General features: G+C 42.9%; 100 protein-coding genes, 1 tRNA gene and 1 other annotated feature (2 of these 102 only partly in view). Of the genes, 31 read left to right on the forward strand and 70 right to left on the reverse strand.

The annotated features are described in order from the left end of the window. The 28 genes from proB to OCV54_RS03360 all read left to right on the forward strand — a co-directional run. On the forward strand, window positions 1–448 hold the 3' portion of the coding sequence (gene proB, locus OCV54_RS03225) for a glutamate 5-kinase (protein WP_055222626.1). The gene continues 413 nt to the left of window position 1, outside the view; 448 of the gene's 861 nt are visible here — the last part of the coding sequence; its start codon lies beyond the left edge, outside the window; its stop codon occupies window positions 446–448. 2 nt (window positions 449–450) lie between these two features. Further along, window positions 451–684 carry a DUF896 domain-containing protein gene (locus OCV54_RS03230; protein ID WP_015534916.1) on the forward strand — a complete coding sequence of 78 codons (234 nt, stop codon included), beginning with the start codon at window positions 451–453 and terminating at the stop codon, window positions 682–684. A gap of 8 nt (window positions 685–692) precedes the next feature. Beyond that, window positions 693–1,265 (forward strand): 5-formyltetrahydrofolate cyclo-ligase, encoded by a 573-nt coding sequence (locus OCV54_RS03235; protein WP_055222628.1) that lies wholly within the window; start codon window positions 693–695, stop codon window positions 1,263–1,265. Between the two features lie 10 nt (window positions 1,266–1,275). Next, the gene (locus OCV54_RS03240) at window positions 1,276–2,307 is read left to right on the forward strand and encodes a patatin-like phospholipase family protein (protein WP_055222630.1); all 1,032 of its coding nucleotides are present in this window, start codon (window positions 1,276–1,278) and stop codon (window positions 2,305–2,307) included. Window positions 2,308–2,360: 53 nt separating this feature from the next. Further along, window positions 2,361–3,812 (forward strand): tRNA (N6-isopentenyl adenosine(37)-C2)-methylthiotransferase MiaB, encoded by a 1,452-nt coding sequence (miaB, locus tag OCV54_RS03245; RefSeq protein ID WP_055222632.1) that lies wholly within the window; start codon window positions 2,361–2,363, stop codon window positions 3,810–3,812. A 29-nt stretch (window positions 3,813–3,841) separates the two neighbouring features. Continuing rightward, a complete protein-coding gene (mutS, locus tag OCV54_RS03250; protein ID WP_082419759.1) occupies window positions 3,842–6,439 on the forward strand; it encodes a DNA mismatch repair protein MutS in 2,598 nt (865 codons plus the stop codon). Window positions 6,440–6,455: 16 nt separating this feature from the next. Next, a complete protein-coding gene (gene mutL, locus OCV54_RS03255; protein WP_055222636.1) occupies window positions 6,456–8,609 on the forward strand; it encodes a DNA mismatch repair endonuclease MutL in 2,154 nt (717 codons plus the stop codon). 11 nt (window positions 8,610–8,620) lie between these two features. Beyond that, entirely contained in the window at window positions 8,621–9,577 is a 957-nt protein-coding gene (gene miaA / locus OCV54_RS03260; RefSeq protein WP_172678731.1) for a tRNA (adenosine(37)-N6)-dimethylallyltransferase MiaA, read from the forward strand. After that, window positions 9,574–10,860, forward strand: a complete 1,287-nt coding sequence (locus OCV54_RS03265) for a methionine gamma-lyase family protein (protein WP_055144461.1) — start codon at window positions 9,574–9,576, stop codon at window positions 10,858–10,860. Before miaA ends, OCV54_RS03265 begins: the two co-directional genes overlap by 4 nt. Window positions 10,861–10,919: 59 nt before the next feature. Continuing rightward, a complete protein-coding gene (gene radC, locus OCV54_RS03270) occupies window positions 10,920–11,648 on the forward strand; it encodes a RadC family protein (RefSeq protein ID WP_055222638.1) in 729 nt (242 codons plus the stop codon). Then, window positions 11,648–12,514 (forward strand): rod shape-determining protein MreC, encoded by an 867-nt coding sequence (gene mreC, locus OCV54_RS03275; RefSeq protein WP_070099076.1) that lies wholly within the window; start codon window positions 11,648–11,650, stop codon window positions 12,512–12,514. Before radC ends, mreC begins: the two co-directional genes overlap by 1 nt. Before the next feature lie 22 nt (window positions 12,515–12,536). After that, window positions 12,537–13,046, forward strand: a complete 510-nt coding sequence (mreD, locus tag OCV54_RS03280) for a rod shape-determining protein MreD (protein ID WP_022216476.1) — start codon at window positions 12,537–12,539, stop codon at window positions 13,044–13,046. Next, entirely contained in the window at window positions 13,046–15,883 is a 2,838-nt protein-coding gene (locus OCV54_RS03285; protein ID WP_055222640.1) for a penicillin-binding transpeptidase domain-containing protein, read from the forward strand. Before mreD ends, OCV54_RS03285 begins: the two co-directional genes overlap by 1 nt. 46 nt (window positions 15,884–15,929) lie before the next feature. Further along, window positions 15,930–16,634 (forward strand): septum site-determining protein MinC, encoded by a 705-nt coding sequence (locus OCV54_RS03290; protein ID WP_055144455.1) that lies wholly within the window; start codon window positions 15,930–15,932, stop codon window positions 16,632–16,634. A 25-nt stretch (window positions 16,635–16,659) separates the two neighbouring features. Then, window positions 16,660–17,451, forward strand: a complete 792-nt coding sequence (gene minD / locus OCV54_RS03295; RefSeq protein ID WP_022216474.1) for a septum site-determining protein MinD — start codon at window positions 16,660–16,662, stop codon at window positions 17,449–17,451. 16 nt (window positions 17,452–17,467) lie between these two features. Beyond that, window positions 17,468–17,797, forward strand: a complete 330-nt coding sequence (locus OCV54_RS03300; protein WP_015534928.1) for a cell division topological specificity factor MinE — start codon at window positions 17,468–17,470, stop codon at window positions 17,795–17,797. Next, complete coding sequence (locus OCV54_RS03305) at window positions 17,748–18,911, forward strand: FtsW/RodA/SpoVE family cell cycle protein (RefSeq protein ID WP_015534929.1); 1,164 nt, start codon at window positions 17,748–17,750, stop codon at window positions 18,909–18,911. Before OCV54_RS03300 ends, OCV54_RS03305 begins: the two co-directional genes overlap by 50 nt. Before the next feature lie 10 nt (window positions 18,912–18,921). Further along, entirely contained in the window at window positions 18,922–19,317 is a 396-nt protein-coding gene (locus OCV54_RS03310) for a methylglyoxal synthase (RefSeq protein WP_022216472.1), read from the forward strand. Between the two features lie 52 nt (window positions 19,318–19,369). Beyond that, the gene (locus OCV54_RS03315) at window positions 19,370–20,365 is read left to right on the forward strand and encodes a D-alanyl-D-alanine carboxypeptidase family protein (protein WP_242859623.1); all 996 of its coding nucleotides are present in this window, start codon (window positions 19,370–19,372) and stop codon (window positions 20,363–20,365) included. 73 nt (window positions 20,366–20,438) lie between these two features. After that, window positions 20,439–20,858 carry a hypothetical protein gene (locus OCV54_RS03320; protein WP_015534931.1) on the forward strand — a complete coding sequence of 140 codons (420 nt, stop codon included), beginning with the start codon at window positions 20,439–20,441 and terminating at the stop codon, window positions 20,856–20,858. A 94-nt stretch (window positions 20,859–20,952) separates the two neighbouring features. Then, window positions 20,953–22,359: a biotin/lipoyl attachment domain-containing protein gene (locus OCV54_RS03325; RefSeq protein ID WP_156327897.1), complete on the forward strand. Its 1,407-nt coding sequence runs from the start codon at window positions 20,953–20,955 to the stop codon at window positions 22,357–22,359. Between the two features lie 22 nt (window positions 22,360–22,381). After that, window positions 22,382–23,077 (forward strand): YggS family pyridoxal phosphate-dependent enzyme, encoded by a 696-nt coding sequence (locus tag OCV54_RS03330; protein WP_015534934.1) that lies wholly within the window; start codon window positions 22,382–22,384, stop codon window positions 23,075–23,077. A gap of 12 nt (window positions 23,078–23,089) precedes the next feature. Then, complete coding sequence (locus tag OCV54_RS03335; RefSeq protein ID WP_015534935.1) at window positions 23,090–23,743, forward strand: cell division protein SepF; 654 nt, start codon at window positions 23,090–23,092, stop codon at window positions 23,741–23,743. Window positions 23,744–23,768: 25 nt separating this feature from the next. Beyond that, window positions 23,769–24,485, forward strand: coding sequence for a DivIVA domain-containing protein (locus tag OCV54_RS03340; protein WP_015534936.1), 717 nt, complete (start codon window positions 23,769–23,771; stop codon window positions 24,483–24,485). Window positions 24,486–24,517: 32 nt separating this feature from the next. After that, entirely contained in the window at window positions 24,518–25,603 is a 1,086-nt protein-coding gene (gene aroB / locus OCV54_RS03345) for a 3-dehydroquinate synthase (RefSeq protein WP_015534937.1), read from the forward strand. Window positions 25,604–25,626: 23 nt separating this feature from the next. Next, window positions 25,627–26,145 (forward strand): signal peptidase II, encoded by a 519-nt coding sequence (lspA, locus tag OCV54_RS03350; protein ID WP_015534938.1) that lies wholly within the window; start codon window positions 25,627–25,629, stop codon window positions 26,143–26,145. Between the two features lie 3 nt (window positions 26,146–26,148). Beyond that, window positions 26,149–27,072, forward strand: a complete 924-nt coding sequence (locus tag OCV54_RS03355; RefSeq protein WP_022216467.1) for an RluA family pseudouridine synthase — start codon at window positions 26,149–26,151, stop codon at window positions 27,070–27,072. Window positions 27,073–27,255: 183 nt separating this feature from the next. Beyond that, window positions 27,256–27,870 carry a cytidylate kinase-like family protein gene (locus OCV54_RS03360; protein ID WP_022216466.1) on the forward strand — a complete coding sequence of 205 codons (615 nt, stop codon included), beginning with the start codon at window positions 27,256–27,258 and terminating at the stop codon, window positions 27,868–27,870. A gap of 157 nt (window positions 27,871–28,027) precedes the next feature. Here OCV54_RS03360 and OCV54_RS03365 read toward each other — a convergent pair whose 3' ends face one another. The 3 genes from OCV54_RS03365 to yneA form a co-directional block, all read right to left on the reverse strand. Then, complete coding sequence (locus OCV54_RS03365) at window positions 28,028–28,747, reverse strand: tRNA 2-thiocytidine biosynthesis TtcA family protein (protein ID WP_055222644.1); 720 nt, start codon at window positions 28,745–28,747, stop codon at window positions 28,028–28,030. 30 nt (window positions 28,748–28,777) lie between these two features. Next, entirely contained in the window at window positions 28,778–29,842 is a 1,065-nt protein-coding gene (locus OCV54_RS03370; protein ID WP_055222646.1) for a tyrosine-type recombinase/integrase, read from the reverse strand. A 273-nt stretch (window positions 29,843–30,115) separates the two neighbouring features. Continuing rightward, a complete protein-coding gene (gene yneA, locus OCV54_RS03375; RefSeq protein WP_055222647.1) occupies window positions 30,116–30,445 on the reverse strand; it encodes a cell division suppressor protein YneA in 330 nt (109 codons plus the stop codon). Window positions 30,446–30,757: 312 nt separating this feature from the next. On the opposite strand from yneA, the gene lexA reads away from it, so the two are divergent. Then, complete coding sequence (lexA, locus tag OCV54_RS03380) at window positions 30,758–31,378, forward strand: transcriptional repressor LexA (RefSeq protein ID WP_055222649.1); 621 nt, start codon at window positions 30,758–30,760, stop codon at window positions 31,376–31,378. Between the two features lie 295 nt (window positions 31,379–31,673). On the opposite strand, the gene OCV54_RS03385 is transcribed toward lexA, so the two are convergent. The 38 genes from OCV54_RS03385 to OCV54_RS03570 all read right to left on the reverse strand — a co-directional run bounded on the left by OCV54_RS03385 (window position 31,674) and on the right by OCV54_RS03570 (window position 70,536). Beyond that, window positions 31,674–32,861, reverse strand: coding sequence for an HD-GYP domain-containing protein (locus OCV54_RS03385; RefSeq protein ID WP_055222651.1), 1,188 nt, complete (start codon window positions 32,859–32,861; stop codon window positions 31,674–31,676). A gap of 54 nt (window positions 32,862–32,915) precedes the next feature. Next, complete coding sequence (gene rsfS / locus OCV54_RS03390) at window positions 32,916–33,266, reverse strand: ribosome silencing factor (RefSeq protein ID WP_022216461.1); 351 nt, start codon at window positions 33,264–33,266, stop codon at window positions 32,916–32,918. A 1-nt stretch (window position 33,267) separates the two neighbouring features. After that, entirely contained in the window at window positions 33,268–33,846 is a 579-nt protein-coding gene (yqeK, locus tag OCV54_RS03395) for a bis(5'-nucleosyl)-tetraphosphatase (symmetrical) YqeK (protein WP_082419750.1), read from the reverse strand. A gap of 69 nt (window positions 33,847–33,915) precedes the next feature. Then, window positions 33,916–34,539, reverse strand: a complete 624-nt coding sequence (gene nadD / locus OCV54_RS03400) for a nicotinate (nicotinamide) nucleotide adenylyltransferase (RefSeq protein ID WP_055222654.1) — start codon at window positions 34,537–34,539, stop codon at window positions 33,916–33,918. A gap of 12 nt (window positions 34,540–34,551) precedes the next feature. After that, window positions 34,552–34,839: a ribosome assembly RNA-binding protein YhbY gene (gene yhbY / locus OCV54_RS03405; RefSeq protein WP_022216458.1), complete on the reverse strand. Its 288-nt coding sequence runs from the start codon at window positions 34,837–34,839 to the stop codon at window positions 34,552–34,554. 14 nt (window positions 34,840–34,853) lie between these two features. Continuing rightward, window positions 34,854–36,149, reverse strand: a complete 1,296-nt coding sequence (obgE, locus tag OCV54_RS03410; protein WP_055144437.1) for a GTPase ObgE — start codon at window positions 36,147–36,149, stop codon at window positions 34,854–34,856. Between the two features lie 193 nt (window positions 36,150–36,342). Continuing rightward, window positions 36,343–36,630, reverse strand: a complete 288-nt coding sequence (rpmA, locus tag OCV54_RS03415; RefSeq protein WP_004850948.1) for a 50S ribosomal protein L27 — start codon at window positions 36,628–36,630, stop codon at window positions 36,343–36,345. Between the two features lie 5 nt (window positions 36,631–36,635). Beyond that, window positions 36,636–36,962 (reverse strand): ribosomal-processing cysteine protease Prp, encoded by a 327-nt coding sequence (locus OCV54_RS03420; protein ID WP_015534943.1) that lies wholly within the window; start codon window positions 36,960–36,962, stop codon window positions 36,636–36,638. Window positions 36,963–36,990: 28 nt separating this feature from the next. Further along, a complete protein-coding gene (rplU, locus tag OCV54_RS03425; protein ID WP_004850943.1) occupies window positions 36,991–37,299 on the reverse strand; it encodes a 50S ribosomal protein L21 in 309 nt (102 codons plus the stop codon). Between the two features lie 156 nt (window positions 37,300–37,455). After that, window positions 37,456–38,622, reverse strand: coding sequence for a ribonuclease E/G (locus OCV54_RS03430; RefSeq protein WP_055222656.1), 1,167 nt, complete (start codon window positions 38,620–38,622; stop codon window positions 37,456–37,458). 46 nt (window positions 38,623–38,668) lie between these two features. Then, window positions 38,669–39,367: a TIGR03936 family radical SAM-associated protein gene (locus OCV54_RS03435; protein ID WP_055222657.1), complete on the reverse strand. Its 699-nt coding sequence runs from the start codon at window positions 39,365–39,367 to the stop codon at window positions 38,669–38,671. Next, window positions 39,351–41,219 carry a TIGR03960 family B12-binding radical SAM protein gene (locus OCV54_RS03440; protein WP_055222659.1) on the reverse strand — a complete coding sequence of 623 codons (1,869 nt, stop codon included), beginning with the start codon at window positions 41,217–41,219 and terminating at the stop codon, window positions 39,351–39,353. The genes OCV54_RS03435 and OCV54_RS03440 overlap by 17 nt, the downstream gene beginning before the upstream one ends. 167 nt (window positions 41,220–41,386) lie before the next feature. Continuing rightward, a complete protein-coding gene (locus OCV54_RS03445; RefSeq protein WP_022216453.1) occupies window positions 41,387–42,751 on the reverse strand; it encodes a PFL family protein in 1,365 nt (454 codons plus the stop codon). A gap of 36 nt (window positions 42,752–42,787) precedes the next feature. Next, window positions 42,788–43,060 (reverse strand): ACT domain-containing protein, encoded by a 273-nt coding sequence (locus tag OCV54_RS03450; protein ID WP_015534945.1) that lies wholly within the window; start codon window positions 43,058–43,060, stop codon window positions 42,788–42,790. A gap of 73 nt (window positions 43,061–43,133) precedes the next feature. Beyond that, window positions 43,134–43,931: an MBL fold metallo-hydrolase gene (locus OCV54_RS03455; protein ID WP_055222661.1), complete on the reverse strand. Its 798-nt coding sequence runs from the start codon at window positions 43,929–43,931 to the stop codon at window positions 43,134–43,136. After that, complete coding sequence (locus tag OCV54_RS03460) at window positions 43,928–45,367, reverse strand: ASKHA domain-containing protein (protein WP_055222860.1); 1,440 nt, start codon at window positions 45,365–45,367, stop codon at window positions 43,928–43,930. Before OCV54_RS03460 ends, OCV54_RS03455 begins: the two co-directional genes overlap by 4 nt. Before the next feature lie 15 nt (window positions 45,368–45,382). Further along, complete coding sequence (ilvA, locus tag OCV54_RS03465) at window positions 45,383–46,627, reverse strand: threonine ammonia-lyase (protein ID WP_015534949.1); 1,245 nt, start codon at window positions 46,625–46,627, stop codon at window positions 45,383–45,385. 107 nt (window positions 46,628–46,734) lie between these two features. Next, window positions 46,735–47,712, reverse strand: a complete 978-nt coding sequence (gene ftsY / locus OCV54_RS03470) for a signal recognition particle-docking protein FtsY (RefSeq protein WP_022216450.1) — start codon at window positions 47,710–47,712, stop codon at window positions 46,735–46,737. Window positions 47,713–47,742: 30 nt separating this feature from the next. After that, window positions 47,743–51,300 (reverse strand): chromosome segregation protein SMC, encoded by a 3,558-nt coding sequence (gene smc / locus OCV54_RS03475; RefSeq protein WP_055222663.1) that lies wholly within the window; start codon window positions 51,298–51,300, stop codon window positions 47,743–47,745. Between the two features lie 3 nt (window positions 51,301–51,303). Further along, entirely contained in the window at window positions 51,304–51,993 is a 690-nt protein-coding gene (gene rnc, locus OCV54_RS03480) for a ribonuclease III (protein ID WP_022216448.1), read from the reverse strand. Then, window positions 51,993–53,003 carry a phosphate acyltransferase PlsX gene (gene plsX, locus OCV54_RS03485; protein ID WP_022216447.1) on the reverse strand — a complete coding sequence of 337 codons (1,011 nt, stop codon included), beginning with the start codon at window positions 53,001–53,003 and terminating at the stop codon, window positions 51,993–51,995. The genes rnc and plsX overlap by 1 nt, the downstream gene beginning before the upstream one ends. Window positions 53,004–53,232: 229 nt before the next feature. Next, complete coding sequence (rpmF, locus tag OCV54_RS03490; protein WP_004850916.1) at window positions 53,233–53,415, reverse strand: 50S ribosomal protein L32; 183 nt, start codon at window positions 53,413–53,415, stop codon at window positions 53,233–53,235. A gap of 13 nt (window positions 53,416–53,428) precedes the next feature. Continuing rightward, window positions 53,429–53,944, reverse strand: a complete 516-nt coding sequence (locus OCV54_RS03495; RefSeq protein WP_015534953.1) for a YceD family protein — start codon at window positions 53,942–53,944, stop codon at window positions 53,429–53,431. Window positions 53,945–54,062: 118 nt separating this feature from the next. Continuing rightward, complete coding sequence (locus tag OCV54_RS03500; protein WP_055222664.1) at window positions 54,063–55,256, reverse strand: acetate/propionate family kinase; 1,194 nt, start codon at window positions 55,254–55,256, stop codon at window positions 54,063–54,065. 57 nt (window positions 55,257–55,313) lie between these two features. Continuing rightward, window positions 55,314–56,345 (reverse strand): phosphate acetyltransferase, encoded by a 1,032-nt coding sequence (pta, locus tag OCV54_RS03505; protein ID WP_055222666.1) that lies wholly within the window; start codon window positions 56,343–56,345, stop codon window positions 55,314–55,316. A 132-nt stretch (window positions 56,346–56,477) separates the two neighbouring features. Further along, window positions 56,478–57,086 (reverse strand): dephospho-CoA kinase, encoded by a 609-nt coding sequence (gene coaE / locus OCV54_RS03510; protein ID WP_238050279.1) that lies wholly within the window; start codon window positions 57,084–57,086, stop codon window positions 56,478–56,480. After that, window positions 57,073–59,718 carry a DNA polymerase I gene (gene polA, locus OCV54_RS03515; protein ID WP_055222670.1) on the reverse strand — a complete coding sequence of 882 codons (2,646 nt, stop codon included), beginning with the start codon at window positions 59,716–59,718 and terminating at the stop codon, window positions 57,073–57,075. Before polA ends, coaE begins: the two co-directional genes overlap by 14 nt. A gap of 42 nt (window positions 59,719–59,760) precedes the next feature. After that, window positions 59,761–60,300: an anti-sigma factor family protein gene (locus OCV54_RS03520; protein ID WP_022216444.1), complete on the reverse strand. Its 540-nt coding sequence runs from the start codon at window positions 60,298–60,300 to the stop codon at window positions 59,761–59,763. Between the two features lie 9 nt (window positions 60,301–60,309). Next, window positions 60,310–60,807 (reverse strand): transcription elongation factor GreA, encoded by a 498-nt coding sequence (greA, locus tag OCV54_RS03525; RefSeq protein WP_015534956.1) that lies wholly within the window; start codon window positions 60,805–60,807, stop codon window positions 60,310–60,312. 203 nt (window positions 60,808–61,010) lie between these two features. Further along, window positions 61,011–62,036, reverse strand: a complete 1,026-nt coding sequence (gene ilvC / locus OCV54_RS03530; protein ID WP_015534957.1) for a ketol-acid reductoisomerase — start codon at window positions 62,034–62,036, stop codon at window positions 61,011–61,013. Between the two features lie 70 nt (window positions 62,037–62,106). Then, window positions 62,107–62,583, reverse strand: coding sequence for an acetolactate synthase small subunit (gene ilvN / locus OCV54_RS03535; RefSeq protein WP_015534958.1), 477 nt, complete (start codon window positions 62,581–62,583; stop codon window positions 62,107–62,109). 186 nt (window positions 62,584–62,769) lie between these two features. Next, window positions 62,770–65,196, reverse strand: a complete 2,427-nt coding sequence (locus OCV54_RS03540; protein WP_022216443.1) for a homocysteine S-methyltransferase family protein — start codon at window positions 65,194–65,196, stop codon at window positions 62,770–62,772. A gap of 17 nt (window positions 65,197–65,213) precedes the next feature. Next, on the reverse strand, window positions 65,214–65,696 hold the full coding sequence (gene rnhA / locus OCV54_RS03545; RefSeq protein ID WP_055222672.1) for a ribonuclease HI: 483 nt from the start codon (window positions 65,694–65,696) through the stop codon (window positions 65,214–65,216). Window positions 65,697–65,711: 15 nt separating this feature from the next. Continuing rightward, window positions 65,712–66,527, reverse strand: a complete 816-nt coding sequence (locus tag OCV54_RS03550) for a purine-nucleoside phosphorylase (RefSeq protein ID WP_242849647.1) — start codon at window positions 66,525–66,527, stop codon at window positions 65,712–65,714. Between the two features lie 68 nt (window positions 66,528–66,595). Next, a tRNA-Ser gene (locus OCV54_RS03555) sits at window positions 66,596–66,683 on the reverse strand. A gap of 9 nt (window positions 66,684–66,692) precedes the next feature. Further along, complete coding sequence (locus OCV54_RS03560; protein WP_055222676.1) at window positions 66,693–68,297, reverse strand: L,D-transpeptidase family protein; 1,605 nt, start codon at window positions 68,295–68,297, stop codon at window positions 66,693–66,695. A gap of 126 nt (window positions 68,298–68,423) precedes the next feature. Next, complete coding sequence (locus tag OCV54_RS03565; protein ID WP_055222678.1) at window positions 68,424–69,278, reverse strand: metallophosphoesterase; 855 nt, start codon at window positions 69,276–69,278, stop codon at window positions 68,424–68,426. 10 nt (window positions 69,279–69,288) lie between these two features. Next, a complete protein-coding gene (locus OCV54_RS03570) occupies window positions 69,289–70,536 on the reverse strand; it encodes a D-alanyl-D-alanine carboxypeptidase family protein (RefSeq protein ID WP_055222681.1) in 1,248 nt (415 codons plus the stop codon). Window positions 70,537–70,685: 149 nt separating this feature from the next. On the opposite strand from OCV54_RS03570, the gene OCV54_RS03575 reads away from it, so the two are divergent. Then, the gene (locus OCV54_RS03575) at window positions 70,686–71,714 is read left to right on the forward strand and encodes a 3-deoxy-7-phosphoheptulonate synthase (RefSeq protein ID WP_022216437.1); all 1,029 of its coding nucleotides are present in this window, start codon (window positions 70,686–70,688) and stop codon (window positions 71,712–71,714) included. 109 nt (window positions 71,715–71,823) lie between these two features. On the opposite strand, the gene OCV54_RS03580 is transcribed toward OCV54_RS03575, so the two are convergent. From OCV54_RS03580 to OCV54_RS03610, 7 genes are all read right to left on the reverse strand, one after another. Then, window positions 71,824–72,153: a hypothetical protein gene (locus OCV54_RS03580; protein ID WP_055144410.1), complete on the reverse strand. Its 330-nt coding sequence runs from the start codon at window positions 72,151–72,153 to the stop codon at window positions 71,824–71,826. Between the two features lie 15 nt (window positions 72,154–72,168). Then, entirely contained in the window at window positions 72,169–72,831 is a 663-nt protein-coding gene (locus tag OCV54_RS03585; RefSeq protein ID WP_055144408.1) for a DivIVA domain-containing protein, read from the reverse strand. 166 nt (window positions 72,832–72,997) lie between these two features. Continuing rightward, window positions 72,998–73,444, reverse strand: a complete 447-nt coding sequence (gene dtd, locus OCV54_RS03590) for a D-aminoacyl-tRNA deacylase (RefSeq protein WP_055144406.1) — start codon at window positions 73,442–73,444, stop codon at window positions 72,998–73,000. An 81-nt stretch (window positions 73,445–73,525) separates the two neighbouring features. Next, window positions 73,526–74,032: an acetolactate synthase small subunit gene (ilvN, locus tag OCV54_RS03595; RefSeq protein WP_022216434.1), complete on the reverse strand. Its 507-nt coding sequence runs from the start codon at window positions 74,030–74,032 to the stop codon at window positions 73,526–73,528. Window positions 74,033–74,113: 81 nt separating this feature from the next. Beyond that, the gene (gene ilvB, locus OCV54_RS03600) at window positions 74,114–75,838 is read right to left on the reverse strand and encodes a biosynthetic-type acetolactate synthase large subunit (RefSeq protein WP_055222683.1); all 1,725 of its coding nucleotides are present in this window, start codon (window positions 75,836–75,838) and stop codon (window positions 74,114–74,116) included. Window positions 75,839–75,939: 101 nt separating this feature from the next. Then, window positions 75,940–76,227, reverse strand: a binding site (T-box leader). A 74-nt stretch (window positions 76,228–76,301) separates the two neighbouring features. Next, entirely contained in the window at window positions 76,302–77,612 is a 1,311-nt protein-coding gene (locus tag OCV54_RS03605; RefSeq protein WP_082431245.1) for a GNAT family N-acetyltransferase, read from the reverse strand. 109 nt (window positions 77,613–77,721) lie between these two features. Next, a complete protein-coding gene (locus tag OCV54_RS03610; protein WP_015534967.1) occupies window positions 77,722–79,077 on the reverse strand; it encodes an MATE family efflux transporter in 1,356 nt (451 codons plus the stop codon). 210 nt (window positions 79,078–79,287) lie between these two features. On the opposite strand from OCV54_RS03610, the gene asnB reads away from it, so the two are divergent. After that, window positions 79,288–81,144, forward strand: a complete 1,857-nt coding sequence (gene asnB / locus OCV54_RS03615) for an asparagine synthase (glutamine-hydrolyzing) (RefSeq protein WP_055144402.1) — start codon at window positions 79,288–79,290, stop codon at window positions 81,142–81,144. A 106-nt stretch (window positions 81,145–81,250) separates the two neighbouring features. Here the strand turns inward: asnB and OCV54_RS03620 are convergent, their stop codons facing one another. The 22 genes from OCV54_RS03620 to lepB (OCV54_RS03740) form a co-directional block, all read right to left on the reverse strand. Then, a complete protein-coding gene (locus OCV54_RS03620; RefSeq protein WP_055222685.1) occupies window positions 81,251–86,563 on the reverse strand; it encodes a leucine-rich repeat protein in 5,313 nt (1,770 codons plus the stop codon). Window positions 86,564–86,605: 42 nt separating this feature from the next. Continuing rightward, window positions 86,606–87,259, reverse strand: a complete 654-nt coding sequence (locus OCV54_RS03625; RefSeq protein ID WP_022216428.1) for a TetR/AcrR family transcriptional regulator — start codon at window positions 87,257–87,259, stop codon at window positions 86,606–86,608. 163 nt (window positions 87,260–87,422) lie between these two features. Further along, window positions 87,423–88,373 carry a HipA domain-containing protein gene (locus OCV54_RS03630; RefSeq protein ID WP_055222687.1) on the reverse strand — a complete coding sequence of 317 codons (951 nt, stop codon included), beginning with the start codon at window positions 88,371–88,373 and terminating at the stop codon, window positions 87,423–87,425. Further along, a complete protein-coding gene (locus tag OCV54_RS03635; protein ID WP_022216427.1) occupies window positions 88,370–88,705 on the reverse strand; it encodes a HipA N-terminal domain-containing protein in 336 nt (111 codons plus the stop codon). Before OCV54_RS03635 ends, OCV54_RS03630 begins: the two co-directional genes overlap by 4 nt. Continuing rightward, window positions 88,705–88,905, reverse strand: a complete 201-nt coding sequence (locus tag OCV54_RS03640) for a type II toxin-antitoxin system Y4mF family antitoxin (protein ID WP_015534972.1) — start codon at window positions 88,903–88,905, stop codon at window positions 88,705–88,707. Before OCV54_RS03640 ends, OCV54_RS03635 begins: the two co-directional genes overlap by 1 nt. Before the next feature lie 232 nt (window positions 88,906–89,137). Continuing rightward, window positions 89,138–89,719, reverse strand: coding sequence for a dipicolinate synthase subunit B (locus tag OCV54_RS03645; RefSeq protein ID WP_015534973.1), 582 nt, complete (start codon window positions 89,717–89,719; stop codon window positions 89,138–89,140). A gap of 47 nt (window positions 89,720–89,766) precedes the next feature. Beyond that, the gene (locus OCV54_RS03650) at window positions 89,767–90,678 is read right to left on the reverse strand and encodes an NAD(P)-dependent oxidoreductase (RefSeq protein ID WP_022216426.1); all 912 of its coding nucleotides are present in this window, start codon (window positions 90,676–90,678) and stop codon (window positions 89,767–89,769) included. 66 nt (window positions 90,679–90,744) lie between these two features. Next, the gene (locus OCV54_RS03655) at window positions 90,745–91,932 is read right to left on the reverse strand and encodes a D-alanyl-D-alanine carboxypeptidase family protein (protein ID WP_055144391.1); all 1,188 of its coding nucleotides are present in this window, start codon (window positions 91,930–91,932) and stop codon (window positions 90,745–90,747) included. A gap of 101 nt (window positions 91,933–92,033) precedes the next feature. Beyond that, window positions 92,034–92,708, reverse strand: a complete 675-nt coding sequence (gene scpB, locus OCV54_RS03660; protein WP_015534975.1) for an SMC-Scp complex subunit ScpB — start codon at window positions 92,706–92,708, stop codon at window positions 92,034–92,036. 13 nt (window positions 92,709–92,721) lie between these two features. Next, window positions 92,722–93,480 carry a segregation and condensation protein A gene (locus OCV54_RS03665; protein ID WP_055222691.1) on the reverse strand — a complete coding sequence of 253 codons (759 nt, stop codon included), beginning with the start codon at window positions 93,478–93,480 and terminating at the stop codon, window positions 92,722–92,724. A 122-nt stretch (window positions 93,481–93,602) separates the two neighbouring features. Beyond that, on the reverse strand, window positions 93,603–95,069 hold the full coding sequence (gene spoIVA, locus OCV54_RS03670) for a stage IV sporulation protein A (RefSeq protein WP_015534976.1): 1,467 nt from the start codon (window positions 95,067–95,069) through the stop codon (window positions 93,603–93,605). 174 nt (window positions 95,070–95,243) lie between these two features. After that, complete coding sequence (locus tag OCV54_RS14630) at window positions 95,244–105,899, reverse strand: Cna B-type domain-containing protein (RefSeq protein ID WP_055222693.1); 10,656 nt, start codon at window positions 105,897–105,899, stop codon at window positions 95,244–95,246. 217 nt (window positions 105,900–106,116) lie between these two features. Then, window positions 106,117–107,106, reverse strand: coding sequence for an NAD(P)H-dependent glycerol-3-phosphate dehydrogenase (locus tag OCV54_RS03695; RefSeq protein WP_022216421.1), 990 nt, complete (start codon window positions 107,104–107,106; stop codon window positions 106,117–106,119). Between the two features lie 375 nt (window positions 107,107–107,481). Next, window positions 107,482–108,141: a glycerol-3-phosphate 1-O-acyltransferase PlsY gene (plsY, locus tag OCV54_RS03700; RefSeq protein ID WP_015534979.1), complete on the reverse strand. Its 660-nt coding sequence runs from the start codon at window positions 108,139–108,141 to the stop codon at window positions 107,482–107,484. Between the two features lie 2 nt (window positions 108,142–108,143). Next, window positions 108,144–109,466: a ribosome biogenesis GTPase Der gene (gene der, locus OCV54_RS03705; protein WP_022216420.1), complete on the reverse strand. Its 1,323-nt coding sequence runs from the start codon at window positions 109,464–109,466 to the stop codon at window positions 108,144–108,146. 25 nt (window positions 109,467–109,491) lie between these two features. Continuing rightward, window positions 109,492–110,802 carry a DUF512 domain-containing protein gene (locus OCV54_RS03710; RefSeq protein WP_015534981.1) on the reverse strand — a complete coding sequence of 437 codons (1,311 nt, stop codon included), beginning with the start codon at window positions 110,800–110,802 and terminating at the stop codon, window positions 109,492–109,494. A 62-nt stretch (window positions 110,803–110,864) separates the two neighbouring features. Then, window positions 110,865–111,710, reverse strand: coding sequence for a peptidoglycan editing factor PgeF (pgeF, locus tag OCV54_RS03715; RefSeq protein ID WP_055222865.1), 846 nt, complete (start codon window positions 111,708–111,710; stop codon window positions 110,865–110,867). 13 nt (window positions 111,711–111,723) lie between these two features. Then, window positions 111,724–112,083, reverse strand: coding sequence for a YraN family protein (locus OCV54_RS03720; protein WP_015534983.1), 360 nt, complete (start codon window positions 112,081–112,083; stop codon window positions 111,724–111,726). 40 nt (window positions 112,084–112,123) lie between these two features. Next, a complete protein-coding gene (locus OCV54_RS03725) occupies window positions 112,124–112,879 on the reverse strand; it encodes a ribonuclease HII (RefSeq protein ID WP_055222695.1) in 756 nt (251 codons plus the stop codon). 64 nt (window positions 112,880–112,943) lie between these two features. Then, entirely contained in the window at window positions 112,944–113,969 is a 1,026-nt protein-coding gene (gene lepB, locus OCV54_RS14635; RefSeq protein ID WP_022216417.1) for a signal peptidase I, read from the reverse strand. Further along, window positions 113,970–114,818, reverse strand: a complete 849-nt coding sequence (gene ylqF, locus OCV54_RS03735; protein WP_015534986.1) for a ribosome biogenesis GTPase YlqF — start codon at window positions 114,816–114,818, stop codon at window positions 113,970–113,972. A 10-nt stretch (window positions 114,819–114,828) separates the two neighbouring features. Continuing rightward, window positions 114,829–115,343 carry the 3' portion of a signal peptidase I gene (gene lepB / locus OCV54_RS03740; RefSeq protein WP_015534987.1) on the reverse strand. It continues 58 nt past the right edge of the window, so the window shows 515 of its 573 coding nt (coding positions 59–573); its start codon lies beyond the right edge, outside the window; its stop codon occupies window positions 114,829–114,831.

Below are 115,343 nucleotides of genomic sequence, written 5' to 3' on the forward strand. Positions count from 1 at the left end.
CGTCAATGAGAACGATACGGTTGCCATCGATGAGCTGGATGACAGCGTGGCATTTGGCGACAATGATACATTGTCTGCCATAGTTGCATCCATGATCCATGCAGATCTCCTGATACTTCTCACGGATATAGACGGTCTGTACACTGATGATCCACACAATAACCCTGATGCAAAGCTTATACCAGAGGTGAACTGTATAGACGACCATATAATGGATATGGGTAAAGGTGCAGGCTCCAAGTACGGAACCGGCGGAATGACGACCAAGATCGCAGCCGCCAGGATAGCAACCAACTCCAACTCGGATATGGTCATAGTATCCGGAGCGGATATGGACAATATTGTTAAGGTAATGAACGGAGAAAGTATAGGAACTCTGTTCACAGAATATAAGGATCATGACTTTGACGTTGTCAGATTTATTTTGAATAAGGAGTATCTTATATAGTTATGAAAGAGACGATAATCGATGCGGCAAAGATCGCACGTATAAATGAGTTATATCACAAGTCCAAGGCTGAGGGGCTCACCGACGCTGAGAAGAAGGAACAGCAGCAGTTAAGGCAGGAATATATATTTGCTGTGAAGAATAATCTCAGGAGCACGCTCAACAATATAGATATCAAAGAGAAGGACGGCTCCATAACCAGACTTCAGGACCTTGATCCTACCAGAAAGGCATAGGCTGGCTTATGAATAGCGAGGATAGTGTAAATTCCGGCAGCAAGGAAGTTATAAGAAAAAGAATAAAAGCAGTCAGAAATGACATGGACAGGGATGATCGTGCGCAGAGATCAAAACTTATATGCAGACGGCTGTCAGCGCTTCCTGAATATGTGAATGCCATCAATATATGTGCATACATCTCCAAAGGGAACGAAGTGGATACAAGGCTCATAGTTGAGAGGGCGTGGGCGGATGGAAAGCATGTATATGTTCCAAAGGTTTATGGACAAGACATGGAATTTATTGAGATCACAGACTACGGGGAACTTGCATCCGGAAACTTTGGGATACTCGAACCGGTTTCTGATGATTTTGAGGAGATCGAAGATGGGCTTATGTTCATGCCTGGGATTGCATTTGATCACAGCCGCAACCGCATAGGCTTTGGCGGAGGGTATTACGACAGATATCTGGCGAGGCATGCAGGGCTTGTCACGGTGGCACTGGCGTATGAATTCCAGATAGTTGATAAGATAGACAGTGAACCTACAGATATCAGACCACATATCATAGTAACAGAATCGGAAGTTATATCATAATGGAGGGTCAATGAACAGAGACGAGATAACAGCAAAGATCGCTGAACTTGAAAAGAAGATACAGATGGATAAGCTGCAAAATGCCGGGGCGGATGATGCCGGAAAAGTTGCAGGACGCACTCAGTCCGGTGATATGGCTGACAGCTATGCGCTGTGCCTTGGCGGTGGCGGCGGTAAAGGAGCGTACCAGCTCGGGGTGTACAGAGCACTTGCAGAGTATGGACTTATGGACAAGGTTACAGCCATATCAGGAACTTCCATAGGTGCGATAAATGCCGTGCTTTTCGCGTGCAATGATCCTGACAGAAGCGAGGAGGCATGGAAGAAGATACATTTTGATACGGTGTTTGACGTTGATCCTGATCTGATGTTCAACGACAAATCGGGATTCATGTCGCGCAGGGAGATGATAAAGCTCATGGACAGCTATGTGGATTATAAAGAGCTGTCGGAAGCTGAGATTACAGTGTATGCAACCATAGCTGTGTGTGTGCAGGATGGTGAAAGACAGGCTGAGTATATCAGTCTTGCAGGAATGGATGCGGATGATATCAGGACAGTTGTCTTGGCATCATCCACCCTTCCTATGCTCTATGAGTCTGTGACTTATAATGGTAAGGAGTATTGTGATGGCGGTCTTGCCGACAATGTTCCGGTGAAGCCTCTGTATGATATGGGATACAGGAATATCGTTGTGTGCGGCCTTAATCCCGACTCAAAGAAAGACATATCTGCATATACAGATGCGGATATCATAGAGATATATCCAAGTGTAAGCCTGGGAGATCTGATAGATGGAACCTTGAATTTCTCTGCAAATTCAGTAAAATTCAGAAGCCTGCTCGGTTATAAGGATGCCATGAGGGCACTTAAGGTTCATTTTGAGAATGATCCTGATTACATCGCGGCGCTGGATTATTACAGGGATATTGATCTTGCGGATATACAGACTCAGATGAGGATGGATGCCGCGGATTCCAGCGTGAAAAATACTATGGATAACATAGGCAGGATACTTGGTAAGCTGGGCATAGAGGAATAACTCCAGTCGGATTTACGCAGCTTTAAAGAAATAGATAAGGATACATAGAGATTATGAATGATTTGGAAAAAGTTATTGACGGCATAGATCTGGGGCTTCCAGCTCCGTTTGCGGAACCGGAGAGGCAGTATTATTTTATAAAAAAGGGTAGGGAGTATGTCACAGCAAGAAGCAAAGAGCTGGGACGTGACCTTACCTGTTCTATACAGACATTTGGCTGTCAGATGAATGTCCGGGATTCTGAGAAGCTTGCCGGAATACTTGAGCAGATGGGATATGTTAGGACCGAGTCTGAACATGCGGACTTTATAATATATAACACATGTACGGTCAGGGAGAATGCCAACAGAAAGGTTTATGGTCACCTTGGTCTCATGAAGCACCTCAAGGAGAAAAATCCTGAGATGAAGATAGCTCTGTGCGGATGCATGATGCAGGAGCAGCATGTGGTGACAACCATAAGCAAGAGCTATAGGTTTGTCGATATGGTATTTGGAACACACAATGTATATAAGCTTGCTGAGATATTTGTGAGCAGGATAGAATCTGGAAGCATGGTCATAGATATCTGGAAGGATGCCAAGGAGGTCGTGGAGGATCTTCCTGCGGTGAGGGAATTCCCATTCAAATCAGGTGTAAATATCATGTTTGGATGCAACAATTTCTGTACCTACTGTATAGTTCCATATGTAAGAGGAAGGGAGCGAAGCAGAAATCCGGAGGATATCATAGCTGAGTGCGAGAGGCTTGCTGACGACGGAGTGGTGGAGATCATGCTCCTCGGGCAGAATGTCAATTCATATGGCAAGAACCTTGAGCATCCGATCACATTTGCGGAACTGCTGAGGCGTGTGTGTGCCATAGAGAAGATACAGAGAGTAAGATTCATGACCTCACATCCAAAGGATCTGTCGGATGAACTGATAGATGTCATCGCGGAGAATCAAAAGATCTGCAGACATCTCCATCTGCCGGTACAGTCGGGCTCGACAAAGATACTGAATGCGATGAACAGACGGTACACAAAGGAGTCATATCTTGCACTGGTTGACCGCATAAGGGCAAAGGTTCCGGAGATATCACTCACCACTGATATAATTGTGGGATTCCCTGGTGAGACCGAGGAGGATTTCCTTGAGACCATGGACGTGGTTGAGAAAGTGCAGTATGACACCGCATTTACATTTATATATTCAAAGAGAACAGGAACTCCTGCCGCCGGAATGGAGAATGGTTCCACAAAGGAAGAGATACAGGATAGATACAACAGGCTTTTAAGGCGTGTGCAGGAGATAAGTGATGTGAAGACCATTGCGATAAAGGGACAGACACAGCCGGTTCTGGTTGAGGGCTTTGACGAGAAGGGCGACGGCCTTCTGACCGGAAGACTCTCCAACAACATACTTGTCCATTTCCCTGGGTGTGCGGAGATGGTTGGAAAGATCCTGAATGTAAAGCTTGTTGAATGTAAGGGATTTTATTACATGGGTGAATTAGCAGAATAGGAGTAGTTGAAGTGGCAGCATTAACACCAATGATGGCTCAGTATATGGAAGTTAAGAATCAGTATAAGGACTGTATTCTCTTCTACAGACTGGGAGATTTCTACGAGATGTTCTTCGACGATGCCCTGACGGCATCCAGGGAACTTGAGATAACACTGACCGGCAGGGACTGTGGTCAGGAGGAGCGCGCACCGATGTGCGGTGTTCCGTATCATGCTTGTGACATATACCTGAACAAGCTGATAGAGAAGGGCTACAAGGTAGCCATATGTGAGCAGATGGAAGATCCGAAGCTCGCAAAGGGTATAGTAAAAAGAGAAGTTATACGTATAGTTACGCCTGGTACAAATATGTCCCAGGCTATTCTTGATGAGACGAGGAATAACTATCTCATGTGTATATTTGGCTGTAATGATGAGTATGGCGTGGCAGTGTGTGATATCACTACCGGAGAGTTCAGATCATGTCATATCTCATCCACATCCAAGCTGTACGACGAGATCAACAAATATTCACCGACGGAGATCATAGGGAATGAGGTTTTTCTGTCATGTGGCCTGAACTTTGATTACATGAAGGAGAAGATGAAGATAACGATATCGGAGGCTCCGTCTCATTATTTTAACGATGACACCTGTGAGGATTTCATTAAAAGACAGTTTAAGGTCGGATCAATAGATGGTCTCGGCATAGATGAGCAGGAGGATATGCTGCTGTCAGCGGGCGCACTTCTCCAGTATCTACATGAGACACAGAAGAACTCACTGGATCATATCAACAGAATAGATATATATTCCATAGAGGACTTCATGATCATAGACAGCTCATCCAGAAGAAATCTGGAGCTGACAGAGACACTCAGGGATAAGCAGAAGAGAGGCTCACTACTCTGGGTGCTTGACAAGACCAAAACGGCCATGGGAGCGAGAATGCTCAGAAATATGATAGAGCAGCCCCTTATCCACAAAGATGATATAGAAGCCAGACTTGACGCGATAACAGAGCTCAACGACTCTGTCATAACCAGAGACGAACTCCGTGAGTACATGAATACCATATACGATCTCGAGAGACTTATGACGAGGATATCGTTAAGAACAGCGAATCCGAGAGATCTTCTGGCATTTAAGACGTCCATACAGCTTCTTCCATTTATAATACAGCTTCTCGGTGAATTCCATTCGGATGAGCTCACCGAGATCAGGGATGGAATAGATGATCTACAGGATCTCTATGACCTTCTTGACCGTGCCATAGTTGATGAGCCGCCTATACTTATCAGAGAGGGCGGAATATTCAAAGATGGCTATCTTGAGGACATAGACACTCTGAAGAATGCCACAACTGATGGCAAGAACTGGATCGCAGAGCTTGAGGCCAGAGAGAAGGAAAAGACCGGAATCAAGAATCTCAAGATAAAGTTTAATAAGGTGTTCGGATATTATTTTGATGTAACCAATTCATATAAGAGTCTTGTGCCGGATTATTTCATCAGAAAGCAGACACTTGCCAATTCTGAGAGATACACAACCGAGGAGCTTGACAGACTGGCTGGAGTTATACTCGGATCATCCGACAAGCTTGTTGCGCTGGAGTACAACACATATGTTGAGCTCAGGGACACCCTTGCTGCAGAGCTCACAAGGGTACAGAGAACAGCACACAGCATAGCCATGCTCGATGCTCTGTGTTCACTCTCATATGTGGCTGTTGCAAATGGGTATGTTAGACCTGAGATCAATACAGATGGAGTCATCGACATAAAGGACGGACGTCATCCGGTCGTTGAGAAGATGCTGAACAACGATATGTTCATCACAAACGACACATATCTGAACAACCATGAGAGCAGGATATCTATCATCACCGGTCCTAACATGGCTGGTAAATCCACATATATGAGACAGACTGCGCTCATAGTTCTCATGGCTCAGGTTGGAAGCTTTGTCCCTGCGGCATCTGCCAATATAGGCATATGCGATAGGATATTTACAAGAGTGGGAGCTTCCGACGACCTTGCATCAGGACAGTCCACATTTATGGTGGAGATGAGCGAGGTCGCCAATATACTCAGAAATGCCACGAAGAACAGCCTTCTCATCCTTGATGAGATAGGTCGAGGAACAAGCACATATGACGGTCTGGCGATCGCCTGGGCTGTCGTTGAATATATAAGCAACAGTGAACTGCTCGGAGCAAAAACTCTGTTTGCGACACATTACCATGAGCTCACGGAGCTTGAGGGTAAGCTGTCGGCAGTCAACAACTACTGTATAGCGGTCAAGGAAGACGGAGACGACATAGTGTTCCTCAGAAAGATCGTCAAGGGCGGTGCCGACAGAAGCTACGGTATACAGGTTGCAAAGCTTGCCGGTGTGCCGGATGTCGTTATAGCAAGAGCAAATGAGATATGTAATCAGCTTATAGACAAGGACATAACCACCAAGCTGAAGGAGATAAAGGTTACAAATGATTTCAAGCCGAAGAAAGAAGACACCCAGATGTCAATGTTCGGCTCACTTGCCGAATCACAGGTGATCGAGGACATAAAGTGTGTTGATCTGTCCAACATGACACCTATGAAGGCGTTGCTTTATTTAAATGAATTGCAGGAGCGACTTAAATAATAAGGAGCGATAAGTAATGATAAAAGTATTAGACCAAAATACGATTAACAAGATAGCAGCCGGTGAGGTTATAGAGAAGCCGAGCTCGGTCATCAAGGAGCTTGTGGAAAATTCCATAGACTCAGGTGCCACAGCGGTAACCGTCGAGGTAAAGGGAGGCGGACTGTCATTTCTCAGAGTCACCGACAACGGAGCAGGTATAAAGAAGGATGAGGTCAAGCTTGCATTTCTCAGACATGCCACAAGTAAGCTTGTGACAGTCGAGGATCTCCTGAGTATCTCTTCTCTTGGTTTCCGTGGTGAGGCACTTGCAAGTATAGCGGCGGTTGCCCAGGTGGAGATGATAACCAAGACCGCTGATGATGTGACCGGTCTCAGATACCAGATACATGGCGGTAAGGAGATATCCAGCGAGGAGATAGGTGCTCCGGGTGGAACAACCATAATTGTCAGAAATCTTTTCTACAATACACCGGCGAGAAAGAAGTTCATGAAGACTGATGCCACGGAGACAAGCTATATCTACGACTTGATGTGCCGTATATGCATGTCACACCCGGAGATCTCATTTAAGTTCATTGCAAATGGAACAGACAAGCTGTTCACATCAGGCAATGGCAAACTCAGAGACATAATCTACCATATCTATGGAAGAGACATCACCTCAAATCTTCTTGAGATAAATGCGGAAAATGACTATATGAAGATCTCCGGATATATAGCAAGACCTTGTATATCAAGGGGCAACAGATCATTTGAGGGCTACTATGTAAATCACAGATATATAAAGAGTGCGGTGCTCACCAAGGCGATCGAGGATGCTTTCAGGACATTTGTCATGATACACAAGTTTCCATTCACCGAGATCAATTTCCAGGTGAGACCTGATCTCCTTGATGTAAATGTACATCCGACCAAGATGGAGTTGAAATTCGCCAACAGTCAGGATATATACAGCTTCACCTACAATGCCATAAGGGAGACACTGTTATTCAAGGAGCTCATTCCTGATGTGGCGCCGGGGAAGGATCCAAAGCCGGAGACCTTCAAGCAGAGGGATGTTGGCAAGGCACCGGAGGCGTTCGAGAATAAGAGGCGTGAGGCGATAGTCAGGGCAGAGGAGCGGACTGTACCGCAGAGTCAGCCTGAGCAGCATCGTCCGGCAGAACCGCAGAATCAGCCTGAGCAGCTTCGCTCGGCGGAGACGCAGACATCACCACAGCAGCTTTGCCCGATCGAACCACAGACATCATCACAGCCGGTCCCCCCGGTTATAGAAATCATAGATGAGACTAGCAGCTCAAACAATAAAGGATCAGACGTCATAGATAATAACAAGACGGAGAAGCCGGCAGGAAACTACATATATGCGGATAGGAATAATGATCTTGAGAGAGCTATAGTACAAAACAGGAATGTGGTAAACGAGAGTCCGGCATATACAGCTCCGGCACCAGCTAGACCTTCGGTCACAGCGGCGACACAAGACTCAACAGTATCTGCAGCTTCAGATGCAGCTTATATTGAGGAAGCCGGGAAAAAATACGTACAGCAGGATATGTTCCAGGAGAAGTTCCTGACAAAGGAGGCCCGTGCGAAGCACAGACTCATAGGACAGCTTTTCAAGACATACTGGCTCATAGAGTACGATGGTAAGTTCTTCATAATGGATCAGCATGCCGCCCATGAGAAGGTTAAGTACGAAGAGCTTATGGAGAATTACAAGAATAAGAAGATATACTCACAGTATCTTATGCCTCCAGCGGTTGTTACACTCAGTGCCGCAGAGATAGAGTTTCTTCATGAAAATATGGAGATGTTCGAGGCACTTGGATATCAGATCGAGAACTTTGGAGGCAGGGAGTTCAAGCTGAACGCTGTTCCTGACAACCTGTTTGGCCTTGATGGCAGAGAGCTTTTCATAGACTTCATAGCTGATGCGAGCAGCAGTGCTAAAAAGGTGACCATAGATACATTTATACACAAGCTTTCCACCATGGCGTGCAAAGCTGCGATAAAGGGTAACACGGAGATAAGTTTCAAGGAGGCTGACGCACTTATAGATCAGCTATTAAAGCTTGAAAATCCATACACATGTCCTCATGGACGTCCGACTGTCATATCCATGACGGAGGCGGAGATTGAGAAGAAGTTTAAGCGAATAGTATAGGAGATAACAGGATGGATAAGAATATGAAACCACTGATAATCCTCACCGGCCCCACGGCTGTCGGCAAGACGTCGCTGTCCATAGGACTGGCAAAGGCGGTGGACGGCGAGATCATATCCGCAGATTCCATGCAGGTATATAGAAAGATGAATATTGGAACGGCGAAGATAGAGCCGGAGGAGATGCAGGGGGTAAGGCATCATCTGATAGATATTCTGGATCCGGCAGAAGAGTTCAACGTTGTGCTTTTCAAGAAATATGCTCTTCGTGCTATGGAGGATATATATTCCCGGGGAAAAATTCCAATCATAGTAGGTGGTACTGGCTTCTATATCCAGGCGCTTTTGTATGATATAGATTTTGAGGAAAATGACAATGATATGTCATACAGGGAAAAGCTGCAGAACCTTGCAGATACCCACGGCAACACATTTCTTCATGATATGCTTGCGGAGGTCGATCCTGAATCCGCCGAGAAAATACATGAGAATAATGTTAAGAGGGTGATCCGGGCTCTGGAATTTTACAAAAAGACGGGCATGAAGATATCTGAGCACAATGAGACGGAGTCCCAGAAGGAGTCACCATATAATTTTGAATATTTTGTGTTAAATGATGACAGACAGAAATTATATGATAGAATAGACAGACGGATAGATATCATGCTTGAGGCAGGGCTTCTGGACGAGGTAAAACTGCTTGTGAGCGAGGGTTACAGCAGGGAGCTGGTGTCCATGCAGGGGCTTGGCTACAAGGAGATAATCGATTATATTCAGGGCAGATGCACTCTGGATGAGGCAGTATATACGCTAAAGAGAGATACAAGGCATTTTGCCAAGAGACAGATCACATGGTTCAAGAGGGAAAAACATGTGACCTGGGTTGATAAAAGTGAGTATGACAGCGAGTCTGAAATATTGTCATTTATGCTGGACAGGCTTCGCGAAAAGGAGATTATACAGAGATGAAAGATATGTTAAAGGATTACTACAGATCACTGAATGTGGATGAAAAGGTGTTTGAATACTGCAACAGTGTGGAGGAGAAACTTAAGGATAGATTTGCAGCCATTGATGCTGTGAGTGAGCTCAACCAGCTAAAGGTCCTTAAGGCCATGCAGGACAACAGATTGTCTGAGGCACATTTTGCAGGCTCTTCGGGTTATGGTTATACGGATGACGGAAGAGATGCCCTTGAGAGGATATATGCAGACGTATTTCACACGGAGGATGCCCTTGTCAGGACACAGATAGTGTGCGGAACCCATGCACTCTGCACGGCCATGTTCGGTAATCTGCGCCCGGGAGATGAGATCCTTGCCATAGCGGGAAAGCCGTACGACACATTGGATGAGATCATTGGTATCAGGGAGTCAAGGGGGTCACTTGCAGAGTATGGTGTCACATATGCCCAGGTAGATCTGTTGCCGAACGGAGACTTTGACATTGATGGAATAAAGAATGCGATCAATAGCCGCACAAGGCTTGTGGAGATACAGAGATCCAAGGGATATGCGGTCAGAAAGACGCTGTCTGTACAGCAGATCGGTGAGGCCATAAAAGCGGTCAAGAGTGTAAATCCTGACATCATATGCATGGTAGACAACTGTTACGGAGAATTCGTACAGGATATAGAGCCGTCGGATGTGGGTGCCGATCTTGTGGTCGGTTCTCTCATCAAGAATCCGGGTGGCGGTCTTGCACCGATAGGAGGTTATATATGCGGAAAGAAGGAGTACGTGGAGAATGCTTCATACAGACTCACAACTCCGGGACTCGGCAAGGAGGTTGGAGCCTCACTTGGCAATACAAAGGCTCTCACTCAGGGACTTTTCATGGCACCTACAGTTACTGCAAGTGCGCTTAAGGGTGCGATATTTGCAGCAAATGTATACGAGGGACTGGGCTTTAAGGCTGTTCCTGACAGCACAGAGGACAGATACGATATTATTCAGGCTGTTGAGCTTCAGACTCCTGAGAGGGTCGTGGCATTCTGTGAAGGAATCCAGGCTGCAGCGCCGGTTGACAGTTATGTAAGACCTGAGCCTTGGGACATGCCGGGCTATGATTCACCGGTCATCATGGCCGCTGGAGCATTTGTGTCTGGTTCATCCATTGAGCTCTCAGCGGATGCACCTATGCGCCCACCTTATGCGGTATATTTTCAGGGGGGACTTACATATCCCCATGCCAAGTACGGCATAATAATGTCATTACAGAAAATGGTAGAAAAAAACCTTATAGTATGGTAGATTAATTAGTCGGCCATATAAAATTTTCTCTGGAGCTTGGAGAGGCGGAAGGAGGAAATATGGATAAAAATTATTGCAAAGAGAATTTTGCAGGAGGACATTCGGTCTCCATGAAAGAAATGTCGGAGACTGAGAGACCGTATGAGAAGAGCTTTAAGTATGGAGTTGAGGTTCTCACAGATGCTGAACTTCTGGCAGTCATCCTCAGAACCGGAAGCAGGAAGGCAAATGCGCTGTCCACAGCCTACAGGATACTGGATGCCCATCCGGTCCACAAGGGTATAGTGGGGCTTAATTACCTGACTGTGAGTGAACTTGAAGAGATAAGCGGAGTTGGAAAGGTAAAAGCGATACAGATGAAATGTCTGGCTGAGATATCCAGGAGGATGGCCAGGGCTTCATTTAAGCCGTTTTTGTCGTTCCAGTCCCCACAGAGCATTGCGGATTATTTCATGGAGAACACAAGATATCTCGAAAAGGAATACGTGTATCTCCTCATGTTTGATGCGAAGCATAAGCTCATAAAGGATGTCCGCATTTCAGAGGGAACAGTGAACAGTTCGATGTTATCTCCGAGAGAGGTGTTTGTGGAGGCGCTCAGATACGATGCTGTCTATATCATACTTGTGCATAACCACCCATCCGGAGATCCGACTCCGAGCGGTCAGGATATAGATATCACCAGAGAGATGGACAGAGCTGGGGAACTGATAGGGATAGAGCTTTCAGATCATATTATTTTAGGAAATAACTGCTATGTCAGCTTAGCTGAGCGAGGTATTTTATAATGAAACGAAGACGAAATAGGAATAGAAAAAGAATAGAGATCACACCGAGATATTTTTTGCTTGGACTCACAGGCTTTTGCGTTGTGCTCATGCTTGTATCTCTCTTTGCGGGGGGAATATTTGCACCGGTGAGGAATTTTACCAACATATTTGTCCAGCCCATGCAGAAAGGGGTAAATACCATAGGCAGATGGGTTCAGAGCAAAACTGAGGCATTCCAGAATTACGACGCACTGTTAAAGGAGAATGAAACACTCAAGGATCAGCTTGAACAGAGTCAGAAGCAGGTGGCACAGTACCAGCAGAATTCGTATGAGCTCGAACGTCTTCAGGCACTTTATGAGCTTGATCTCCAGTATTACGATTATAAGAAGACTGCTGCCAGAGTCATATCAAAGGATACCGGCGGATGGTTTCAGGTGTTCTATGTCGACAAGGGAACAGATGATGGTGTTGTCGAGGGCTGCAATGTCATGTATGGCAACGGCCTGTGTGGAATAGTCACAGAGGCCGGAAAGGATTATGCCAAGGTAAGAGCCATCATAGACGATACATCAAATGTAAACGGAATGATATTACCGTCAGAGGCTATTTGTAATGTTGAGGGAAGTGTCAGCAATTATGAGAATGGCTATCTTATCGCTGAAAACATTGACAAGGACGCAGAGGTCGGAGTCGGCGATCAGGTCGTCACATCCTATGTGTCAAGCAAATATCTGTCGGGAATTAACATAGGGTATGTAACAAAAATAGAGGAAGATTCCAACAATCTTACAAAGACTGCATATATCACTCCGGCATGTGATTTTTCAAAGATACAGGAGGTACTCATAGTCCTCCAGACCAAGAAAACTGTTTCGGAGTAGAAGTAAAGAGGTTAAACAGACATTGAGAAGAGTTATCACACTTGGATTATTAATCATAATATGTTTTGTGCTTCAGTCAGCACTTTTTCCATATATTTCAGTTGCGGGTGCGACTCCCAATCTGATGCTCATCCTCACGGTGTCCTTTGGACTTATGAGAGGTCGAAAAGAGGGAATGCTGGTGGGATTTTTCTGTGGCTTTTTATATGATCTGTACTTTGGCTTTGCCATAGGCCCTTTTATGATCATATATATGCTCATTGGATACTGTAACGGATTTTTCCACAGACTGTACCTCGTGGAGGATGTACTGCTGCCTATCATCATCATAACACTTGATGATTTCATATTTAATTTCATAACATTTATAATATTCTTTGTAATGCGTAACAGACTCAGTTTTGGGCTGTACATGAAGGATATTATTTTGCCGGATATGATATACACAGCCATACTTACGATGATAGTATTCAAGCTGTTTGTCTTTATAAACAAGCGGCTGAAACGCGCTGAAAAAGGAAGTGAGACATAGTGATCAGAGATATATTAGAGATAATCAAAGATTTTATAGTAGAAAAGTTAAAGAGCCGTATTTTTTATGTCACTCTGTTTTTTTTGTGCCTGTCAGGCGTGCTTGTGTACAGATTGTTTAATCTTCAGATCATAAATGGAGAAAAATATCAGTCCAGCTTCCAGTACAAATCACTTAAGACGGTGTCGGTCAAGGCCACCAGAGGAAAGATTTTCGACTGCAACGGAAAACTGCTTGCATATAACGAATCTTCATACAATCTGAGTTTCACCAGCAATGCAGACCTCACTGAGGCGGCAGACAAGAAGAATATGTCGGTCAATGAGCTAAGAAATGAGATAGTTTATAAGACGATACTTATACTTGAGCAGAATGGAGACAGTCTGTCCGTGGAGCTTCCGATCAAGCTGGATGCAAATGGCAACATGAAATTCACGATAAGCGGCTCACAGCTCAATACATTTTATATGAATGTTTATGGTGCAAGCTCAGTTGATGCCCTCACCGATGCACAGAAGAATGCTACAGCAAGGGAAGTATTTGACTATATGAGAAGTGATGAACTTTTCAATATCTCAGGTGATTATTCGGATGCCTATGTGCTCAAGATCCTTGCCGTGAGATATGAGGTATGGCTCAACAGATACCAGCAGTACATGACAGTGGATATCGCCAACAATATAAGTCAGCAGAGCTATGCTGCGATAACTGAGAATATGGATACACTGCTCGGAATGGATGTGAGTATTGAATCAAACAGAGTATACAATGATGCCATATATTTTTCGCATATAATCGGATATATCGGCAACATTTCAAATGAGGAGCTCGAGGAGTACAATGCGAAGCTTGACGAGAATCAGCAGTATGATTCCAATGATATGGTTGGAAAGCTTGGTTTGGAACAGTCGTACGAGGATCAGCTTCGTGGTGTTGACGGTTCCCAGAAGATGTACGTTGACAACATGGGAAAAGTCCTTGAAATTATAGAAAAGACTGATTCTGTTGCAGGAAACGATATTTACCTCACACTTGACTCTGATCTTCAGAAATACTGCTACAACGCACTTGAAAAGGAATTGTCGTATATTCTCCTTGCAAATCTCAAGAACGTGACGACATCCAAGGAGAAAGAGGATATACCTATAACGGATGTGTACTCGGCATTCTTTGACAACAACATTATAGACATAAAGGCCCTTAATGCTGCGAATGCAACTGACAATGAAAAGAATGTGTACAACACATTTGTATCAAGCAAGCAGTACACACTCAATGCGCTTTCGGACATTCTGAAGAGCAGTCACACGGAACTGTATAATCTTTCGGATCAGTACAAGGATTATATGGAGTTTATATGCGAGACGCTGAGCTCAAACGGCATATATGACAGCAGTGCAGTGGATAAGGACAGTGACACATATAACAACTATGTAAATGACAAGATATCATTATATGAGTATCTGAAATACTGCATAAGCCAGGGAGTAATAGACATAACCGGCATTCAGACAAGCAGTGATTATTATGATACGGATGAGATATACAATGTTATTGTCGATTATGTACTCAAAGAATTTGAGGATGACTCCGATTTCGACAAACGAGTCTTCAAATATATGATATTATCAGGTGAAATAACAGGTTCCCAGGTAATATACCTGTTATACGACCAGGGAATCCTTAATAGTACAACAGACGAAGATTACGAGGAATTTACGTCAGGTGTCCTCAGCAATTTTGAATTTATTTACAGAAAGATCAAAAAGCTTGAGATAACACCTGCCATGCTTGCTCTTGACCCATGCTCGGGATCCATCGTGGTGGTCGATCCGGCGACAGGAACTGTAAGGGCTATGGTAAGCTACCCAAGCTACGACAACAACAAGCTCACAAATGTGATCGATCCTGACTATTATGCCAAGATAACAGAAGATAAGACGACCCCTATGTACAATCGTGCAACCATGCAGAGAACTGCACCGGGTTCCACATACAAGATGCTCATTGCTGCAGCTGGTCTGCAGGAGGGCGTTATAGACGTTGGATCAGTTATAACTGATTACGGTACATTCTCAAAGGTTGTTCCTTCACCGGCCTGCTGGCTCAGAAGCGGACACGGAACACTTGGTCTCGCTGACGCCATAGAGGTATCGTGTAACGGTTTCTTCTATGAGGTTGGATACCGCCTTGCCACAGACAGCAAGGGAGTATATCAGGATGCACAAGGTATAGATAAGATACAGAAGTACGCTTCGTTATTTGGACTTGACCAGAAGTCAGGTGTGGAGATAGAAGAGATGGATCCGCATGTGTCAGATACTGATGCGGTACGTTCTTCTATCGGACAGGGTACAAATAACTATGCGCCTGTCCAGCTTGCCAGATATGTGACAACCATCGCCAATGAGGGCAACTGTTATGACCTGACACTGGTGAACGAGATAAAAAATATAGATGGAAGAACAGTGTATAAGAGTGACAACGTTCCTAAGAATACAGTTGATCTGACGGACGGCCAGTGGGCGGTCATAAAACAGGGAATGCGTCAGATGGTAAGTGAACACACAAGTCCATCGGCTCTTATAAATCAGATAAATGTCAATGTTGCCGGCAAGACGGGAACAGCAGAGGAGGATACCACAAGGCCGGATCACGCATTGTTTGTGTCATTTGCGCCTTATGAGAACCCTGAGGTCAGTGTAACATGTGTTATTCCACATGGATATACATCGGGTAACGCAGAGGAGCTTGCCGGAATGGTGTACGCATATATGTATGACCCTGACAAGCTTGATACGCTTGACATAACAGGAAACAACCAGATGTCAGATTAATTGAGATACCAAAGATATATCACAGAACCTGTGTGTAGGAAATAATATGACAGGAGCAGATGATATGGATGGTATGGACAGATTATCAATCAAGGCAGACAGATCAGGCATAGTTGTCTATGTACCGGCGGCTATGTCTGTAAATGATATCTGCTGCGATCTGTATTGCAGGATCCTCGATAATATAAGTGCCTTCCAGAAAAAAGGAACTGTATGTATATCTTTCAGGGGATGTACCCTGGAGCGTGGAGACACGGAGGAGATAATCAGTTTTTTAAACAGCATTGATAAGATTCATGTCAGATTTGCAGCTAAACCTGACATAGATCAATATACAGGTTCCGGTGTCCGGGATGATGGGGATCGTGAACCACAACAGGCAAAAGTCAGTATGGCTTTGCCGGATATGACTAAAACGCACAGTGACAATGAAAGACCATATATCTTCCGCGGCGACATAGGGAGAAAGCAGACCCTTGAGATCAGGGGAAATGTCATTATCCTCGGAGATGTTGCCAGGGATGCCAGGGTTGTATCCGGTAAGAATATCGTGGTCGTTGGGGAACTGGCGGGAGCTGCCATAGCGGGTAAGCTGGCGGCTGGAAACAATTTCATAATAGCGATGAGAATGTGCCCACAGCTTTTGCAGATAGGAAAAGCGAAAAGTACAGGAATCAGACTTCCGGGTGCAAAAAGAATGCCAATGATAGCTACGAATGATGAAGGGATTATAAATATAACCTACATATGATAGTAAATTTAGGAGGATTTTTATTATGTGTGAAGTTATTGTTGTTACATCAGGAAAAGGCGGAGTTGGCAAGACGACCACATCGGCGAACATAGGAACCGGTCTTGCGTCCCTCGGGAACAGAGTGGTGATGATAGATACAGATATAGGTCTCAGAAACCTGGATGTTGTGCTTGGCCTGGAAAACCGCATAGTCTATAATCTGATAGATGTAATAGAGGGAAACTGCAGATATAAGCAGGCTCTTATAAAGGCGAGGAACTACAACAATCTGTACCTGCTGCCTTGCGCGCAGACCAGGGATAAGACAGCGGTCAGCCCGGAACAGATCATCAAGCTCATAGACGAGATAAGAGACGAGTATGACTACATAATCATTGACTGCCCGGCCGGTATAGAACAGGGCTTTAAGAACGCCATAGCTGCTGCTGACAGGGCTGTCATAGTGACAACTCCCGAGGTCTCGGCCATAAGGGATGCAGACAGGATAATCGGTCTGCTCGAGGCGTATGGAATTGAAAAACAGCACCTCATAATCAACAGGATAAGATATGATATGGTCAAAAAGGGCAATATGATGTCCGTCGATGATGTGGTTGATATACTTGCAGTGGATCTGCTTGGAGTGATCGCCGACGATGAGGACATAGTCATATCGACAAACAAAGGAGAACCGGTCGTGTGCAGCAACACGAAATCGGGACATGCATATATGAATATATGCAGAAAGATAGTGGATGATTCCCTTGAAGTTGAAGATTATTATTCAGGGAAGAACCGCTCACTGCGTTCGCTTTTCAGACGTAAAAGAGCCTGAAGGGAGGAATATGGGGATGAATAAGATATATTTATATAACACAGGAAGTTATGCCAAAGAAAGGCTTATAAGCATGTTGGCTTCAGACAGGATAGGGTGTAATCCGGATTTCCTGGACGATATGAAGCATACCATAAAGCAGGAGATAGACAGATACATCAATGTAAAGGAATCAGATATCGATATCCAGGTCAAGGAGCGTATGCTAGTGGCATATATTCCATTGTTAAGCGTGGATACAGAGAAGAAGGATAACGAATATACATACAGAACAACAGGACGAGGATCAGTGAATTATGAACTTATTCAAGAAGGATCAACTGAACTTAAAACAATTCAGTCTTGATCAGGATCAAAAAAAATACAGTATACTGGATTACAATTTCAAATTGTTTTTCCTGATAATAGCAGCCATGGCCATGGGTACTGTGATCATAGTGAGCGTAGATGAGACAAAACTCACAAAGCAGTTGATCGGTGCCGGGGTGTGTATACTGGGAATGATAATAGTATCACTCATAGACTATAATTTCATATGCAAATACTATATGGTACTATACGCTGCAAATATAGTGCTGCTGGGACTTGTACTGGTGGTAGGATCAGGTGCGGATTCCCATGGAGCCAGCAGATGGTTCCAGATATCCGATTCATTTACCATACAGCCATCGGAGTTTGCCAAGATAATACTGATAATCTGCACGGCTGTTTTTCTTGAAAAACATGCGGATGATCTGAACACGGCAAAGACGCTGCTGAAGCTTGCAGCTTTCCTTGCAATACCGATCGGACTTATATTTGCCGAGCCGGATCTTTCAACCACGATATGTATATGTGCAACATTGTTTATAGTCATATTTATAGCGGGGCTCTCACTCAAGATAATAGGTATTGCGGTACTGATACTCATACCATTCTTTGGAGGCTTCTTCTGGTATATCCAGCAGGACAACCTGCCTCAGTTTCTGAACGGATATCAGAGACAGCGTATACTTGGACATATGTATGGAGGCGGATCCACCCAGGATCAGCAGAACAACTCGATCATGGCCATAGGATCGGGACAGTTGACCGGTAAGGGGATCAACAGCTCTGATGTGGCAACCGTAAAAGATACAAATCTCATATCTGAGCAGCAGACAGACTTTATATTCTCGGCAGTGGGAGAAGAATTAGGTTTCATCGGAAGTGTTATTATTATTGCAATTTTACTGCTCATAGTGTTACAATGTATTAGGGTTGCTAGGCGTTCCGGTGATAAAAAGGGAATGTATATAGCAACAGGTATGGCAGCACTGGTCAGCATCCAGTCATTTATCAATATTGGTGTTGCCACATCCATACTTCCGAACACGGGATTACCTTTGCCATTCATAAGTTACGGACTGAGTTCACTCGTCAGTTTGTGTGCCGGAATGGGCATGGTTCTCAATATAAATTTGCAAAAGAAAAAGTATTAGGAGGATTTTCATGAATATTGGTTTGATAGCACATGATGCTAAGAAAAAACTGATGCAGAACTTCTGTATAGCATATAGAGGAATTCTTAATAAGCATGAGCTTTACGCAACAGGAACTACCGGAAGACTTATTGAGGAGGTTACCAATCTTACAGTTCACAAATATATTGCAGGACATCTTGGCGGTGAGCAGCAGCTCGGATCACAGATAGAGAACAATGACATCGATATGGTCATCTTTCTGAGAGATCCGCTTCATCCAAAGAATCATGAACCTGATATAAACAACATATTTACATTGTGTGATACACATAATATTCCGCTTGCGACTAATCTGGCAACTGCCGAGCTTCTTATACTGGCACTTGACAGAGGAGATCTTGACTGGCGTGAATTCTACAAGTAAATATATTTCAGCACCGTTATCAGGCTGTTGAATATATTTCGGAGGTTATATTATGTTTAATCAAAGCAGAATAGGAAAATACATGCGAAGAAGTATCTCTTTGATACTTGTGTTGTCGATGGTCCTTCTGACCGGCTGCGGAAGCAAGACCTACAAAGCTGGAAAACAGCTCGACATAGGTGTGTTGCCTGATCTTCCGGTGTATGGGGAGCTCGGAATGGCATACGATAACGCTGTGATAGCACAGGGCGAGGAGATAGATGCCGCAAACTACAACGGATGTTATGCCGCTATGCTTGTCGATGAGACGACCAAGGATACCATAGTGGCCCATAATGTACATGGAAGGATATATCCGGCAAGTATGACCAAGATCATGACAGGTATACTCGTTATGGAGAGCATAGAAAAGGGAGATATATCCCTTGACGATGTGGTAACTCTCAACAGAAAGGTAACATTTGACGATTGGGATGCCATGGCCAGTGACCTGGTCGGAGGCTGCAGCCTGACGGTCAAGAACCTGCTGTACGGTCTCATGATAACATCATACAATGACTGTGGTGTTATACTTGCAGAGCTGATAGCCGGCAGCGAATCAGCATTTTGTGACATGATGAATAAAAAGGCGAAGGAGATCGGTGCTACAAATACCCACTTTGTCAACTGTCATGGACTTCACGACGATGACCATTACACTACAGCGTATGATCTGTATCTTATAATAAAGGAATTTTCAAAGCATGACCTTGCGTATGTGATAGATTCACTTGATACATATGATTTCACATACACGGATGCAGATGGCAATGAACAGGTGGTAACCATAGAGCCGACAAATGAATTCTTAACTGGTGAGGTAAATTTTCCAGATGGATACTCGATAGGTTCGTGGAAGACCGGAACCACAGAGGAGGCACTCAACTGTCTTATCATGGAGCTTAAGAACGATTCCACCGGTGAAGAGTATATTGCTCTTGTAGCCGGAGCAGATGGAAAAGAGGCACTGTACAGCGCCATGACTGAACTTATAAATAAGGCAAAGTGATGTGTGTATCTGACATATATGATACGGACATTATTTGTATAAATTTTACATCAAGATTCAGGAGGCATGAAAAATGATTCACATTATTGCAGGAGATAAGGGTAAGGGAAAGACAAAGGCACTGATAGATAAGGTCAACAATGAAGTAAAGGTTGTTTCCGGTACGGTAGTATTTCTTGATAATAACAACAAGCATCTCTATGAGCTCAGCAACAGAGTCAAGATGATCAACTGTACAAGCTATGGAATTAGCAAGCTGGATTCGTTCACCGGATTCGTGCGAGGAATAATCTCCCAGAACAGTGATATTGAGAAGATTTATATAGATAATTTTAAGACGGTTGCATACGTTGGAGAGTCACATATCGTTGAGGCATTGGACGAGATAAAGAACATATCCGATATGTTCAATGTTGATATAGTGATCTGTCTGGCAACAGATGTCAATGACGTACCAGAGGATTTCAAGGACTGCGTTATTGCGGCATTATAAGCTGGATGCCGCCTTATATTTCAGATAGAATGTGGTTGGCATATGTATGTTGCCAGCCATTTTCTGTGCCAGAGTAAATTACGGGAGACATATTATGGCGACAATAAAACGAAAAAAACAAAAGACAAAGATCGAACTTCCAAAGCTTAAAATGCCGGGCTTTGGAACATTCCTTTTTGCACTCGTATTCATATATATACTCATCAGGGTCGTTGCGTATGTTAATGATTCTGATCCGATAATATTCACGGTTGAGCAGAGTACGTACGATACTGATTTCACGGCTACAGGGCTTGCGGTAAGAAGTGAGACTGTCATAACCGCCTCGGCGACGGGAACACCATGCTACTATATAAGAGATGGCGAGAAGGTATCCAAGGGTGCAAATATATATGCCATTGACAGCTCGGGCTCCATGCAGGCAGCAATGAGCGACATGCAGGAGAATGGTTCAGCACTTCTCACGAGCGCAGATTACACAAGTCTGAACAATCAGATAAAGATGTTCAAAAATGGATTTTCGGCATCCAATTTTGGTAATGTATATAATTTCAAGACAAGCATCGACAACAAGCTTTTAGAGCTCTATGAGGAGCTTGCTCTTGAGCAGGTCAGCAATGGTTCTTCATCATTTTCACTTGATGCCCAGAAGGCGCCATTCAGCGGACTTGTCACATACTATCAGGATGGATATGAGAGCGTCGATGTGAAGAATCTGACACCTGAGCTTTTTGATAAAACTGTGTATACAAAACAGTCACTCAAGTCAGATGGCCAGGTTTCTGCGGGCAGCGCTGTATGTAAGCTTATCAGCGATGAGGAATGGAATATTGCCATATCGCTCAGCAAGGATGAATTTGAGAAGGTTACACAGAATGAATACGCTTCATTTACCATCAATAATTCGAGCAGAAAGATCAGATCGACATACGATAAGATCGAAAAAGATGGTCATTATTATATAGTGGTATCATTCAACAAATATATCGCGCAGTATGTAAATGAAAGATTTCTGGACATCAACTTCATGTTCGAGGAATCCAGTGGTCTGAAGATACCGGCTTCATCCGTAATAACAAAGGATGTATATATGATACCTGTGGATTACCTGACAGGAGGCAGTGGTGATTCAGATCTGACTCATTTTAATCAGGTAACATATGGCAATTCGGGAAGCACTTCAATAAAACAGATATCACCGATAATATATTTTACCGACAAGAGATTCTGTTATGTTGATCCGTCAAGTATAGATTCCGATGCGGTACTGCAGAAGAATAATTCCAAGGAGACATTTTCCGTTGCCACAGCCGCCAAGTATACGATGGATGGTGTTCTGTGTGTATCAAGAGGAACTGCGGAATTCAGAAGAATAGAGGTTATCGTATCGGGCGATGATTACTCGATCATCAAGCCGGATCTTTCATATGGAATATCCAGATATGACAGAATATTACTGGACGGACATTCCATGAAAGAGGGAGAGCTTATATATCAATAGTACAGACACAGGAGATGATAATATGCTTAAAGAAAATTACGAAAAAGTAAAAGAAAACATAGTCAGGGCATGTGAAAAGGCCGGCAGATCACCGGAGGATGTCACTCTGATCGCCGTTAGCAAGACAAAGCCTTTGTCAGATATAGAGGAATTGCTCAGTGATACGGATGCCGTTGATTTTGGTGAGAATAAGGTTCAGGAGCTTGTGGACAAATACGAGAATGTCTCAAGACCTGTAAACTGGCATATGATAGGTCACCTGCAGACGAACAAGGTAAAATACATTGTAGATAAGGTGTGTATGATACACTCCGTTGATTCGTTAAATCTTGCCAAAACCATTGAGAAGGAGGCTGCAAAGCATGATGTCACAGTCAATATTCTCATTGAGGTAAATGTTGCACAGGAAGAAACAAAATTTGGACTGTCATGCGACGAGGTACTTCCGCTTATCCAGGAGATAAAAGATTTCCCTCATATCAGGGTTAAGGGTCTTATGACTATCGCTCCATTTGTGGATGATCCCGAGGACAACAGGGTCTATTTCCGCAAATTGAAAGATTTATCACTTGACATACAATCTAAAAGCATTGATAATATCGATATGAGCGTCTTGTCGATGGGTATGACAAACGACTATGAAGTTGCAGTTGAAGAAGGTGCAACGTTGGTTAGAGTTGGCACGGGAATATTCGGTGCCAGAAATTATAATATTTAAAGGAGAACAATCATGGCAAAGGGAAATACAAAGAAAAGTTTTCTTGATTATTTCAAATTAAGTGATTCAAGCGACGATGACTTTGATGATGATTTGTTTGATGAAGATGAAGATGACTATGAAGATGAAGACGATATGGACGATCGCTTAGACGATGAGTACGATGATGAGGATGATTACGATGCGCCTCAGACAGAGTCCAGAGTGAAGGCTTCACCGCTCAAGTCCTTTAATAAGTACAAAGGTTCTGCATCATCTGACAATGGATCGGCCAGATCAAAAGCTGCAAGATCTTCTCATGGTCAGCAGTCAGGAGCAGGTAATGGAAAGCTCGTATCGATCAACAGCAGATCCAGAGCAATGGATGACAGTGAAGTATTTGTTATCAAGCCGGACGAGTTTGACGATGCGCAGATGATAATCGATCATCTCAATCGAGGACAGATAATCGTAATAAACATGGAGGATCTTGATCTTCCAACTGCACAGAGAATAGCGGATTTCATTGGAGGAGCAAGTTATGCTGTGGATGGTCTGTTTCAGGCTATTTCGGGCAACATATTCCTTGCCACACCTAATGGAACCTACGTATCTGGTGATTTAAGGGAGGAATTGGCTGGAGGATCTCTTCAGGGGGAAACTCTTTCAAGTAAGGCAACTTACTAATATATGTTTTTACGGGGGATTACATATGCTTACACCAGTTGATTTACAACAGAAGAAGTTCACGCATGGAATGGGATATGCGCGAAAAGATGTAGATGCATTTTTTGACATAGTTGTGCTCAGCTACACAGAACTGTATAAGTCCAATGCAGATCTTACCAATCAGGTGAAAACTCTGACTGACAGTTTAGTACATTACAGAACAACCGAGTCAAAGCTTCAGAAATCTCTCATGCTAGCAGAGAAGAATGCTGAGGAGTCTACAAAGAACGCCACTGATAAGGCGAGACTGATAGAGAATGATGCCAAGATCAAGGCTAATAATATAGTGCAGGAGGCCAGGGAGGAGCTTGAGCGCATAGAGGGAAGTATTGATGGAATAAAACAGCAGTACAAGGACTATGTATGTGCATTCAAGGCTCTGATGGAAGCCCATATGAATTACCTTGCCCAGAATCCTATCAATGAGGAGATGGGGCTTAATTTCGACGATGTATTAAGCGAGGGCAGTTCAAATGCTTCTTATTCACAGTCGACACAGAGCGCAGCCATGAATTCGTTTATGAACTCCTATGACGGCGATCCACAGGGCCGCGAGGAATCAACTCTCGGATCAGGAGGCGGCTCAGCCATGGGTGATTCAACACTTGGCGGTGCCGGTGGCGGAAGTGTTACAAGTGATTCGTCTGTATACACAAAGAATCTTGGCGGTAAGTCATTTGTTAATCCATTTGGAAACTAACAATATATTTTATACTAATGGAGAATGTTTATATGTGTAATGCACTCACAGTTCATCTGAATGATGAACCAATCTATGACATTTTCTTTGCAAACGATTTTAATTCCCTGCCTGAGCTTTTAGCCGGACAGGGAATTGCTGATAGAAGGGTATGTATCGTTACAGAGAGTAATGTTGCGCCTCTTTATCTCGATGAGATCAGGAATCAGCTTGATGGAAAATGCAAAGAATTGATATCTATTATATTTGAGGCCGGTGAGTCTCAGAAGAATCTTGATACAGTAAAGATGATCTACGAGAAGCTTATTCTTGCAAAGTTTGACAGAAAAGATCTTCTGGTGGCTCTTGGAGGCGGCGTGACGGGCGATATAACCGGATTTACTGCTGCAACGTATCTCAGAGGCATAGACTTTGTACAGATACCTACAAGTCTTCTGGCACAGGTGGACAGCAGTATTGGTGGAAAGACAGGCGTTGACTTTGATTCATATAAGAACATGGTCGGAGCCTTTCACATGCCAAAGCTTGTGTATATCAATGTGTCAACACTCACCACGTTATCCGATGAGCAGTTTATTTCGGGAATGGGTGAGATCATAAAACATGGACTCATAAAGGATTCTGCATATTTTGACTGGCTTATAGAAAACCACGACAGAATACTTGCAAGGGATAAGGATGTCCTGATGGAGATGATCAGGGTGAGCTGCAACATCAAGAGAGTTGTTGTGGAGAACGATCCTACGGAGAAGGGCGACAGAGCTCTGCTCAATTTTGGACATACTCTTGGACATGCCATAGAGAGATACCTCGACCTTAAGCTGAGTCATGGGGCATGTGTCGGCATCGGATGCTGCCTTGCGTCTGTTATCTCATACAATAGGGGTGACATCACAGAGGACGAGCTTCATAAGATTATACATGCATTTGATATGTTTGGTTTCCCTACTCTCAAGGACTACCCTGTCGATGCAGATGCTGTCATAGAGTACACTAAGAACGATAAGAAGATGGTTGGGGACAAGATAAAATTTATCCTTCTTCACACTATTGGCGATGCATATATCAATACCAATGTCGTTCCTGATGATATGAAAAAGGCATTTGAGTGGCATTGATGTTCAAAGGAGGAACGGATATTATGAAAAAGAGAATACCGATGGCTATACTTGCCATTATTATTCTTACAGCTTTAGATCAACTGGTGAAACATCTCATATCAACCAACTTTCAGGTTGGACAGACAAGGAAAATAATCGATGGAGTTTTCCAGCTCAACTATGTTCAGAACAGAGGTGCGGCCTGGGGAAGTTTCTCAGGTAAGATCGTTTTCCTGCTTGCGATAACATTTGTGATCCTGCTTGCGGCTATATATGTATACATCAGGCTTGCAGGCAATCAGGAAAAGAAATATACACCGCTCAGGATATCACTGGTATTTCTCATATCGGGAGCTGTCGGCAATATGATCGACAGAGTTGCCCGTGGATATGTGGTTGACATGTTTGACTTCTGCCTTATTAACTTCCCGGTATTCAATGTCGCAGATATATTTGTCACATGCAGTTTTATTGTTATAGTTATTCTGGTGCTGTTCAAGTATAAGGATGATGAGCTCTCAGAGATCATACACCAAAAACAGACAGATGGACAGGAATAGTATATGGAAGAATATAACATCGAAGCAAGCGGCGACTGGGCAGGGAAAAGAATAGACAAGGTTCTCAGCGGGTATTTCAGCGATTATTCGAGATCTTTCATAAAGAAGTTATTTGATGACGGATATATTCAGGTCAACGGTAAGGCTTCAAAGCCGAGCTACAGTGTACGTACCGGAGATATTTTTGATATATCTGTGCCGGATCCGGTCAGCATTGACATTGAGCCTGAGAATATACCGCTCGACATCATATATGAGGATGATGACGTGATACTTGTGAATAAACCAAAGGGAATGGTGGTCCATCCGGCACCGGGACACTACAGTGGGACTCTGGTTAACGGACTGATGTACCATTTTAAGGATTCCCTTTCCGGTATAAATGGAGAATTCAGGCCGGGAATCGTTCACAGGATAGATATGGATACAACAGGTGTACTTGTGGTGTGTAAGAACGATAATGCCCATAGATCATTGTCTGAGCAGCTTCACGAGCATAGTATAACCAGAAAGTATTATGCCATAGTCCATGGAAATATCGCACAGGATGATGGTACTGTGGATGCGCCGATCGGAAGAAGTCCTAAGGATCGGAAGAAGATGGCGATCAATACCAGAAATGGCAGACATGCCGTCACACATTACAGGGTTCTGGAGCGTTTTGGAGGAAAGTATACCTTTATTGAGTGTCAGCTTGAGACCGGCAGGACACATCAGATCCGAGTTCATATGGCATCCATTGGACATCCCATACTTGGGGATGAAGTTTATGGACCGAAGAAATGTCCGTTTAAGCTGCAGGGACAGACGCTGCATGCTGGTATTCTCGGTTTTGAACATCCCTCAACCGGGGAATACGTTGAGTTCAAGGCTGATCTGCCGGAATATTTTGAAGATCTTATAAAGAAGTTAAAACTGTTAAATTAATATAATGTAACAAACGAGTATAGACAATTGTCACAAATTACGTGCAATTGTCTATACTTTTTTATTTACAGTTTATTGTATAAATGTTATAATAACCCATATAGGAATTTAAGTATTTTGTACATAAGTAATATATTTTGATATTTTTTACATGGAGAATACGAGAAGATGGGAGTGGTTACTATGGCAGAGAAGAAGATTATTACTATAGGTAGACAGTTCGGAAGTGGAGGCAAGCAGATCGGAGAAGCTCTTGCAGAAAAGATGAACATACCATTTTACGACAAGGAGTTACTTAAAGAGGCAGCAAAGAACAGTGGAATATGTGAAGAGATTTTTGACAGCTTTGACGAAAAGCCTACGAATAGCTTTCTTTACTCACTGGTGATGGATCCATATTCACTGGGATTTGGCAATTCAACAGAGCTTCCTCTCAACCACAAAGTTTTCCTTGCGGCATTTGACACCATCAAGAATCTTGCAGAGAAAGATGGTTCATGTGTATTTGTCGGCAGATGTGCTGATTACGCACTCAGGGATCTGGACAACGTGGTGAATATATTCCTGTATGCAGACATGGATGACAGAACAGCCAGAATCGCCAAGAAGTACAACATAAGTGAATCGAAGGCCAAGGATATGATCAAGAAGGAAGACAAGGCCAGAGCTTCATATTACAACTATTATACATCCAAGAGATGGGGCGAGATGAAGGGATACGACATATGTATCAATACTTCGAAGTACGGCATAGATAAGACGATAGATCTGTTATATGACATTGTAAATAATTATTGATCTCAGTCATGATTATTATTGAAAATTGTAATATATCATCATAATAATGTTATTATAAAATCTTGTATATAAAAAATGACAGTAGGTTGTTTGTTAAACGCTTACTGTCATTTTTGTTTTGTGATTGGATTTATTTTTTATATCCATAAGCTATTAATCAGTGCCTTGACCATCCGTCTATTCCGGCACCCTCGATGGAGGAAAATATACGATCTTTTACATCAGGCACGCGTACTTTGAGTTCGTCTATAATGTCTTTGCTTTCCTGACGCTTTGTGACGCCGTCAGCGGGACAAGGGCTCTTGCAGACTGGAAGATCGTTGGCGCGTGCAAATGCTCTTATTTCGCCTTCCAGGGCGTATATAAGAGGTCTTATGAGTGTGACACCTGATTTCTCCAGATGAGTGACAGGAGAGAAGGTGTGAATGCGCCCCTCATACAGCATGGACATCAGGAAGCTGTCTACAACGTCATCCTTGTGATGGGCATATGCGATCTTGTTGCAGCCAAGTTCTGCAGCACAATCATTTAAGGCTCCTTTACGCATACGGCTGCAGAGTGAACATGGATTAGGTTCCTTCCTGTAATCGAAAACGATCTCGCCTATATGAGTTTTGCAAACCGTATAATTGACTCCAAGTGACTCGCAATATTCCTTAAGTCTGGACGTGTCAAAATCCTTAAATCCAAGATCTACGGTTATAGCTTCAATTTCAAATGGTATGGGATAAAACTTTTTCAGTTTGGACATTGCATATAAAAGTGTCAGACTGTCTTTGCCTCCGGATATTCCTATGGCTATCTTGTCACCGGGACTGATCATATCGTAATCAGTTATAGCTCGTCTTGTATATGATAAAAGCTTTTGTGATTTCATAAAAATACTCCTTAAGTTAACATAATATTATTATGGTTTAATTGTGCGTTTTTCACGAAGCTGTACTTCGTTCCTGAAACGACGTTTTCTGTCCTCATCCATATCAGTGTAGTGTTTTCTTGTTGTATTTACATCCGAGTGGCCTAATACGTCCGCCACCAGGTATATGTCGTCTGTAGCCCTATAAAGCTCAGTGCCAAACGTACTCCTGAGTTTGTGAGGTGTTATATGCTTTAAAGGAACGGAGGTAAGAGAGTATTTTTTTACAATATTCTCAACTGATCTGACAGATATTCTTTTTAATTGACCGGACAGAAATAACGCATCCTCATGGCCTTTTTCCGGTATCAGTTTTTTCCTTTCATCAAGATATTCAAGCAAAGCTTCACTTGCCTCATCACTGAAGTATACGTATGCCTCCTTGCCACCTTTTCGAACGATCTTAATCCGCATATTATCGAAATCAACGTCACGTATATCAATTCCAACGCATTCGGATACACGCATGCCGGTGCTGAGCATAAGTGATAAAAGCGCCAGGTCACGGACTTTATTTTTCTCATGATATTTTTTCTGGCGTTCAGTCAGGCCGCTGCCATACTCAACATTATCAAGAAAATCTGCAACCTCGTTTGGCTCCATTCGTATAATTTTCTTATCGTGTATCTTTGGCATGTCGACCTTTTCTGCAGCGTTTGAGCTTATACGGTCGTTTTTATACAGGTATGCAAAAAATACCCGGAGTGCAGATAATTTGCGTTTTAACGCCTGTTCACCGTTGGTGTATGTACGTCCGTTTTTAGTGTAAAGCTTCATGGCATGCAGGAACTCCTCGATGTCCTCGGCCTCAAGTCTGCTGAGATCCTCAGTAGTAATATCAAGTGGAGTTTTATCACGAAAGAATGGGTTATTTTCACATAAATACTCGTAGAATGTTTTTATATCCCTGGCGTAACCAAGGCGTGTTCTTGTGGATGTAGTATTCTCAATTCCACGAAAAGCGATCGTTGCGTATTGTGGTAACTCGGAAAGAATATCTCTGAGCAATAATATATTATTCTCATCGACCTGTTTGTTGTATGGCTTGGCTGGCATCGTTATATTTGAAACCTCCTGATATATGTTAATTTGTGGGCATATTCATGTATATGACTAAATGGATTATAACATAATCTAATAAAATATGCTATATTTTTTCGTAAAACCTGAGTTTAGCGAATAGAAATATATAGACTAAAATACATTCCAACTGCACTGCTTTCACTGATTCTTACGACTCTCTAAGCAAAAATCTAAACAGAAAACGCATATAGAATCTATCATTTAATAGAATCTATATGCGTTTATCAAGAACATCTAATTCCTTGTTTAATTGAGATCAGTCACTTCATAATATGGTATTACCAGGTTGGTTCCGGCTACTATCGATGAATCGTTGTTCAGATTGTTGATCGAGACAACTTCATCGATATAATCCTGGGTTGATGTATATTCATCAGTCATATACTTCTGGGCTATATCCCAAAGTGAATCGCCAGACTCAACGGATATACATGTGTAATACTTGGTGCTGGCATTAGTGGCATCAGCTTCGGATGCATCCATGTGTGTGATCGAAACATATAATACTGCTACTATGATTATGGCTACAATTATTGTCACCTTTTTATTGCTAATGAAATTAAATAATCTATTCATCTCTATCCCTCCTGAACGTATGTTTGTTACTATGTTCGTATTATATCGAACAGATGTTTTGTTGTCAAGTGATTTTCGAACACTAGTACGACTGCAGTTCGTATTGTAACTCTGAATCCTTAATACTCCTATATTATGCACTATCAGGTGTCCATTTTTATTCCCACGAAAGAATAGATCCGGTCAAGAATATTCAAAACAAAGCAAAATTAAAACAGAACATTCGTTTGCAATATCAGAACATATGTGCTATCATATTTTGTATACAACAGATTATGTTAAATAGAATTTATTTGTGGAGGTTCAATATACATGGGAAAAGGAAAGCTATCTGATAAACAGACAGAGATTTTGGAATATATCAAGGAAGAACAGCTTAAGAAGGGCTATCCACCTTCAGTAAGAGAGATCTGCAAGGCTGTTGGACTCAAGTCTACATCATCAGTACATGCTCATCTCGCATCTCTTGAGGAGAACGGATATATAAGGCGTGATCCAACAAAACCAAGGGCTATAGAGATAATAGATGATGATTTTGCATTGTCAAGGCGTGAGGTTATTAATATACCTGTTGTTGGACAGGTTGCAGCGGGACTTCCTATCCTTGCCACACAGAATATTATGGATTATTTTCCTATTCCACCGGAATATTTACATAACACCAATAATCAGACATTCATGCTTCGCGTTAAGGGCGAAAGTATGATCAACATCGGAATCAACGATGGTGATCTCCTTATTGTTGAACAATGCTCTTCTGCTTCCAATCGTGATATTGTGGTTGCACTTATCGATGATGGGGCTACAGTAAAGAGATATTTTAAGGAGAATGGTCATATAAGACTTCAGCCGGAGAATGATTATATGGATCCAATTATCGTAGACCACTGCGATATACTCGGAAAGGTTATCGGATTATTTAGGCAGATGTAATTACAATATAATATAATAAATCCATTAAGAAAGAGATCCCCAGGTCAACATACGTCAGCAACATTTACGTATATGACCTGGGGATCAATTTATGTCATATTTTTTAAGAGGGGGCTTATTAAAAGTAAATTAACTTCAAAATAGTTAATTTGTATCAACTTGTTAATTACATTATACCAATTAATTAGCTTATTTCAAGCCTAAATCCAACAAAAATAGGCTAAAAAACCATAAAAAACAGCTTTTTAGCCTATTAGCTTAATGTATATTTAGCCTATTTTTAAGTAATCACATTTTAGTATATGTGCTTATCAGCATTCTGTTCTGCTATCTGTTTGAATTCCTTGAAATGAGCCTGGAATAGTAATACCACCTTTGGATCAAACTGTTTACCACTCTGGCTTACTATCTCGGTATAAGCCTCCTCCATAGACCAGCCTTTCTTGTAGTATCTTGCTGATGTAAGGGCATCGAATACATCACATACAGCCATAAGCCTGCTGATATATGCGATCTCTTCTCCCTTCATATGCAGATATCCAGAGCCATCCCACTTCTCATGATGTTCCTTGGCGATCGTTCTTGCAATCTGAAGGATCTGTCCCGGACATTTTGAGAGAAGTGCGTCACCATATAATACATGACTCTTCATAATGGCGAACTCCTCATCTGTAAGACGGGAAGGTTTGTTGAGTATTTCCTCGCTGATCATCAGTTTGCCGATATCGTGCATCATGGCTGCGGTTGAAAGCATGTCAACATAATCGTCATCAAAACCGGATGCCTTTCCAAGAACCTCCATGTATTTTGCAACTCTCTTGATGTGCTCACCTGTTGATTTTGACTTGCTCTCTGAGAGCTCGGCAAACGCATATATGAGTTCCTTCTGATTAGTTTTGACCTCTTCAGCATGGTCTATAACATTATTGAGCATTGTTGAGTTTCTTGATACTATGAAATATGATACAAATGACATGATAAAAATGGCTATAACACATGGCGCTATGACCAGTATCATATTGTCAGCAAAATCATCATGTGCGGGTGGAATAACAAGATCACATAATCTGTAATTGACTATATCTGCAGCGAATACACCGACTGTGGATAAAAGCGCAGTATAGAGAACCATTGTTTTGTTATAATAAAGGGAAGCTACAAGCATAGGAAATATCCAGACGATCATAGCTGTGTACGATAAAGTTGTATTGAGTATGGAGCATATGAGTACAGCCAATGCAATTACCACATATTTTATACATTTGCCCTCATTGTTCTTAAGTAGATCAATAAAAATCGTAGGTATAAGGGTCAGAATACAGCATACTCCCATGCAGGAACACAGGAGCACTATATTGCACTGCCCTCCAATATATGTAAATACCCAGTACAAAAGTATCAATATAGCAAAAAGCCTCATACATTTGGAGGCAATATGATTGATCTTGATATAATTGTCGCTTAATAGCCTGTTACTCTCCATGTTTTAATCCCCAAATTCTTACTTGCAACCCAATCTTATTTTAAACTGAATATCTTATATGCTGTCCAGAGATACAATATCTCCGTCACTCCATATCTTCTCTATGTTGTAGAATCTTCTTGATTCTTCAGAAAATATATGGATTATTATATCATAATAATCCAGCAAAATCCATCCACCTTCAGAATATCCCTCCACTCCCTTGTGGGAATATCCAGCTTCGTGCATATTGTCCTCAACATTATCGCTGAGTGCCTGAACCTGTTTTTTATTTGTTCCGTCAGCTATCACTATATAATCACATAAGGTTGAAATTCTGCTTATGTCTATGATCTTAATGTCAAATGCTTTTTTATCCTCAAGAGCAGCACATGCTATCTTGAGCATCTCTCTGGAATCTGCCATATTAGTCCTCACTGTTCAATGATGTATAATATTTATATGTCCGGACAGACATTTCGTCCGTGTCTCCACAGCTGCCACTGTCCAGATAAGTTAAAGTATTCTTTAATATGTGGGCCACCGAAGCGTCAATATCGGAGAATGCCTCATTTCTTATTTCATCTATCTCCGGCAAAGGCTTACGGTTCGGCTCTATATAGTCAGCCACAAAAACAATCTTTTCCAGAAGCGACATAGCCGGTCTTCCAGTGGTATGGAATTCTATAGCCGATCGGATGTCCTCATCGTCAACTCCGTATTTTTCTCTTGCGTAATATGCTCCCAGCTTTGCGTGTAAAAGCTCAGGGTTAGCAAATTCGACCTGGCTTATTGGAAGTCCGTGTTTTTGGCATCTTGCTATCTTCTCGTCTGCAGGCAGACATTTGGCGCAGTCATGTAGAAGTCCGGCAGTCAAAGCTTTGTTCACATCTGCTCCGTGAACCATGGCCAGGCAGCCTGATACATATTCCACACCAAGTGAATGTTCAAATCTTTTCTTTGTGAGTTTGTTTTCAAGGCGCTCACGCATCTCAAATCTGTTCATCTTATCTCCTATCTGTTGCAAATGTTCAAGTATAAGTAATATTCAATATATGTTGTTATACCTGCCAGATCAAACGTGATATAGACCATTGTCCCTGATATATGTTATCACGCTATCGGGAACCATATCCCTGATATCTTCTCCTGACCGCACAGCAGCTCTTATATCACTTGAGGATATATCGTGCTGGTGGATGTATTCCCGGCGGATATCAGAAGCCGGAAACAGACTGTGCAGGCTTGCTATCTTGTCGTTGATCATATCCTCAGAAGCTCCACTTCTTGTTGTGACAAGCAGCGTTGCATGCCTTGATATGATGTCAGGTCTGTGCCAGTGGTCAAAATACATAATGGAATCCCCGCCCATGATAAAATACCAGTGAACGTCAGGATATAACTCATGAAGGGCCTCAAGCGTATCTGAGGTGTATGTGATCCCGGGACGTCTGAGCTCAAAATCAGAATACTCCAACCCTTTTATGCCATCTATGGCAAGTTTTATCATGTTGACCCGGTGATCTGTTGTAACTTCGTTGGAAATATCTTTATAACCAGGCTTATTGTTGGGCATCACAAGCACTTTATCCAGTCTAAACTGTTCCAGTGCCTGTACGCCAAGCTCTATATGTCCATAGTGTATAGGATTGAATGTTCCGCCGAGTATACCTACATGTCCTGCTTTTTGTGCCAGCATGGCGTATTCCCCCTATGGAAGTTCAATCTTCTTATGTTCCTTTGACTCCTTGTACAGAACGATCTTTCTGCCGATCACCTGAACTACCTGTGAGTGGGTTCTCTCACCGAGCATAGCTGCTATCTCACGAGGATCGTCAAGACAGTTCTTGAGAACAGAGATCTTGATTAGTTCTCTCGCCTCAAGAGCCTCTGCAACAGATTCTGTGAACTCAGGTGTGAGTGATGATTTGCCTATGTTGAGTATAGGCTGGATGGTCTGTGCCAGCCCCTTTAAATATGCTCTCTGTTTGCTATTCATACGTGTTTATTCCTTTACTTATAATAATCAAATTCAAGGAAATACATTCTTACAGTATCTCCGTCTACACAGCCAAGCTCCTCAAGCTGTGCAAGTATTCCATTGTCTCTGAGGAACTTCTGGAAGAAATCAAAGCCCTTCTCAGATTCAAGGTTCGTATATCCGAGCATCTTCTCGATTCGTGGACCCTCGACGATATATACACCCTCCTCCTCGTCTGACTTTCTGACTTCAAATGGAAGCTCAGGATCATCCTGCATGGACAGATCTATCTCAGGTTCAAATTCGATGATCTCCCTTGGAGACTGCTTTACAAGGTCATTGACATACCAGAGAAGTTCATTGATACCCTTTCCTGATACTGCAGATATAGGGAATATCTTATATCCTTCATCCTCCGGGAATTCCTCCTTAAGCATCTCTATGACAGTCTCATAGCCCATATCATCCAGAAGATCGACCTTGTTGGCTGCTATAACCTGTGGACGGTTCTCGATGTCTTTATTGTACTTCTTGAGCTCTTCATTGATTACGTGGATATCATTGATCGGATCTCTTCCATCCACCGAGGCTGCATCCACGATGTGGATTATAACCTTTGTACGCTCTATATGTCTTAAGAACTGAAGTCCAAGACCTGTTCCTTCTGACGCACCTTCAATTATGCCTGGAATGTCTGCGATCACGAAGCCGTTCTTATCCCCGAGATCCACCACACCCAGGTTCGGAACTAAAGTGGTAAAATGATATGCCGCGATCTTAGGACGGGCATTCGTAACTCTTGCAAGGAAGGTTGATTTACCTACACTTGGGTATCCGACAAGTCCTACGTCAGCTATACACTTGAGTTCAAGATCTACTGTAAGCTCCTTGGCTGGCTGACCAGGCTGTGCATACTTTGGCGCCTGCATGGTCGAAGTTACATATGTTCTGTTGCCACGGCCACCACGGCCTCCTTTAAGGAAAACAACAGGTTCCTTCTTGTAGGCCATATCGAGAATAACCTTACCTGTCTCTGAATCTTTGACAACAGTTCCAGGTGGAACCTTGAGCACGATATCGGCACCATTGCTGCCATGGCAGTTCTTCTTGCCGCCCTCTTCACCGTCTCCGGCTTTGTATTTTGTCACATGTCTATAGTTAGTGAGCGTGTTCATTCCCTCGTCGACAACAAAGATAACGTCACCGCCATTACCTCCGTCACCGCCGTCAGGACCGCCGTTTGGAACATATTTCTCTCTTCTGAAGGATACATGTCCGTCACCGCCCTTGCCTGATCTCACATATATTCTGGCTCTATCGGCAAACATAATATACCGCCTTTCTATGTCAGATATTCTATACCGAATATTCAATGTCTAAACTACCTGTGTCAAGTTCTGCAGATACATCTGCACACTATTTCATAGTATACCCCATATCTGCACTTTTGTCTGTAAAAAAAGACTGGAATAATAATAATTACTCCAGTCTCTTGATAGTATTACTTATATATATCCAATATTACTCGTTAACTACTGGATAGATAGAAACCTGCTTCTTGTCTCTACCCTTTCTCTCAAATCTAACGATACCATCAGCTGTAGCGAACAGTGTGTCATCTCCGCCGATACCAACGTTAAGACCTGGATGAATCTTTGTTCCACGCTGTCTGTAAAGGATGTTACCAGCCTTTACGAACTGACCGTCAGCTCTCTTAGCGCCAAGTCTCTTGGACTCTGAGTCTCTGCCGTTCTTTGTAGAACCTACACCTTTCTTATGAGCGAAAAACTGAAGTTCCATCTTCATCATGTCAATTACACCTCCTTAAAGGTCATACAAATATAATCGCCATAGGATTCTTCGATTCCGGATATACCGATCACAAGCGCCTGCATCAAAGTCTGTGCCTTGATATCCGGCTCCTCTGTGAATATGAAATCCATATGTCCACTCTCCTGATCGCAGTCAAGTGTGAAATTCACATCTGAAAGCTTCTCAACAGAGTTCAGGATGGTTATCGTGATCGCTGAAACTGCGCTACAGACGATATCTTGTCCAGGATCATCATATTCCGCATGTCCATCTGTCTTAAATCCTATATATTCCGAATTGCTGTTCTGATAAATAACTACATCAATCATGTCTTATAATCGATACAATCAATACCAATTAAGCGTTGATCTTCTTGATCTCAACCTTAGTATATGACTGTCTGTGACCATTCTTCTTGTGATAGCCAGTCTTTCTCTTGTACTTGTAAACAATAACTTTCTTAGACTTGCCTTCACCAACTACTGATGCTGTTACAGATGCATTAGCAACTGCATCTCCACACTTAACGTCTGAATCAGTGCTTACTAAGATAACATCATCAAATGTTACTTCGCTTCCAGCCTCTGCTGCGAGCTTCTCAACCTTGATCACGTCTCCTTCAGCTACCTTGTACTGCTTACCGCCTGTTGCTATAATTGCGTACATGGTTAATACCTCCTTAATCAAACTCGCCAGTTTTGGTGGTGTCTGTTGACACACTTATACCTAACTGTGCGGCATACTCATATAATCTACCATTGAGATGATTATTTGTCAATAATTTTCTGATATATTTTTACAATATTTTTTGATTTATTTTCATCAAAGCTTAACCATTTCGTGAAGCGGTCTCTTTAACTTCTTTCTGGTCAGCTCTATAAGTCCAAGCTTGGTGATATCTACGAATTTGGCTGGTACAGGATCGTCTGCCAGCTCTCTTATCAGGGTATCACGTATCCTGAGGATATCATCGGGATTCTTCATGTTTATAAAGTCTATGACTACTATCCCTGACAGATTGCGGAGCCTTAACTGACGGCAGGTTTCGATGGCAGCCTCGGTGTTGACCTTCAGCATGTGCTGTTCCATATCTCTGCCTGATATAGCCTTGCCTGTATTCACATCCACAACTACCATGGCCTCAGTCTGCTGGATTATAAGGTAGGCACCTGACTTAAGCCATACTCTCTCCTTTAGAGCTCCCTCCACTTCTTTATTGAGATTGTAGATTGCCGTAAGCGGACATTCTGTATCGGTATGAAGCGTTAAGTCTATTGTTCCAGGCTGTTTTTTCTCTATGTAATCCTCAAATACGTGGAATATTTCTTCATCATCGGTTACCAGTGAATCTAGCTTATTACTTCCCATGAAAGTTATGTTTTCTATATATTCCGGTGGATTCCGGTACAGACAGGAAAAGCATTTTCTGGTTGCTGCGGCCTTCAGGATCTGCGTGAGACGACCGCCCAGCTCATTCAGTTCACGTTTTATGAGTTCAGGGTCCGCATCCACAGCATTTGTCCTAATGATACAACCTATACCCGCCGGGAGGGTATTTCGCGCGATGTCCTTAAGCTCGTCCCGGAGCTTTCTGCTGCTTATCTTGTTCGATACACCGATCTGTTCCCCGGTGTGGACCACACAGTAATCCCCGCGGAGGGTGAGCTCCGATGAACCAACAGGGTTCTTGGTCTTGACTGCGTCACGGCTGATCTGAACGACTATCTCATCGCCGATCCTGAGCTTTGTGTGCTCCCTGCCATCGGCGTATATAATATCATTGTCATCCAGACTGTAGTAGCAGGGAAGTCTGTCACCGTAATCCACGAAGCAGGCATTTATATTGTTTACGATGTTGGCCACCTTGCCCACATAGATATTGCCGAGGACTGTACTGCCCTCTGACAGGTTAAGATCTGTGACTTTGCCAGCCTGTATAACAGCCTGTAATATTTTGTTGTCGTAGTGTGTAACTACCAGCTTTCTCATGTGATATTCCCCTTATAATCTTTCAAATATACGGTCAGGCAGACTCTTAGAATGGTGAACCGGCCTTGTATAGAGGTATTATATTGCCATCAGGGCCATCCATGTACGTCTCCAGTCTGTGAATATGATAATGGAACTGGTTGTGACTGACACCCGCATACGCGCAGAGAGCCTGCATGACGAGCTCCGGCTTGAGGTTGTATTCACTTCCGGTTGACAGCAGCATATATATCTGATCGTCCCTCAGCTCGCAGGTCATGATACCAGGTTTTATATTCTCCTCGCGTTCGCTCTTCTTTGTTTTTTTCAGAATGACGATCTGATCCTGCGACATGAAGGATTCCACACTGTCCAGTATATTATGCCGTTCTTCAGTTCCTGCTTTGTCAAGGAATGAGATGACATAGTCCGATGCTGACACAACTGACATGGAGTTCTTTGCATCATCGGGAAGAAGTACACACTCAGTGACCTTCATCTCATCAACCGATACGGCATTCAATGCGTCGATCATCTCTCTGGATGTTGTAACGGATTCAAATTCTCCGTCAAAGTATTCGCCATCAGAAGTGATCCCCATGGCCAGCGGAGCGGCAAACGAGATGATCTGGTGAGGCGAATATCCCTTGGAATAGCTCACATCCAGACCGGCACGTCTTATCTCCTTCTGGAAATATCTCATAACGTCAAGGTGTCCTATAAATCTGAGGTTACCGAGCTTGGAGTATTTAATTCTTATTTTCAAAACATACACCTCCTCCAAATCTTGCGGCACCACAGCCGGAACACTGCTGTCTGCAGTTAGGGGTTACCTTTTCGTTCTGGGCGTTCTCCCACTCTCTCTCAAGGAACTTTCTTGTGACTCCTATATCAATGAAATCCCACGGAAGTATCTCATCAACATTTCTGTCCCTGTATGTGTAGAAATCTATATCCAGACCGTGCTTTGCCATGGCGTTGTCCCAGTTTACTTTTTTGAAGAACTCTGTCCATGCGTCAAATATCTGACCGGCCTTATAGACATCATATATTACATCGCAGAGCTTCCTGTCGCCTCGAGCAAGCAGTCCCTCAAGTATGGTGATATCTGCTTCGTGGTACTGGAACTTAAGACTCTTATGGTTTTTCTCTGCGCGGAATCTGTCCTTCACAAAGTATGCACGCTTGACAAATTCCTCAGGCCTTATCATCGGAGCCCACTGGAACGGAGTAAATGGCTTTGGCACAAAATATGATGCCGATGCGGTGACCATGACACGTCCATTTCGTTCTTCTCTTGGGATATTTGCAAAGAAAAGCTCAGTGATCTCCTCCGACAGGTCTGCAATCCCGGCAATATCGTCATATGTCTCAGTAGGAAGGCCCATCATGAAGTACAGCTTCACCTTATCCCAGCCGCCTTTGAAGGCCTTCAGGGCACCATCCATTATGTTCTCCTTTGTGAGACCCTTGTTTATAACATTTCTGAGTCTCTGCGTTCCTGCCTCAGGGGCAAATGTAAGTGAACTCTTCTTCACATCCTGGATCTTGCTCATGACATCCAGAGAAAAGGCGTCTATACGGAGCGATGGCAGAGAGATATTTACATGCTCATTGTCCATCTTCTCGATCAGGCAGTCTGTGAGCTCCGGAAGCTCCTCGTAATCACTCGACGACAGACTGCTGAAGGTTATCTCCTCGTGTCCTGTACTTGCCAGCATTTTCTCAGCATAGCCCTTTAACAGATTGACATCCTTAGGTCTGGTTGGTCTGTAAATCATTCCAGCCTGGCAGAATCTGCAGCCTCTTATACATCCGCGCATGATCTCAAGAACAACTCTGTCCTGAGTGAGCTTCATGAATGACACAACAGGCTTCTCTGGGTATGTGACTTTGCTGTGATCCATGACGACCGTCTTGGTTATCGTGGCAGGCACATCTTCAAATCTAGGAGCAAATGAAGCTATCGTGCCATCTTCCTTGTATGTGACTTCATAGAGCTCAGGAACGTATAATCCCGGAATGTTGGACACCTTTATGAGAAATTCTTCCCTGGTCATATCAGAGTGCTTATACACCTTGTAAAGCTCCAGAAGTGCATCATATGATACTTCGCCCTCACCCATATAGAATATGTCAAAGAAGTCTGCTATAGGCTCAGGATTGTATGAGCATGGGCCTCCGCCTATAACAAGTGTGTCTCCCTTTTTTCTGTCTCTTGTACGGAGTGGGATCCCAGCCAGATCAAGCACCTGAAGAATATTGGTGTAACACATCTCGTACTGGAGTGTTATTCCAAGGAAATCAAAATCCTTTATAGGATCCTGGGATTCCAGCGCGAACAGAGGGATGTCATGTTCTCTCATCTCCGCGTCCAGATCAGGCCATGGCGAATAAACTCTTTCACACCATGTGTCCTCTCTCCTGTTGAACATATCGTACAGTATCTGAATTCCGAGATGGGACATACCTATCTCGTATACATCAGGAAAACACATGCAGAAACGCACATCAACCTTGTCCTTGTCCTTCATAACACTGTTGTATTCTCCACCTATATATCTGGCGGGCTTTTCAACCTTCATCAGTATTTCATCCGGTAAAGCTAATCTTCTCATAAAATAATATCCTTAAATAATTTTCTTGTAATCATATTATCTGATATCTCCAAATGGAAATATTCAATTACAGCAAAAGAGATGCGCACGGAATATCCGTATTCAGTGCGCATCCTCTATATCTATATCGTATCAGGAACTGTGATCCTATACCGCATTATCCAATATTAGTTTTTGAAACTATGGATAGGGGCTGGAATACGTCCACCTCTGTTGACAAACTTATCACATGCAAATCTGTTGACAGGCATGATAGGTGCGTATCCGAGAAGTCCGCCAAATTCAGCCTGATCTCCAACTGTCTTACCGATAACAGGGATAAGTCTTACAGCGGTTGTCTTCTGGTTGATCATACCAAGAGCCATCTCATCAGCGATAATTCCTGATATGGTTGCAGGTGATGTATCACCAGGAATTGCTATCATATCAAGACCTACTGAACATACACATGTCATGGCCTCAAGTTTCTCAAGAGTTAATGCTCCTGCGGAAACTGCATCGATCATTCTCTGGTCCTCAGATACAGGGATGAATGCACCGGAGAGTCCTCCGACGTATGATGAAGCCATAACTCCACCCTTCTTAACCTGATCGTTGAGGAGCGCAAGTGCTGCTGTTGTACCAGGAGCTCCGGCGTATTCAAGACCGATCTCCTCGAGAATCTCACCTACACTGTCTCCGACTGCAGGAGTAGGGGCAAGTGACAGGTCAACTATACCAAATGGTACGCCGAGCATCTTGGATGCCTCTTTTGCAACGAGCTGTCCAACTCTGGTTACCTTGAAAGCTGTCTTCTTGATGGTCTCGCAGAGTTCCTCAAAGTTTTCTCCTCTTACCTTCTCAAGGGCTTTCTTTACAACACCAGGGCCGCTGACTCCAACATTGATGACACAGTCTCCCTCGGTAACACCGTGGAATGCACCGGCCATAAATGGGTTGTCATCAGGTGCGTTACAGAATACTACAAGCTTTGCACAACCGATGGAATCTGCTTCCTTGGTGAGCTCGGCAGTGTCTTTGATCATCTCTCCGAGAATCTTGACTGCATCCATATCTATACCGGTTTTGGTTGAACCTACATTTATGGAGCTGCACACCTTTCCTGTGCTTGAGAGTGCTTCAGGAATTGAACGGATAAGAAGCTCATCAGCAGGAGTCATGCCCTTATTTACAAGTGCTGAATATCCTCCGATGAAGTTGACTCCTATGGTGTCTGCAGCCTTGTCAAGAGCCTTTGCTATCTTTACAAAATCTCCGGTGGTCTTACATACGGAACCACCAACCAGTGCTATAGGTGTTACAGAAACTCTCTTGTTGACGATTGGTATACCATATCTTCTTGATATCTCCTGACCTGTTGATACAAGATCCTTGGCATATGTTGTTATCTTGTTATATATCTTTGTACATGTATCATCCACATCTGTGCCTACACAATCCAAAAGACTGATTCCCATTGTGATGGTACGAACATCCAGATTCATGTCTGAGATCATCTTATTGGTCTCGATTACTTCATTTATGCTAATCATGTATATCCTCTTTTCTGTCTGTCAGACTGTATATTATTAGATTCTGTGCATTGTCTCAAAGATCTTCTCGTGCTGTACCTTTATCTGTACTCCAATCTCTTCTCCAATCTGTCCGAGCTCTGATGCGATGAGCTCTGTTGATTTGGATGACTCCTGTGTATCAACCACCATCATCATGTTGAAGTACCCTGCAACTATAGTCTGTGATATGTCAAGTATATTGATCTGGTTGTTTGCCAGATATACACATACCTTAGCTGTGATTCCCACGCTGTCCTTACCTACTACAGTTATGATTCTCTTTTTCATTTTATTTATCCTCCTTGTTGATGATGGAGCCTGTACATACAGAACCCATCTTTATTCACTCCTAAAAATCAGCCTACGCCTCTATGGAAGCCATAGGCATGTCTCTTCTGGCTACTGCCAGCCCAAATTCCCTTACATCGTTGGCGTATGAATTATTTTCAAGCTCCAGCTTGACTGTCTCGTATGCCAGCTCTTCAAAATTGTTCTCCTTGCTCAGATGTCCCAGAAGGATACCCTTCACATGGTCATTCAGAAGTTTGTATATGAGCTGCCCTGACAATTCGTTGGACAGATGACCATAGTTGCCAAGGATTCGTCTCTTGAGATAATAAGGATATGGTCCCGCCTCAAGCATTCTGACATCATGATTGGCCTCAACTACCATTATATCTGAGTTGTCAAGCTTATCTACAATATAATCATTATAATTGCCCATATCAGTCGCTATGGACACTTTTTTGCCATCTCCATACAGGCTGTAGCATACCGGATCCGCTGCGTCATGCCAGATGGATGATGGATCAACGGTTATATCCTTTATCAGTATCTTTTCATCAGGACGAATCTCATGAAACAGTCCCTCATCGATACTGCCAAGGGAGGTCATCTTCTTCATCTCAGCTATGGTTCCTGCAGTGGCATATATAGGAACACCGTGCTTTCTTGCCAGAACACCTATGCCCTTCACATGATCTATATGCTCATGCGTTACAAGAACACCATCGAGTTCAGACGGCTTTATTCCCTCATCCTTAAGGGCGTTTTCAACCCTCTTGCAGCTTATGCCTACATCCACAAGAAGATGGGTAGCGCTATTGCCGACGTAATAGCAGTTACCGCTGCTACCGCTTGCTATACTTAGTAATTTCATAATCTACTCTTCTGTTGTAATTTATTTGTACCATGTGACTGTGCGGTCCATGGTCTGAGATCCATATGACTGTAATATCTTCTGTCAAAGCCCTCAAGCTCACCGAGATTCACAGCAGTCAGGGTCTCTTTAAACGCATATATTCTATCAATAAAACTCTTATCAATCAAGCACTTATGTGCTCCGTGCAGGGATGTATTTCCTACAAATTCTGATTTTCCCTGAAAACTGTCCGGAAAAAGTCCAAGGCTTACCGCACTTGATATATTAAGACTGCACCCGAAGCCTCCTGCCAGATATACACGTGATACGTCCTCTGCCGTTATCCCCGCCATATCCATGAGGGATTCTATACCTGCACATATGGCTGCCTTTGCAAGGAGAAAGCTTCTGATCATATCCATGTCAATTGTCACTCCACCTGCAAGTCTGTAGCCTCCGTCTATATACTGATCAACCAGGACTCCATCGTCATTCACTATGTGTAGCAAATTAAGTCTGTTCAGCAGATCAAAGGCTGTGGTTGGAGCTGCAACACCTCTCCTCAGCATTCCCTCAAATGCCGGACCACATGCACATGAGGTGGCATAACCGATGCCCTGCTTTGCAAGTATAAGCTCTCCATTTGTTCCGAGATCTGCAAACAACTGATATTTGTCAGACCTGTCAATGTTACAGACGACTGCACCGCACAATGCGTCAGCTCCAACAAATGCGCTGAGGTTAGGAAGACATGTGACTTCCGCACTGCAAAATCTTTCATCATCAAAGAAATCCTTCCCTGATACTGTTATACTGTCAGGATTCCTGATCTCAAATGGTGCATGCCCGAGATTGTCCAGAAGCAGCCGCTCCAGTATTGCATTCATGGTGGTGTTTCCGGAAATAATTATCCTTGATATATCTGCAAGGGCATACCCCATTCCGGTCAACTCTGAGGAAATCCTTGTGACTACTGAGCTTCTGAGCTTTGCCAGTCCATCTTCTGTGGAGCCTGTTCGGATCCTTGATATGACATCGCTGCCATATTCAATTTGCGGATTCATAAATCCACATCTGTCCGTGACACTTCCATCAGACATATCTATCTGTTCTATGGCGATGGTGGTGGTGCCTAAATCTATAGCTATGCCTATATCACGACCATCGCCATTATATACGTTGTTGGATTCAGCAGCACCCTTGTACGAAGCAAGGACTGACATGTTATCCTCAACTATGGTTACCTGTATGTTATCAGTGATAGTGTAGGTACAGCTTTTTACCGTGCCCGCACCTTTTACATCCACCAGACATCTCTGACACCTTCCAAGACCTCCGCAGTTTCCACTGAACACATATCCGGCGCTGCACAGCACCTTGAACAGATTGTCACCGCGTCTGCAGGCGATTATTTTGTTGTCATTTACGGTTAAAGTGAGTTCATCGTTAATCATCGATATCAACTACAATTAATTGTATATTCCCTTTGTCATGACTTCCTTTGGCTTGTAGCCCTTATCAGCAAGTGTGTTGATGATGAGCTGCTTGTGCTCAGGGCCAAATGCCTCCATAGTGATAACAAGCTCAACTGCTGAATTCCTGTTGATGGATACGAACTGGTTGTGCTCAAGCTTGATAACATTTCCCTGGAGATCAGCGATAACCTTTGAAATGTTCATGAGTGCACCCGGCTTGTCAGGAAGAAGTGTTGAAACTGTGAAGATCCTGCTTCTTGCGATAAGTCCGTGCTGTACAAGTGAGGCAAATGTTATCATATCCATATTGCCGCCCGACAGTATGCTTACGACCTTGGCACCCTTTACATCGAGATGCTTAAGTGCTGCCACTGTGAGAAGGCCTGAATTCTCAACAAGAAGCTTGTGATTCTCAAGCATATCGAGGAATGAAACGATGAGTTCGTTATCCTCTACAGTTATAATATCATCTATGTTCTTCTGTATATATGGGAAAATCTTGCTTCCCGGTGTCTTTACTGCAGTTCCATCTGCAATGGTGTCGACATATGGAAGTGTTGTAACCTTCTTGTTCTTCAGTGAGACCTGCATACAGTTTGCTCCGGCAGGCTCAACACCTATGACCTTGATGTTCGGATTCATCATCTTGGCAAGTGTGGACACACCTGTTGCCAGACCGCCACCTCCGATAGGAACAAGGATATAGTCAACGAAAGGAAGCTCCTTTATGATCTCCATCGCAACCGAGCCCTGTCCTGTGGCAACATCGAGATCATCGAACGGATGAATGAATGTATAACCCTTGTCCTCTGCAAGCTCAAGAGCGTATGCACATGATTCATCATATACGTCTCCATACAGTATAACCTCTGCGCCGTATGCCTTAGTTCTGTTAACCTTGATGAGAGGTGTAGATGAAGGCATAACGATGGTCGCCTTTACTCCATATGCTTTTGCAGCATATGCCACACCCTGGGCATGATTTCCAGCCGAAGCTGTTATCAGTCCCTTCTGTCTCTCTTCATCTGAAAGAGTGCTTATCTTGTAATATGCACCCCTGATCTTGTATGCACCGGTCTTCTGAAGGTTCTCAGGTTTGAAGTATACCTTGTTGCCTGTTATCCCACTGAAATAGTCACTGTATATGAGCTTTGTAGGGAGAACCACCTTATGTACAATGTCGTAGGCCTCCTCAAATTTCGCAAGTGTCAGTTTGTCTGTTGTGTTCTGTTCTGCCATTTGTTAATGTCTCCTTATGTAAAAATCCTTTTGAAAATCATATATGGTTGTGCACAGATATAAGTACATTGACATACATACATATGATCATTATATATGCCGTAGTATTACATGTCATCGCCGATGAGCATATCGATCTCGGATCTGTCCTCGTCAAAATCTGCGAACAATGCGTTGACATATTCCTGAGGGTCAAATCTCTGGAGATCACCGATCTTCTCACCAACTCCGATAAACTTGACCGGTACGTCAAGCTCTGCCTGGATCGCTATCGCAATGCCACCCTTGGCGGTTCCGTCAAGCTTGGTGATAACTATACCGTCAAGCTCAGTTACATTGCTGAACTGTCTTGCCTGTTCAAGGGCATTCTGACCTGTTGTTCCGTCCAGAACTATGAGCGCCTCAACATTTGCCTCCGGATAATCCCTTGTGATGATCCTTCTCATCTTTGCAAGCTCGTCCATGAGATTCTTCTTGTTGTGAAGTCTTCCCGCTGTATCAACGAGAAGGATATCCGTATCTCTTGCCTTGGCGGCAGCCACTGCGTCGTATACAACTGCAGCGGGATCAGCGCCCTCATTGTGTGAAATTATATCAACCTGTGCCCTGTCAGCCCAGGTCTTTAACTGATCTATGGCGGCAGCTCTGAATGTATCGGCAGCAGCCATGAGAACCTTCTTGCCTCTCTGGCGGTACTGGGCAGCAAGCTTTCCGATGGTCGTTGTCTTGCCGACACCATTTACCCCGATGACCAGCACAACGGACTTCTTATTCTCGAAGTCGTACGCTGAATCGTCCACAGACATCTGGTTCTTGATTATATTGATCACAAGTTCCTTGCAGGCAGCAGGTTCTTTGATGTGTGAATCCTCAACCTTCTGCTTAAGCCCCTCTATAACCTTCTCAGTCGTCTCATATCCCATATCAGCCATGATAAATGTCTCTTCAAGATTCTCATAGAAATCATCATCTATATGGGATGCACCGAATACATCTGTAAAGCTTTCTACTATATTATCTCTTGTCTTTGCAAGACCTGCCTTAAGTCTCGCAAAAAATCCTTTTTTCTCTTTTTCCTCTGCCATGACATACCTCCTGTTTAATATCTTCTATTGTTATTTATCCAGATCGTTCTCAATAAGGTTGACTGATACGAGGGTAGATACACCCTTCTCCTGCATGGTTATACCGTACAGGATATCAGCAGCCTCCATGGTTCCCTTTCTGTGTGATATAACTATGAACTGCGTATCCTTTGTAAGCCTGTTGAGATACTGTGCAAATCTTCTTACGTTCGAGTCGTCAAGAGCCGCCTCTATCTCGTCCAGCAGACAGAAAGGTGATGGCTTCAGACTCTGAATTGCAAATAACAGTGCTATGGCGGTGAGGGACTTCTCTCCACCTGACAACTGCATCATATTCTGGAGCTTCTTTCCAGGTGGCTGTGCTATGATCCTGATACCTGTTTCAAGAAGATCCTCGGTATCAACCAGCTCAAGTGCACCACGTCCACCACCGAACAGCTCCTTGAATACCTTGTCGAACATGACCTGTATCTCCTTGAACTTCTCGGCAAACTGCTCCTGCATTGATTTTTCAAGCTCCGCAATGATATTTACAAGGTTGGTCTCCGCACTGACTATATCGTCATGCTGTCCCTTGAGAAATTCGTATCTCTCAGAGACTTCTTTGTAGTCATCTATGGCATTGACATTGACATCTCCAAGGGATTTGATCTTGGCCTTTACTGCAACGATCTCCTTCTTTAGTGCCGGCAGTTCAGGAAGATTATCGTCCTTGAGTTCCTGGGCACTGCTGTATGTAAGCTCATACTCCTCCCACATATAGTTGCTGAGTTCGTCTGCTTTCTCAGTGTTCTTCTCGATTATCGATGTGAGCTTGTATGAGTCCTTCTCGAGTCCTGCAATCTTTTCGGAAAGTTCTTCTCGTCTGGCAAAGAATTCCTTGTGGCTCTGCTGTAATTCCTCTCTCTTGACTGAGAATTCGTTTACCTTGTCCTCGTTGTAAGCGATACTTCCGGTTCTGCTTGCGATATCTGTCTTTATAGCAGCTATTCTGTCTTCCAGCTCTGTGATCTCACTGAATGATGACTCCACGCGGCTTGTAAAGCCCTCAAGTTCTTCCTTGTATTTTTCGATATCCATATTTATTCTTCGGATATTTTCTACAATGAAGTCCTCTTTCTGCTTGACGGAATTAAACTTAATCATAAGCTCAGATACCCTTGCGTTTGCAGCGGTGAGCTTATCCTTGTTCTCCTGTCCCTGTCCCTCAAGTTCTTCCACTCTTGCCTCAGCTTCAAGCCTCATGGCTTCATGCTTTTTGTTGTTGTCGGCAAGAGAATCCTTATTGTTGTTTATCTCCGTTATCTGATTATTGAGCTCTGCTACCTCTTTCTCGATCGAGACAAATACTCTTTCAGATTCGGCAAGTTTTTCTTTGACCTGGTCAATACTCATGGTCAGAGTATTCTTTTTCAGATATGCCTGCTGCAGTTCGGAGTTGTATTTGTCTATATCCTGTCTGAGCTGATCTCTTGAAGTCTTAAGTTGTGCGTCGAGAGCCGCAGCCTTTGACGCTGTTGATTTCAGGTTATCGATTTGCTCCTTGAGTTCATCCAGTTCTCTCTTTCTTCCGAGAAGGTTACTGGAATTCCTGAATGCACCTCCGGTCATTGATCCGCCCGGATTTATCAGTTCTCCCTCTATGGTGACAAGTCTGAGCGACTGATTGTTCTTACGCGCTACCGCCAGGGCATTATCGATATTGTCGACAACTATGATCCTGCCTAAAAGGTTCTTTACCAGCGTGTTGAATTTGGAATCGACCTCAACAAGATCTGATGCAACTCCTATGACTCCTTTTTCCCTGAGCACATCATTTCTGACGGAACCGCGGTCTGTTATGGTGTTAAGCGGAAGAAATGTTGCACGTCCGAGTCTGTTGGTCTTCAGATATGAGATCATTCTCTTGGCAGTGGCATCGTCCTCAGTGACAATGTTCTGTATACTTCCGCCAAGGGCAGTCTCCACAGCGACCTCGTACTTCTGATTTACCGTGATTATGTCCGCAACAACGCCTATTATGCCCGGATTCCACTGTTTCTGTTCCATGACTCGTCTGATACTGTTGCCGTATCCGTCGTATCTCTCAGTTATATTTCTGAGAGCCTCCATCTTGGACTCTGTGGCCGAAAGCTTCTCGTTGGTGTTGTGGATCAGCTCACGGTTAGTTTTGTTTCTATTCTGATTCTGGGCAAGCTGATCGGTTGCACTGTCCAATCCCGCGAGAATGACCTTTACTCCCGCCTCAAGTTCGGCAAGCTGTGATGACAGTGACTCATATTCCTTCTTGTCCCCGGCATCGTCGCTCTTAAACTGCAGAAGTCTCTGGTTGAGCTGTGTCTTTCTAAAGTTGATATTCTCCAGCATGGCGTCATATCTTCCGACCTTTGCCTGGAGATTACCGCTCTCATGCATATATTCTATGATGTCAGCCTTGCAGCTCTCAATCTCCTGCTGGCAGGCCTCTATGTAGGAGGTCATGTCGGAGCTTTCCTTCTGGGCTGTTTTAAGTGCCTGTTCAACTTCTGAGATAGAGTCATCCAGTTCATCTTTCTGGGATGTGTAATCTGCGAGTTCTTCCTCGCCGGACTCGATCTGGCTGTTGATTCGGTCTATCTGATCATGTATGTTCTGATCGTTCATTTTGAGTGTGATTATCTGCTGGTTGATAACATTTATCTCACCTTCAGCACGCTCTTTTGCAAGCCTGTTCTCATGAATCTCGTTTTTAGATGACTCAATTATGGAATTGAGCTGCTCTATAGCAGTCTCTATTTGGTCGTATTCTTCCTTTGTCTGTTCATACGCCTGCTTGCTCTCATCTATATCATCGTTTACGATAGTGAGCCTGTTCTGATCTTCCTCGAGAGCTGTTTTAAGTTTCTCTGTCTCGAGAAGGAATGCATTCACATCGAGTTTTTTTAATTCATTTTTAAATGCCAGGTATTTCCTTGCGGTCTCAGACTGCTCCTTGAGTGGTCCGACCTGTTTTTCAAGCTCCTTGAGAATGTCGTTGACACGGCTGAGATTGTCCCTCTCTGCTTCAAGTGATTTCTCCGCAGCAGCCTTGTTCTTCTTGAACTTTACGATTCCGGCAGCCTCGTCAAAAAGCTCTCGTCTCTCCTCAGGTTTACCATTGAGGATCTTCTCGATCTGGCCCTGTCCGATGATTGAATAACCCTCCTTACCGATACCGGTGTCAAAGAAGAGAGAATATACATCCTTCAGTCTGCTGACAGTACCGTTAATCAGATATTCAGACTCTCCTGATCTGTATACTCGTCTTGCAACTGTGACTTCATTATAATCTATAGGAAGGCTGTGATCGCTGTTGTCAAGAGTTATGGCAACATATGCGGAGCCCTGCGGCTTTCTGAGCTGTGTTCCCGAGAAAATGACATCCTCCATCTTGGAACCACGGAGACTCTTGGCACTCTGTTCACCCAGAACCCATCTCACTGCATCCGCTACATTGCTCTTACCCGAACCATTAGGTCCAACGATACAGGTTATTCCGTGATTGAATTTGAATACTATCTTGTTTGCAAATGACTTGAAGCCATTTACCTCTATACTCTTTAAATACATAAATTAATCCTGCTTTTTTCTTAATTGTAACAATGTTTTGTATGCAGCCATCTGTTCGGAGTTTTTTCTGTTTGAACCCTCACCTCTGGCTGTAGCCTGGCCATCTATCATGGCATCCGATACAAATATCTTGTTATGTTCAGGCCCCTTCTCCTCTATGAGCTCATACTTTAATTCTTTTCCATTCTTCTGGCAGAATTCCTGAAGGGTTGACTTTGCATCGTAGAACAATGATTTTGTCTCAACGTCATCCAGCAGGAACTGATGGACAAACTTCTTGGCGACATCCATTCCGCCATCAAGATACATCGCACCGAGAACGGATTCAAAGAGATCACACAGAATGGATTTCCTTGTCCTTCCGCCTGTCTGGGCTTCACCCTTGCTAAGAAGGACAAATTTGCCATATCCAAGACTCTCGGATATCTGTGAAAGAGTAAATTCGCATACAAGACTTGCCCTCAGCTTTGTGAGTTTTCCCTCCTCATATTCTCTCTTCTTGCGGAAGAGATAGTCACTCACAATATACTCAAGGATGGCATCCCCGAGAAACTCAAGTCTCTCATATGACTCAGTTTTATTAACCTTAAGCTCATTTGCAAATGACGTGTGTGTCAGAGCCGTTATCAGAAGTCTTATATCCTTGAATTCGTATCCTATTCTTTTTTCAAGCTCACCATAATCCTTCTTCATTATGCCTGCTCCTCACTCAGCTTTTCAGCAATCTTGGCGTTTACTCCGGTCTCACTGAAGTTGATGCACTGGAATATTGCACTCTTAACTTCTTCGTTGTGTGAGTTGCCGTGGATCTTTACTACGAGTCCCTTAAGTCCAAGAAGAGGTGCTCCACCCTTTGTCTTGGCGTTGAATCTCTCCTTGAGCTCTCCGAGGGAATCCTTTATAAGTGCACCGCCGATCTTTGACTTGAATGAAGACATGACCGCTTTCTTGATCTCTCCAAGCAGCATTTTTGCAAGTCCCTCGTACAGCTTGAGGATAACATTTCCCACAAATGCTTCACATACGATGACATCTGCAGCACCATTTGGAATCTCACGAGCTTCTATACTTCCAACAAAATTGATGTCCTTACATTCCTTGAGCAGTGGGTATGTCTCCTTTACGAGGGCGTTACCCTTCTCCTCCTCGTCACCAATATTGACGATGGCTACTCTTGGCTTCTCGATCTTCTCGATGTTCTCCATATATATGGAACCCATCTTTGCAAACTGAAGCAGATGCTCAGGTCTCGCATCTACATTAGCACCGCAGTCAATAAGAAGTGAATATCCCTTGGTCGTAGGGATGAGTGGTGCCAGAGGTGATCTCTTCACACCTTTGGATCTTCCGACGATAAGCTGTCCTCCTGCAAGGATGGCTCCTGAGCTTCCGGCTGAGATTATTGCGTCAGCCTCTCCACTTTTTACCATATTCATTCCAACTGTAAGTGATGAGTCTTTCTTGCTTCTGATTGCCTGAACAGGTGCATCGTGACATGTGATCTCCTCAGTACAGTTCTTTATCTCTATCTTGGAGGTGTCATATGTGTATTTTGCAAGCTCACCCTTTATGACAGCCTCTTTTCCAGTGAGAATTATATGAGCCTTTGCCCCTTCGTTCACAGCTTCTACAGCACCTCTTATGATCCACTCCGGTGCATAATCTCCGCCCATAGCATCTACTACAATTCTTGTATCGCCCATATCAAAACTCTCCTATCTTACGTGTATTATGGGATATCCCACCATATAATTATTTTTAGGTGCAAACGCACAAGGTCATTATATATTTCTGAATTGTCAAAGTCAAATATTTCAGTACAAATATACAAACCACCATGTATATATGTGCACGAAAAAAGACCTTCCTTATTATAAAAATAAGAAAGGTCTTGTTTATTCTACTACTCAAATACCGAGTGAGAACTGGAAATTACTCAGCAACTGAGATAATCTCTTTCTTGTTGTATGAACCGCAGTTCTTACAAACTCTGTGTGGAACCATTAACTCGCCACACTTGCTGCACTTAACTAATGCTGGTGCAGACATCTTCCAGTTAGCTCTTCTCTTATCTCTTCTAGCCTTTGAGCTCTTATTCTTTGGACAAATTGACATTATTCACACCTCCTCAATTCTTTAAGATGTCATTAAAAACTGATAATCTCGGATCAGGAACAAAATCATCACAGTTACATGTACCATGATTCAGATTCGTTCCACACACCTTACAGAGTCCCTTGCAGTCATCCCTGCACAGAATCTGTATTGGAACTAAACCCATCAGTTCCTTTTTCAACAGTGCGTCCATATCGATATTACAGTCTTCAAAATAGCTTAACTCATCTATCTCATCTACCTTATCAGAATCCAAAACGGAAGTATCAATAACTGTGTCGATATCTATATGGAAAGTTCTCTCAAACTCCTCCAGACATCTGTCACACACAAGCTCCATGACAACATCAGTGCTTCCGGTAACCTTGACTCTGTTCTTGCCGTCATTCGACAGATTCAGTTGAAAATCATCTGCCTGTCCAATCCGGTAGTCCATTCCCTTAAACTGGAAACTATCAAAGTCTACATGTACTTCAACGCTTTTAGTCAATCCCTCAGTGGATAAAATCTCAGATAAATCAATTAACATAATATCTCCTAAAAATCGCACATCTGCTATTATACATATACAGATATTTATTGTCAACAAAATATTGCAAAATTTTTATACAATTCCGTCAACTGAATCCTGTCGTTATACAGAAGACTTATTTTGTAACAAGCTCTACAGTCTCTCTTGCAATGGCAAGCTCTTCGTTTGTAGGAACTACCCATACCTGAACCTTTGAAGCGTCAGTGGATATCTTCTGCTCTTCGCCGCGGATCTCGTTCTTAGTCTCATCTATATCGATACCCATGAATGAAAGATCCATTGTTGATACTCTTCTTACATATGGATTGTTCTCTCCGATTCCTGCCGTAAACGCTATCGCATCAAGGTCTCCCATTGCGGCTGCATATGCTCCAATATATTTCTTGACACTGTAGCAGAATACATCGAGAGCAAGACGGCATCTGTCATTGCCATCCTTCATGCCGGCGTCAAGATCTCTGAAATCACTTGATACGCCTGAAAGTCCTGATACACCTGACTTCTTATTAAGAATAGTTGTTATCTCCTCAACGCTCTTGCCCTCTTTGCCGGCAATGAACTCAAGAATCGCAGGATCTATATCACCGCTTCTTGTGCCCATAGGAAGACCTGCAAGAGGTGTGAGTCCCATGGAAGTGTCCACTGACTTACCGCCGTCAACTGCTGTGATACTTGATCCGTTTCCAAGGTGGCATACGATAAGCTTGGTATCTTTGATATCCCTGCCTATAAGCTCTGCCAGTCTCTTGGATACAAAGCTGTGGCTTGTTCCGTGGAAACCGTATCTTCTTATCTTATAATTCTCGTAATATTCGTAAGGTATTGCATATGTATATGCTTTATCAGGCATGGTCTGGTGGAATGCTGTATCAAATACCGCAACCATAGGAACACCCGGCATATGTGCCTGACATGCTCTGATTCCAATGAGGTTGGCAGGGTTGTGAAGTGGTGCAAGATCATTACACTCTTCTATGGCCGCCATTACTTCGTCTGTTATAACTACTGAATTCGCAAACTTCTCACCGCCGTGAACTATTCTGTGTCCAACAGCGTCGATCTCTGACAGTGAAGCGATAGCTCCCTTATCTGTATCAAGAAGAGCGTCAAGAACAAATTTTACAGCAGCATTGTGATCCGGCATAGCGGCATCCACTGTATACTTATCCTTACCCATGGTCTGATGTGTGAGCTTTCCGTCGATACCGATCCTCTCACACAGTCCTTTTGCTATAACAGCCTCTGTATCAGAATCAATAAGCTGATACTTCAGTGATGAACTACCACAATTAATTACAAGAACCTTCATTTCAATCCTCCTGCACAACTTATGTGTAAATAAATCATCTTTAAAAATTATCTTTTACTATCTCTCTTTTGGAGTTACCTTCATTCTGCCGTCCTCCTGAGCCTGAGCCTGGATAGCTGTTATGGCAACAACTCCAACTATATCGTCTGCAACACAGCCTCTTGACAGGTCGTTTACAGGCTTTGCAATACCCTGTGTAACAGGACCATATGCATCAGCTTTTGCGAGTCTCTGTACAAGCTTGTATCCGATGTTCGCTGCATCAAGATCAGGGAACACAAGAACATTCGCATGTCCTGCAACTTTGCTTCCAGGTGCCTTTGATGCTGCAACCTCAGGAACGAGTGCTGCATCTGACTGAAGCTCACCATCACACAGAAGGTCAGGGAACTCAGCGTTAACGATCTCTGTAGCTTCAATAACCTTGTCAACGTCAGGATGCTTTGCGCTTCCCTTTGTTGAATGTGACAGCATAGCCACAACAGGTGTCTCATCAACCAGAAGTTCAAATGACTTCGCTGACTGCTCTGCAATATCTGCAAGCTCTGACGCTGACGGGCTCTGATTGAGTCCTGCATCTGCAAATACAAATGTTCCATTGGCACCATACTGACAATCTGGAACTACAACCAGGAAGAATGCTGATACGATTCTTGTTCCCGGAGCAGTCTTCAGTGTCTGAAGTGCTGCACGGAGCACATCTGCTGATGCGTTGATCGCACCGGCAACCATACCGTCTGCATCATCCTGTTTAACCATCATACATCCAAAATATAATGGGTTTGTTAAAAGCAGTTCCTTGGCTCTTGCCTCGGTCATGCCCTTCTTTCTTCTCATCTCTACAAAAGCATCCACGTATTCATCAAATTTCTCATAATTCTTAGGGTCAACAAATGATGCTCCGCTGAGATCGATATCACCAGCTCTGCTCATGATATCTTCCTTGTCTCCAACCAGGATAATGTTCGCAATGCCCTCTGCCAATACCTTGCCGGCTGCCTCGATTGTTCTCATGTCTGATGTCTCAGGCAGTACGATCGTTTTCTTATTCTGTTTGGCTTTTTCTTTTAACTGATCAATAAACTTCATGTTTATTTCCCCCTTTGAAATAATGAAAACACACATAGTTAAAGTTTAACTCATTGCCCCATTATTCTCAATAGAAATAGCCAAAAAAATTGTCTTTTTATCCGTACAATCCGTGATAATAACTAAAAAAATCTAACACTCAATTTCCATCGCCAGCTTAAGCTGGTTTCTCAATTTTTCTAAATTACCTGAATTGTCTATCTTTTTTGAACAATTTTCCTCATAATAGCTGTCAGGCTCCTGCGAAGCGATGACTTTTCTTGCTTTTTCATCGGTAAATCCGCGATAAGCACACAAACGTTCAATTCGTTTTGAAACGTCTGCATAGACATACCACATCTCATCGCAGATGTCCAAATACCCATCCTGGATAAGCAGTGCAGCTTCAAGAACGTATAGTCTGCATCCTGACTTTTTCTGCTCCTCCATGGATTCAAGAATGGCCTTTTTTACATTTGGGTGGGTTATGGAATTGAGGATATCGAGCTGCTTCTGATCGCTGAAAACGACCGCTGAAAGCTTTGCTCTGTCGATTCTGCTGTCTTCATCAAGAATATCTCTTCCAAAGTGTTCCACTATGTCATTGTATGATATCTGTCCCGGTTCCATAAGTCTGTGAGCCAGAGCGTCGGCCTCCATAATGAATGCTCCGTAGTCTCGCTGCATTATATCAAGCACAGCAGTTTTTCCAGAACCGATACCACCAGTTATTCCTATGATCTTCATATTATTTTGCCTCATACCAGTTATTTCCTGATGCAACGCCCACCTCAAGAGGTACGGTCATATCTGCGGCATGCATCATCTCATCAACGAGAAGCTTCTTCACTATGTCCACTTCATCCTCGGCAGCCTCTATAAGAAGCTCATCGTGTATCTGCAGGATAAGCTGTGACTTCAGTCCGAGCTCCTTGAGCTTCATGTTAACTCTCACCATGGCGATCTTGATTATGTCCGCAGCGGTTCCCTGTATAGGCGAATTCATGGCAACCCTCTCGCCAAAACTCCTCTGCATAAAGTTGGATGACTTCAGCTCAGGGATAGGCCTGATCCTTCCGAACATGGTCGTCACATAGCCTTTTTCCTTTGCGTGGGCTACCTGTTCATCCAAATACGCTTTTATACTCTTATAGGTGTCGTAATACTTTGCAATGAAATCTGAAGCCTCTTTTCTGGATATACCCAGATCCTCACTCAGACCAAATGCGCTGATTCCGTACACGATTCCGAAGTTGACTGCCTTGGCATGCCGTCTCTGGAGAGGTGTCACTTCACCAATCGGAACCTCAAACACCTCAGATGCCGTAGTGGCATGAATATCCACGTTATTCAGAAAGGCATTCTTCATAACCTCATCTCCCGACAGATGGGCAAGTACACGAAGCTCTACCTGTGAGTAATCGGCATCTACAAATATATATCCCTCCTTAGGGATAAATGCCTTTCTGATAAGTCTTCCGAGTTCCAGCTTCATAGGTATATTCTGAAGGTTAGGCTCTGTTGAGCTTATTCTTCCGGTTGCCGTGATAGTCTGGTTAAAGGTTCCGTGAATACGTCCGTCATCCGATATATAGTTCACAAGTCCCACTGCGTATGTGGAATTGAGTTTTGTGAGCTGTCTGTATTCCAGAATATCTCCGATGATAGGATGTTCGTTTTTGACCTTTTCAAGTACATCCACACTTGTTGAGTAGCCCGTCTTGGTCTTTTTGCCGCCCGGTATGCCCATATCTTCAAAAAGGATAGGTCCAAGCTGCTTCGGAGAATTGATATTGAACTCTTTTCCTGCGTAACCGATTATCGAATCGTGAAGCTCCTGAATCCTCTTCTCAAGCTTTTTGCTGTATTCCTCAAGCTCTGCCTTATCGACTCTTATTCCGCGTTTTTCCATGTCGTATAAGGTGTAAACGGTAGGGAGCTCAACCTTATTGTACAATTCGAGCATGCCTTCTTTGGCAAGCTTATCCATGACGATATCCTTTGCAAGGAGCGGAACGACCGCCTTGTACGAAAATACTTCAAGGAAATTATCACTTATAAATGTAAATATATTCAATTCATCTTTGCCGATGAGTTCCTTCTCAGAAAGAAGTATGTTGCCAAGATATTCCTTTGCGACATCATCGTAATCGTATGAATCCTCCATCGGATTAAGGAGATATGCTGCCACTCCTATATCAAGTACATTTGTGTCACATTCATGAAAATCTACATATTTCAGCGCGCTCTTAAGATCCTCCATGCATATGATGATTCCGGCATTCTTCAGATCGTATATGAATTTGACTGCCTCATCAGGATCTATACCCGATGAACAGTTTATCACATACACATCCTTTGAATCACAGGCAACGGCTATGCCGAGCATCATGTCATCACTGTGGGCAACGTATACACCGACAGCTCCTGATTTCTTTGCAGCATCCTCGATATAAGCAAAGTCGGCTGTAGAATGTACCACTGTTATATCCGGTTTCAGTTCACTTACGGTCTGCTTGTTGTCAAACTTCTTTAAGAGACTCTTGAATTCCAGCCTTTTGAAAATGTTGTATGAACTGTCATTAAACGCGTTCTCATATGTGGTATCCTCAAGCTTGAAATCCAGTTCACAGTCAAGCTTGATCGCTGCAAGCTCCCTGGACATTATTGCCTGTTCTGAGAACTCCGCAAGATTTTTCTGGGCTTTAGGAGGTTTGATCTCGTCTATATGTTCAAGAGCTCCGGCCACAGATCCCCACTGCTGAATGATCTTGGATGCGGTCTTCTCGCCTATTCCAGGAACCCCTGGGATGTTATCTGACGTATCTCCCATAAGTCCCTTCATATCTATAAACTGGACTGGTGTAACTCCGTAGAGATCCTTCACATCATCTGCGTAATAGTTCTCTATCGTGGTTCCACCTGCTTTTGTCTTCGGAATACGGACGAGGATATTGTCTGTTGCAAGCTGCAGAAGATCCCTGTCACCCGATACTATCACGACTTTGTATCCGGCAGAATCTGCAACTCTTGACAATGTTCCTATAATGTCATCAGCCTCATAACCACCCTTCTCAACTATGGTGACGTTCATCGCTGTCAAGACTTCTTTTATGAGTGGTACCTGCTCACGCAGTTCATCCGGCATAGGCTTTCTTGTGCCCTTATACTCTTTGTACACAAGATGTCTGAATGTAGGCTGTTTAACGTCAAATGCCACGCATACATTTGTCGGATTCTCTTCGTCGATTATCTTGAATATAATATTAAGAAAACCGAGGACAGCATTCGTGTGAAGTCCCTCATAGTTGGTGAGATCCGGAAGCCCGTAAAAAGCTCTGTTAAGTATGCTGTGTCCATCTATTATCAATATCTTTTTACCTGTATCTGGCATGAAAACCTCCTCTTATTTACCGCTCGCCATAGAGTATTCTGACTATTCGATACCCTTATGATTCGCATTATATTTTTTGATATTCTGCATAAATTCCGTACTTTCATCCCTGACTTTGTTTTGTTCTTCGTAATATCTGTCGATATCACTGAGATCATAGCGGGAATCGTCCAAAAGTCTTGAGCCAAAGAATTCAGCATAATAGTATTCAGGTTGCTCACTGAGTTTGGAATTCTGTTCATAGTTGTAGACCTTGTCAAGAGCACCGCTGTACAGCCATATAAGTCCGGCAACAACGGCTGCAATTCCGACCAGTATCGTGGAATTTGCTATTCTCTTTACCGTGGTAAGTCTGTTCATCTCTTCCTCAAGATGCTTATCCAGGGCATTCTTAAAATCTGTAGATATATTATCAGACTCGTCCAGTTGTTTCATACCAACTATAAGCGTGTAATAGATATCCAGCTCTTCATAGCAGTTTTTGCATGATCTGACATGCTTAATAAACTCTCTGAGTTCATCGTCAGGGAGTTTATTCTCAATAAACGCCATTATCTTTGACTGTGCTTCCAAACAATTCATATGATCCACCTAGTTAATCTCAAATGATCCATCATCCTGTGTGTTTTCAATCTTTCTTATGACCAGATAATACGGCTCACCCTTCTCTGGAACGACCTGGACTCTGTCGCCAACCTTGTGTCCCATGATCGCCCTGCCTATAGGTGATACGTTGCTCACCCTTCCGTCAAGCACATCAGCACGAACGCTTGTGACAACTCTGTATGTTTCCTCCTCGTCGTCATCCTCAAAATAAACGGTTACCGTGTTATCAATTCCAACCTCATCGTCTGCTGAGGTATCATCTATTATATCTGCAGTCCTGACAAGCCTGTCCAGATATCTGATCCTTCGCTCATTGGCATTCTTGTCTTTCTTTGCTGCATAATATTCAAAATTCTCACTGAGATCCCCCTGAGCTCTTGCCTCCTTTACGGCTTCAAGCTTCTCCTTCCTGACTACACATTTTCTATATTCGATCTCCTGTTCCATCTTTTCGATGTCTTTTTTTGTAAGCTGCTTACCCATATCGATACGCCTCCAAATCTAACGCAATACTTTATATATACTATCACAAAATCCATTCAAAGTAAAATGAGGTGTTGCTGCACTAGTTATCATGGCGGCTGCCTGTATCCAGTGCGGATACAGCCCTCATAAAAAATACCCGGCAACCACTGCATGCAGTAATTACCGGGTAAAGTGTATACGTTTAAATATATAACCAGAAATTAGTTGTTGATAAGCTTGTCTGACTCGTTGTTCCAGCTATAAAGTGCTCTGATCTGCTCTCCAACCTTCTCTGATGGATGCTCTGAAGCAAGCTTTCTCATAGCCTTGAAGTGAACCTGACGTCCTGCTGGTGACATGTCAAGGAGGAACTCCTTAGCAAATGAACCATCCTGGATGTCCTTAAGGATCTGCTTCATAGCCTTCTTTGTCTCTGCTGTAACGATCTTAGGACCTGTTATATAGTCACCGTACTCTGCTGTGTTAGAGATTGAATATCTCATTCCAGCGAATCCTGACTGGTAGATAAGGTCTACGATAAGCTTCATCTCATGGATACACTCGAAGTATGCGTTTCTTGGATCATAACCAGCCTCGCAAAGTGTCTCGAAACCAGCCTGCATAAGTGCACAAACACCACCACAAAGGACTGCCTGCTCACCGAAGAGGTCTGTCTCTGTCTCTGTTCTGAATGTTGTCTCAAGAACGCCGGCTCTTGCTCCACCGATTGCAAGTGCATATGCAAGTGCAAGGTCAAGTGCCTTACCTGTAGCATCCTGCTCTACAGCAACAAGACAAGGTGTACCCTTTCCTGCCTGGTACTCTGAACGTACTGTGTGTCCAGGTGCCTTTGGAGCGATCATTGTTACGTCAACATCCTTTGGTGGCTTGATACAACCGAAGTGAATGTTGAAACCATGAGCGAACATAAGCATGTTACCTGGCTCAAGGTTTGGCTCGATATCCTTCTTGTACATATCTGCCTGTAACTCATCGTTGATAAGAATCATAATTATATCAGCCTGCTTTGCAGCCTCAGCGGCTGTGTATACCTTAAATCCCTGTGCCTCAGCCTTAGCCCATGACTTGCTTCCCTCGTAAAGACCGATGATGACATTGCATCCTGACTCCTTAGCGTTGAGGGCATGTGCATGACCCTGACTACCATATCCTATGATTGCGATTGTCTTTCCATCAAGTAATGAAAGATTGCAATCCTGCTGATAATAAATCTTTGCTTCTGCCATTTCTTTAATCCTCCTAAATATGTATAAAATGACTTATATATTAACTACCACTTGGATAATTAAAAACGTGTTAACCTCTGATGAGACCTGTGAGACCTGTGCGTACAAGCTCAACTATCTCATGTCCATCGAGCAGTCTGAGGAACGCCTCACACTTGGTTGTTGTTCCCGTAAGTTCTATAATAACCGAATCTTTGGAAACGTCAACTATATTCGCTCTGAAAATATCTGCAACTGAGATAATATCCTTTCTCTCAGATGGATTTGCCTTGACCTTGACAAGTACAAGCTCTCTGCACACAGACTTGCCCGGCTCAAGTTCTACGATATCTACTACATCCTCAAGTTTGTTGAGCTGCTTTTTAATCTGGATGAGACTGGCTTCATCGCCACTAACCGCAACAGTCATTCTGGAATAAGCAGGATTCTCAGTCTCTCCTACTGTCACACTGTCAATGTTATAGCCTCTTCTACTGAACAGTCCTGACACTCTGCTCAAAACTCCTGATGTGTTGTCAACAAGCAGTGACAAAACAATATTACCCATCTATATGTACCACCTTTCAACTCGTCTCTTTAAAATGTACTAAATTATTATAGTTATAAACCACTTTAATGTCAATTTATAACGTGAATTTTGTAATTATTTTTATCTGTTATTTCTGATAATTTTTGTTGTGTATTTACAAATACCCCAAAACTTATAGTGAGATATCCGGATTTTTCCAAATATTTACTCTATGCCCAGAAGATTCTTGACTACAACCACGCAGTTTGCCGCATCCTCGGAATATCCATCCGCACCGATCTCCTCGGCGTAGCTCTCGGTTATAACTGCACCGCCTATAACAACTTTACTGTCCAGGCCATTCTCCTTCACAGCTTCAACAACATCCTTCATCTTGACCATGGTGGTTGTCATGAGGGCTGACAGTCCGATTATGCTGGCGTTATTATCCTTTGCCGCTTGTATTATCACATCACAAGGAACATCCTTGCCGAGATCTATAACATTAAATCCATAGTTTCTGAGCATAAGAACCACGAGGTTCTTACCTATATCATGTATATCGCCCTCAACTGTCGCCACGACTATGGTAGGCATATCAGAGCTGTCCTTGTCCTTCAGAACAAGTGGACTTATAACACCTATCGCCATCTCCATGGTCTCAGCACTTGATATGAGCTGTGGCAGGAAATATTTTTTCTTCTCGAAGAGTCGTCCAACCTCATTTATCGCACCTATCAGATCGTTATCTATGATGGACTGGGGATCAGCTCCGCTGTCAAGCACAGCGTGTACATCGTCAAGTATTGATCTCTTATTTCCCTTGAGAACATCTATGTATATCTGGCTTTTTCCCTCCAGATCAGATCCTGCTTTGCCGCCGGATGCACCCGCTCCCGGTGAGGCAAGCTCAAGAGGTTTGACATTCTCAATATAACGGACATCGCTCTCCTCCTTGAAAAGCAGCATATCAGAAGCAAATGCAGCATTCATGAGCATGGTCTGGGAAGGATTTGCTATAGCCATCGTAAGTCCACGAGAGATAGCCATGGTGAGGAATGCTGTATTTACAAACATTCTCTCAGGAAGTCCAAATGAAATGTTGGACAGACCACAGATGGTTGCAAGTCCGTTGTTATAACAGTAGTTTATGGTTTTCAGGCAGTTGATGGCAGCGTCCTTCTGGGCACCGACCGTTGCAACAAGTCCGTCCACAACCACATCATTCTTCGTAAATCCCATCTCATACGCAGTGCCAAGCACCGTGTTGATTATGTCCTCCTTCTCCTGTGGACTCTCCGGAAGCCCCTTATCCGACAGAGGAAGAAGAATAAACATAGCTCCGTACTTCTTTACAAGAGGCAGTATCTCTTCCATCTTCACCTTCTCAAGGGATACTGAATTGACAAGCGCACGTCCCGGATAGATACGAAGTGCCGCCTCAAGTACCTCTGGTGAGCTGGAATCAAGGCATAACGGAAGGTTTACAGCCTGCGATACCTGATATACTACCTTAAGCATCATATCTCTCTCATCGATACCATTCATACCGACATTGATATCAAGTATTGAAGCGCCTTTATCTACCTGCTCTTCGGCCATATTCATGACAAGCTCAAGAGATCCCTCCCTGAGCTCAGCCTGAAGCTTCTTCTTTCCAGTCGGGTTGATTCTCTCTCCAACAACCTTAAACGGAGCATCCAGATCTATTATGAGAGATGAACGCTCAGATGATATACATCTGACATGCTCTGAACTTATCTCAGGAACAGGCATCTTGGAAGCCATATCAGCAAGAGCCTTTATGTGTTCAGGTCTCGTACCGCAACAGCCACCAACCATTCCGGCCCCGGCCTCGATTATCATCTTCATATCTTCAGCAAATTCCTCAGGGGTCATCCGATATACGCTTTTATCATTTACAAGCTCCGGCATTCCGGCGTTCGGCTTTGCAAATACAGGGATAAATGCGATGCTCTTCATCTGTCTAACAAGCTCGACCATCTTATCAGGGCCTGTGGAACAGTTTACACCTATAGCTGCCACTCCAAGATTCTGAAGAACATTTACTGCTGTCACAGGATCGGTTCCATACAGGGTACGTCCATCCTCGTTGAATGTAAGGCTGGCGATTATAGGGAGATCTGACACTTCATTTGCCGCAATAACCGCAGCTCTGGTCTCAGCGAGGCTCATCATGGTCTCGACCACAAGCAGGTCACAACCACTCTCGTCTATGACCTTTATCTGTTCCTTATACACGTCGACCAGCTCTTCAAACTTCAGTTTTCCCATAGGATAGAGCATCTCGCCGGTCATGGTGATATCGCCCGCCACGAGGCCATGGCCTGCAGCCTTGACCGCTTCCTTAGACAATTCTACAAGTCTTCTGTTCATGTCCTCAAGATCATCGGCAAGCCCATACTCGTTGAGTTTTATCCTGTTACATGTAAAGGTTGGAGCATACAGAATATCTGTGCCGGCGTTCAGATATGCAACCTGGAGGTCAAACATTATCTGTGGACGTTCAAGTATCCATTTCTCGGGGCACACGCCAAGAGGCATGCCTGCATTCATAAGATTTGTTCCTGTGGCTCCATCAAGTATAAGTATCTTATCATCAAACAGTTTTCTGAAATCTGCCTTTTTCATGTCTTATCTCCTCGTACTCAGGCCTGATCCAGACCTTCATCAGTTATTTTTCCATCGCCGTCTGCGGCTGCTGTTGCCAGCATGTCACATCTCTCATTTCCAGGGTTGCCGGCATGACCTTTGACCCACAGGAATTCCACGTTGTGTGGTGCTTTTGCTGCAAGCAGACGTTCCCACAGATCCCGGTTTTTGACCGGTTCATTCTTGCCGCGCTTCCAGCCTTTTTTGATCCAGCCCTCTATCCAGTGCTGGTTAAATGCGTTGCACAGATACTGTGAATCTGAATACAATTTCACATTACATGGCTTTATAAGAGCCTCAAGCCCGACTATCGCCGCCATAAGCTCCATTCTATTGTTTGTTGTCTTTATATATCCCTGGCTGTATTCTCTCTCATGAAGCTGTCCATTTGCATCGATAAACTGAAGAACAGCACCATATCCACCAGGTCCATTTGGATTGCCTCTGGCAGATCCATCAGTGTACAATATTACATCCATATATGATCTCCATAATTATATTTTCTGTATAAATGAGTCTATGATACGAACAAGTCTTCCTGACGCTTCATCGCCCGCCGCAATGATCTCCTCGTGCGAAAGCTCTCCGCCGAGGCCTGCAGCTTTGTTGCATATTGAGGAAAGACCTGCGACACGCATTCCCATATGTCTTGCAGCTATGGCTTCACATACAGTGCTCATTCCAACTGCATCTGCCCCCATTCCCGCAAACATTCTTATCTCTGCAGGAGTCTCATACTGAGGACCGGTGACCTGAATATATACACCCGACCTGAAATCAATATCATTTTCAGCAAATGCTTCTCTGATATAGCTATTCAGCTCCACATCGTAGACATGTGTCATATCGGGAAATCTCACACCCAATTTATTATAGTAACTGCAAATGAGTGGCGATGGTACAAATGTTGAAATGTGATCACTTATCATCATGATATCGCCCGGCTCAAGCTTCTCAGATATTCCGCCTGCAGCATTTGTGAGCAGAAGCTTATCTACACCAAGCAGCCCTATTACACGGACAGGCATGACAACCTGGCTCATATCGTATCCTTCATAATAATGGACCCGTCCCTGCATGATAAGGACCTTTTTCCCGTGGATACATCCGTATACGAAGCGGCCTCTGTGTCCTGCTACTGTAGATACAGGAAAATGTGGAATATCTCCGTAATCCACATACACAGGGTTCTCAATAACGTCCGCCATATGTCCCAGACCACTGCCCAGGATAAAGGCTATATCAGGAACATCTCCTATCGCATGTCTCAAATACGAGGCAGCCTCCGTCAACTGATCGTATGTTACCAAATCATCACCCCCATAATACAAAACAAGGTCAGGATATTATTCCTGACCAGGATCTATATAAGTTATAACGGAGACGGAGGGATTTGAACCCTCGCGCCGGTTGCCCGACCTACCGCATTTCGAGTGCGGACCCTTCAACCTCTTGGGTACGTCTCCAATTACACTTTAATAATAGCAGATGACAGGCATTCCGTCATATACTATATTAAACAACTGTTCTGCCGCGGATACAGGAAGATTTACACATCCATGGGATCCGCTGTTCTTGTATATATCACCGCCGAATGAACTTCTCCACGATGCATCATGGAATCCGATTCCCAGCTCGCCTATGAATGGCATCCAGTATGTTACAGGAGTCTCATAGTCATCGCCGATAAGCACAGCAGGTGTCTTCTTATACAGGATCGTATATACACCTTCAGGTGTTCTGTATTTGCCATTGTTTGCAAGGCTTCCGGTTACGCAGTCGGAATCCCACACAAGATTGCCGTCTACATATGCATATACATGCTGCTGGCCAAAATCACATTCGATATATGAATCACCGATATCATCGCCGCCATCGTGATAAACTGCAGCGTAGCAGTCAAACGGCGGTGTATGTGTTGTGGACTCTCCGGCTTCAAGAAGCTTCATGAGCTCTTCTGTCTCACCGTCCACATCGATCATCCAGCCATACCAGGTATTCGCCAGAGTGATGACATCACCATTATGAGTTCTGAAATTCCTCGGCACACCGTATGTATCGTATCTGCTTGCGATATCCTCGACATACTCACGCACCTTGTCTTCTGAGAATTTCCATTTTCCTTTTACGTTGCTGATCCAGTCGCCATATTCCTTGCTGGTAAGCTTCCATGACACCTGATCTATCTCATATGTAATGGTCATCTCAAGGATCTTTGCAAGTTCCTTCTGCTCATTTACTATCTCTTCACTGTCGGCTGTGAGCTCAGGACTCTCGTATGCGTCACTTTCCGATACATCAAGCACGGATTCACCTTTAACAATCGCCTCATCTATTATACAGCATAATCTGTCAAAATCAAGATAATTTCCTTCAGATTCAGGAATAATTGTTGATTCTCCATCCTTGATCTTAACATAGGCATCTTCCGGTTTCTCCATCTTGGACTCGTCAAGACTGTCATAGCTCTTCAAAAGCTTCTCGAGAGCATCCTTGTCATATGACGCTGAATAGTAAAGGTCATAATCTTTTCTCTTTAGCATGTAATAAGGCCAGAGAAAGCCATTTTGTTCGCTTATGATCTTCTTGGCTGTTATATTCGGCTTTATATCAAGCGATATATCTTCTGGTTTTATGACATGTTCCTCACCGCCCCTGAGCTTGAGTGTGAGGGAATAATCCTGTATGTAACTCTCTATGTATGCATCGACATCATCAAGTGAGTAAAACGAATAGTCTATATCATTGATGTATGTCTTGTAGTTGTAATGGAACATGAACCATATCGATATAACTATATATGTACATACGACCACCGCTCCAAATATAGCCGCTGTGATCTTCAAAGCCCTGTGAGTCTTTTTTGCAGGCTTGTCATCCGGTTCGTCCGCTTCATCAGAAGCTTCATTATCTGGGAATATCGGTATCCCTACTCCATCGGGAATGGCTGCATCCGATGCCGCAGTCTCCGGTTCGGTCTCTGTCCCCCCGAATATTGTCTCTTCAGCAACTATCTCTTCAGTGGCATCAGTGTTCACATTATCTTTATCTATATTGTTATCATCTGTGTTATTGTTCATAAAATCACGCTCTTCCCCTTCACACATAATTCCATGCGAACTTACATCCAACATACATAATATTATATGCTATATTACTATAATTCAACACTTAATTATGTTTAAATATAAGAGGCTAACGCACTGTTATCTGGACAAATTGATGGTCACCAGATCCGGTTCGTTATTAACTCTGATTCGGATAGTGTGAAGTCCGAGTCCTGCACAGACTATCATATTATGTCCATCGCAGGAATATAACCCCTTATAGTACTTTGGAAACAGTCTGATCATAGGCGATATCACGCCTCCGAGAAATGGCAGAATCACAAGTCCACCATGTACATGGCCGGATACAGTAAGATCAGCGCCCCATCGGGAATATTCTTCAAAATAATCGGGATCATGTCCTATAAGTATATTGTAATCGGATCTGCTTATCGGTGGAAGTTCATTCAGCAGATACTCTTCATCCATATCGAGCTTTTTGAATCTTCTGTAATATTCCGTCTTCATGTCAAGTCCGTATATCGTGACATTGTATTCATCAAGATGAACACTTTCATTTATAAGCCAGGTGATGTTATCTTTTGTTCCTTCATATAACCTGTTCCACATATCACCATATTTTTCATATATGGATACGCGCATCTCATGATTTCCTTTTCCCATATACACAGGAAAACGCTTGCCAAGTTCATTCAGAAAATGTATACCTATATCTACTGTAAGTCCCGGCTTTCCGACTATTATATCCCCCGCCACCAGTATGAAATCCGGATTAATCTTTTCTATACAGCTTATAAGCTTCTCGTTGTCCTTTCCAAATTCCGCATTGTGGAGATCTGATATCATGACTATCCGGGCTTTTTTTCTTATTCTCCTGTCATGCAGTTGATAATTTGAAAACGAGATTCTTCTGTTTTCGCGGTAACTCTCTATCAAAACATTAACAAGCGTTATAATGCATAGTACGATAACTACAACTAAAAAAATCTTCATTTATTTAACCTCAATATGTAAATTGTAACTTGAGCACTTTAACGAAAGCGTACTTCATACTCATGGAATCAACCTTCTCCGCCGCATATATCGGCACTGAACCGATGCACCTCTCGCCAATATAATAGCTCATCTTTCCAAGCTCTTCACCACTGTCAACCGGGGCAGTCAGTGGATCTCTCATCTCCAGTTTCTTCTTCACATCCTCCGCGTGTTCTCCCGCAAGCAAGATCCCGGTGAATTGTGAGTCGGTCTTAATTGTAACACAACTTTCGGTGCCATTGTCTATGGAAATCTCTTTTTCCTGAAGAATATTCAGATCTGTATATTTCTGGCACATCGAATATCCATAATCAAGCAGCCTGCAGGCGTCTTTGTTTCTGATATCCTTTGTATCAGCTCCCATGATGACAGCAATAAGCTGTATGCCGTCCCTCTCAGCAGTCGCCGACATGCAATATTTTGCGGTATTTGTGAAACCTGTCTTAAGGCCGGTTGCTCCTGTATACATATTCAAAAATTTATTTGTGTTGACGAGATCAAACTGACTCTCGCCCCTTCGTGTTTTATGTATGATCGAATCCATCCATATGCCTGAATAATCAAATATGGCAGGATATTTTGTTATGAGTTCTCTGGACATTATGGAGATATCCCGTGCTGACATTTTATGTCCATCCGCATCCAAGCCACACGCATTTTTGAAACTTGCATTTGTCATCCCCAGCTCAGCAGCCCTCTCATTCATCTTTTTCACAAACGCTTCTTCGCTTCCGGCAACCTTTTCCGCCATGGCAACAGCCGCATCGTTTCCGGATGCAATTATAATACACTTTATCATATCTTCAACAGTCTGTTCTTCTCCTGCCTCAAAGAAGCATTGCGATCCGCCCATGGACGCAGCATGTTCACTCACAGTTACAATATCATCAAGAGTCATTTGTCCGGCCCCTATCGCCTCAAAAGCCAGAAGAAGCGTCATAACCTTTGTAACCGAAGCCGGAGCCATGGCTTCATCACAGTTTTTTTCAAATAACACCTGACCTGTGGATGCCTCAACGAGTATACAGCTTGGAGATTCCACCTCCAGAACTTCTGTCTGGTCTGCCGCCTGAGTCTCTGTCTGTTCCTCTGCATATACCATAAGATTCGTACCATTTGTGTTTGCAAATATGATAAAGATGAGTACCGTTATAACAGATAATCTTCTGATATTTTTCTTCCTGCCCATCTTTTTTCTATCCGGAAAATGCAGCATACAACTCCTCTTTCAGTTTCTGTTTATATATTATATTATGCATTTATCCGGCAATATGACTTTTTATCCCACCAATATAGTATTATTTTCTTTATTTTGTAAAGTTTTTCTGATATAATCAATGGCTAGAAAAAAGGAGGACATGTTTCATGAGTATGAAATTAGTTAAACGAGTACCAACTGGCGATGAGATCAAGGAACTATACCCTCTTTCAAGCGAGTTGAAAGCCATCAAAGCCAGAAGAGATGAAGAGATCAGAAAAATTTTCGTAGGCGATGATGACCGATTTATATTTATCATCGGACCTTGTTCAGCAGATAATGAGGATGCTGTTTGCGATTATCAGAATCGTCTTGCAAAGGTTGCAGATGAAGTTAAGGATAAGATACTGGTCATTCCACGTATATATACTAACAAGCCAAGAACTACTGGTGATGGTTACAAAGGAATGCTCCATCAGCCTGATCCTACAAAGGCATCAGACATGCTCGAGGGCCTTTACGCCATCAGAAAAATGCATATAAGAGCTATCAGGGAGACAGGACTCACCGCTGCTGATGAGATGCTTTATTCAGAAAACTGGCAGTATGTAGATGATATCCTCTCTTACGTTGCCATAGGCGCACGTTCTGTTGAGGATCAGCAGCACAGACTTACCGCAAGTGGAATGGATGTTCCTGTAGGTATGAAGAATCCTACAAGTGGTGACTACAACGTTATGATGAATTCCTGTATAGCAGGACAGCATCACCACACATTCCTCTATTCTGGATGGGAGGCACATACAGACGGAAATCCTTTGACACATTGTATATTGAGAGGTGCACTGAATAAGCATGGACAGTCTATATCCAATTATCACTATGAGGATCTCAGGCTCCTTGCTGACACATACAAGAAGTTCAACCTCGTAAATCATGCATGTATAGTTGATGCCAACCACAATAATTCTGGCAAGAAATTTATTGAACAGCCAAGAATTGTCAAAGAGATAATCCACAGCAGGAATTACGATTCTGAGATCAAGAATCTTGTAAAGGGTGTTATGGTTGAGAGTTATATTGAGGATGGCAACCAGCCAGTAGATGGTGGATGCTATGGTAAGTCTATCACAGATCCTTGTCTTGGATGGGATAAGACAGAGAGACTTCTCAAAGAAGTTGCTGATCTTCTGTAAAAAATACATTTTAAGCCTGCGCGCTTATACAATTACACGTGCTGTGCTTATACAACAAAAGAAAACCGGCGGATCTATCATGATACCACCGGTTTTCTTTATTTATCTGTCAGGCCGAAGCCTCGCAGAGTTTGACGAGTATGCATCTTCCCAAAGACACATCTCCCATCATCTTATATTTACTTGTAGTATACGCATACATCGGATCGACAACTCTTCTCAAAAGTCTCGAAAGAACTGGAACTGTAAATACATATTTAACCTTATACTCCCTGTCCGAATCCTCTGTTAATCTGGCAACATGATCCCTTATATCTATGTAGAACACCCCACTATCATTGCCGATAACATTGAACTGAAGACAACAATCATCAATATCCGCCAATTCCAAAGAACTGAGAACGCCGTCGATACACTCCACGCATTCTTTATACGTCATATAAACACCCAATCTTTATAAGAACTCGAAGTCTGCATCCTCATCGCCATCTCCGATAAGTACCTGATTACGCTTTACTCCTTCTTCTACTTCACCAACAATAAGTTCTTCCTCTTCTTCCTCCTGAGCAGCCTGAGCACTCTTACCTGTGAATGCTGCCGGCTTTGGCTCTGCCTCTGGAGCAGCCTTTGGTGTCATCTTGAGCTTCTGAGGTGCATCTCCGCCCTGCGACTTCATCTTAAGCTTTGTTATAGGATCCGCCTCAACTGCAGCTTCAACCTTATTTGCAGCCTCAGCAACCTTTGCACTTGATCCGCTCTTGAGTGTCTCCATCTCTTCCTTGAGCTTGGCAAGCTCAGCCTTTGCATTTGCGATAACCTCGTTAGCCTTCTTCTTAGCGTCGTTTATTATCTTGTTAGCCTCAGCATTTGCTGCGTTGGCTTCCTTCTTGGAACCAGGAGCAGCCTGCTCGAGCTGCTTCTCAAGCTCATAAATCTTTACGCTGTTCTCCATAAGGTTCTTCTTTGACACTTCGTTCTCTGACTCAAGAGCTGCATACTTTGTCTCAAGTTCTGCATAATCTTCTGCAACTGAGCGCAGGAAGCTGTTAACCTCATCCTTATTATATCCAAAAAGTCCTTTTTTAAAGGTTTTAGATTCAATCTGATCCTTTGTCATTGTATAGTTCTCCTTTTCAGTATTAGTTCTCTCTATAATATTATCCTTTGCATATAGAAACTCCACTTGTAATTATATTAACAAATATTCATTTTTTCAACAATATTGTTGGATTTTATAAAATTTTCCCAATATATTACAATTTTTTCGGCAAATCATGGATATATTACAATTCATTACTGTCAAGTAATATGGTAAATGGCCCATCATTGGACAGATCCACTTTCATATCTGCACCAAATTCTCCATGTTCCACCACAGGAACAAACTCACGGCATCTTTCAATTATATACTCATACATCTCATTGGCCATATCAGGCGCTCCTGCACCAGTAAATGATGGTCTGTTGCCCTTCCGGCAGTCTGCGCACAAGGTAAACTGTGAAACGATCAGGAGTTGGCCGTTTACTCTGTTTATGTCAAGATTTGTCTTGCCATTTTCGTCGGCAAATATCCTCATCTTCACAAGCTTGTTTATCATCTTGTCAGCAATCTCTTTGGTATCCGAATCGTATACTCCGACAAAAACCAGAAAACCTTTCTGTATGCTGCCGATCACTTTGCCATCCACCTCTACTGATGCGTGATTTACACGCTGTATTACAAATTTCATTTTATTTTACGGATCCTTTCATAATCTTTTTACAGACTATTTTACCAGCAATATCATTTTGACAGCTATTTGCCGGTTGTACTATCTGTCCGACATGCTTATCGCTTCAACTGCAACGCTGCCACCTCTTACAACCTCTATCCTGTTAGGGAAGCTCTCCTTGAACAGCTTTATGGCATTGTCGTTCTTTGCATCCGTCTGGACACACTCAACAAGCACAGATTTCTTATTATAATCTGTTATCTTATAGCCAAATGCATTTGCAATTCGGAACACCTCGTCCTTATCTTCATTTGAGCAGCTATTGACCTTGACATATAAGATCTCGTTGTTGTGGATTGCAATATCTGTGTAGTCGACGACCTTGATAACCTCCACACTTCTATTGAGCTGTTTTTTCACCTGCTCAAATGTCCTGTCATCACTGGTGAAACCGATGGTCATTCTGGATATTGTCTCATCCTCGGTTACTCCAACGGTTATAGTATCTATATTGTATGATTTGCTTGAAAACAAACCTGAAATTCTTGCAAGTACACCTACCTCATTCTCTACGAACAGGCATATCCATCTCTTCTTTACGCTCATTCTATATACCCCTTTCATCTGGATAATATACAAATCTATATATGTACATTCTATTACTAATATAAAATCAATTTATCAATATCAGCAGTCAAGTATCATGTCATTCAGTGACTTTCCACCCGGAACCATAGGAAATACGTTGGCCGTAGGATCGATGAAGAATTCTATAACTGTAGGTCCGTTTGTATTTGCCCTGGCAGCCTCAAATGCCGGCCTGATTTCCTCAGGCTTTGTAACTCTGATGCCCTTTGCATCATAGCTCTCTGCCAGTTTTACAAAGTCAGGAGAATACTTTGGACAGCATTTATCCGGATTCTGACAGTCTCTGTTGCATCTTCTTCTATATCTGAGACATGTACTGCTGTATCTCTTATTGAAGAACAGCTCCTGCCACTGGCGTACATTGCCGAGATAGCCGTTGTTCAGTATACAGAGGGTAACAGGAAGCTCAAGCGCAACAGCTGTAGCCATCTCCTGAATGTTCATCTGGACTCCGCCGTCTCCGGATATACAGATAACATCTTTATCCATGTTGCCAAGCTTTGCGCCTATGGCAGCAGGAAATCCATAACCCATGGTTCCAAGACCTCCAGAAGTTAAGAGCTGTTTGTTCTCGTCTATATCAATGTACTGCGTTGTCCAGAGCTGATTCTGTCCAACATCAGTTGTAACGATGAGATTGCTGTACATATCGTTTATGGTTCTGATGATAGCCTCAGGGGTCACACCATCATATCTGTTCATGTTGATAGGATACTCAGCCTTGACATTCATAATGTCATCCACCCAGCCTTTGATATCAAGAGGTTCTGCATATTCAAGCATCTTGGATATGGCAACCTTGGCATCAGCAACGATAGGTATATCTACCTTTATATTTCTTGATATGGACGCTGCATCTATATCAACATGTATGATCTTGGCATTCTTGGCAAATGTATCTATAGTACCTGTTATTCGGTCGTTAAATCTACATCCGATGGAGAAAAGTACATCGCTCTCCATGATAGCTTTGTTGGATGCCAAGTTACCATGCATACCGATGTTACCTACATACAGTGGATGATCTGTAGGTATCGCACCTTTTCCCATGATGGTTGTGACTACAGGGATACCTGTCTTCTCCGCAAGCTGCTGCATCTCTTTTCTTGCATGGGCGATATTTACACCACCGCCACAAAGGAACACAGGCTTCTTTGCATTCTTAAGCTCCGCAAGGGCTCTCTTGATCTGTCCGACATGTACGCCCTCTGAAGGCTTGTAACCTCTGATATTTACCTCTGATGGATACTCGTCACTTCCCATGGCAAGCTGTATATCCTTAGGAATATCAACAACTACAGGACCCGGCTTTCCGGTTCTTGCTATGTAAAAAGCATTTTTAATGATCCTTGCAAGATCCTCTCTCTTTCTTACTGTGACTGCGTACTTGCATATGCTTCTTGTGATCCCTACTATGTCAACCTCCTGAAAAGCATCATTTCCAATAAGGTTCAACGGAACCTGTCCTGTAAAACATACCAGTGGCACACTGTCGTAGTTGGCTGTGGCAATTCCTGTTACAAGGTTTGTCGCACCTGGACCGCTTGTTACCAGACACACTCCAACTCTTCCTGTTGAACGTGCATATCCGTCCGCTGCATGAACAAGTGCCTGCTCGTGTCTTGGAAGTATCATATCAATACCTTCTGCATCATACAACGCATCAAACAGGTCTATCGCTGTTCCACCAGGGTATGCGAACAGAGTGTCTACTCCCTCTTCCTGCAACGCTTTTACAAACATCTTTGCTCCATTGATCTCCATATCTTATACCTCCTGTAAAGTTCATGATAATCTAAACTTACGCCTCGGGATGTATATATGCACCCCTTGCATAGAAAAAGCCCTAAGCGCAACTGTTTTACGCTTAGGGCGAATATGTTCATATCCGTGGTACCACCTAAATTCAGACAAATGTCTGCACTTATCAGATACTATAATAAATTATCACTGTAATCATTATTAATATCTTATTCCTGTAACGGGGAAAACCGTTGAAACCTACTCGACAACAGCCGACAAATATGTATGCTGCAATCTTTCAATCCACTGCTCGAAGGCTACCTTCCACACATTCCTGATGAAGACTCTCACCACCGTCTTCTCTCTGTTGATCGGGAGATACATGTACTCCTCCTCGTCATAGCATTTGACTATTTCCCGGTCGTTTTACGACCCTTAGATGTGATTATTTTATCATTAACATGAAGATGTGTCAACGATTCTTTTACTTGCCCGCCAGCAGTTCAAACCAAAATACATCGTATCCCGCTGCAGCGGCAACTCTCTGGGAGGCTATATGGGACATGCCAGTGCCATAATATGGTATCCTGCCACATCTGAGTATATCCATAGTGAGTTCAGATACCAGCGATGTACCCACATGCCTTCCCTCAGCATCTTGAACAACATTTATACCAATCTGCCAGAAGTCGTCACTGTCAGCGCTTGCGCCAGCCATACCAATAATCTCACCATCTGATACAGCAGCCACAGCCAGCACATCAGGAGTGTTATCATCAAAGCAAAATGCTTCATTCCATCTGTCATCTCCTTTGAATTGCAGGATCTCATCCCCCGTATACCTGACAAGGTTAAAATCTTCTTTAAACTTCGAATCAATCAGTTTATCTGTAGTATCTTTTCTCACTGCCTGTTCGCTCAGTTCCGTCGGAAGGTAAAATGGGTGGGCAGATTTCAATTTACATCCGTAGCTGGAAAGAATACTGTCAAGCTCACGAAATTTCTCTATATCCATGAACCATTTGCCAGATGCATTCTCATAGCGTTTTCTGCATTCATCTACAATCTCTCTACGACCGGTAAATAACAGCTTGCCATTTACCACAGCTATTTTGAGTGGGCACTTTTCCTGTCCTTTGAACCGTCTTTGTCCTTCTATCTGTCTGTATTCAGAAAATATATTGTCACTGGAATATATATCAGCCGCATCACAGCAGTAATCCCTGGCCAGCTGATCATACAGTGAATTCTTCATCTTTCCAGACAGCCAATGTTTTCTCGTCATAATATTCGTATGTCCTATCCGGATTTCATTCAAAAGAGGCACATCCACTTCATCACAGGTATGATGAAACACAAATCCAAGCTTTTCCTGTACTATGCGGGACTTGGAATTGCCATCGTAGTAACCGCACCATATTGTTCTCATGCCCAGATCAAGAAATCCATGTTCTATGAGTCTCCTGGCCGCCTCCGGTGCGTATTCGTTGCCCCAGTGAGGCTTTCCTATCCAGTATCCGAGTTCACATTCGTCATCGCGGTCTGTCATATCTGTCCTTCCGTTTAACAGTAATTCAATGGCTCCGACAACCAGGCCGCTGTCCTTCAGACACACAGCATAACACTCCGGCCCATTAAATACATTCCGTATCACATCAAGGCTGTACTCCCTGCTCTCATGCACTGGCCAGCCAGCTATAGGTCCCACATCAGGGTCACTTGCATATTCAAATAATATATCTGCGTCACTCTCCTGCCAGTGACGTAATATTAACCTATTAGTTTCTAAAATCAAATCATATATCCCCTTTCATATAAGACTTTCTTTTTCTGATACGTCTATTCTAAATTATATATGCCACTGAATGTCGCACCCACTGTTTAGCTAATTCAGCCTTTTTACCTCAGTCTGTGCTTTCCCAGTTTTTCACTATCCTCAGATATTTGCCGAGATTGATAAAAGATCTAACGATCTCGTCCACTATGACTGCAAGAAAGACACCTGCTATTCCAAGCTTAAGGACAAACACGAACAAAAGTGCCACAGAAACCACCCACAACGTGCCAAACAACTGTGTTATGAGCATCCATATCGTGTTGCCACTGCCCCTGATCGCATTGCCAACAACTATGTTTGCTGATTTTGCGAAAAGATTGATGCTGATAAAGATCAGATATATCCCACACGATGCAATTATACTCTTGTCGTTGGTGAAAAGTGATATGATCTGCTGTGGAAACGCAAGACAGACACCGAGTGTGATGATTCCAACTACTATACACAAGCCATACGCACAGACACATACACCCTTGTATTTACCCAGATCATTGTTTCCTTTTGCCTCACCGGTTAGTGTCATTGTACCGTTTCCTATCGCTCCAATGATGACAACCGCCAGGACTTCAACACTGAATATGATGGAATAAATTCCGGCAGCCATCTCATTTATGGCGTTGAGAATCCTTATAAGCAGCAGATTGCCAAGATTCCATGCAAAATCCTCAAGAGCTGTGTTCACTCCCAGCTTTGCCGACAAAAGATACGGCTTTATATGTGCCTTTACTACCCATTTCATAGATGGTTTAGTGTTAAGTTTCTTGCTTGATACCACGAATATCACTGCAAATATAAGTCCAGAGTACTCCGCTATTGTAGTCGCTATGGCTGCACCCTTTATCCCCATGGCCGGAAGTCCGAATCTTCCAAATATCATGATCCAGTCGAGGAATATATTGACTCCCGACCTTATTATTCCATATATGACAAGCGGCTTTGTATAATTAGACGTCTGAAGTATTACACTGAAAGTACCGCCAAGTCCTGTTATCAGAAATACGGGCGCATAATACCTGGAATAATCAAGACACATCGGCATCAGGCCATCTGACACACCCATGAGTCTGAATACAAATTCAGCGCAGAATGTCCAGAAGAAAAATAACAGTATCGGTATGATATTATTGTATTTCACCATGGCACCGGAGTATTCCTCTATGTGTTCGGTATCTCCTGCACCAACACCCTGACTTATCAGTATAGACGCTCCTGTCACGATGGAGAAACAGAACGACATGGTGGTCCACATCGGTGAAGTCACATTGCCAAGTGCGCTCATGTACATGCTGTTTACGTGTCCTAAAAATATTCTGTCTATAAGCATCTGAAGCTGCGATATAAGATTGCTCAGCATGATTGGAACCGCGATGTTTAAAAGTCCCGGAAGGTATTTTTTGTTAGTCTTTATTAAAGTGTTTTTCATTGCAGTATTTCTCTTTCTATTATCAATATTTTGTAGGTTCAAATGTCATGATGCTTATTGCCGATTTTGTGTTCATACTCACCGAAAACAAATATGATACATTATATCAATACTTAACATATCTTGCATCAAACTTATAGTATTATATAAAAGTTCTATAAAATCAACTCCCCAATATAATATATAGATACCACAAAAAGAGGTAAATATATGTGTTCCATCGCAGGATTCTATAACTCCAACAGGATTTTCAATACCGAACATGAACGATACTCATACATATTGAACGACATGAATAAGGCACTTGCTCACAGAGGTCCGGATGCACAAAATACAGTGCTGTCATCGCACTGTGGAATGGCACACACAAGACTTTCCATACGTGACGTAGCAAGAGGCGAACAGCCTATGAAAAAGGTCATCGGCGAAAATACTATATACATAGTGTACAACGGCGAGATCTACAACACAAAGGAACTGAAATCGGAGCTGCTCGCCCTTGGATATACATTTGATACAACTTCGGACACAGAGGTTATTCTCAACTGTTTTCTTCACTTCGGTCCCGATTTTGTTCACAGGCTGAACGGAATATTTGCATTTGCGATATATGACGAACATATCCAGACCATATATCTGTACAGGGATCACTTCGGTGTGAAGCCGCTGTACTACTCAGTAACTGATGACGGAACACTTGTCTTCGCCTCAGAGATCAAAGGACTGCTCTACTATCCAGGTATAAGGCCTGTCATTGATGCACGGGGACTATGTGAGGTGTTCGGAATCGGGCCGTCCAAGACTCCAGGCTGTGGAGTATTTCAGAATATAGACGAAGTAAAGCCGGGACATTTCATGAAATTCTCACCCTACGGAATGACAGACTTCACATATTACCGCATAACCAGCAATCCTCACACTGACAGCTATGAAGACACTGTGGAAAAAGTCCGTTATCTTGTCAAGGACAGTATAGAGAGACAGATCGTATCGGATGTGCCTGTATGTACATTTCTCTCGGGGGGCATCGACTCATCAATCGTCAGCAGCGTATGCGCCGCAAAACTCAGGGAGCAAGGGAAAAAGCTGCACACTTTCTCATTTGATTTCAAAGATAATTCTAAATATTTCAAGTCAAATGCATTCCAGCCGGAGCAGGATCGACCATATGTAGATATGATGGTAGCCCACATAGGTTCAGACCACACATATCTCACCTGCAATTACAGTGATCTTGCAGACTATCTGTATACTTCCGTGGAATCAAGGGATATGCCGACCATGGCGGACGTGGATTCATCACTTCTGTACTTCTGTTCATTGGTGGCAAAGGAATACAAAGTTGTACTAACAGGGGAATGCGCGGATGAGATATTTGGAGGATACCCATGGTTCTACAGAGAAGAACTGCTTTCATCTGATACATTCCCATGGATGAAGGATCTGTCGCCAAGGCTCTCAGTACTGTCGCCGGACATCATAGATAGTCTTGATATACCGGGATATGTGTCATCACTATACAATTCTCTCCTGTCCGAGATCAATCTTCTTCCGGGGGAATCCGATACAGAAAAGCGGCGCAGGCAGATATCTTATCTGAATATCAGGATGTTCATGCAGACATTGCTTGACCGAATGGACAGAACAAGCATGGCAAGCGGACTTGAGGCGAGAGTTCCATTTGCAGATCCACGAATACTTGATTATGTGTTCAATGTTCCATGGGAGTACAAATATTCCGAAGGCTGTGAGAAAAAGCTTCTCAGAGAGGCCATGAAGGATTATGTTCCGCACGAAATCATGTACAGAAAGAAAAGCCCTTATCCAAAGTCATATGACCCTCATTATGAACAGGAGCTTGCAAAGAGGCTTCTCTGCGTGCTAAATGATCCGGAAAGTCCTCTTCTGCCTCTCATCGACAGAGAATATGTGAAAAACTTCATAAACGCGCCAAAGGATTACGGCAGGCCGTGGTTCGGTCAGCTCATGGCAGGACCTCAGATGATGGCATATCTTCTTCAGATTGATCACTGGCTGAGAAAATATGCTATTGTCCTTGACATATAAAAAGACTTCCAGACTTCTGTATACATGCGGCGTATCGAAAATGGCGAATACGCTGCATGTACAAGAGTTCTGAAAGTCTTGTTTTTACAGGCAATTTATATATTTGTTATTTATAGATTGCTTTCGCAGAAGGACTGCCCTTCTTTATCAGTTTCTTGTATGCTGTGGCCTTATTCCTAGGTACTGCAAATGTAATTTTGCTGTATGTTCCACTGAAGGCTTTTGCGCCAACGCTCTTGAGCTTAGCTGACTTTATCGTCATCTTCTTAAGGTTTTTGCATGATAAAAATGCGTTTGCCCCTATGCTTGTCACATTGTTGCCGATAGTGACATTCTTAAGAGCAGTGTATCTGCTGAATGCATTTGCGCTTACAGATGTTATCTTAAACCTTACATCACCTATAACTACAGTGTCTGCGATGGTCAGTGATGCAAATCTTTTATCTGACCTTGAGTACGTTGTTCCGGCAATTGCAACTGTTCCTGTGCCGTCTGCCTTTGCTCCGGTTATTGTGTACCTGAACTTTCCAACTGTATATGTCTTTCCCTTAGCAGCCTTTACTATGGCAAATGTCTTTGTTATTTTACCAGAATATGCATTCTTACCACATATTGTCACACTTGCCTTGCCCACCGCTTTGTTCTTGCTGTAGGTGACAGTGTAATCCTTGTTCAGTCTGAGCGTCTTTGTGCCAGCCTTGACAACAAGCGATCTCTGGGTGTGCGCTCTTCCATTGTAGATCTTGTTCTCTATTCCGGAAACCGTGATCTTGCTTGTCTTTTTGCTTATATCAGTTGTTGCAAGTTTGGCAATACTTGCTGTTTTCGCAGCCTTGCACACGGTACATGTGTATGTCCTCACACCGGCTGCTGTGTATGTAGGTTTCTTTGTTACCCTGCCGGAATTCCACTTATGTCCAAGTTCCTTTACACACACACCTGTGCTCATGACATCGCCGCAGACTGAGCACTCTGTATGTCCTGTTCCTGCCTTTGTGCAGGTTGGAGCCTTCTCTCCTTTTAGTGTATACTTTACAGTCTTACCATCTGAACATGGTGCTCTGTATATGGTTACCTTTAGCTCTGTGCTGTCATAGTTTTCCTTGTCATCGCCAGCGTATACAGCTGTTGCCACCACTGATCCGCCTGCCTTTATCGCAGTGGCTGTGTCAGCAGCAAGCCATACCCAGTCTCCCGGAAGTGCGATACTTCCAACGGTCTTATGTGTATTATCTACACTTAACAGCAGATTCGGCATTGCAGCCTTGCTCACATTTACCGTGATCTCAATTTCTGCTGTGTTGTAATTCACACTGTCAGCCGGCGTAAATACAACGGTGTACAGCGTCTTGTCACTGTCAGATACAAACGGCTTTAGAGAATCATCCTTCCATGCAAATGTTCCAAATATCTCAACCTTGTTAATACCGTCAAAATATGCTGTTCCTCCGTATAAAACAGACTTTGCAAGGCTGTCGCCATATGTTATTGCACTTGCTGTCGGCAGATCAGCTATGTTTACATTGGCCTTTAAGACATTTACCTGAATAGTTCCCCTGATCGAATTGTAGTGTTTCTGGTCATCCGGGGTAAATACTACATCATAGTCTGTTACATCAACCACAGGAACTGTGGAATCGTCAGCCCAGCTCCATGTTCCGGTTATGTTTTCTCCTGAAACTCCGATTACGGCTCCGCCCGAAATGCTTGCTTCATTTAAGGTTTTGTGTGGATCGTAACTTATCGGATCTGCCACCGGAAGTTCACTTATAACCGGATCAGCTTTAACTATATCGAATTCAGCCTTGCAGTTTATATCGTAATTTCCGCCCGTGGCATCCGTGATGGTTATCGTTGCTGTTCCAACTTCTGTGTTATCACTGTAAGATACTTCATATTCGCTTGAAGGAATGACTGTCTCACCGTCCATAAGAGCAAACTCAGGCTCTACCTTCTGTCCTGTGTATGTGTACTCAGGCTTAAGTCCGTCAAATGTTGGACTGCTGATCTTCTTTGGCTCAATGGTAAATGTCACGTTCTTTGTTCCTGAGTAAGCACCGATTCCTGTTACAATCGCAGTCGCTGTGCCAGCGTTGATATTGTCGGAATACGTTACATTATAATCTGAGCCTTCTTTTAGCTGTACAGAAAACATATTGTCCCAATTATAATATACCTTTACAGATGGTTTTAACTCACTTCCGGAGTAGATGATGTTTTTATTTTCATCTAACTCTGCATATACTTTATCGTTCAGCAATGCTCCAATTCTAAGCTTATTATCTTCTATACTTGTTGACAGATCAATTATAGAATCATCTGATGATGCGTTGAACCAATCTGACTTTAACGCAATGCCATCACCTGCTACAGCATATGCAGCACCTTGTTGTACACCTATTCCATCCAGAACAATCGGAATAACATTATGAGGCTCTGCATTTATAATTATTTTTTCTCCGTATATTCCATACAAATATATTCCGTCATTGATTTTTATATCACTGTTGTTAAAGTATAATTTTATTGTTTCATCAGCTAGAATTATCTTGTTTATATCTCCACCATTTAGTATCAATTGACCCATAGTATGTATCGTTCCCGAAATTTTTACATTACCAATTGTTACTGTTGAATCTTTTTTTATATCTAAATGACCTTTTACGTCTCCTCCCGTCTTAGAATCAATTATCGTTATTTTTCCGTTTTTTACATCAATATCATCTGTCTTATGTCCATTTATGTCTATAGTAAAATCAGAATCGGGATTGTTTATATCAAGAGCTGTATTTGTATCTTCCATAACGGTGACAACACTGTCCGGCATGTTTTCGGCATAACTTATTGCTTCTGGCAGTGAAACACAGGATATAGTCTCATCACCTTTTGTGACTGTCGCTGCAAGTTTCTCACCGCAGTATCTGCATATGCCATCCTCGAAGTTATGTTTGCCAAATACATCCTTTTTCTCATTGCTGTATGACACCGAGGCAATTTCAGATGAATCGTTACAGCCCATATAAGTTATGCTCTTATATACCTTCGGACCATGTAATACAGGATAGGTGTCTGTTCCGATGGTCTGTCCCCAGATTTCTTCTGACTGACCGTTCTGCAGGAGATACGCAACTTCACCTGTTTTGAATTGCTCTGTCGTTTTACCTTCAACCTTTTCAGTGGTTCCGTCATTCGCGCCTATCGCATTTCCAGTATAAATAGTGCTGTCGTAATAACAGTTTGTAATGCTTGCATTGGATTCATTACGTCCGATCACACCTCCTACATTAACCCCTGTACCACTGACACTACCGGTATTATAACAGTTTGTGATAATTCCTTTATTCCATCCGTTCACGCCTCCTACATATCCACTACCACCAACACTACCGACATTATAGCAGTTTGTGATAGTTCCTCCGTCATTATATCCGCTCACGCCTCCTACATAACGTTCTGTACCACTGACGCTACCGGCATTATAACTATTTGTGATGGTTCCTCCGTCATTATATCCGTTCACACCTCCCACATTACCTTCGCTACCACTGACGCTACCGATATTATAGCAGTCTGTGATGCTTCCGGTATAATTAATTCCGCTCACGCCTCCTACATATTCTAAGCCACTGACGCTGCCGGCATTATAACTGTTTATGATAGCTCCTTTACTATTATATCCGCTCACGCCTCCTACAAAACCGCTACTACCACTGACGTTTCCGGTATTATAACAGTTTGTGATGCTTCCGGTATAATTATATCCACTCACGCCTCCTGCTGTTCCTATACCACTAACGCTGCCGGTATTATAACAGTTTGAGATAGTTCCGGTATAATTATTTCCACACATGCCTCCTACCTTGCTGGTACCATAGAAATAAGAATCCAAAATACCTGCATTGGCAATCTTACCATTGTTACGACCGAACAATCCTACATCATAACTATTCTCTTGATTGAAATACAATCCACTGATTGTGTGGTTTTGTCCATCAAATATACCAGTGTATGGACTTGCGCTAGTTGCAATCGGTGTCCATTCCTTAAATGTTCCCTCATTCAAGGTTCCATCCGACTTCAGAACATTTGCATTCACAACAATATCCGCTGTCAGGACTGCATTGGCTGATTTATTCTGCGCTACGCCTGAAAGTGTGCCATTTACAAGTCCGGCAAACCAGTAGAGCTGACCTGCATTACTGATCTCGTAAACCGCATCCTTTGTCCCGTCCTCATTAATATCATACTTGTCCGTAGTGAGCACCGCCGGCTGATATGCGTCGCAATCTGTACAAAATCCCTGCGAATTATAATTGTGTGCTTCCGTCTCTTTAGTCACATATCCGATCGGACAGTCTTTGCATGCTACTCCTTTTGTATGTTCTTTGTCATCTTGCCAAATGTATGTAATATCACCGTTTGTATTATGTTTGTGTTCAGCTCCATCTACCAGAATTGTGGCTCCATCTTCAACAATAAGCTTGTCCAGATTGGTGATGCTTGCACTACTCTCAAATTCTATGCTTTCTCCACTTGCAATCGTTAAATCTTCTTTTAAAGCGGCTTTACCATATACATATGTTTTCGTTACATCATCACCGGTCTCAATGTCGTTCCATTGCTTTGTGATGACAGAGTTGCTGAAGTCACAATCACTTAATACAGGTTCTTGACAGGCTAAAGCACGGCTAACCACGATCTGGCTTCCTGATACATTAATTTGTTGATTTGATCTAATTACCTCACCTTCGTATCGTTCTGTTGTTGCTTTCGCTTCAACATAACTGTCTACTATATTAATTTTATCACCACTAATTACGTTTGAATGATCCTCCTCATTTGCTACCACATGGCTATTTTCAATCGTTAAGCTGCCGCTACATTCAATTTGGGAAGTCTCCAGCGTTGCTCCTATAATTTTTATATTATTATTATTTGAGCCTAAGTCATCTGCACTGATTTTTCCACAACTTAGACTTTCATTCTGATTGTTACCATTTATTTCTAATGTAGGCACAATTCCGCTTTCTGTTAAAATACTTTGAATCACCATATCTGATCTCATAGTATTTGTTCCGGATAACATAATCGAAAGATCACCGTTCTGAATCGTAATGTTTCCAGAAATATACGCATTTTCCAGTACAAGCTGATTCCTCGTGATGTCATAGTACCAATTGGTTCCCTGATATATCGTGTCATCATTACCAGAAACTCCATCATCTTGCAATTCCCCATTATCAATAAGCCTTGTTGAGCCCATCAATAAATATTTGGGTATTTTTTCCGTTGTAGTCTCCTCTGCCTTAGCATTCATCACTCCCCAGCCGCTTACACCCATCACCGGCGCAGGCGACGTAACCACCGCTGCAGCAAGTGCAAATATAATTCCCTTCTTAAATACTAATCCCTTTCTCATTCCATACCTCCATTTCCATAACAGTCTCTCCTGTGAATTCTGTTACTTTATCCCTTTTGTTGCGTAATCAAGTATCATTTCCTTAATCATTATCAGCTCGTCCGTGTAGTCCTTGTTGTCGTCCGATCCCCATATGAAGCCCTCCGCATAATGAGCGCAGGCCGTCATCATGGAGTGGACGGTGACACGCATGAATTCTGCTTCCGGTATGTCTGTCCGGATAGTTTTGTCCACCCTCGCTTTCTCGTACATCATGTGAAGTCTTGTATCCACCGAATACAGTGAACTGTGAAAATCTACAAGCTGATCATTGTTCTTGCCTTCATGTGTCACATAGTAGTTGAAGTTGTCATTGTACCTGAGCAATGCCTTGTGATGCTGATACATATCTATGTAGCTGTCCATGGTAAATCTCAGTCTGTCTATGGCTGGTATGTCATGTACAGACGATATAGGTCTTCTCGCGTCCAGGCCATCCAGGTATCTCTTCCACTGATCAGCACATACCGCTATGACCAGCTCAAGCTTACTTGGATAGTACCTAAACAATGTAGCCCTTCCCACGTCGGCAGCCCTTGCGATATCTCCCATGCTCACCGCCTCTATCTTCTTGTCTACGAACAGCTCAAATGCAACATCAAGGATCTTTCTTTTGCGCTCGTCCATTTCCTCTTTCAGTTTTTCCGGATCTCTCATATATTACTTTTCACTCCAAAGTTATATTGTGATACTCCCTGTCTCACAATAAATATTTTACAGGACTATCTTATGTCAGTCAACAAAAATCCCAGAAGTCACATTTCGAATCACATTTCGATAGTAAGTAACTTCTGGGATTTCGTATTATATTAAATTTTTATCAATCTGCCAAAATCAGCATTCTTTCCTCAATCAAATGATTGAAGTCTGATTTCATTTTTTCAGGTATATAAGATTCGTCACACATCTTTTTCATTTTATCCTTATTTTTAACTACCAAACTTATCATCTTCTCCGCTGATATCCGACTTAAACCACATACATCAGCAAATATAAGGAAATCTTTTCTTCTCACATTTCTCTTTTTCCCATTCATCGGTATCGCCAATTGCTCTGTATCCTCAGGCATGATAACATTTATCGGCAGCAGATCATAGGCTGGTGAGAGAACATAATCTCCGCTTCCCACCTCTGTTTCAATAAGCGAAAAATTCTTCAAATGCATATCGGAATTGCCAGTCACGAAAGAAAATACAATTCTCATATAGAATTCTGCCATATCCAGACCTACACGACTTGAATATTTTTCTATGATCTTTGCACATCGCTCGTATGAACCTTTATATTTGTCCTGTGTAAGACGATAGTCCAACTGACAGAAATCTTCCATTGCAAGCATTTCAACAGTTGTTTTCTCGAATATCCTATCCACTCTTTTAGTAATATATGCCATCTGCCCATTTCCTTTGATCAATGCATGCGGCACCGTTGAAATTCCTATCATATCAGCCATAGACATCACAAGCTGCTCCGCTTCAGGCATCGCTTTAAATTGATCAACCTGAGGTTTAAGTATATATCCTGTTGGGTAGTTTACCAATGTAAGTCTTGGATTACCTGGTTCAGAAAGCAGGTGTAACGACAGTTTCTTCTGTACACCCGGGACCGTATACCCCTTGTTTATACTTTCCTCTGCAAGAACTTTTAGTTTCTGATCATCTATATCTATGTCTGGCAGCTTAGTCGTCATAAAAAATCTCTTCACACAAGCTTTATGCCAGCCTGTTTCGTCGTCATTTTTCAAAGTTTTTCCACAGCACAAACAATTCATATGCGATCCTCCCTGACACTTACATTGCCTATCGCATCGCGGCATGCAACAAGCAGCAATCCAAACCTGTCCCTTACATCTATTTTCCAATTTCTACTGACCACATCAAGCAGCCAGCCCTCGGGGATGAGTCCATCAAAAAAAGAAAATAAAGTCTTGGATCGATACATGTCCTTCGACAATGGCATGGTAAGTGATACAGCACTGGCATTTTCTCTATCAAGATATTCTTCATCGTAAGAAAATGTATATCCCTCGTCGGTCTCACATAAAATTCCCGCAAATTCATTTCTTATATATACATAAGCCGTTCTAAAAGTATTATCCACCATCAATCATCCTTTCTCCCTGGAACCGCCTCCATGCCGAACATTGCAAGAGCTTCATTGACCTTGTCCATACGCACAGTTTCTTTCCCCTGTTCAAGTTCGCGGACAAATCTGAGTCCGAGGCCTGATCTTATTGCGAATTCTTCCTGTGTAAGACCCGCTTCTTTTCTGTTAGTCTTTATAAATTCAGCTATCTTATTCATCGTTATTACCTCTTATATGTGATTCCTCCTACACGTGATTCCTCTTACACGTGATTCTTCTTATACGCTATTCTCCTTATATATTACACCCGATAAGGTATAATTTCAATCAAATATAATATTTTTTATACCATAACGGGTATAAAAAATATTATATAAAACAAAACTACACCCGATGGGGTATAATAGCCGCAATAAGCAACAAACTTATACCCTATCGGGTGCAGTAAAACTACTTTATGAGAACCGGCTGTATCTGCCTTCCCTCAAGAGCCTCCTCTATGGTGGCTGGGATGAGATCAAGTCTGCTTATGAGTGAATTGGGTTTCTTCACACAGTTATCCTGTTCAAATGGAACAAAATAAATATTTTTCATGTTCATGAGCTGGCCGATATTCTTGAAGTTCATACCCATGGCATCATTTGTCGAAACCGATATGATGAGCGGCTTATTGTTCCTCAGATGTGCCTTCGCAGCCATGAGAACCGATGTGTCTGTTATTCCATTTGTCAGCTTGGCGATGGTGTTTCCGGTACAAGGTGCTATGACCAGCGCATCAAGATAGGCCTTGGGACCTATAGGCTCAGCCTCCTGTATAGTGTAAATACCCTTTCGCCCTGCTATCGTCTCAACGTCATTTACGAATTTGTCAGCTTTTCCAAATCTTGTGTCGTACTCTGCGGAGTGAGGCGAGAATATCGGATACACATTTATTCCCATCTCAACCATTTTCTTTATTTCTATCTTAATCTTATCAAAGGTACAAAATGAACCGGTTATAGCCATACCTACATTGCACTTTGATAAATCCATGTTATATACACTCCTATTTATTAAGCGTCAGTTCATACAAATCCATTTCAGCGGTGAGCCGACACTGCCTCTATCACTGCATCGGCAAGAATCATCCCCGAGGTCTTTGGAGACAGCTTACCCGGGATTCCCAGGCTGTGTTTATAAGGAATATCATGTTCCTTGCAATAATCAAAATCCACCCCTCCCGGCATAGATGCTATATCTATTACAACCGCATGTCTGCTGAGCAGAGACAGGATATCTTCACATACAACTCTCGCAGGTACTGTATTGAAGCAAAAATCCACTTCTGACAGTATATGCTTATATATCGGAATATCCTCAAATGACATAACCTTGTAGCCTATGAGCGCCGCATCACTCCTCTGCTTTGGACGTCTTGCCATAACTATTACATCTGCTCCCCAGGATGCAAGCCTTTCGGCAAGAACCCTGGCACATTTGCCAAATCCCGTCACCAGACATACGCTTCCGTCTATATTAATATCAGACAGCTCCTCCGCATCGCAGACTGCCCCCTCCGCGGTTGCAACTGCATTTCTCTCGGCCACAACATCATCTGCAAGAAAATCAAATACATAAGGACTATTTTCGTTTGTATCAGACATATATTTGCCTATCCCGCCTCCAAACACAATGTCAAATTCCTTGCTGCATTCCAGAATGCTGTTCACAGTGAGAAGGGTTCTGCCGTTGACAAATTCACCATCCCTCGTAACAGGCACAGGAAGAATGATAGCTTTCAGCATTTCTACAGATGGAGACGCACATTCGCCCTCTATCAGTCTGCGAAAGCCCACTCCTGAAGCCCCCGAAATAATGGTGACCGGCGAATGTCTCAGCAGATCGGCATCATATGGATCGAAATGAAACACATTACTGCCTTTCTCCGCCAGACTGAGAGACATATAGCAGCTTCTCCTGTCACCGCCTACCACGTAGTATACACAATCCATATCCATACCTCAGTGCACCGCCCTTATATTATTGATAATTTAGGATATGCCTGTGCCAGGCAAATGTTACATTGCAGCACGATATAAAACTTTTATTATCTCATCCTTAAATGTCACATCTGCTATCTCCTCGGACACAATAACATTCTCAACATCTATAAGTTCATCGTCCAGGTACACTTCAAGCGAACCGGCCACAGCGCCTTTATGCACAGGTGCCTTTAATGTATCCGCGACTTTGTATACATACTGTATACTACCTTCAGATGCTGTCACAGTCCTGTTCAGCCTGCATTTTGTCGCTGTGCTTCCATCTGCCGACGAGCCCGATGAATATGTTATCCTGATGTCAGGCGAAGCAGGCGCCTTAAGCTCCGTGTATATGGTGTGTTCCTGCGCAAATGCCACAAGCGCCCTGGAATCTTTCCATTTATAAGTCTTATTATTCGGCCATCCGCAGCCAAGGAGAGCCCATATATATGTATGTCCCTCAACCTCCGCAGCTCCTATATAGCAATATCCAGCATCGCAGGTAAAGCCGGTCTTTCCTGACAATGCGCATGGCATCATATCGAGAAATGCATTGTGATTAATGCATGCAAATGTTCTATTTCCGGTATTATCAGTGAATGTGTATGATTTTGTTCGGGTAATCTTCAGAAATTCATCCTTTTGGGGTGAAATAAGAATACAATACCTCATGATCCTGACAAGATCCTCCGCAGAGGTGCCATGGACGCCATTTTCGTCCTGGGCATCCAGACCATTTGGCGTGATAAAATATGTAGAATGGCAGCCTATCTCCTCAGCCTTTGCGTTCATCATCTCCGCAAAGTGCTGTACACTGCCACCGATATGTTCTGCTATGACTACAGCGGCGTCGTTGTAGCTCTCGAGCATCATGGCGTACAACATGTCTTCAAGTGTGTACTTCTCGCCGTCACGAACCCCAAGTCTGACCTCAGGCATCTTGGATGCATAGGATGAAGCTGTCACATCATCCGCCAGATTCCCGCACTCGATTGCAAGTATACATGTAAGTATCTTGGTCGTGCTGGCGTTGGGCCTGTGCTCATCACTACATTTGTCATATAGTATATCTCCAGTCTCCCCATCCAGCAGAATCGCATTTCTGGCAAATAGCTGTACATCCGCTGTATTGTCTTCCTCAGCATACGCTTTTATAAATATATTGTTACCAACGAGAAACTGTATTACCAGACTTGCTGCAGTCCAGGCTGCAACAAGCAACATAAACCGCCTTATGCGTGATCTTTTTCCTGTAGAAAACATATGCATATACCGTCATATCCTCATAATATTGGTCATGATATTATATTACAGGAACATGTCTGTTATTCTTCGGATGTCGTATCTACACTGAGCGTGAAATCTGCTTCCTCCAGCGCTTCTTTCTTGAAGTCCTCTATCTTATCAGGGCTTATCATCGGAAGATCATTTGTCGATGACACTCCAAAGCATCTGAGGAATTCCTCTGTTGTTCCAAACATGATAGGTCGTCCAGGAGCATCAAGTCTTCCAACCTCCTGCACGAGATTGTACTCTATAAGCTTGTTTATGGCATGTACACATGAAACTCCTCTTATAGCCTCGATCTCGGGCCTTGTTATCGGCTGTTTGTATGCAATTATAGACAAAGTCTCAAGAACAACATCCGTGAGGGAAAGCTTCTTCGGTGTATTGACAACCTTGGCGAGAATTCCATAGTATTCGTTGCGCGTACAGAGCTGAAGCGAACCGTCAAGATCTATGATCCTGATACCCCTGTCGCTGTTGTTGTAATTATATATGATACCCTCAAGCTGCTTTGTAAGCTTCCTCTTGTCCATCTCAAGAGCTGAGGCAAGTCTGTCGATCGATACAGACTCACCCACTGAGAAAAGTATAGCCTCGATGGCGGATGTGAGATAATCGTCACTGTACTCCTTGTCCGTCCTGGCCTCCTCATTCTCTTCTGAAGGGGTATTTACTTCATCTATTTCCTCATTCTGTAAATCTTCGTTATTCATCGTTACCTCATCTCTATATAGTATCCAGAGAATCAATGATTATCTCTCCGAATATATCTTCCTGTCTGATCGCTATTGCGCCTATCTTCATAAGCTCAAGTATGGCAAGGAATGTGACTATGATATTCATCTTTGATGCCTGCATCTCAAGCAGTGTCCTGAAGTTTATGCCCTCCAGTCCTCTGACTTCTTCTCTTACCTCCGCCATCTTCTCCTCAAGGGAAATCTCCTCCCTCTCGATCTCTTTGAATTTGCTTCGTATCGGATCTACCTTGTCGACCTGCTTACGCATAACCGATTTGAATATCTCATTGAGCTTCTGGAGATCCACATCAGCCTTGGAGATCAACTCATAAGGATCGACCTCCTGCTTGACATTCTTCACCTCAGCCGGTATGGTCGCCTTCTTGAAAAATACCTTGTTTCCCTCAATCTCCAGATCCTTCAGTTCACCGGCAGCATACTTGTACATCTTGTACTCAAGCAGTCGTCTGACGAGCTCTTCTCTAGGATCCTCTTCATCCTCAGGATCCTCCTCATCCTTCGGCAGGAGCATCTTGGACTTGATCTTGATCAGAGTCGCCGCCATGACCAGAAATTCGCTCATGACGTCAAGATCTTCTTCCTCCATGTTGTTCACATATTCCAGATACTGCTCTGTGATAGTGACGATCGGAATATCGTATATATTGACTTTGTTTTTCTCTATCAAATGCAAAAGAAGATCCAGTGGACCCTCAAATACATTAAGCTTTACATCTATCGCAGACATATGTACGTCTCCATCCTGAATTGATAACCACCATAATGTTCCATGCCCGGACAATCAAATGTCTAAGGCATCCACCAGAACACCTTAGACATTTTAACATAGCCTGCCATAAATATGCAATCTTATATTATTATGCACACCATTCCGCCATTTCCGTCATTTACGATCTTCTCCATGGTATTCTGAAGCTTCTGCTGACTCTCCGCACCTATCTTGCTGACCTTGTTGTTAAGTCCATCGTCAACGAGTTGTTCTATGGTCTTGCCAAATATATTAACTCCCCACATATCTCCATCATCGCTGTTGTCAGATATGTATGTGACAAGATCATCCGCCTGCTCCTTGCTTCCCACAAGAGGCATGATCTCGGTGGTGATATTCGCCTTGATCATATGTACCGATGGCGCGCTCGCCGATATCTTCACTCCAAATTTTCCTCCGGTCTTTATAACCTCAGGACTTCCGAGCTGGACATTCGACTTATCCGGCATAACGAGGCCATAACCTCCATTGTTCACCTGCTCAAGCGCTCCCATGACACTCACACAATACTTACGATTATCTGCCATGGATTTGAGCTCAGTGATAAAATCGTACTCGTTTGTTATATCTGCGCCCATCATATCTGACAGCATTGCGTAATAATAATTATCGTAGATATCGACGTTTATATTCACACATCCATCCGCCATATTTATGCTGGAACACTTATATCTCTTGACATATTCATTCTCAGGGTAGTCCATATGATCGATATCCCTCAGGCTGTCTGCAGCCGCCATTATCTGGACTGCATCACATATAACGCTGCTCTTGATCTCATTGTCATCATCGACAACCTCAAGCCATTTCGGTATCTCAAAATATATAGATGTGACAGGGAAGCTCATAAGAAGTTCTGTAAAAATATATGTAATATCCGATTCTCTGAGCTGCTCCACGTTTACCGGAATAACACTTGCACCATATGTATCGCTCATTTCTGCCGAGAGCGCGGCCGTCTGACTGCTGGATGGTTTGTCGGTGTTGAGAAGAATGACAAATGGCTTCCCAATGGCCTTCAGCTCATCAACAGTCTTCTGCTCAGCTTCAAGATAGCTCTCCCTCGGAAGCTCACCAAAGCTGCCATCCGTGGTCACAACAATCCCAACAGTTGAATGGTTATTTATAACCTTGTTTGTGCCTATCTCCGCCGCCTTGGAAAACGGAATGTCATAGTCAAACCACGGCGTTCTCACCATTCTCTCCTTGCCATCCTCAAACTGACCCTCGGCATCCTTGACGACATATCCCACGCAATCGATCATCTTTACCTTCATATCCAGATTGTCAGCAACATTGATTGATACAGCTTCCTTTGGTATAAATTTTGGCTCAGTCGTCATTATGGTCTTTCCTGATGCCGACTGCGGCAGTTCATCCTGTGCAAGCTGCCTGTCATTTTCCCCTGAAATGTTAGGAATAACCATCTGGTTCATAAATCTTTTTATAAATGTGGATTTTCCTGTTCTCACCGGTCCAACTACGCCGATGTATATTTCTCCGTTTGTTCTCGCCTTGATATCCTGATATACCTGATACTCCTCCATACATCCTCCTGACATGCTATTTATTTACATAATTATATTACTGTAAACACAACAGATCTACGGTCATTTTCTATATATAGCATATGAATGTAACTGCTGTTTTATGAACAAAAAAATCCCCCAGAATACCACCATATAAGGTGATATTCCCGGGGGACATGTCACAGCTTTGTATTACTTGCTGCTCTGATTATCTTTTCTCTTTTTAGATGCCACAATAACACCGCATCCGGCAAGACTTATTAAGAGCACAACTGCTATTGGTACAACAGGAGCTCTGTCACCAGTATCCGGCTTGTTCTTGTCCTCTGTTGTTATTTCAGTAGTCTCAGTTGTCTGTGTTGTCTCGGTTGTCTCTGTGGTTTCCGTAGTCTCGGTCGTTGTTGTCTTCTTATCAACCATTGTGATAGTAACAACAATATCCTCGCCAGCTGCAACCTTATCATCAGAAACTGTGAACAGTATATCATCAGCCTTGTCATAGCCCGAAGGAGCCTTAACCTCTATGAGTGCATAGATCTTGCCAATTACAAGTACATTGTTGACTTCATGCGCACTGCCATCTGTTACCCACTCATCAATGAGTTTTCCATCAGCATCCTCGAGTCGAAGTGTTGCGCCCTTTACAGGAACACCCTCCTCATCTACTTTCTCAAAGCTGTATTTTACTGAAGGTTCAAGCCATGTAATGTTTCCATTCTCATCAACTCTGGCTGTGACTTTACCTGTGTCAGTATTAAAACCACCGTCAAATGATTCAACTGTAATCTTTCCGTTCTCATCTTTCTTGAACTTGATTGATATTGGCTGTTCAGATACATAGTATCCATCCGGCGCCTGTATCTCTCTGATCGTATACTCTGTGCCGATCAAAATACCGTCAAACTTGAGAACTCCGTTGCTGTCTGTTGTAGCCTTAGCGACAAACTCTTCCTCACCATTCTCGTTCTCCTTGTAGAGTCCGTATACTGAATTTGGAAGCTTTATGCCATTGTTCTCCTCTGCAACCTTCTCTATCTTGAGATCTGTTCTAGGAAGATCATTTATCAGTGTGTTATCCTGAACACCATTTAACACTGCATAAGTGTCAATGTTTGCCTCTGTTACCTCTGCTGTGTAGACTGTGTTATCGATAATATAATCTCCGATAGTCTTACTCTCTTTTACAAGATACGTACCAATCTTAAGATCCTTGAATGTCACAACACCATTTACACTTGTTGCTGTCATTACAGGATTCTCACACTCTGTATCTGTACCCTCATAGAGCGCAAACTCTACACCATCAAGCATTTTTACATCATCAGGGTCTTCAGCACATGACTCCTTATAAAGTCCAGCCTTAGTGAACTTGACAGTGCCAAGCTTGTAGGTATCAACGAACTCTACATCGGCTGTATTTCCACCAATAAGTGTTATTCCGGATGCCTCTGTTCCTTCACCGTCTATTCCATCCACAGTATAGCTGACTGTTACCGCTGCTCCATCATATGCATATGATGTTTCCTCAACTGTATATGTACCATCCGGCATATTTACAAGAGTTATCTCATACTTGCCATTTCCAAGCTTTGCCACCTCAGAGTCTGTAAGCTTTATGATCTTACTGTAGCCTGCATTGTTTGTAACATTGAACGTTACATTTGCCGCTGCATCATCTGCTGTAATATCTCCATTTATGGTCTTGGTAAGTTTTATAACATTTGGCTTGTATGTGTTTGTTATGTCATATCCAGTAACAGATGCCTTGTATCCCGAAACAGCATTCTCTGATACAGAATACTTGATCAGGGTTCCATTATCTTTGTACTTTGGTAAATCTGTAAAGCTGTAATTCCAATCAGTATCTGCTGTAACCACGAGGCTCTTTATAACAGTACCATCTGCAAGAAGCTTAACTGTTATTGAATCTGGTCTCTGACCATCGTGATCATCGTCATCAACCCACGTCTTAGTGCCTGATACATTGATCGTCTCAGGTGTGTGCTGATTGTCAACCACATATCCATCAGCTGCATTTCCTGTTATGACTGTTGTGTAACCATCTATAGTTGTAGTCTCCTCAACTGTGTAGTCGATGGTCTGTCCATTTTTCTTCTCGTCAAGAGCATTCCATGTATGTGTCCAGTTATTTGCCTTGCTGAGCGTTACCCCAGAGCCAGCTACAACATGTCCATCAGCCAGAAGACGAACCATTACGCTAGGTGTTCTCTTGCCGTCCTGGTTATCATTATCACTCCACTTCTTTGTAACTGATACACTTGTCTTTCCCGGTGTGTAACTGTTCGTGATATTATAACCTGTAACCTCACCTGTATATTCTGGTACATCAACCTCAGATACAGAATACTTGATCTGAATTCCACCATCTCTATACTTTGGAAGATTTGTAAAACTATACTCCCAATTTTCTGCCTCGGTTACCGTCTTTGTAGCATATACGCTGCCATCTGCAAGAAGGTTTACCTTGATATTTCCAGGTCTCTTGCCATCCTGATCGTCCGCATCATCCCATGTCTTGCTGCCGCTCACTGATGTCGTCTCTGGTGTATAGCTGTTCTTTATTGTGAATCCTGTCTCAGCATCGCCTGTGACTGTGGTTGTATATCCATCAATTGCGGTTATCTCTCTTACACTGTAGACGATATTCACACCGCTCTTCTTGACATCAAGTCCTGCCCATGTATATGTCCAGTTGTTGTCAGCACTGAGAGTTGTTTCTGATCCAGCGACAGGAGTTCCATCAGCAAGGAGTTCAACCTTTACTGAACTCTCTCTCTTGCCGTCCTGATTGTCGGCATCATCCCAAGCCTTTGTAACTGATACACTTGTCTTTCCTGGTGTGTAACTGTTCGTGATATCATATCCATTTACAAGTGTCTGATAATCCTCAACAGCATTTTCTGTGATACCGTATGTGATCTCGTTGCCACCTGCGTACTTTGGAAGATCTGTAAAGCTGTACTTCCAGCCGTTCGCAGCTGTAACTTCCTTATCAGCCACCTTCACTCCGTTTGCAAGAAGATTTACTGTGATCTTTCCTGGTCTCTTACCATCCTGATCATTTGCATCATTCCATATCTTCTTACCACTTATTGAAGTTGTCTCTGGTGTGTAACTGTTCTTGATGATATAACCGGTCTTCGCAGATCCTGTGATAACTGTTGCATATCCTTCAACCGATGTAATCTCTTCAACAGTATATTCAATAGGTGATCCATTCTTGTTGATATCAAGATCACTCCATGTATGACTCCAGTTGTTGGCATCACTGAGATCCACCTCAGAATCTGCAACTACGTTTCCGTCGGCAAGAAGTCTTACTTTTATATTTCTAGCTCTCTTGCCATCCTGGTTATCAGCATCATCCCAGGTCTTTGTAACTGATACACTTGTCTTTCCTGGCGTATAACTGTTCGTGATATCATATCCGTTGACAAGTGTCTGATAGTCCTCAACAGTATCCTCTGTGATGGTGTACGTGATTTTATTGCCATTTTTGTACTTTGGAAGATCCGTGAAATTGTACTTCCAACCATCTGCCTCAGTTACTTCCTTCGTAGCATATATGTCTCCATCTGCAAGAAGATTTACCGTAATCTTTCCTGGTCTCTTGCCATCCTGATCGTTTGCATCGTTCCAGGTCTTTGTTCCTTCTATATTGATCGTTTCAGGCGTGTGACTATTGGTAAATGTATATCCGTTTTCTGCGTCTCCTGTCACAGCTGTAGTGTATTCGGAAACAGCATCCTCAGTTACTTCGTATGTTATCTCTGATCCATCTGCATATTTAGGAAGGTCTGTAAAACTAAACTTCCAGTCATTTGCTGCTGTGACTTCAAGACTCTTGATCTTTGTTCCGTTTGCAATCAGGTTGACTGTGATACTTGGAGGTCTGATACCATCCTGATTCTCACCGTCGTCCCAGATCTTAACGCCCTTTACTGATGTCGTCTCTGGTGTGTAGCTGTTCGTAACTGTGTATCCTGTTGTCATATCTCCGGTTATCACTGGAGTATATCCTTCAGTAATATCTGTTTCTTCTACAGTGTAAGCTATCGCAGCTCCATCCTTGTTCACGTCAAGATCTGTCCATGTATGTGTCCAGTTGTTATCTGCTTTTAATATAGTCTCTGAGCCATCTACTGCTATTCCGTTCGCAAGCAGCTGAACCTTTACACTCGTAGGTCTCTTTCTGTCCTGATTGTTTGCATCATCCCAGCTCTTTGTGACTGATACACTTGTCTTTGCCGGTGTATATGTGTTTGTAATGTTATATCCGTCTATTACAGTAGCATAATCACCGACCGCATCCTCTGTAATGGTATAAACTATCTTGTTGCCACTGCTATACTTTGGAAGATCTTTGAAACTATACTTCCAGTCTTCCTCAGCTGTAACAGTCTTTGTCTTGTATAACTGACCATCCGCAAGAAGATTTACAGTTATGCTCTCAGGTCTCTTTCTATCCTGATTGTTTGCATCATCCCATGTCTTTGTACCAGCTATATTGATGGTCTCTGGTGTGTAGCTGTTGGTTATTACAAATCCTGTCTTGGCATCACCCGTGACCTTCTTCGTATATCCGGTTACTGTGGCTGTCTCATCTACTGTATAACCTATAACTGTACCGTTCTTATAAACTGCAAGATCTTTCCATGTATACGTCCAGTTGTTGTCCTCTTTAAGAGTTACCTCTGAACCGGCAACCTCTGTGCCATCAGCAAATAATTTGACAGTGATTTCTTTTGCCCTCTTGCCGTCCTGATTTCCAGCGTCATCCCAGATCTTCGTGACATTGACATCTGTAGTCTCTGGAACATGTGTGTTTGTAATATCATAACCATTTGGAGCTGCTGTATATCCCTCCACACTGTCCTCTGTGATGGTATACTTTATCTCCTGACCATTGCTGTACTTTGGAAGACCTGTAAAGCTGTACTTCCAACCTTCTGCCTCTGTAACAGTCTTTGTCTTGTAAGTCTGACCATTTGCAAGGAGATTTACTGTGATGCTCTTAGGTCTCTTACCATCCTGATCATTTGCATCATTCCAGGTCTTTATTCCATCGATATCTATCGTCTCAGGTGTATGACTATTGGTAACAGTGAAACCTGTCTTGACATCTCCTGTAACTTCAGCCTTATATCCTGGCACATTGCTTGTCTCTTCAACAGTATATGTTATATCCTTACCGCCGGACTTAAGTGGAATATCGTTCCATGTGTTTGTCCAGTTGTTATCGGCATTCAGTGTTACTTCTGAATCTGCAACATCTGATCCATCAGCAAGGAGCTTGACCTTAACACTGGTTTCTCTCTTGCCATCCTGATTATTGTTATCATCCCAAACCTTTGTCACTGAAATGCTTGTCTTACCAGGTGTGTAGCTGTTGGTGATGTTATATCCATCTATCAAAGTTGTATAATCTTTAACAGCATCCTCTGTTATTGTATACACGATCTCTGATCCGTTGTCATACTTAGGAAGATCTGTGAAACTGTACTTCCAGTTATCATTCTTTGAAACCTTCTTTGAAGCAACCTCATTGCCATTTGCAAGAAGTCTTACTGTAATCTCAGGAGCTCTCTTTCCGTCCTGGTTATCTGCATCATTCCATGTCTTTGTTCCGCTGATATCAATTGTCTCAGGTGTATGACTGTTGGTGATGACAAATCCAGTCTTCACGTCGCCGGTTATCTTGGTATCATAACCCGCAACCGCATCCTCTTTAACGGTATAAGCTATCTCATTGCCGTTATCATCGTACTTTGGAAGATCAGCAAAGCTGAAATACCAGTTACCTGACGCATCAGGGGTAACCGTCTTACTTGCGACCTCAGTCGTTCCATTCATAAGACGGACTTTAATATCCTCAGCTCTCTTGCCATCCTGATTATTATTGTCATCCCAAACCTTGGTTCCACTTACCGTGATAAATGCCTTGTATTCATTCGCCACAGTCACAAGTGATGATGACGATGATGAAATAACAACATCCGCAGCCGTATTGCCTGTTGATGAACCTACAGTATATGTAACTTTATGTGTATATCCATCAAACGCTGCACCTGTCTCTGTTACAGTGTATTTTCCATATGGAGCATTATTGATAACGTAGCTTCCTAAGTAAAACTGATCATATGTTACGATTGTAGGTCCCTTGTATCCCTCAGGGCCTGATATTGTAAATGTGATCTGCTTCTTCTGTGCATCTGTAAGCTTTGTATCATCGAGGTCTCCGCTGAAGAACTTCGTGATAACAAGGCTTCCAACATTCAGCTTGTTTGTGATCGTTGCAGCGGTAACTACATCGTTCTCATCCTTTGTGAGCTGAACATCGCTTGTATATCCTTCTACGTCATCCTCATCTACAGTGTAGTTGATAAGATTGCCATCGGCATCCTTCTTATCAAGATCTGTAAATGTTCCACTCCAGTTATTTGAATCATTGAGTGTAAGTGTCTTGTCAACGATCTTTGTTATATTGCCCGCCGCATCCTCTGTGGCAAGTGTAACTTTGATGTTCTTTGGTCTTGCTGACAGAATGTTGTCGCTGTCATCCCACTTCTTGGTTACAGGAATATCGATCGTCTCATTTGTCACCTTTGTGTTGGTGTTCGTGATGGTGATCGTTCCGGTTGCTGTTCCATTATTACTTATTGTGACCTGGTAATCAGCATTATCGAAATCCTCTTCTGCAAAGTAGTAGAGGTAGTTGCCATTTGCATCAGCTACTTTAAGCTCTATCTCATCGCTTGTCCACTTATTTGCACTATTTAAGGTAATTGTCTTTACAACAGGATCTGTGTTCTTGTCGTAACTTGATGGATTAGTTGATGCATAGATCTTAACTGTTATACTGTCAACCGGAATATCCTTCAGTGTTCCACCTGCAGCATCCTTCCATACCTTTTTAACAGTTATCTTTCTGTTCTCAGGAGTGTTATCTACTGGCAGTGTATAATCCTGTGAACCTTTGCTGTCAAGGACTATGTCTGAGATAGAATCAGTTGTCACCTCAGCAGGTTTCGGTCCTGTCAGGCTGGATGAGATATTGTTCTCATATATGTATATAGGATCTGTGAGCTTCTCATAACCCTCTGGTGCTTCCACCTCTATAAGCTTGTAATAGTAATTATAATACAAACTTGATAATGTAAGTCTTCCCTGTTCGTTAGTTACTCTTTCCTCATCGCTTCCAGGTACCATGAGATTCCAGTTAGTGTCTGCACTGTTGTTTGGATCACCATATCTGTAAAGCGCAAACTTCGCACCAGCAAGCTTGATTCCTGTCATTATAGAGTCAGTTTTTATTATCGAAAGATTAAACTGCTCTGTATCAGTTCCCATTGATGAATCCTGATCATTGATGTTCGTGTCCGTTGATGACGAATCTGCCGAACTTGTAGATCCAAGAATACCAACGCTGTTCTTAACATCCGCTGTAAGCTTACCTGTATATACAAGAGTATATGTATACTTCAGAATAAACTTTGTCTCATCCGGCATGGTGAGTGTCAGTGTAGACATCTTAGCTGTCGTATCATCTGCATATGTATAGCTGTATTTGTCCGCCGGAACTTCAGCGCCTGTATCTGCGTACAGAAGCTTAAACGAACCATCCTTGATAAATACTCTCTTTACTGCATCCGCATTGCTGTAGTCATACTTGTCAACTACAGTTATGGATCCTGTATTGCCAAGAGCCTCACCCTTCTCATTGATATGCACAGTATATTCAATACTGTTGGTGTCATTATCATAGTTTCCTGCAGTTTTGGTAATATTCGGTCCAGTCACAGTAACCTTTGCGCTGTCATCCTTGGTCTTAGTTGAACCGTCGGTTCTGACAACTGTTGCCGAACAATTGTTGGTGAATTCCACGTCACTGCCACCAACAACGGATGATATATCCTTTGTGACCTTGACTGCATAGTAGACAACAACCTTGACATTTCTGGTATAAAACTCAAGTGACTTTATGTCAAAACTAATACTGTTGCTTGCCACATTAAAGTTCTCTATATAATTATTTGCACCTGTCTGAGGTCTCGTCTTATTATCTGCATAATAAGAAACAAAATATATTCCAGCATGGCCAATAGTCTCTCCTACACCCTCTGGAAGCATATCACTCTTAAGGTATGTAGTATCGAGCTCAGTTCCTGCAGGAAGTGTATCTGTAAAGGAAAGTCTGTCTCCATCTCCATACGCAAAGTCACCGTTGAGAACTACCTTATATACGAACACATTGTTAGCCTTGTCATATACTACAATGCTTTCTTTCTCATCAGTACCATTAGTGTAGCTGTACTTCTCTACAACAGACCCCTTCGTTATTCCAGATACAGGATGTGAATCCTGTGATGTCTTGGATGAACCATCAATAGTAAGAGTACCCTTGTTGACTGCCGTATACTTGCTGTCAGACTTTACTGTCGTATTATATGTGATAACATAATCTATCGGGGTCTCCTCCGTGCCTGTTATATCTCTGAGGAATTCTATTGTATATCCTATTATGTAGTTATCAGATGATGCCGGAACATCTGCAACGCTGTCAATAGTTGAAAGCGTTGGTGCCCATACATTTGAGAAGTCAGCGTATGTTACCTTTACCTTGTAGTCAACTCCCTCTGTGAGGCCAGCTATTGTAAGTCCGTTTATCTGATCTGCCGTAAAGTAATGCTTTGGAAGTGCTCCATTATCATATGTTACAGAGTCAGTATATGTATCATTCGCATTGAGCTTGTCAACGCCAGATATTGTAGACTTCCATGCAAGGGTATATGTATCATCGTTCTCCGTCTCTGATACGAATTCCTTCTTTACTGAATCACCGGCCACCTCTACAGTCGCCTCGGCGCTGTCCGTAACTCCGTTCTTCTCTATTGTCGCTACATTCTTATAAACATCAGTCAGCTTATCAAGCTTGGATGAATCTGTTGTGTAGGTGAACACGATCTTGGATTTGTTCTCTGTCACATCAACCCTTGAAGTTCCATCCGTCAAATAAAGTTTACCATTCTCTTCCACAAAGCTTGCAGGAAGATTGATAGTGGTTGAAACATCTGTGTCATTTATGGATACGCTGCACGTCTTTTCGTCTGTGAGCTCTGTCCCATTCTTTGTGAGTATATCCGATACTGACATTCCTGTCAGATTCTTCTTCTTATCCGCATTCACGGTTACTGTCCATGTTATGGTTGACTTGTCACCTGACAGTGAACCGGTCTTACTTATGGATGCTGTAGACTTGCCGGCATTGTACCATGTACTGCTGTCGTTATCAGTATGCTCGTCATGTGAATCATCTGACACGTCTACACAATTCTTATTGTGTACATTTATGCTTCCGATGTCATCGGCAATATCTGAGACAATAACCTCGTATGTGATCTCATACTGTGAATTAGCGTCAAGCTTCGGAAGCTTTCCATTTATAACTGTTTCACCATTTCCTATGGTTCCTGTTGCAGGAGTCACATATCCATTTGCTGTGACATCCGTGTACTGTCCGTTGCTGTCCTTGAGCTTGCATGTAACATTCTGTACTGTTCTCTTGGCATCAGATCCAAGTTTTGAGTCAAGTTCATTTGCAAGAATATCATCAAGTGTAATATCACCATCGCTTCCATACTCAGAACTTACTATAACCTTGTATTTGTAAACTATCTTGTGATCGTCAGGATCAATGCTCACACCATCTGAGGATTTTGTAACCTTGAGATCTGTGGCACCGTCCTTCACATATTTGTAGCCCTTGTTGGTCTGATCCTTATCATCAACCTTTGAATTCTTAGCCTCTGCAATATTGCTCTGGTTCAGATTGATCACGTCCTGAGAAAGATCATCGACTTTACTCTTTACTGTATAGGTTATCTTATATGACTCCTTTGCACCGAGTGCAGGAAGAGTTCCTTCTATAGTAGAGGTACTACTGTTATATGTGAGTGATGAGCTGCAGTCTGTGTTGTCAGACTTAATCACCTTTATATCTGTAACTTCAGGTATGACACCTGCTATGTCGTTGGCTATAACATCACTAAAGTTCAGATCCTCACTGGCACTTCCATGATTGGATGAAACTTCTACGGTATAGTCAAAGTATACATATCCATCCTTAGGATCTGTAACTCTACCCTCGGATGCGGTCTTCTTCACATCCACATCAGGCTTGAAATCCACATCCACAGTCACAATCACAGTGCTTGTGAATTTGTTCTCGACCTGGTTTTTCTCATTGTACTTTGTGAGATCCATATCGATCCACGCCTTGAAGAAAGCCTTGAGCTGGGCTCCCCCCTCGAGTGCTGTATGATCGATCGTCGCAGTAAGGACTCCGTTCACAACTGAATACGAACCGATCCTGTTACCACTTCCATCAGTTATATTCTCATTCAGAATATCGGAATTAAACTTTATGGTATCCGGCATCGTATAAGTAAATGTTGCATCTTCACCAGACTCCACTATGCTATTAACAACATTTTCCGGAAACACTATATCCATAGACATCTGGATATCTACACCGGCTTTTGTAGGATCATTTGGATCTACAGGAAGCGGCGTTGTGGACGGTCTGGAACTGCTACCATATATATTACCTGCTTTATCAGCAATCGTAGCTCCAGTAATATAATCTTCAAGATTTCCGGTTACTGCTGCACTCGACAGCATTGCTATCGAATCAGTAGCCGTGGCGTATGCGTCTCCCCCTCTCGTCTCGGCCGCATTGGACCAACTATAATTAGAAGGCGAAATCAACGTAGTTATCATAACTACCGCCAGCAGCAGTGCTATAAGCTTTTTCGTAGTTTTTGCCATTGTAATACCTCTTTTCTAATTATTTTTCGACTTACACACTTGCTTTAAATTTATCATAACACATGGTAATTGTAAACAGTTTGTGAACAAAAAGAACAGTTTTCTGTTGCTTTTTTGTTCACATTTACTTTATCGTTTAATTATTAGTTGATTTTGTACTACTATTCTTCGGCAGCATAATCTATCGAAATATATCAAACATATAAAATATAATCGATTACAATTCACTCTTTCTGTCTCTGTTGAGAAGCTCTGTGAGAGCCTCTTTTGCCGTCATGCCATTAAATAATACGTTATTGACTGCTTCAACGATAGGCATCTCAACCCCATGCTCCCTGGCAAGTGCCAGTGTTGCCTTGGCAGAATAAACACCCTCAACAACCATCTTGACCTCCGCCATAGCTTCCTCATAGGTCTTACCCTGACCGATGAGATATCCGGCATTCCTGTTACGGCTGTGCTTGGATGTACATGTAACTATAAGATCTCCCATTCCTGAAAGTCCTGACAGCGTCTTGACATCTGCGCCCATGGCAAGTCCAAGTCTCATGATCTCCGCCATTCCTCTGGTCATAAGAGCAGCCTTCGTGTTGTCGCCAAGTCCAAGTCCATCTGATATTCCGGCTGCCAGAGCTATTACATTCTTCACTGAACCACCCAGCTCAATACCAGTCACATCAGTGCTTGTATATACCCTGAAATAATCGTTCATAAATGCGTTCTGGATCGTCTTTGCAATCTCTATATCACGGGCACCGGCAACTACCGTTGTAGGTATTCCGCGGCCTACTTCCTCTGCATGTGACGGACCCGAAAGGACAGCCACCTTAGCCTGTGGGATTTCTTCCTCAATGATCTCCACGAGAGCCTTGAGTGTGGACTCTTCTATTCCCTTGCTGACATTCACGATAAGCTGTCCGTTGCTCACCTTGTCAGCGATGTTCTTTGCTGTGCTTCTGACAAACGGAGAAGGCACTGCGCACACTATCATCTTCTGACCAATAACAGCCTTTGACGCATCTGTTGTATATTCAATACTGCTGTTAAGTATAACACCCGGAAGTCTGTCTCTCTGCTCATGAAATTCCTTGAGCATGGCAACCTCTCTCTCATCTATAGACCACACTATAACCTCGTGTCCATTTCCTGCCAGCAGATTAGCAAGTGCAGAACCCCATCCACCTGCTCCGAGAACACCTATTTTCATCGTAAAATACCTCCAAAATATTTATATTTCTTTTTTCAATCCTTGAATCATTTTTTTCTATTTTAACTTTTTTTCATCATTTAATCCAGTCTATAGTGACAATACATGGATGTTTTTGCAAATTTTTACTGTATTTTTAGATTTTGGGCTAGTTATGTAAACTCACATTATTCTAATCAACAGTTTTTAATACACATTTCACTGCGTATAAATATCACATAACCATAATCTCGGTTTTATGTATACTCATTATGTTATCTGATTTTGTTTTATCCAGACATCTATAAAACGTTGCTCACTACAAAAAATCCCCTCCTTCCTGTTTTATCCAGTAAGGAGGGGATTCAATAACTCTCTATTCGCTTCCGCTTTCCATCAAGCCTTCTTAGAACCAAACGACAACTTATTCTCCGTTCCCGCTATCAGTCTCTTGATATTCTGCCAATGTCTTATCACGGCCATTCCGGCTATGATTCCCGCCATGATTATTCCTTCGATCATTTTTGCATTCGATGTGAAATTATAATCTCCATGAATTGCAAATACTGTGTATAATATGAAGAATCCGATCATGATCGTAAGTGATCCAACCGATACATATCTTGTTATCACAACACTTATAACGAACGCTGCAAGGAGTATCACTACCAATCTCCAGTCCCACAGACCTACTATCATTCCGCCGCTGGCAGCAATTCCCTTGCCGCCCTTGAACTGCATATAGAATGGGAAGTTATGACCAAGCACAACTCCAAGTCCTGTATACAGTACGAACATGTATGCATTACCTATACCTAGCTGGCCAAGTATGATATGTGTCAGTGAGCAGGCGATTATTCCTTTGAGGAAATCCCCCAGGAAAACTATCAGTCCAGCTTTCTTTCCAAGAACTCTCAGTGCATTTGTCGTTCCCGCATTTCCACTTCCATACTTTCTTATATCAACACCTTTTATCCTGCCGTAAATATACGCTGTCTGAATGAGTCCTACTCCATAGCCCCCAACCAGACATATAGCCCTAATCAACATCTCCATGACTACTTCTCTTTCCTCTCCCTGATTATGAATTTTAGAGGTGTACCTCTGAATCCAAAGGATTCTCTTATCCTGTTCTCTATATAACGTGTATATGAGAAATGCATAAGCTCCTTGTCATTTACAAATATGACAAATGTAGGAGGTTTAACTGACACCTGGGTAATATAATAGAGCTTAAGTCTCTTACCCTTATCTGATGGTGGCTGCTGCATAGCAACCGCCTCACTCATAATCTCATTCAGAACACCAGTAGCTATGCGGAGTGAATGATTCTCTATAACAGCATCTATGGTCTCGAACAGCTTTGGAAGTCTCTGTCCGGTCTGGGCTGATATGAAGAGCAGCTCCGCATACGGCATGTATGAAAGCTTGTTTCTGATCTCCTCTGTAAACTTATATATGGTCTTGTCATTCTTCTCGATGGCATCCCATTTGTTCACAGCTATTATCATTCCCTTGCCACGATCATGTGCGATTCCCGCGATCTTGGCATCCTGATCGGTTATTCCCTCCGTTGCGTCTATTACGAGGACTGCAACATTACATCTCTCAACCGCTGATACTGTTCTTATGATACTGTATCTCTCTATATCCTCTTTAATCTTGCTCTTTCGTCTGAGTCCCGCTGTGTCTATGAATACATATTCTCTGCCATTTCTGACGATCTCTGTATCCACGGCATCTCTTGTGGTTCCGGCTATATCTGATACAATAACCCTGTCCTCACCGAGAAGCTTATTAATTATAGAAGATTTTCCTACGTTTGGCTTTCCTATGATGGCGATTCTAGGTCTCTCATCCTCCGTGTCATCCTTTGCAGACTCATTGAAGTGTGATACCACCTCATCGAGCATATCTCCTATTCCAAGTCTGGATGAACCTGATATAGGATGTGGATCTCCAAGTCCAAGATTATAGAACTCATACACATCCGGCATGAACTTTTCAAAGCTGTCTACCTTGTTGACAACGAGAACTATAGGTTTCTTGGATCTTCTGAGCATATCGGCAACCTTGGCATCATCATCAACCATTCCCTGTCTGACATCCGTCATGAACAGGATGACGTCCGCTGTCTCTATGGCTATCTCTGCCTGTTCTCTCATGCTCTTAAGTATAATATTGTCTGACTCCGGCTCAATTCCTCCTGTGTCTATCAGAGTGAAATTGTAATCCAGCCAGTTGATATCGGCATAAATTCTGTCTCGCGTAACTCCCGGTGTATCCTGAACTATGGATATCTTTTCTCCGGCAAGCACATTGAACAGAGTTGATTTACCTACATTGGGTCTGCCCACTATGGCAACTATAGGTTTACTCATTCTATCTTCCTCCATATATAATTAATTACATATCATCGCCAATTACTGCATGAATAAAATCAGCACCACTTGATTCTACAATACAAACATCGACTTGTAAAGCATCTGTGAGCTCTGCAAGCGTCACATCATCAAGGAATTTTGGCTCATCCGCCATAAGAGTATTGGAAGGCAGTATAAGCCGCTGCCCAAGAGGCTTTCCTGTGAGCTGCTTTCTTATATCTCCACCCGTAAGCAATCCTGTCACGGTTATTCTATGTCCAAAAAAATCATTAATGATCTTATACAGATGCACCTTCACATTAGGGAACTTCTCAGGGATCCTGTTAGCAAGGAGCTTTATGGAATCATATACGAGCACTCCAGTAACCATGGACACCTCATACTCTCTGTCATCGCCCTCTACGCAGCTCCACTCTTCATCAAACTCATCTATGAGCAGTCTCACCATGCCCACACCATTTTCAAGCTGGATAAAGCCATCATACCTATCAGCCTCAGGGAAATCCCTGCCAGCATTTATATACCATTCATCACTTGCCTGGACAAAATGTGTGCCATGCTTTTCAAATGCCTTTTTCTGAAAATGTTCTATTATATCAATAACCTCGCAGGCGTCCTCTCTGTTGAACGGTTCAAGATGGAACAAGCCATCTCTGTAATCTGACAAACCGACAGGGACCACGGATAAGCTCTCCATAACAGGAACAAACTCCATAAGATCAGAGATCGTACGCCACAATTCCTCCCCATCATTTATCCCCTTGCACAGAACTATCTGTCCATTCATAGGAATACCAGCTTCATAAAATTTCCTTATATAGTCAAGTATGGCACCGGCAAATCTGTTGTTCAGCATACTGCAGCGCAGCTTGGGATTGGTAGTGTGCACCGATATATTTATCGGAGCAAGGTGATAATTTATTATTCTGTCAATATCCTTTTCCTTCATATTAGTAAGGGTAATATAATTTCCCTGAAGAAATGACAGTCTGGAATCATCGTCCTTGAAATATATAGTGTCTCTCATACCTTTCGGGTTCTGATCAATAAAGCAGAATATGCACTTGTTATAGCAAGACTTGTAATTATCCATCAAGGAATTTTCAAAAACAATCCCTAGATCCTCGTCATAATCCTTATCTATCTCCAGAAGCCACTCCTCGCCGTCAGACTTCCTCACGAGAAGTTCTATATATTCGTCATTTATGAGATACTGATAGTCAAATATATCCTCTATAGGATGGTCATTGACCGCCAGAATATTATCTCCCGGTTCGATCTCCATCTCCTGGGCTATACTTCCCTCAAGTATTTCCTTTACAATATGTTCCATAATTTCCTCTTTTATATTAATTGTCTACGGATCAAAAGCTGCAGCAAATGAATAACGCCCTATCATTCAGGGAGCATGATCACCGCCGCAAGATTACCCCGCAGGCCTTTGCTCGCCCTGTGTGAAAAAAGCCATTCGCTGTTACAGCATGTACATATATTTGTCACGTCAATATTCTCAGGTTTTACACCTGAATCAACAAGATTGTAATAGTTGGCCTTGTGGAGATCAAGCAGATATTTGCCATTACCCTTGCTAAATACGATCTGAGCCGCCTCTGCTTCCGTATATGCCGCCATAAAGCGTTCAGCTACATCTTCACTCACCTCATAGCAATTCTTGCATATAGAAGGTCCTATGGCGCAAATGAGATTCTCTGGAGATGTTCCATATTCAGACTTCAATCTGTTTATCATATGTCCGCTTATCTTGCTGACGGTTCCCTTCCACCCGGAGTGATTCGCCGCAACAACCTTTTTCACCGGATCATAGAACAATACAGGGACACAGTCCGCATAAAATGTCATAAGTGGTATCCCCGGAACATCCGTCATAAGTCCATCGATCTCCAGAATATCCGACTCTCTGATTATTCCCTTTCCGGCATCCTTCTCTGTAACTTTATATATGTCTGTCTTATGCACCTGATCTGAGAACACAAGCTTTTCGTAATCATACCCCACTGCAGTGGCAAATCTGCGGTGATTCTCCATTACCAGATCCGCATCATCGCCTCTGTGGAAGCTCAGGTTCATGGAACCCAGATATCCCTCACTCACTCCGCCGATCCTGGTGGAGAATGCATTTACAACTCCGGCTCTGTCCAATTTGTCAAATGATATATAATCCACGCCATCCACCGTGTGGACATGTGTTGAATTGTCTTTCCTAATATACTTTATATCCATATCCGCCATCCTATCAATATCCCGAATACTCAAATGCATTTTCTATATGATGTATATCCTCACCAAGTATGGTTATCACATCAAATCTAACCGGGGTGTCCATTCCATATCCATATTTGTTCAGGAAGAATAATGCAGTCCTACATATCTGTCTCTGCTTGCGCACATCGACAGCCTCCTCCGGCAAGCCCTTATGTACTCCGGACCTATACTTCACCTCGATAAACACTATATATCCATCGTGTTTTGCCACTATATCTATCTCACCGCTGGCCACCCTGAAATTCCTGCACAGGATCTCATAGCCCCTGCCAGCCAGATGATCAGCAGCTAAAGCTTCCTTTTCATTACCGGTTGCTCTGCTGTTATACATCATTTCACCTTTCCATGAATATATGTGTGATGAACAATTGTTATACAAAGTTCTTGATAAACGTCCTTCTGTGTATTGCGCACGGACCGATCTTCTTGAGCGCATCAATGTGCTCTGCCGTACCATATCCCATGTTTTTTGCAAATCCATAACCCGGATACAGACTGTCATACTCAACCATAAGCCTGTCCCTTGTAACCTTTGCAATTATACTTGCTGCCGCAATCGACGCAGACAGCGTATCACCTTTTATTATGCCTACCTGCTCGATATCAACACCCGGAATATTAACCGCATCGTTTAACAGGAGCTGTGGTTTAACCTGAAGCTTCGATATAGCCTGCTTCATCGCCTCGTAATCTGCATTGAGAACATTTATCTCGTCAATTACTTTCTCGTTTGCCATACCCACGCCTACAGCTACAGCCTTCGCCATGATCTCATCGTATAGAGCCTCCCTCTTCTTCGGTGTGAGCTGCTTGGAGTCGTTGAGGTATAAAATATCACAGTCCTTTGGAAGAATGACTGCAGCAGCCACTACAGGGCCTGCAAGCGGGCCTCTTCCGACCTCATCTATACCACATATATATCCCTTATCAGCGTATTTTCTCTCAAATTCAAACATTTTATAGCTGCGGGCTTTTTCCTTTTCAAGAGCATTGATCTTTTTCTGAGCGGACGCTATGATCTTCTTTACCCCATCTCTCTCATCGTCGCCATACTTCTCGATAAGCCCCGAATATTCACTTACATCAGCATCAGCAAATACTTTTTTTATCTCCGCTATACTTTCCATATGTCCTCCACCTAAAAACAAGGACCATTGCCACTTTTTAGGCAACAGCCCCTGATATCTTATCCTATTCTATCTTGCCAAAACCGCCTGTAAATCTGAATACAGCCCTGCCGATGATGTCTTTCTTGTGTATATTGCCAACATCCTCCACACGGCTGTCACGGCTGTTGTTTCTGTTATCTCCCAGAACAAAGTACTCGTCATCACCCAGTGTGATCTCCTCGGCTGCAACTCCGCGCTTGTCGCTGGCTATGGCCTCTCTGCCATACACATCGCCCTCCAGAGGCTCGTCATTTATATAGATAACACCATCTTCGTCTATATACACTGTCTCACCCGGAAGTCCGATTATACGCTTGATGAAGAAGGTCTCATCATCGTCTCCATACGGGAATACAACCACATCAAATCTCTTCGGCGAGCCAAATTCATACTCAAGCTTGTCGATCCATAATGTATCTCCGCTGTGAAGAGTATTGCTCATGGACTCTCCACTGACCTCTGTTCGCTGTCCGACAAATGTGAGCACAGCCCAGCATATGCCAATTACTATTATTATATAAATACACAGAAATATGAGATCCTTGACAATATTGACTTCCTTTTCGGCCTTTTCTTTCTTTTTTGCCTCTTTCTTCTCTTTCCTGAGCTGCTTCTTTAAAGCCTTCTCGTCAAGTTCTCCATCCTCATTGTACACTTCTTCAGAAGAGTCTGTATTAACCGCTTCTGCAGTTTTATCTGAGCTCTCAGATTTAGCTGCTCCTGCAGCTTCTTCCGATGTCTCCTTCTGAGATGCTTCTTCCGATTTATCTGCTGTCTCCGCCTTTGCATCAGCCGAACTCTCAGCGACTGCTTTGTCCCAGGACCAGGAGGACTTCTCCTTATTTTCCTGCTCATCGTCGGCAGTTTTCTTTTCAGCTTCCTTTGCTTCCTTCGCAGCCTTTTTTGCAACCTTCTTCTGTTCTTTATCTATCGCTTTCTGACGCTTCTTCTCATATTTGGCGATCTCTTTGTCCCTTTCCTTCTTCGCAGGGTCATCCTCAAATATATCGTTTAACGCATCAGCAACATTCTTGTTTTCTTCACTCATCTAGTCTTCCTTCGGGGTCTCCAATGTAATACGCCCCAGCTTTCCCGATCTGAAATCATCGATCAGCAGAGCCGCAGCCTTGTCATAATCGAGCTCCCCGCCCTTCTTAATGCATTGTCTCTTCTCTGCGATACCTGTCAGCATCTGTACAGGATCATCAACACTTTCAATATTATACCTTTGAACAAGGGTATTACAATAGTTTGCCTGTAAAAATTTAATTAATTCAACCGCTATATCCGTTATGCTGAGTATCTCATCATTGATCGAACCTATGAACGCAAGTCTGAGACCAACGGCCTCATCATCGAATTTCGGCCATAAAATACCGGGAGTGTCCAAAAGCTCAATATTCTTTCCAAGTCTTATCCACTGCTTGCCTTTTGTGACACCAGGCTTATTTCCAACCTTGGTGCAGGCCTTTCTCGCATAGGAATTGATAAACGTGGATTTGCCGACATTCGGGATGCCGACTATCATCGCCCTTATCGGACGGTTTATGATTCCCCTTTTTCTATCCCTCTCTATCTTCTCTTTGCAGGCCTCCTGCACGATATTGTTGATACTCTTCATCCCCATACCGTCACGGGCATTTATCTTTGCAACGGCAAAGTCTTTATTCTTATAATAGTTTTCCCACTTTGTTGTGACTGCATCATCCGCAAGATCTGATTTGTTGAGGAGTATGAGTCTGTATTTGTTCTTTGCAAGCTCGTCTATATCAGGATTCTTACTACTGAATGGGATTCTTGAATCCACCAGCTCTATGACGATATCTATAAGTTTTATATCCTCCTGCATCATTCGTCTTGCTTTTGTCATATGTCCGGGATACCACTGTATATTCATATCTCTACCTCTATTTTATCTTTACTCTGCCCAGCATCTCGCTCTTTTGCACATTGCCAGCCGCCTGAAATCTTGAATCCTGGCTGTTGTCCGGATTGTCTCCGAGCAGGAAGTATTCATTCTCTCCAAGTGTGATCGCAGATTCCGCTATTCCGGCTGTTTTTATCTCACAGTCGACGGGATAATCTGCAAGCGGATTGCCATTTATATATACCTGACCATTCTGGATAAGCACAGTCTCACCCGGCAGGCCTACCACTCTCTTGATGGAATAGTATTCGTCCTGATTCTCAACTATACGATACGCTACCACATCGTATCTTTCCGGGGATGTCACCAGATAAACAGCCTTATTGACCAGATACGATTCTCCATCCGTCAGTGTTGGCTCCATGGATGGTCCTACCATATATACCGTCTGGAATCCAAATGCAACAAAACCATAACCAAGTATAGCCGCTGTCAGTATCGATATGAACCAGCCAAGTGCGCTCTTCATAGTCTTTTTCAATGATCTCTGTTGTC

Origin of the sequence: Coprococcus aceti (assembly GCF_025567285.1) — a bacterium.
GTDB lineage: Bacteria > Bacillota > Clostridia > Lachnospirales > Lachnospiraceae > Coprococcus > Coprococcus aceti.

Bases quoted from the DNA above. Each gene is read 5' to 3' on its own strand.
- OCV54_RS03230 (WP_015534916.1), top strand. From the start codon at position 451: ATGAAAGAGACGATAATCGATGCGGCAAAGATCGCACGTATAAATGAG.
- OCV54_RS03235 (WP_055222628.1), top strand. From the start codon at position 693: ATGAATAGCGAGGATAGTGTAAATTCCGGCAGCAAGGAAGTTATAAGA.
- OCV54_RS03240 (WP_055222630.1), top strand. From the start codon at position 1,276: ATGAACAGAGACGAGATAACAGCAAAGATCGCTGAACTTGAAAAGAAG.
- miaB (WP_055222632.1), top strand. From the start codon at position 2,361: ATGAATGATTTGGAAAAAGTTATTGACGGCATAGATCTGGGGCTTCCA.
- mutS (WP_082419759.1), top strand. From the start codon at position 3,842: ATGATGGCTCAGTATATGGAAGTTAAGAATCAGTATAAGGACTGTATT.
- mutL (WP_055222636.1), top strand. From the start codon at position 6,456: ATGATAAAAGTATTAGACCAAAATACGATTAACAAGATAGCAGCCGGT.
- miaA (WP_172678731.1), top strand. From the start codon at position 8,621: ATGGATAAGAATATGAAACCACTGATAATCCTCACCGGCCCCACGGCT.
- OCV54_RS03265 (WP_055144461.1), top strand. From the start codon at position 9,574: ATGAAAGATATGTTAAAGGATTACTACAGATCACTGAATGTGGATGAA.
- radC (WP_055222638.1), top strand. From the start codon at position 10,920: ATGGATAAAAATTATTGCAAAGAGAATTTTGCAGGAGGACATTCGGTC.
- mreC (WP_070099076.1), top strand. From the start codon at position 11,648: ATGAAACGAAGACGAAATAGGAATAGAAAAAGAATAGAGATCACACCG.
- OCV54_RS03290 (WP_055144455.1), top strand. From the start codon at position 15,930: ATGACAGGAGCAGATGATATGGATGGTATGGACAGATTATCAATCAAG.
- minD (WP_022216474.1), top strand. From the start codon at position 16,660: ATGTGTGAAGTTATTGTTGTTACATCAGGAAAAGGCGGAGTTGGCAAG.
- OCV54_RS03300 (WP_015534928.1), top strand. From the start codon at position 17,468: ATGAATAAGATATATTTATATAACACAGGAAGTTATGCCAAAGAAAGG.
- OCV54_RS03305 (WP_015534929.1), top strand. From the start codon at position 17,748: ATGAACTTATTCAAGAAGGATCAACTGAACTTAAAACAATTCAGTCTT.
- OCV54_RS03310 (WP_022216472.1), top strand. From the start codon at position 18,922: ATGAATATTGGTTTGATAGCACATGATGCTAAGAAAAAACTGATGCAG.
- OCV54_RS03315 (WP_242859623.1), top strand. From the start codon at position 19,370: ATGTTTAATCAAAGCAGAATAGGAAAATACATGCGAAGAAGTATCTCT.
- OCV54_RS03320 (WP_015534931.1), top strand. From the start codon at position 20,439: ATGATTCACATTATTGCAGGAGATAAGGGTAAGGGAAAGACAAAGGCA.
- OCV54_RS03325 (WP_156327897.1), top strand. From the start codon at position 20,953: ATGGCGACAATAAAACGAAAAAAACAAAAGACAAAGATCGAACTTCCA.
- OCV54_RS03330 (WP_015534934.1), top strand. From the start codon at position 22,382: ATGCTTAAAGAAAATTACGAAAAAGTAAAAGAAAACATAGTCAGGGCA.
- OCV54_RS03335 (WP_015534935.1), top strand. From the start codon at position 23,090: ATGGCAAAGGGAAATACAAAGAAAAGTTTTCTTGATTATTTCAAATTA.
- OCV54_RS03340 (WP_015534936.1), top strand. From the start codon at position 23,769: ATGCTTACACCAGTTGATTTACAACAGAAGAAGTTCACGCATGGAATG.
- aroB (WP_015534937.1), top strand. From the start codon at position 24,518: ATGTGTAATGCACTCACAGTTCATCTGAATGATGAACCAATCTATGAC.
- lspA (WP_015534938.1), top strand. From the start codon at position 25,627: ATGAAAAAGAGAATACCGATGGCTATACTTGCCATTATTATTCTTACA.
- OCV54_RS03355 (WP_022216467.1), top strand. From the start codon at position 26,149: ATGGAAGAATATAACATCGAAGCAAGCGGCGACTGGGCAGGGAAAAGA.
- OCV54_RS03360 (WP_022216466.1), top strand. From the start codon at position 27,256: ATGGCAGAGAAGAAGATTATTACTATAGGTAGACAGTTCGGAAGTGGA.
- OCV54_RS03365 (WP_055222644.1), bottom strand. From the start codon at position 28,747: ATGAAATCACAAAAGCTTTTATCATATACAAGACGAGCTATAACTGAT.
- OCV54_RS03370 (WP_055222646.1), bottom strand. From the start codon at position 29,842: ATGCCAGCCAAGCCATACAACAAACAGGTCGATGAGAATAATATATTA.
- yneA (WP_055222647.1), bottom strand. From the start codon at position 30,445: ATGAATAGATTATTTAATTTCATTAGCAATAAAAAGGTGACAATAATT.
- lexA (WP_055222649.1), top strand. From the start codon at position 30,758: ATGGGAAAAGGAAAGCTATCTGATAAACAGACAGAGATTTTGGAATAT.
- OCV54_RS03385 (WP_055222651.1), bottom strand. From the start codon at position 32,861: ATGGAGAGTAACAGGCTATTAAGCGACAATTATATCAAGATCAATCAT.
- rsfS (WP_022216461.1), bottom strand. From the start codon at position 33,266: ATGGCAGATTCCAGAGAGATGCTCAAGATAGCATGTGCTGCTCTTGAG.
- yqeK (WP_082419750.1), bottom strand. From the start codon at position 33,846: ATGAACAGATTTGAGATGCGTGAGCGCCTTGAAAACAAACTCACAAAG.
- nadD (WP_055222654.1), bottom strand. From the start codon at position 34,539: ATGCTGGCACAAAAAGCAGGACATGTAGGTATACTCGGCGGAACATTC.
- yhbY (WP_022216458.1), bottom strand. From the start codon at position 34,839: ATGAATAGCAAACAGAGAGCATATTTAAAGGGGCTGGCACAGACCATC.
- obgE (WP_055144437.1), bottom strand. From the start codon at position 36,149: ATGTTTGCCGATAGAGCCAGAATATATGTGAGATCAGGCAAGGGCGGT.
- rpmA (WP_004850948.1), bottom strand. From the start codon at position 36,630: ATGATGAAGATGGAACTTCAGTTTTTCGCTCATAAGAAAGGTGTAGGT.
- OCV54_RS03420 (WP_015534943.1), bottom strand. From the start codon at position 36,962: ATGATTGATGTAGTTATTTATCAGAACAGCAATTCGGAATATATAGGA.
- rplU (WP_004850943.1), bottom strand. From the start codon at position 37,299: ATGTACGCAATTATAGCAACAGGCGGTAAGCAGTACAAGGTAGCTGAA.
- OCV54_RS03430 (WP_055222656.1), bottom strand. From the start codon at position 38,622: ATGAGAAAGCTGGTAGTTACACACTACGACAACAAAATATTACAGGCT.
- OCV54_RS03440 (WP_055222659.1), bottom strand. From the start codon at position 41,219: ATGAGAAGATTAGCTTTACCGGATGAAATACTGATGAAGGTTGAAAAG.
- OCV54_RS03445 (WP_022216453.1), bottom strand. From the start codon at position 42,751: ATGATTAGCATAAATGAAGTAATCGAGACCAATAAGATGATCTCAGAC.
- OCV54_RS03450 (WP_015534945.1), bottom strand. From the start codon at position 43,060: ATGAAAAAGAGAATCATAACTGTAGTAGGTAAGGACAGCGTGGGAATC.
- OCV54_RS03455 (WP_055222661.1), bottom strand. From the start codon at position 43,931: ATGAAATTACTAAGTATAGCAAGCGGTAGCAGCGGTAACTGCTATTAC.
- OCV54_RS03460 (WP_055222860.1), bottom strand. From the start codon at position 45,367: ATGATTAACGATGAACTCACTTTAACCGTAAATGACAACAAAATAATC.
- ilvA (WP_015534949.1), bottom strand. From the start codon at position 46,627: ATGGCAGAACAGAACACAACAGACAAACTGACACTTGCGAAATTTGAG.
- ftsY (WP_022216450.1), bottom strand. From the start codon at position 47,712: ATGGCAGAGGAAAAAGAGAAAAAAGGATTTTTTGCGAGACTTAAGGCA.
- smc (WP_055222663.1), bottom strand. From the start codon at position 51,300: ATGTATTTAAAGAGTATAGAGGTAAATGGCTTCAAGTCATTTGCAAAC.
- rnc (WP_022216448.1), bottom strand. From the start codon at position 51,993: ATGAAGAAGGATTATGGTGAGCTTGAAAAAAGAATAGGATACGAATTC.
- plsX (WP_022216447.1), bottom strand. From the start codon at position 53,003: ATGGGCGATACAAGAATTGTAGTAGATGCTATGGGCGGAGATTATGCA.
- rpmF (WP_004850916.1), bottom strand. From the start codon at position 53,415: ATGTCAATTTGTCCAAAGAATAAGAGCTCAAAGGCTAGAAGAGATAAG.
- OCV54_RS03495 (WP_015534953.1), bottom strand. From the start codon at position 53,944: ATGTTAATTGATTTATCTGAGATTTTATCCACTGAGGGATTGACTAAA.
- OCV54_RS03500 (WP_055222664.1), bottom strand. From the start codon at position 55,256: ATGAAGGTTCTTGTAATTAATTGTGGTAGTTCATCACTGAAGTATCAG.
- pta (WP_055222666.1), bottom strand. From the start codon at position 56,345: ATGAAGTTTATTGATCAGTTAAAAGAAAAAGCCAAACAGAATAAGAAA.
- coaE (WP_238050279.1), bottom strand. From the start codon at position 57,086: ATGAGGCAAAATAATATGAAGATCATAGGAATAACTGGTGGTATCGGT.
- polA (WP_055222670.1), bottom strand. From the start codon at position 59,718: ATGCCAGATACAGGTAAAAAGATATTGATAATAGATGGACACAGCATA.
- OCV54_RS03520 (WP_022216444.1), bottom strand. From the start codon at position 60,300: ATGAATTGTTTGGAAGCACAGTCAAAGATAATGGCGTTTATTGAGAAT.
- greA (WP_015534956.1), bottom strand. From the start codon at position 60,807: ATGGGTAAGCAGCTTACAAAAAAAGACATCGAAAAGATGGAACAGGAG.
- ilvC (WP_015534957.1), bottom strand. From the start codon at position 62,036: ATGGCAGAAGCAAAGATTTATTATCAGCAGGATTGCAATCTTTCATTA.
- ilvN (WP_015534958.1), bottom strand. From the start codon at position 62,583: ATGGGTAATATTGTTTTGTCACTGCTTGTTGACAACACATCAGGAGTT.
- OCV54_RS03540 (WP_022216443.1), bottom strand. From the start codon at position 65,196: ATGAAAAAGGCAGATTTCAGAAAACTGTTTGATGATAAGATACTTATA.
- rnhA (WP_055222672.1), bottom strand. From the start codon at position 65,696: ATGGATGTAATATTGTACACTGATGGATCTGCCAGAGGCAATCCAAAT.
- OCV54_RS03560 (WP_055222676.1), bottom strand. From the start codon at position 68,297: ATGAACAATAACACAGATGATAACAATATAGATAAAGATAATGTGAAC.
- OCV54_RS03565 (WP_055222678.1), bottom strand. From the start codon at position 69,278: ATGAAGATTTTTTTAGTTGTAGTTATCGTACTATGCATTATAACGCTT.
- OCV54_RS03570 (WP_055222681.1), bottom strand. From the start codon at position 70,536: ATGCTGCATTTTCCGGATAGAAAAAAGATGGGCAGGAAGAAAAATATC.
- OCV54_RS03575 (WP_022216437.1), top strand. From the start codon at position 70,686: ATGAGTATGAAATTAGTTAAACGAGTACCAACTGGCGATGAGATCAAG.
- OCV54_RS03580 (WP_055144410.1), bottom strand. From the start codon at position 72,153: ATGACGTATAAAGAATGCGTGGAGTGTATCGACGGCGTTCTCAGTTCT.
- OCV54_RS03585 (WP_055144408.1), bottom strand. From the start codon at position 72,831: ATGACAAAGGATCAGATTGAATCTAAAACCTTTAAAAAAGGACTTTTT.
- dtd (WP_055144406.1), bottom strand. From the start codon at position 73,444: ATGAAATTTGTAATACAGCGTGTAAATCACGCATCAGTAGAGGTGGAT.
- ilvN (WP_022216434.1), bottom strand. From the start codon at position 74,032: ATGAGCGTAAAGAAGAGATGGATATGCCTGTTCGTAGAGAATGAGGTA.
- ilvB (WP_055222683.1), bottom strand. From the start codon at position 75,838: ATGGAGATCAATGGAGCAAAGATGTTTGTAAAAGCGTTGCAGGAAGAG.
- OCV54_RS03610 (WP_015534967.1), bottom strand. From the start codon at position 79,077: ATGAAAAACACTTTAATAAAGACTAACAAAAAATACCTTCCGGGACTT.
- asnB (WP_055144402.1), top strand. From the start codon at position 79,288: ATGTGTTCCATCGCAGGATTCTATAACTCCAACAGGATTTTCAATACC.
- OCV54_RS03620 (WP_055222685.1), bottom strand. From the start codon at position 86,563: ATGAGAAAGGGATTAGTATTTAAGAAGGGAATTATATTTGCACTTGCT.
- OCV54_RS03625 (WP_022216428.1), bottom strand. From the start codon at position 87,259: ATGAGAGATCCGGAAAAACTGAAAGAGGAAATGGACGAGCGCAAAAGA.
- OCV54_RS03630 (WP_055222687.1), bottom strand. From the start codon at position 88,373: ATGAATTGTTTGTGCTGTGGAAAAACTTTGAAAAATGACGACGAAACA.
- OCV54_RS03635 (WP_022216427.1), bottom strand. From the start codon at position 88,705: ATGGTGGATAATACTTTTAGAACGGCTTATGTATATATAAGAAATGAA.
- OCV54_RS03640 (WP_015534972.1), bottom strand. From the start codon at position 88,905: ATGAATAAGATAGCTGAATTTATAAAGACTAACAGAAAAGAAGCGGGT.
- OCV54_RS03645 (WP_015534973.1), bottom strand. From the start codon at position 89,719: ATGGATTTATCAAAGTGCAATGTAGGTATGGCTATAACCGGTTCATTT.
- OCV54_RS03650 (WP_022216426.1), bottom strand. From the start codon at position 90,678: ATGGATTGTGTATACTACGTGGTAGGCGGTGACAGGAGAAGCTGCTAT.
- OCV54_RS03655 (WP_055144391.1), bottom strand. From the start codon at position 91,932: ATGTTGCTTGTTGCAGCCTGGACTGCAGCAAGTCTGGTAATACAGTTT.
- scpB (WP_015534975.1), bottom strand. From the start codon at position 92,708: ATGAATAACGAAGATTTACAGAATGAGGAAATAGATGAAGTAAATACC.
- OCV54_RS03665 (WP_055222691.1), bottom strand. From the start codon at position 93,480: ATGTCTGCGATAGATGTAAAGCTTAATGTATTTGAGGGTCCACTGGAT.
- spoIVA (WP_015534976.1), bottom strand. From the start codon at position 95,069: ATGGAGGAGTATCAGGTATATCAGGATATCAAGGCGAGAACAAACGGA.
- OCV54_RS14630 (WP_055222693.1), bottom strand. From the start codon at position 105,899: ATGGCAAAAACTACGAAAAAGCTTATAGCACTGCTGCTGGCGGTAGTT.
- OCV54_RS03695 (WP_022216421.1), bottom strand. From the start codon at position 107,106: ATGAAAATAGGTGTTCTCGGAGCAGGTGGATGGGGTTCTGCACTTGCT.
- plsY (WP_015534979.1), bottom strand. From the start codon at position 108,141: ATGGAGATGTTGATTAGGGCTATATGTCTGGTTGGGGGCTATGGAGTA.
- der (WP_022216420.1), bottom strand. From the start codon at position 109,466: ATGAGTAAACCTATAGTTGCCATAGTGGGCAGACCCAATGTAGGTAAA.
- OCV54_RS03710 (WP_015534981.1), bottom strand. From the start codon at position 110,802: ATGGAACATATTGTAAAGGAAATACTTGAGGGAAGTATAGCCCAGGAG.
- pgeF (WP_055222865.1), bottom strand. From the start codon at position 111,710: ATGGATATAAAGTATATTAGGAAAGACAATTCAACACATGTCCACACG.
- OCV54_RS03720 (WP_015534983.1), bottom strand. From the start codon at position 112,083: ATGTATAACAGCAGAGCAACCGGTAATGAAAAGGAAGCTTTAGCTGCT.
- OCV54_RS03725 (WP_055222695.1), bottom strand. From the start codon at position 112,879: ATGGAAAGTATAGCGGAGATAAAAAAAGTATTTGCTGATGCTGATGTA.
- lepB (WP_022216417.1), bottom strand. From the start codon at position 113,969: ATGAGTGAAGAAAACAAGAATGTTGCTGATGCGTTAAACGATATATTT.
- ylqF (WP_015534986.1), bottom strand. From the start codon at position 114,818: ATGAATATACAGTGGTATCCCGGACATATGACAAAAGCAAGACGAATG.